This is a genomic window from Sphingobacterium alkalisoli, from assembly GCF_005049105.1.
GTDB lineage: Bacteria > Bacteroidota > Bacteroidia > Sphingobacteriales > Sphingobacteriaceae > Sphingobacterium > Sphingobacterium alkalisoli.
In genome coordinates this window covers 1-115,343 of the sequence record NZ_SUKA01000009.1, presented here as the reverse complement: position 1 = coordinate 115,343, position 115,343 = coordinate 1, and the positions used below count along the sequence as shown (strand labels likewise).

At 42.5% G+C, this 115,343-nt stretch carries 84 protein-coding genes (1 of these 84 running past the window's edge); 75 read left to right on the top strand and 9 right to left on the bottom strand.

All coding sequences use genetic code 11. From position 1 onward, the window contains the following. The 3 genes from FAZ19_RS21445 to FAZ19_RS21435 all read left to right on the top strand — a co-directional run. Window positions 1–1,556: the 3' portion of a RagB/SusD family nutrient uptake outer membrane protein gene (locus FAZ19_RS21445; protein WP_169305737.1), read on the top strand. It extends 61 nt beyond the left edge of the window; 1,556 of the gene's 1,617 nt are visible here — the last part of the coding sequence; the start codon falls outside the window, past its left edge; its stop codon occupies window positions 1,554–1,556. 59 nt (window positions 1,557–1,615) lie between these two features. Further along, entirely contained in the window at window positions 1,616–4,324 is a 2,709-nt protein-coding gene (locus FAZ19_RS21440) for a hypothetical protein (RefSeq protein ID WP_136822818.1), read from the top strand. Between the two features lie 86 nt (window positions 4,325–4,410). Further along, window positions 4,411–5,049: a GntR family transcriptional regulator gene (locus tag FAZ19_RS21435; RefSeq protein WP_136822817.1), complete on the top strand. Its 639-nt coding sequence runs from the start codon at window positions 4,411–4,413 to the stop codon at window positions 5,047–5,049. A gap of 39 nt (window positions 5,050–5,088) precedes the next feature. On the opposite strand, the gene FAZ19_RS21430 is transcribed toward FAZ19_RS21435, so the two are convergent. Continuing rightward, entirely contained in the window at window positions 5,089–5,889 is an 801-nt protein-coding gene (locus FAZ19_RS21430) for an SMP-30/gluconolactonase/LRE family protein (protein ID WP_136822816.1), read from the bottom strand. A gap of 141 nt (window positions 5,890–6,030) precedes the next feature. On the opposite strand from FAZ19_RS21430, the gene FAZ19_RS21425 reads away from it, so the two are divergent. The 7 genes from FAZ19_RS21425 to FAZ19_RS21395 are packed head-to-tail and all read left to right on the top strand — an operon-like array spanning window position 6,031 to window position 14,514. Beyond that, window positions 6,031–7,353: an aspartate aminotransferase family protein gene (locus FAZ19_RS21425; RefSeq protein ID WP_136822815.1), complete on the top strand. Its 1,323-nt coding sequence runs from the start codon at window positions 6,031–6,033 to the stop codon at window positions 7,351–7,353. A gap of 53 nt (window positions 7,354–7,406) precedes the next feature. Further along, window positions 7,407–8,585 (top strand): galactonate dehydratase, encoded by a 1,179-nt coding sequence (gene dgoD, locus FAZ19_RS21420; RefSeq protein ID WP_136822814.1) that lies wholly within the window; start codon window positions 7,407–7,409, stop codon window positions 8,583–8,585. Window positions 8,586–8,600: 15 nt separating this feature from the next. Beyond that, window positions 8,601–9,368 (top strand): SDR family NAD(P)-dependent oxidoreductase, encoded by a 768-nt coding sequence (locus FAZ19_RS21415; protein WP_136822813.1) that lies wholly within the window; start codon window positions 8,601–8,603, stop codon window positions 9,366–9,368. Between the two features lie 25 nt (window positions 9,369–9,393). Further along, window positions 9,394–10,764, top strand: a complete 1,371-nt coding sequence (locus tag FAZ19_RS21410) for a neutral/alkaline non-lysosomal ceramidase N-terminal domain-containing protein (protein WP_136822812.1) — start codon at window positions 9,394–9,396, stop codon at window positions 10,762–10,764. Then, complete coding sequence (locus FAZ19_RS21405; RefSeq protein ID WP_136822811.1) at window positions 10,761–12,326, top strand: SLC5 family protein; 1,566 nt, start codon at window positions 10,761–10,763, stop codon at window positions 12,324–12,326. Before FAZ19_RS21410 ends, FAZ19_RS21405 begins: the two co-directional genes overlap by 4 nt. A 10-nt stretch (window positions 12,327–12,336) precedes the next feature. Then, window positions 12,337–13,539 carry a M20 metallopeptidase family protein gene (locus tag FAZ19_RS21400; protein ID WP_136822810.1) on the top strand — a complete coding sequence of 401 codons (1,203 nt, stop codon included), beginning with the start codon at window positions 12,337–12,339 and terminating at the stop codon, window positions 13,537–13,539. A 3-nt stretch (window positions 13,540–13,542) separates the two neighbouring features. Further along, window positions 13,543–14,514 carry a Gfo/Idh/MocA family protein gene (locus tag FAZ19_RS21395; RefSeq protein WP_136822809.1) on the top strand — a complete coding sequence of 324 codons (972 nt, stop codon included), beginning with the start codon at window positions 13,543–13,545 and terminating at the stop codon, window positions 14,512–14,514. Window positions 14,515–14,556: 42 nt separating this feature from the next. Here FAZ19_RS21395 and FAZ19_RS21390 read toward each other — a convergent pair whose 3' ends face one another. Then, window positions 14,557–15,930 (bottom strand): MBL fold metallo-hydrolase, encoded by a 1,374-nt coding sequence (locus tag FAZ19_RS21390; protein WP_136822808.1) that lies wholly within the window; start codon window positions 15,928–15,930, stop codon window positions 14,557–14,559. 340 nt (window positions 15,931–16,270) lie between these two features. Continuing rightward, window positions 16,271–18,595 carry a glycoside hydrolase family 31 protein gene (locus FAZ19_RS21385; protein WP_229707666.1) on the bottom strand — a complete coding sequence of 775 codons (2,325 nt, stop codon included), beginning with the start codon at window positions 18,593–18,595 and terminating at the stop codon, window positions 16,271–16,273. 218 nt (window positions 18,596–18,813) lie between these two features. Here FAZ19_RS21385 and FAZ19_RS21380 point away from each other — a divergent pair, with 218 nt between their 5' ends. From FAZ19_RS21380 to FAZ19_RS21340, 9 genes are all read left to right on the top strand, one after another. Beyond that, on the top strand, window positions 18,814–21,435 hold the full coding sequence (locus FAZ19_RS21380; protein ID WP_136822807.1) for a ligand-binding sensor domain-containing protein: 2,622 nt from the start codon (window positions 18,814–18,816) through the stop codon (window positions 21,433–21,435). A 49-nt stretch (window positions 21,436–21,484) separates the two neighbouring features. Then, window positions 21,485–22,087, top strand: coding sequence for an RNA polymerase sigma factor (locus FAZ19_RS21375; protein WP_136822806.1), 603 nt, complete (start codon window positions 21,485–21,487; stop codon window positions 22,085–22,087). A 72-nt stretch (window positions 22,088–22,159) separates the two neighbouring features. Continuing rightward, entirely contained in the window at window positions 22,160–23,134 is a 975-nt protein-coding gene (locus FAZ19_RS21370) for a FecR family protein (RefSeq protein WP_136822805.1), read from the top strand. Window positions 23,135–23,301: 167 nt separating this feature from the next. Continuing rightward, window positions 23,302–26,832 (top strand): SusC/RagA family TonB-linked outer membrane protein, encoded by a 3,531-nt coding sequence (locus FAZ19_RS21365; RefSeq protein WP_136822804.1) that lies wholly within the window; start codon window positions 23,302–23,304, stop codon window positions 26,830–26,832. Then, a complete protein-coding gene (locus FAZ19_RS21360) occupies window positions 26,832–28,580 on the top strand; it encodes a SusD/RagB family nutrient-binding outer membrane lipoprotein (protein ID WP_136822803.1) in 1,749 nt (582 codons plus the stop codon). The genes FAZ19_RS21365 and FAZ19_RS21360 overlap by 1 nt, the downstream gene beginning before the upstream one ends. 243 nt (window positions 28,581–28,823) lie before the next feature. Next, window positions 28,824–30,011 (top strand): metallophosphoesterase, encoded by a 1,188-nt coding sequence (locus FAZ19_RS21355; protein ID WP_136822802.1) that lies wholly within the window; start codon window positions 28,824–28,826, stop codon window positions 30,009–30,011. An 11-nt stretch (window positions 30,012–30,022) separates the two neighbouring features. Next, window positions 30,023–31,183 carry a Pycsar system effector family protein gene (locus FAZ19_RS21350; RefSeq protein WP_136822801.1) on the top strand — a complete coding sequence of 387 codons (1,161 nt, stop codon included), beginning with the start codon at window positions 30,023–30,025 and terminating at the stop codon, window positions 31,181–31,183. Window position 31,184: 1 nt separating this feature from the next. Then, window positions 31,185–32,072 carry an SdiA-regulated domain-containing protein gene (locus FAZ19_RS21345; protein WP_169305736.1) on the top strand — a complete coding sequence of 296 codons (888 nt, stop codon included), beginning with the start codon at window positions 31,185–31,187 and terminating at the stop codon, window positions 32,070–32,072. A 6-nt stretch (window positions 32,073–32,078) separates the two neighbouring features. Continuing rightward, entirely contained in the window at window positions 32,079–34,391 is a 2,313-nt protein-coding gene (locus FAZ19_RS21340) for a hypothetical protein (RefSeq protein WP_136822799.1), read from the top strand. Window positions 34,392–34,403: 12 nt separating this feature from the next. On the opposite strand, the gene FAZ19_RS21335 is transcribed toward FAZ19_RS21340, so the two are convergent. Continuing rightward, entirely contained in the window at window positions 34,404–34,982 is a 579-nt protein-coding gene (locus FAZ19_RS21335; protein ID WP_136822798.1) for a TetR/AcrR family transcriptional regulator, read from the bottom strand. 247 nt (window positions 34,983–35,229) lie between these two features. Here FAZ19_RS21335 and FAZ19_RS21330 point away from each other — a divergent pair, with 247 nt between their 5' ends. The 5 genes from FAZ19_RS21330 (at window position 35,230) to FAZ19_RS21310 (ending at window position 39,201) form a co-directional block, all read left to right on the top strand. Further along, window positions 35,230–35,418: a hypothetical protein gene (locus FAZ19_RS21330; protein ID WP_136822797.1), complete on the top strand. Its 189-nt coding sequence runs from the start codon at window positions 35,230–35,232 to the stop codon at window positions 35,416–35,418. Between the two features lie 246 nt (window positions 35,419–35,664). Then, window positions 35,665–35,958, top strand: a complete 294-nt coding sequence (locus FAZ19_RS21325) for a DUF202 domain-containing protein (protein WP_136822796.1) — start codon at window positions 35,665–35,667, stop codon at window positions 35,956–35,958. A gap of 320 nt (window positions 35,959–36,278) precedes the next feature. Beyond that, window positions 36,279–37,523 (top strand): quaternary amine ABC transporter ATP-binding protein, encoded by a 1,245-nt coding sequence (locus FAZ19_RS21320; RefSeq protein WP_136822795.1) that lies wholly within the window; start codon window positions 36,279–36,281, stop codon window positions 37,521–37,523. A gap of 2 nt (window positions 37,524–37,525) precedes the next feature. Beyond that, a complete protein-coding gene (locus FAZ19_RS21315) occupies window positions 37,526–38,356 on the top strand; it encodes an ABC transporter permease (RefSeq protein ID WP_136822794.1) in 831 nt (276 codons plus the stop codon). Next, a complete protein-coding gene (locus FAZ19_RS21310) occupies window positions 38,353–39,201 on the top strand; it encodes a glycine betaine ABC transporter substrate-binding protein (protein WP_136822793.1) in 849 nt (282 codons plus the stop codon). Before FAZ19_RS21315 ends, FAZ19_RS21310 begins: the two co-directional genes overlap by 4 nt. A 65-nt stretch (window positions 39,202–39,266) precedes the next feature. Here FAZ19_RS21310 and proB read toward each other — a convergent pair whose 3' ends face one another. Together proB and proC are read right to left on the bottom strand one after the other, a co-directional pair. After that, window positions 39,267–40,055, bottom strand: a complete 789-nt coding sequence (gene proB / locus FAZ19_RS21305) for a glutamate 5-kinase (protein ID WP_136822792.1) — start codon at window positions 40,053–40,055, stop codon at window positions 39,267–39,269. After that, window positions 40,048–40,863, bottom strand: coding sequence for a pyrroline-5-carboxylate reductase (gene proC, locus FAZ19_RS21300; protein WP_136822791.1), 816 nt, complete (start codon window positions 40,861–40,863; stop codon window positions 40,048–40,050). Before proC ends, proB begins: the two co-directional genes overlap by 8 nt. 525 nt (window positions 40,864–41,388) lie before the next feature. Between proC and FAZ19_RS21295 the strand changes: the two genes are divergently transcribed. The 31 genes from FAZ19_RS21295 to FAZ19_RS21145 all read left to right on the top strand — a co-directional run bounded on the left by FAZ19_RS21295 (window position 41,389) and on the right by FAZ19_RS21145 (window position 84,306). Then, window positions 41,389–41,994, top strand: coding sequence for a Crp/Fnr family transcriptional regulator (locus tag FAZ19_RS21295; RefSeq protein ID WP_136822790.1), 606 nt, complete (start codon window positions 41,389–41,391; stop codon window positions 41,992–41,994). A gap of 245 nt (window positions 41,995–42,239) precedes the next feature. After that, window positions 42,240–42,662, top strand: coding sequence for an adenylyltransferase/cytidyltransferase family protein (locus tag FAZ19_RS21290; protein ID WP_136822789.1), 423 nt, complete (start codon window positions 42,240–42,242; stop codon window positions 42,660–42,662). 38 nt (window positions 42,663–42,700) lie between these two features. Next, window positions 42,701–43,567, top strand: a complete 867-nt coding sequence (locus FAZ19_RS21285) for an aldose 1-epimerase family protein (protein WP_136822788.1) — start codon at window positions 42,701–42,703, stop codon at window positions 43,565–43,567. Window positions 43,568–43,759: 192 nt separating this feature from the next. Further along, entirely contained in the window at window positions 43,760–44,758 is a 999-nt protein-coding gene (gene fbp, locus FAZ19_RS21280) for a class 1 fructose-bisphosphatase (protein WP_136822787.1), read from the top strand. A 325-nt stretch (window positions 44,759–45,083) separates the two neighbouring features. Beyond that, window positions 45,084–45,269 (top strand): CsbD family protein, encoded by a 186-nt coding sequence (locus FAZ19_RS21275; protein ID WP_136822786.1) that lies wholly within the window; start codon window positions 45,084–45,086, stop codon window positions 45,267–45,269. 274 nt (window positions 45,270–45,543) lie between these two features. Continuing rightward, window positions 45,544–47,538, top strand: a complete 1,995-nt coding sequence (locus FAZ19_RS21270) for a family 43 glycosylhydrolase (RefSeq protein ID WP_136822785.1) — start codon at window positions 45,544–45,546, stop codon at window positions 47,536–47,538. Window positions 47,539–47,851: 313 nt separating this feature from the next. After that, window positions 47,852–49,456, top strand: coding sequence for a fucose isomerase (locus FAZ19_RS21265; protein WP_211245550.1), 1,605 nt, complete (start codon window positions 47,852–47,854; stop codon window positions 49,454–49,456). After that, entirely contained in the window at window positions 49,453–51,003 is a 1,551-nt protein-coding gene (locus tag FAZ19_RS21260; protein WP_136822784.1) for a sodium:solute symporter, read from the top strand. Before FAZ19_RS21265 ends, FAZ19_RS21260 begins: the two co-directional genes overlap by 4 nt. Window positions 51,004–51,025: 22 nt before the next feature. Next, on the top strand, window positions 51,026–51,967 hold the full coding sequence (locus tag FAZ19_RS21255; protein WP_136822783.1) for a dihydrodipicolinate synthase family protein: 942 nt from the start codon (window positions 51,026–51,028) through the stop codon (window positions 51,965–51,967). Window positions 51,968–52,149: 182 nt separating this feature from the next. Continuing rightward, window positions 52,150–52,929 carry a PstS family phosphate ABC transporter substrate-binding protein gene (locus FAZ19_RS21250; protein ID WP_229707668.1) on the top strand — a complete coding sequence of 260 codons (780 nt, stop codon included), beginning with the start codon at window positions 52,150–52,152 and terminating at the stop codon, window positions 52,927–52,929. Between the two features lie 13 nt (window positions 52,930–52,942). Next, complete coding sequence (gene pstC / locus FAZ19_RS21245; protein WP_136822781.1) at window positions 52,943–53,833, top strand: phosphate ABC transporter permease subunit PstC; 891 nt, start codon at window positions 52,943–52,945, stop codon at window positions 53,831–53,833. Then, on the top strand, window positions 53,823–54,680 hold the full coding sequence (pstA, locus tag FAZ19_RS21240; protein ID WP_136822780.1) for a phosphate ABC transporter permease PstA: 858 nt from the start codon (window positions 53,823–53,825) through the stop codon (window positions 54,678–54,680). Before pstC ends, pstA begins: the two co-directional genes overlap by 11 nt. Then, on the top strand, window positions 54,670–55,416 hold the full coding sequence (gene pstB, locus FAZ19_RS21235) for a phosphate ABC transporter ATP-binding protein PstB (RefSeq protein WP_136822779.1): 747 nt from the start codon (window positions 54,670–54,672) through the stop codon (window positions 55,414–55,416). Before pstA ends, pstB begins: the two co-directional genes overlap by 11 nt. A 669-nt stretch (window positions 55,417–56,085) precedes the next feature. Continuing rightward, window positions 56,086–56,658 carry an RNA polymerase sigma-70 factor gene (locus FAZ19_RS21230; RefSeq protein WP_136822778.1) on the top strand — a complete coding sequence of 191 codons (573 nt, stop codon included), beginning with the start codon at window positions 56,086–56,088 and terminating at the stop codon, window positions 56,656–56,658. Window positions 56,659–56,916: 258 nt separating this feature from the next. Further along, on the top strand, window positions 56,917–57,918 hold the full coding sequence (locus tag FAZ19_RS21225; RefSeq protein WP_136822777.1) for a FecR family protein: 1,002 nt from the start codon (window positions 56,917–56,919) through the stop codon (window positions 57,916–57,918). Between the two features lie 241 nt (window positions 57,919–58,159). Beyond that, window positions 58,160–61,561, top strand: coding sequence for a SusC/RagA family TonB-linked outer membrane protein (locus FAZ19_RS21220; RefSeq protein WP_169305735.1), 3,402 nt, complete (start codon window positions 58,160–58,162; stop codon window positions 61,559–61,561). Between the two features lie 13 nt (window positions 61,562–61,574). Further along, on the top strand, window positions 61,575–63,068 hold the full coding sequence (locus FAZ19_RS21215) for a RagB/SusD family nutrient uptake outer membrane protein (protein ID WP_169305734.1): 1,494 nt from the start codon (window positions 61,575–61,577) through the stop codon (window positions 63,066–63,068). Window positions 63,069–63,073: 5 nt separating this feature from the next. After that, window positions 63,074–63,817 carry a DUF4843 domain-containing protein gene (locus FAZ19_RS21210; protein WP_136822774.1) on the top strand — a complete coding sequence of 248 codons (744 nt, stop codon included), beginning with the start codon at window positions 63,074–63,076 and terminating at the stop codon, window positions 63,815–63,817. Window positions 63,818–63,825: 8 nt separating this feature from the next. Then, a complete protein-coding gene (locus FAZ19_RS21205; RefSeq protein WP_136822773.1) occupies window positions 63,826–65,334 on the top strand; it encodes a PKD-like family lipoprotein in 1,509 nt (502 codons plus the stop codon). A gap of 33 nt (window positions 65,335–65,367) precedes the next feature. Then, entirely contained in the window at window positions 65,368–66,840 is a 1,473-nt protein-coding gene (locus FAZ19_RS21200; protein ID WP_136822772.1) for a TlpA disulfide reductase family protein, read from the top strand. Between the two features lie 100 nt (window positions 66,841–66,940). Next, a complete protein-coding gene (locus FAZ19_RS21195) occupies window positions 66,941–68,620 on the top strand; it encodes a trypsin-like peptidase domain-containing protein (RefSeq protein WP_169305733.1) in 1,680 nt (559 codons plus the stop codon). An 82-nt stretch (window positions 68,621–68,702) separates the two neighbouring features. Then, on the top strand, window positions 68,703–71,045 hold the full coding sequence (locus FAZ19_RS21190) for a GH92 family glycosyl hydrolase (protein WP_136822770.1): 2,343 nt from the start codon (window positions 68,703–68,705) through the stop codon (window positions 71,043–71,045). Next, window positions 71,045–71,989 carry an endonuclease/exonuclease/phosphatase family protein gene (locus FAZ19_RS21185; RefSeq protein WP_229707669.1) on the top strand — a complete coding sequence of 315 codons (945 nt, stop codon included), beginning with the start codon at window positions 71,045–71,047 and terminating at the stop codon, window positions 71,987–71,989. Before FAZ19_RS21190 ends, FAZ19_RS21185 begins: the two co-directional genes overlap by 1 nt. 35 nt (window positions 71,990–72,024) lie before the next feature. Next, window positions 72,025–73,194, top strand: a complete 1,170-nt coding sequence (locus tag FAZ19_RS21180) for a glycoside hydrolase family 76 protein (protein ID WP_136822769.1) — start codon at window positions 72,025–72,027, stop codon at window positions 73,192–73,194. Window positions 73,195–73,368: 174 nt separating this feature from the next. Further along, a complete protein-coding gene (locus tag FAZ19_RS21175; RefSeq protein WP_136822768.1) occupies window positions 73,369–73,950 on the top strand; it encodes a DUF4202 domain-containing protein in 582 nt (193 codons plus the stop codon). 199 nt (window positions 73,951–74,149) lie between these two features. Continuing rightward, window positions 74,150–75,562 carry a 3-keto-disaccharide hydrolase gene (locus tag FAZ19_RS21170; protein ID WP_229707670.1) on the top strand — a complete coding sequence of 471 codons (1,413 nt, stop codon included), beginning with the start codon at window positions 74,150–74,152 and terminating at the stop codon, window positions 75,560–75,562. A gap of 32 nt (window positions 75,563–75,594) precedes the next feature. Continuing rightward, a complete protein-coding gene (locus FAZ19_RS21165; protein ID WP_136822767.1) occupies window positions 75,595–77,013 on the top strand; it encodes a Gfo/Idh/MocA family oxidoreductase in 1,419 nt (472 codons plus the stop codon). A 137-nt stretch (window positions 77,014–77,150) separates the two neighbouring features. Further along, window positions 77,151–77,753 (top strand): RNA polymerase sigma factor, encoded by a 603-nt coding sequence (locus FAZ19_RS21160; RefSeq protein WP_136822766.1) that lies wholly within the window; start codon window positions 77,151–77,153, stop codon window positions 77,751–77,753. Between the two features lie 117 nt (window positions 77,754–77,870). Further along, complete coding sequence (locus FAZ19_RS21155; RefSeq protein ID WP_136822765.1) at window positions 77,871–79,019, top strand: FecR family protein; 1,149 nt, start codon at window positions 77,871–77,873, stop codon at window positions 79,017–79,019. Between the two features lie 300 nt (window positions 79,020–79,319). Further along, window positions 79,320–82,919, top strand: coding sequence for a SusC/RagA family TonB-linked outer membrane protein (locus FAZ19_RS21150; RefSeq protein ID WP_169305732.1), 3,600 nt, complete (start codon window positions 79,320–79,322; stop codon window positions 82,917–82,919). 19 nt (window positions 82,920–82,938) lie between these two features. Beyond that, window positions 82,939–84,306, top strand: a complete 1,368-nt coding sequence (locus tag FAZ19_RS21145) for a RagB/SusD family nutrient uptake outer membrane protein (protein WP_136822763.1) — start codon at window positions 82,939–82,941, stop codon at window positions 84,304–84,306. Between the two features lie 454 nt (window positions 84,307–84,760). On the opposite strand, the gene FAZ19_RS21140 is transcribed toward FAZ19_RS21145, so the two are convergent. The 3 genes from FAZ19_RS21140 to FAZ19_RS21130 form a co-directional block, all read right to left on the bottom strand. Further along, window positions 84,761–86,131: a RagB/SusD family nutrient uptake outer membrane protein gene (locus tag FAZ19_RS21140; protein ID WP_136822762.1), complete on the bottom strand. Its 1,371-nt coding sequence runs from the start codon at window positions 86,129–86,131 to the stop codon at window positions 84,761–84,763. A gap of 202 nt (window positions 86,132–86,333) precedes the next feature. Beyond that, entirely contained in the window at window positions 86,334–89,867 is a 3,534-nt protein-coding gene (locus FAZ19_RS21135; protein WP_136822761.1) for a SusC/RagA family TonB-linked outer membrane protein, read from the bottom strand. A gap of 266 nt (window positions 89,868–90,133) precedes the next feature. Next, window positions 90,134–92,155, bottom strand: coding sequence for a tetratricopeptide repeat-containing sensor histidine kinase (locus tag FAZ19_RS21130; RefSeq protein ID WP_136822760.1), 2,022 nt, complete (start codon window positions 92,153–92,155; stop codon window positions 90,134–90,136). Between the two features lie 324 nt (window positions 92,156–92,479). On the opposite strand from FAZ19_RS21130, the gene FAZ19_RS21125 reads away from it, so the two are divergent. From FAZ19_RS21125 to FAZ19_RS21035, 20 genes are all read left to right on the top strand, one after another. After that, entirely contained in the window at window positions 92,480–93,208 is a 729-nt protein-coding gene (locus FAZ19_RS21125) for a LytR/AlgR family response regulator transcription factor (RefSeq protein WP_136822759.1), read from the top strand. A 185-nt stretch (window positions 93,209–93,393) separates the two neighbouring features. Next, entirely contained in the window at window positions 93,394–97,197 is a 3,804-nt protein-coding gene (locus tag FAZ19_RS21120) for a PAS domain-containing protein (RefSeq protein ID WP_136822758.1), read from the top strand. Between the two features lie 178 nt (window positions 97,198–97,375). Next, window positions 97,376–97,843 (top strand): hypothetical protein, encoded by a 468-nt coding sequence (locus FAZ19_RS21115; protein ID WP_136822757.1) that lies wholly within the window; start codon window positions 97,376–97,378, stop codon window positions 97,841–97,843. Between the two features lie 361 nt (window positions 97,844–98,204). Continuing rightward, entirely contained in the window at window positions 98,205–98,573 is a 369-nt protein-coding gene (locus FAZ19_RS24155) for a hypothetical protein (RefSeq protein WP_136822756.1), read from the top strand. Window positions 98,574–98,721: 148 nt separating this feature from the next. Further along, on the top strand, window positions 98,722–99,648 hold the full coding sequence (locus FAZ19_RS21105) for a hypothetical protein (RefSeq protein ID WP_136822755.1): 927 nt from the start codon (window positions 98,722–98,724) through the stop codon (window positions 99,646–99,648). Between the two features lie 6 nt (window positions 99,649–99,654). Beyond that, entirely contained in the window at window positions 99,655–101,637 is a 1,983-nt protein-coding gene (locus FAZ19_RS21100; protein WP_136822754.1) for a TonB-dependent receptor plug domain-containing protein, read from the top strand. 27 nt (window positions 101,638–101,664) lie between these two features. After that, a complete protein-coding gene (locus tag FAZ19_RS21095) occupies window positions 101,665–102,555 on the top strand; it encodes an MbnP family protein (protein ID WP_136822753.1) in 891 nt (296 codons plus the stop codon). 18 nt (window positions 102,556–102,573) lie between these two features. Continuing rightward, window positions 102,574–103,599: a cytochrome-c peroxidase gene (locus tag FAZ19_RS21090; protein WP_136822752.1), complete on the top strand. Its 1,026-nt coding sequence runs from the start codon at window positions 102,574–102,576 to the stop codon at window positions 103,597–103,599. A gap of 545 nt (window positions 103,600–104,144) precedes the next feature. Further along, window positions 104,145–105,344 (top strand): FN3 domain-containing metallophosphoesterase family protein, encoded by a 1,200-nt coding sequence (locus FAZ19_RS21085; protein ID WP_136822751.1) that lies wholly within the window; start codon window positions 104,145–104,147, stop codon window positions 105,342–105,344. Window positions 105,345–105,436: 92 nt separating this feature from the next. After that, window positions 105,437–105,946, top strand: coding sequence for a helix-turn-helix domain-containing protein (locus FAZ19_RS21080; protein WP_136822750.1), 510 nt, complete (start codon window positions 105,437–105,439; stop codon window positions 105,944–105,946). 28 nt (window positions 105,947–105,974) lie between these two features. Beyond that, the gene (locus tag FAZ19_RS21075) at window positions 105,975–107,339 is read left to right on the top strand and encodes an ATP-binding protein (RefSeq protein WP_136822749.1); all 1,365 of its coding nucleotides are present in this window, start codon (window positions 105,975–105,977) and stop codon (window positions 107,337–107,339) included. An 8-nt stretch (window positions 107,340–107,347) separates the two neighbouring features. Then, window positions 107,348–107,497 (top strand): ATP-binding protein, encoded by a 150-nt coding sequence (locus FAZ19_RS24545; protein WP_394343996.1) that lies wholly within the window; start codon window positions 107,348–107,350, stop codon window positions 107,495–107,497. After that, the gene (locus tag FAZ19_RS21070) at window positions 107,494–107,772 is read left to right on the top strand and encodes a hypothetical protein (RefSeq protein ID WP_136822748.1); all 279 of its coding nucleotides are present in this window, start codon (window positions 107,494–107,496) and stop codon (window positions 107,770–107,772) included. The genes FAZ19_RS24545 and FAZ19_RS21070 overlap by 4 nt, the downstream gene beginning before the upstream one ends. 269 nt (window positions 107,773–108,041) lie before the next feature. Next, window positions 108,042–108,518, top strand: coding sequence for an adenylyltransferase/cytidyltransferase family protein (locus tag FAZ19_RS21065; protein ID WP_229707671.1), 477 nt, complete (start codon window positions 108,042–108,044; stop codon window positions 108,516–108,518). 64 nt (window positions 108,519–108,582) lie between these two features. Continuing rightward, window positions 108,583–109,890: a nucleotide sugar dehydrogenase gene (locus tag FAZ19_RS21060; RefSeq protein ID WP_136822747.1), complete on the top strand. Its 1,308-nt coding sequence runs from the start codon at window positions 108,583–108,585 to the stop codon at window positions 109,888–109,890. A gap of 4 nt (window positions 109,891–109,894) precedes the next feature. Continuing rightward, entirely contained in the window at window positions 109,895–111,274 is a 1,380-nt protein-coding gene (locus FAZ19_RS21055) for a nucleotide sugar dehydrogenase (protein WP_136822746.1), read from the top strand. 69 nt (window positions 111,275–111,343) lie between these two features. Beyond that, on the top strand, window positions 111,344–112,522 hold the full coding sequence (locus FAZ19_RS21050; protein WP_136822745.1) for a GHMP family kinase ATP-binding protein: 1,179 nt from the start codon (window positions 111,344–111,346) through the stop codon (window positions 112,520–112,522). A 149-nt stretch (window positions 112,523–112,671) separates the two neighbouring features. Next, the gene (locus FAZ19_RS21045; RefSeq protein ID WP_136822744.1) at window positions 112,672–113,403 is read left to right on the top strand and encodes a nucleotidyltransferase family protein; all 732 of its coding nucleotides are present in this window, start codon (window positions 112,672–112,674) and stop codon (window positions 113,401–113,403) included. A 129-nt stretch (window positions 113,404–113,532) separates the two neighbouring features. Continuing rightward, window positions 113,533–114,561, top strand: a complete 1,029-nt coding sequence (locus tag FAZ19_RS21040) for an NAD-dependent epimerase (protein WP_136822743.1) — start codon at window positions 113,533–113,535, stop codon at window positions 114,559–114,561. Window positions 114,562–114,565: 4 nt separating this feature from the next. Then, on the top strand, window positions 114,566–115,343 hold a 778-nt coding region (locus FAZ19_RS21035; protein ID WP_136822742.1), incomplete at its 3' end, for a dTDP-glucose 4,6-dehydratase.

Genomic DNA, 115,343 nt, shown 5'->3' with positions numbered 1-115,343 from the left:
GCAGCGATTTTCTGGATAGAAATTCTTTAGTGGGATTATCGGAAGGTGATTTTTGGAAATCGGAGCAAGATGCTGTAATGGGGGCAAATGCGTTGTACGAGGTCAATCGTGAATTTACCAATAGCATTGTCATGTACGGCATGATGGATGATTTTACTGATATTTCCTATCAGTCTTGGGCGACAGGATTGACTACAGGTTTGTTTCCCGCAAATGCGAGCCTATATTCTAATTCTTGGGGTATTTTTTATAAAGGCATCTATAGGGCTAATACCCTATTGAAATATGTGCCAGATATTCAGATGAGCGATGATGTAAAGGATCGTACATTGGGTGAGGCGAAATTTTTTAGAGGTTATTACTATTTTAAATTGTGGGATTATTTTGGGGCTGTACCATTGTATGAGCAGGCAATGAATGTTGATGAGGCGTATAAAGCGAGAGCTACAGATCAAGAGGTTTACCAGTTTATTGTGGATGATATGACAGACGCTTATGCATTGCTCCCAGATTCGTACGGTCAATCTGATAAAGGAAGGGCTACAAAATGGGCTGCATTGGCTATGCGGGGAAAGGCTCATTTGTGGGCAAAAGAGTATGGTAAAGCCGCGGCAGATTTTAAAGAACTGATGGAAAATAGCGACCGTCAATTGCTAGGGGATTTTTATACATTATTTAGGGCGGCAGGTAATAATAGTAGTGAGATTATTTTCGATGTTCAATATGTTGCTGTTCAAGGGTATGGTATTGCAACAGACCGTAATTATGGTAATGCACGTGGATCGACAACCGGTTCGCAACGTACGCGTCCCACACCTAAGCTAGTGAATGCTTACGAAATGAAAGATGGTACTCCTTTTGATTTTGATAATTTCACGAATGCAAATGGTACTGTGTTTGATCCCAATAACGTAGCGGATTGGAGAGATGAGGCTTCGGTAAGAAGGCTGTTTGAAGACAGGGATCCTAGGATGCATCAAGCTGTTGTAGTTCCATGGTCCACTTTTGTAGGGCAAGATGGACTTGAGTATCTTTATCGTTTCCCTGTGATAACTACGGACCCTTTGGCTTATACACCTGTATGGGCAAATGGAAGCTATGCATGGCGTAAGTTTGTAGAGACGGGGTCGGTTTATACATTACAAGATAACATGCCAATTAATTTTCCGTTAATTAGGTTGGCAGATGTAATGTTGATGTATGCAGAAGCACAGAATGAAGCATTGGGTGCTCCGGACCAAAGGGTATATAATGCCATTGATGCTGTAAGATCGCGGGCAGACATGCCCGGTCTTCCTGAAGGGCTAAGCAAAGATGAAATGAGAGAACGGATAAGGCATGAGCGTATGGTGGAGTTGTGTGGTGAGGGACAGCGTTATTCGGATATTCGCCGTTGGAGAATTGCTCAAGATGTGGTAGATGGTGTCTGGATGACGGAATTTACGGGAGTGAACATTCGACAAAGAGGGTTTCCTGATCATTACTATTTGTGGCCAATACCGCAATCAGAAAGAGAACTTAACCCATTATTAACACAAAATCCAGACTGGGAATAGCTTATTCCCGGTTTAATATATGTATACGATTTTTTTTGATTAAAATTATTACTTACGCAATGGTTAAACGTTACTTGTTCTTGTTTGCTTTTTTATTTTCCATCTTTACGTCTTTTGCACAGCAGCATTATTCGTCGGTTTTCCGTCTTCATAAGGGGGTATTGAATAAAAAAAATATAACAACTAGATCGGTAAAGGGGGAAGAGAAGGGGGTTGGTGTACTTTTACGTAGTAATGTTGAATCGGCACATATGTTTCGGAATGCCGATGTCGAAGTTAGGTTAAAGGTTCCTGAAAGTGGTTGGTACGTCTTGGAGGCGGAGACTTCGGTTGTAGATGCGGAGGCTTTAAAAAGGAATGATCAGACTGGTCGCTTAACGTTATTTGCTACTTTTAAGATAGGCGATCAACGACCTACAAAACGTATTGTGTTTGATAATCACAGAGGAGGAAAGCAGGAGTTAGGAAAGTTTGAAATAAATGCACAGGAAAGTTTAAAAATTTGGTTACCAAAAAATTTGATTTTTTATACAATCACTTTGAAGCCCTACTTGCCTCCTGTAGCTCCTGCTGAAGCTGAAGTATATAAACCATCTGTGGTTCCATCCGATGTTCATCCGCGACTGTGGATGAATCAGGAAACTTATCCGATAATTAAATCAAGGTTAAATGCCGCTGAACATAAGCAAGCCTGGAAAGCTGTTTGTGACGTCGCTGTACAGCCTTATGCGTTGGATATTGATGCCGATAGCGAGATGTTTTATGATGAACACTTAGAAGGAATTATTGAGAAAAAAGCATTTTACTACTTAATGACCAAGGATGAGAAGGTTGGGAAGGAGGTGGTCGGTCTGACGGCTAAATATTTATCTGCCTTGGAGTTTGGTAATGTTTCATATGGTGATATTACACGTGAATTAGGAAGGGCAATTTATACAGGGGCACTGGTCTATGACTGGTGTTATGAACTGATTGATACTGGTTTGAAAAGTAGGTTTAGAAAAGATTTGAAGCGTCTGGTCAGGGATATGGAAATTGGCTGGCCTCCTTTTTATGGTTTAGAAAGCATTATTAATGGGCATGGTAATGAAGCGCAGATCTGTAGAGATATGTTGTCATGGAGCTTGGCGATATATGATGAGGATCCGGAACCTTATAAGTACGTTTCTTATACCATTTTGGAGCAACTGGTGCCCATGCGCAAGTTTGAGTATCAATCACCAAGACACAATCAAGGTATCGATTACGGGGGGTACAGATTTGGCTGGGAGATGCATGCTGTATGGTTGTATTATAGGATGTTAGGTTATTCCGTGTTTGATGATAACATTAAAAATATGTCAGACTACTGGTTATATATGCGAACTCCTGATGGGAAGATGCTGAGAGATGGAGACATGTTTAATGTGAAATATTCTGGTAGTGATGAGTTTTACTGGAAAAATCCGCAAACCATGTTGCTATGTTATGCTTTCTCTGGAGACCGACTTATTAAGGGAGAATTTATGAAACAGGGCGGTTTGCCCAATAATCCGGTTCTGTTCCTGATGTTAAATGATCCAAATTTAAAACCGGATTATCATTTAGATCAACTTCCGTTGACGAAGGATTTTGGTACCGTACTTGGCGCTATGGTAGCTCGTACAGGCTGGGAGGAAGTCAGGAATAGTTCTGATGTGATAGCTGAAATCAAAGGTGGGGGCTATCATTTTGGAAATCATCAACACGCTGATGCTGGTGCTTTGCAAATCTATCATCATGGAAATGTGGTCGGCGATTTAGGGCTGTACTTGTCTTATGGTTCACCTTATGATTTTAATTTTAACAAGAGATCGGTATCACATAGTATGATGTTGCTTCGGGATCCAAGGGAGCCATTGTTGTTTAGGACAAAAACAAATGATGGCGGAACAAGGTTTAGTCAACGTTTTCCTAAAACGGTATACGAGGTCTTGAATGATCCTTGGTTTCATACTGGTTTTGTGCGTTCGTCAACGTATGGACCTGATGCGCTAAAACCAAAATTTAGTTATTTTAATGTAGATTTATCGGCAGCCTATTCCGCTAAGGTTAGTGCATATTCCAAAAGTTTTTTGTTTGTAAATACGGGGTTGGAAGATGTACCTGCTTTTATTGTTCTCTGGGACGATCTGCTTGCTCAGGATTCCGGCTTTGAGAATTTTTGGCAGATAAATACATTGCATAAACCAGTCTACAAAGGTGATGACATGGTTTTGACGTCTTCATTTGATGGGAAATCAGGACAAACTTATGTGAACATGTTGAAGCCTGCTCTAACCGATCGAGAGTTGACGGTGTGGAGTGGAGATTCTTCTACATTTGTATTTGGTGATATGTATACGGTCAAGTCACCGTGGCCAGAGGCTAAAGGAAGTCGGATCTTGATTTCATCTAAAGAAAAAAGTGCTGAAAAGGAGTTTGTAACCGTTTTCCAGATGGTAGAAGATGGTAGAGCGAAACTGCAGGAGAAGTACATAGATAAAGGTCATTATGGTTATTTTGTGATCGGTGATAAAGTAATCGTGTTGTCAAAGCCAAGACAGTTGTTGAATGAAGAAATTATCGTGCAGATTCCAGCCGATAAACGGTACGATGTGATCATAGCGGGGGTAAAGGAAGGATTTTGGAATTTGTACACAAAAGGATCGGAGCTTAGTGAAAATATTTCTGTTTTGAAAGATCGTAATGTCATGTTTTTTGAAGGAAAAAAGGGCGAATTGGTTTTGAAGCCCCAGCGTGTTTATTAAGTTGTCGAAGGGAGCCGTAAGTGAGAACGAATATAAAGTATAATTTCTAACGCAATTATTGTATTTTTGTCAGAAATGTATACAAAATGAAGGAAGATTCGCTAGCATATAAAGTTTATTTAGAGGTGCGAAAAAAGATATTGTCTAATCAATTGGTCGGTGGCGCGAGGTTGGTAGAGAGTAATTGGGCGGACAAGTTGAGCGTAAGTCGTGTCGCGGTTCGAGAAGCATTTATGCGATTGGCTGGAGAGAATCTGGTGGAATTCGGTGAAAAGGGCGGCTGCTTTGTGAAAGGAATGACTATTGGGGATATTCAAGATATCAGGGAGTTGCGCGAGTTGTTGGAGGTTGGGGCTTTAAAGATTTTGTTTGAAAAGAAAAATTTGGCCGTTATTGCTGAATTAGAGTTGATTTGTGATGACTTTAGCGATATGGTTGCTAAAGGTTACTATGGCGGTGCTTGTGAAGCTGACGTGAGATTTCATGAGAAAATCATAGAATCTACAGAAAATCAGAGGCTTATAGTTATTTATAAAAACAGTAATATTCCCTTGTTTCACATGAAATTAGGGGCCGCTATGAGTCATATGGAAGATTATGCAGATACGGATCGTGAGCATAGAAAGATTGTTGAGGCATTAAAGGAAAACAACTGGAAAATAGCGTTCGATATGTTGACCAAACACTTGAATAGAGGAGCACAGGCTGCTTTAGAGTTGGTGTAATTTGGCGGAATGATAAAACACAAAAGGGGTATTGTAGCATTACAATACCCCTTTTGTGTTGATTTTCTTTTGTAATAACGTTCCTTGCTCGGCTTCGGTTATGATAATCCCCATCTTTCCCGTAGGGTCAATAGCACAATTTGTTGCATTTTTTCCAGGTAATAGAATCTCCTCCATTATTTGGCCATATTGATCCACTTTTTTTACGGATGCTCCGCCATATAGTGCGATATATAAATTGTCATCTGCGTCAAAAGCTATTCCGTCGGGCCCTATAGGACCGCCGACATTAATCCATTGTATGCCTTCAGATAAAATATGTTGTAGCGCATTCCATTTAAATTTCCAGATTATATGTGTGCCTGTCTCCGCAATATATAAGGAGTTAAAATCTTTTGAAAAGGCTAGCCCGTTAGGATAAAACATATTGTGTTTAATAATGAGGAGTTTTTTTGTGTTGGTTAGACAGCACACATATCCCGTTCCATCTGTTAGTGTATCTCCGGGACAGGTGAAAATTAAGTTTTCGTGCTCATCAAAAGCAAGGTCATTGGGCATTTTAAGCGGCATGTTGTCTATGGAGGATACGATTGTTTCGATGCGTTCCGTGGACTGATTAAATGTTCTAATGCTGTTTTGTTTTGCGTCACAAAACCAGATTAAATTGTTCTTATCTATTGCTATTCCATTGGGATTGCCATTTGTTTGGTATCTTTTAATCCCTTCGGAGTCAATAGAGATGAGGTTTCCTGCTTCTTTTTCAACTAGCCAAATTCTGCCATTTTTGTCAAACGCAGGGCCTTCAGGAAAGGCAATGTTATCTAAAAGTACGTTAATCATATAAGAATATTGAATTATATTTGTAAATGTATACAAAAAGTATTTATATTAGTATACATAAATTGATAAAATAAGTAATCAGTCTAATGGACTGCTAACGGTGATTCTCTTTAAGTTAATACATATATAAAGTTTATAAAAATGCAAGAACGTGAAAAATCCGCTGGTATATTGCGGGAAAATGAACAATGGATTCCGGGAGGGGTGGTTTCTTTAAATAGAAAGTCTGATCCCAATATTTGTTTTGTCAGAGGTAAGGGAAGTAAAGTGTTTGATATTGATGGAAACGGATATATCGATTATCAGGCTGGGTTTGCAGCTTCATTCTTAGGGCATAATGATGATGACGTTAATGCCGCTGTAGAGGCAACATTAAAAGATCAGCATTTATTGATGGGGGCAGGTCCTACAGCGCTAGAAGGAGAGTTTGCTAAGTTGTTTATTGAATCTGTACCATACGCCGAAAAGCTTCAAATTACGACAACAGGTTCGGAAGCAACATATCATGCGATTCGCATAGCTCGAACAGTGACGAAGAGACGTCATATCATTGTAATGCAGGGAGGATACAATGGATGGCACAACGACGTGGCATGCAATGTAATTAGTACATTGGATGATGTGGGGCCTTATACAAGTCCAGGTGAATACCCTTTTGATTCGTTGAGTGCTGGCGTGCCTAAAGAACACAGTAATCTGGTTCATATAATCAATTACAATGACCTCGAGAGCGTTAAGTATGTAATCGGCAAGTATGATGTGGCCTGTATTCTTTTGGAGCCTATTTTACAAAATATAGGTATGGTTAAGCCTCAAGAGGGATATTTGCAAGGTTTACGCACGTTGGCCGATCAAAATGGTTTCTTGTTGATTTTTGATGAGGTAAAAACTGGGTTTAGGCATGCGTTGGGGGGATATCAGTCTCTGTGTGGGGTTGTGCCAGATTTGTCCACTTTTGGTAAGGCGATAGCCAATGGATATCCCCTGGGGGTGATTGCCGGAAAGCAAAAGTATATGGATTATTTTGTTCATCCAGAGAAGGAAAATCGGGTGATGATTGCAGGAACGTATAATGCTTTTCCATTGACTACGGCGGCGGCCATAGCTACCTTAAAAAAACTACGTTCAGCGGAATATGATGTATATGGTCATGTTGAAAAATTGGGATCAAGGCTAGAATCAGGTTATATGGAAATATTTTCTAAATTAGGAAGATCTTTCTATGTGGCAAGACAAGGGTCAGCTTTTTGTGTGTACTTTATGGATCATGCGCCGGTTAATTATCATGATGTATTGACGAGCCATGACTTCGCCTTAGATGTTAAATATCGCAAACTGTTGATTGAAAATGGGATTTTTAATTTTCCGGCTGCGATCAAACAAGGTAGTATATCTTATGCGCATAGTTTGGAAGATATTGAAATGACGTTGGAGGCGACGGAAAAAGTTGTCAAACTGTTATAACCTCTACTATAATGATCAGATAACTATATATTGAGAGGGAAAAAAATATACGGATGAAAATTACAGCAATAGAAACGTTTGTTTGCCATGCTAGGATGCGGAACTGGATCTTTGTAAAGGTTGTTACCGATCAACCTGGGTTATGGGGGTGGGGTGAAGCAACTTTGGAGTGGCATACGCAAAGTGTCGTTGGCGCAATTAAAGATATATCGCAACTGTTGGTAGGCGAGGATCCCCGAAGAGTAGAATACCTGTGGCAGATGATGTACAGGCAGCATTTTTGGCATGGCAATGGAATCGTAAGAGGTACTGCGATTAGTGGTATTGACATCGCTTTGTGGGATATTGTAGGTAAAATACATGGCGTCCCTTGTCACGAGTTGTGGGGAGGTCGTGTGAGGGATTATATTCGTCTTTATTGTCACTTGGGTGGCGGTAAAATGGAAGATTTTTATGAGACTGCCCCAGGTGATGCAAAGCGCTTTGGTGATTTAGCCTTGAAGGCGGTTGATGAAGGGTTTACAGCGTTTAAATCTATGGCTGTTCCGGAAACAATGTCTTTAGAAGGGTTAAAGCCGATCAAATATGCAGTGGCATGTGTTGCTGCGATGCGTGATGCCGTTGGGGATGATATTGATATTATGGTTGACTGCCATGCTAGACCTAGTCCTCGTATGGGGATGATGTTTGCAAAAGCACTAGAACCCTATAGTTTATATTTCTTTGAAGAGCCCTGTTGGCCAGAGACAATGGAGGATATTGCATTGATTCAGCGTGCTGTTCAAACGCCGATTGCTTCGGGTGAGCGTCTTATTGGGGTGCATGCTTTTAGGGATATGCTTGAAAGGAGGGCTGTAAGTGTAATTCAACCTGATATTACGCATTGCGGGGGCTTGTCGGAGGCTAGAAAAATTGGTGCGCTGGCTGATGCATACCGTGTGTCAATGGCTCCACACAATCCCCAGGGCCCTGTTAGTACAGCTGCATCTATAGAATTGGGATTTGCAACGCCTTCATATATTATCTGTGAAAGTGTTCACAAGGATGTGGAATGGCGCAATGATGTCGTTTCTGAAGGCTTTACGGTACAGGAAAAAGGAAGAATTGTATTGCCAAACTCGAGACCGGGGTTGGGTATTGAAATAAATGAAGAAGAGGTTAAAAAACATCCCTTTCAGCAGGAGGTTCTGCAACGTACATTCTATAAAGATGGTAGTGTAGGAGATTGGTAGGAATAAGTAGTGAATATGCAAGAATACAAAGGAAAGATTGTTCTCATCAGTGGAGGACTGGGAGATATAGCTCTGGCGATAGCTCGAGCCTATTTAGACAATGGCGCTGTCGTGGCATTATCTGACCGATTGACAGCAGAACAAGCTATCACTAAGTTGCAGGATTTTTCATTTTATGTAGATAGGTTGAATTACCAATCGATAGATGTGACCGATGGTATTGCAGTTCAGGGCTGGGTGCAGGGTTTAGCAACCAAGTATGGGAGGATTGACATTTCGATAGTGAATGCTGCGCAAGTGACTTTGAAAAACTTCATCGATTTAAGCTTTGATGAATGGCAATTGGAACAACGGGTTAATGTAGATGGGGCCTTTTTTTTAGCTAGCGCTTCTGCAAAGGTTTTTAAGGAGAGTTTGATAAAAGGAAATATCGTGTTTTTAGGAAGTTGGGCTGCTCATGCAGTCCATGCTCATTTGCCTGCTTATAGTGTGTCGAAGGCAGCTGTACGTATGCTTTGCCAAAGTATGGCATTGGAGTTTGCTCCATTCGGAATACGTATCAACGAGGTAGCGCCCGGATATGTAAATGCGGGTTTGAGTAAAGCTGTGTGGGAAAAATCTCCAGCGAGTCAACAGTCTGCGAAGGCAGCTGTCCCATTGGGGGAAATTATAGAGGTAGAGGATATTGCGAGGCAGGTACTTTGGATTACATCTGAAAACAATAAACACATGACTGGCGCCACTGTTTTAATGGATGGTGGCCTATCTTTAATCAGGCCATAAGAATTGAATAATATTTGAAATAGCTATGGGGTCAATTGTACAAAGTAGTAATGGAGATTGGTCGGGTACATTTGGATATGCTGAGCAAGTTATTACTCCTCCGTTGGGGATTTATTCAAGAAACTGGGGGGCTGCAAAATTTGATGTCGCGACAGATATCCACAGACCTTTATTGTTACAATGTGTGGTGTTTGGCGAGGAAGAAAGAAATCAAAAAGTATTAATTACAGCGGATTTAGGTTGGTGGAAAAATAATGAGGATGAGGAGTTGCTACGCGGTGCTATTCTTTCTCATTTTGGCTTATCTATAGATCAGCTTTTGTTTTGCTTGTCACATACTCATGCGGGACCTAGCATATGTTCTACAGATAGTGATCTGCCGGGTGGAGAGTACATCAAACCTTATCTGGAATTCCTAAAAAATGCAGCGATTTTGAGTATTGAGCGAGCGAGAGCGAATCTATCGGAGGTGACATTGAATTGGTCATTAGGGGTGTGTAATCTCGCTACAAACAGAGATCTACAGGTTGACGAAGAGTTTTTAATCGGTTACAACCCCTCTAAAGATGCGGATCAAACGTTGCTCGTCGGAAAAGTGACGGATTTAAAAGGGAATTTGACTGCTGTGATCTGTAATTATGCGTGCCACCCGACCTCTTTTGCGCATGAAAATACCCTAATCTCCCCTGATTATGTAGGAGCTATGCGGGAATTAATTCAATCTCAAAGAGGGGTACCTACCGTGTTTTTACAGGGAGCTTCCGGAGAGCTGGCTCCAAAAAAGCAGTATGTCAAGGATCCTGAAATAGTAGATGCCAATGGAAGGGAATTGGCCTATGCGGTGTTGGCTACGTTGGAAAAATCAGATCGACCAAATACAGTTTGGGATTTTGAAGGATCTTTGTTGTCTGGGGCTCCTTTAGCGTTGTGGAGGGAGAAAGTAATATCTTCCTCAACAGAATTGCTAGCAAAAGAAATAGATGTAACCGTTCCTTATAAATGCTTGGAGCCGGTCGAAGAGATACAGCAGGAGTATGAGCGGTGTCATGATAGGGTGTTAAAGGATCGATTATGGCGGAAATTAAATACCAGAAAATCCATTGGTGATCGAAAGTTTGCGCAAATCCCCTTGTGGATTTGGAAACTTGGAGATGCTTTTGTCGTTGCGCAACCTAATGAGGCTTACTCGGCTTATCAACGAACTGTCCGAGCCGCTTTTCCGAATCTAAGAATTATTTTTGTCAATATAGCTAATGGTTATATTGGTTATTTGCCTCCTGAGGACCTTTATATACATGATATCTATGCTGTTTGGCAAACACCATACGCAAAAGGAAGTTTAGAAATCCTCATAGAAGAAACGATTAAAGAAATTCAAACATATCTTGATAGATGAAATTAGAGACCATAGACCTGATTATATTCGTTGTTTACATTGTGGGTGTCGTTCTTTTGGGATTGTACGCAGCTAAACGTAGCTCAGATTCCAAAAGAGATTATTTTCTAGCAGGGGATAAGCTTTCTTGGTGGATGATCGGAGGAAGTATTATTGCTGCCAATATTAGTAGTCACCATTTGGTAGGCGCTATGGGGGCAGCTTATAGTCGTGGTTTTGTGGCTGTAACATTAGAATGGGGGGCAATTTTAATAGGTTTTAATGCTTTGTTGTGGATATTTCTTCCTTTTTACTTACGAAATGGTTTTTATACTGTTCCAGAGTATTTAGAAAAAAGATTTGGTAATACAACGCGAATATTGTACGCGATATTGATTATGTTTACTTATGTATTCGTAGAGATTGGTGCAGTTTTGTATTTAGGGGCGCTTTCTTTGCATGCCTTGTTTGATCTGCCGATTGTTTACAGTATTTTAGGAATGGCGATCTTAACGGGTCTATACACCGTTCTCGGTGGGTTGAGAGCAGTTATCTGGACAGAAATGGTTCAGTTAGTTGTTTTGGTTGCCGGTGGGGTTATTCTAACATTCAGCACTATTAATGCTGCCGGGGGGTTTGAAACGGTGATCGAATCTTCTCAGGATTGGAAGATGTTTTATCCAGCTTCTGATCCGGATTTTCCCTGGACGATGTATTTAGGAGGTTTGCTGTGTATTAGTGTTTTTTACTGTGCAACCAACCAATTTATTGTACAAAGGGTATTGGCTGCGAAAAATGAGTGGCATGGCCGCATGGGCGTTATCTTTGGCGACTACCTGAAATTTTTAGTTCCGTTGATTATTATCGTTCCTGCATTGGTTGCACCCAAGATTATACCTAAATTAGATCAGCCTGATCTGTTATTTTCAGTTTTGGTTGAAACATTGTTACCCAAGGGGTTGATTGGCTTGGTAATGGCTGGATTGATATCTGCAATTATGTCGCATGTATCAGGAGCAATAAATTCATGTACAACTATACTAACGGTAGATATTTATACACAATTTATAAATAAGAAAGCAACTGATGAGCAAGCTATTCGGTTTGGAAAACTATCTGGTGTGGCCATAATCTTATTGGGAATTATGAGCGCAATGATATTGATTAGTTATTCGGATAAACCTGTCTTTTTATACTTGATGAATTTGTACGGATTATTTACGCCAGGGATAGCGACGATGTTCTTGATGGGAATTTTTTGGAAGAGAACCACAAAAGAAGGGGCCTTATCCGCAGGATTGTTAACAATTCCTTTATCTTTAATTATGGAGTTTGCTTTTCCTGAGATGCCATTCTTTAACCGAACTGGGATAGTTTTTTGGGCATGTATGATCCTCTGTGTAGGGGTAAGTTTGTTTACTAGACCTGTGAAAGTTGAACTATTGGAGGGATTGATTTGGAATAAAGAGAGCCTTAGCCTGCCAGCGTCAGAAAAGAGCTATTATAAGGGTCTGAAAAATCCGACGTTGTGGTGGTTGATTGTTACAATCATGGTGTTGTATTTTTATGTGAGATATTTTTAATAAGCGTATTATGGACTTACGGTCGGAAATAAATTCATGTGTGGAAAGAGAGTTTCAGGTCGCGGTTGAAAGAAGACGATTGCTACATCAAAATCCTGAATTATCTTTTGAGGAATTCGAAACCTCTGCATTCATAAAAGGCGTACTAGGCACAATGGATATCTCTTATCGGTCTGTTGCTAATACCGGTGTATTGGGTTGGATTGACGGTACGAAGTCGGTTTCTGATGATGTGATTGTTTTGCGCGCGGATATAGATGCATTACCTATTTATGAATTGAATGATGCTGTATATAAATCGAGGCAGGATGGCGTGATGCATGCGTGTGGACATGATTTTCATACAAGTAACTTGCTGGGTGTGGCTGCTATTCTATTATCGTTAAAACATACTTTTTCGGGAAGAGTATTGTTACTTTTTCAACCTGCTGAAGAAAGAATACCTGGAGGGGCACAGGAAGTTTTGAAATCGGGTGTATTGGATGATTATGGCGATAGAATAAAGGCTGTTTTAGGATTGCATGTTAGTCCTCGGCTACGTGTTGGAGAGGTGGGGCTATGTGGAGGAAAATTTATGGCATCAAGTGATGAGTTTTATGTTCGTATCAAAGGAATAGGTGGGCATGCTGCTGAGCCTCATCGCGCGGTGGATCCGATCGCGATTGGGGCTCAGCTTTTATCATCTTTACAGCAGATTGTAAGTCGTCATATTGATCCATCTGTTCCTTCAGTTTTGACATTCGGTAAATTTATAGGTAATGGTGCAGTGAATGTGATACCCGACGAAGTTGTATTGGAAGGCACTTTGCGAACGATGGATGAAATGTGGAGAGAAAAGGCGGTTGAGAAAATTGAACGAATGCTATTGGATTTGCCTAAGACTTTTGGTGCTGAAGTTGATTTACAAATAAAGAGGGGATATCCTTTTCTTTTTAATAATTTTGATTTGACATCGCAAGCAAAACGTTATTTCGGTGAAATCCTGAAAGAGGATCAGGTTAAAGATGTGGGAATATGGATGGCAGCAGAAGATTTTGCATACTATTCTCACCGTTTTCCATCTTTATTTTTTCTTGTGGGTATAAACAATGAGGGTATTAATCCTCAACATGAGCTTCATAATGCAAAATTTGATTTGGATGAAATGGCATTTTTGACTTCCATGAAAGCGATGGCTTATGCGACTATTCGGTTGTTGATTAAAGAAGTCTAGTGTATGAACAGAAGATCATTTTTATTTTCAATGGGGGTTGTTGGGGCGTCAGGAACGACTTTGTTTGCCAGTGATAAAATGCATATCGCTAAGAAGTTGAAAAAGCGCATCGGTATTATTGGGCTTGATACTTCGCATGCTGTCGCTTTTACGAAAGCGCTTTATCAGGACAAGGAGGGAATTTTTAAGGGATATAAGGTGGTAGTAGCTTATCCCTTTGGAAATCCAACTATAGCAAATAACGGTGAGCGTATTACTCGATTTAAGGAAGAAATCCAACAGTTTGGCGTCGAGATTGTCGATAGTATCGAGCATTTATTAAAGGTTGTTGACTATGTGATGCTTGAGACAAATGATGGAAATATGCATCTGGAGCAAGCTAAGCTCGTTATAAAACAGGGTAAACCTCTCTTTATTGATAAGCCCATTGCAAATTCTCAGCAAGACGCAGAAGAAATTTTTCGTTTGGCTTCTCGTTATAGGGTTCCTCTTTTCTCAACGAGTTCTTTGCGTTACATTGAAGGGATTACTGGTATTAACAAAGCTGAGGTGATGGGAGCGGATGTGTATACGCCAGCTCCGATAGAACCCAATCATAAAGATTTGTATTGGTATGGTATTCATGGCGTCGAGATGTTGTTTACCATTTTACAAGAGCACTGTACGGCTGTCCAAACTATTGAGGAAAAGGACTGCGACATCATCGTTGGAACTTGGTCTGGGGGCAGGGTTGGAACGTTAAGGGCTTTTACAAAAGAAGATCACGGATTTGGTGGTACTGTTTTTACTAAAAGTCAAGGTGCCGTTGCTTTAGGGGAATTTAAAGGCTACAAGCGTTTACTACAGGAGATTATGCTGTTTTTTGAAACAGGAGTATCTCCAGTTCCCCAAGAGCAAACTATCGGGATTTGTAAATTTATTGATGCAGCTTATGCGAGTAAAAAAAACAAAGGGGTTAAAATATTTTTGAAATAATAAATAACAATCCACCGATGACAGCACTGTGCAGACTCCTGTTTAACGAGCCATCCATTCTTTCATTCCAGCACTGTAGTTTTTAACATTTTTAAAGCCGTACTTTGCCAGCAGTGATTGGGCAATGGTTGCTCTGTCTCCACTTTGACAATGGATCACGATTTGTTTGTCTTTGCTGAACTTGTCCAAGTTAGCAGGCAGCGTTCCCACAAATACATGGTCTGCACCTTCTACATGATAAGCTTGGTATTCGGACGCGCCTCGAACATCCACAATCTGTACATCGGGGTTTCCGATATACGATCCGAACTCTTCCATATCAATAATTTGCTCCGTTTCTAATTCCAAACCTAACTCTTCCACATTAGAGATGTAACCATAGATATTATCCAAGCCGACACGCATTAGTTTTCGGGTAAGATCTTCGATCTGGCTATCGTCAGCCACCAACACAAACTGCTCTTGGTAATTCAACAACCAGCCAGCCCAGGTAGAAAATGAATTATTGCCTTGTATATTAATGCTTTCCGGAATAAATCCTTTTGCAAAATCAACTTTATGGCGGGTGTCAATCACTTTCAAGCCGTTTTCGTAAGCCGTGAAAAACTGTTCTTTTGTCAATTTGGGATGTTTGGGGACTTCCACCAGCAACGCACGAGTTACTTTATTCAGCTGTTTCATCATTGCAAAATATTTCGGTGGTTCGGGTTGCCCTTCCAATAAATATTGAATAAATCCTTCTTCGTCATTTTCATACTGAAAGGCCCAATTTCGGATTTTTTCGTATCCTACTGTTGAGCTCGGAACGGCACCCAATGATTTACCGCAAGCCGAACCGGCACCGTGGGCCGGCCATACCTGAACATACTCCGGTAACGCTGTAAACCGCTTGAGTGATTCGTACATCTGTTTCGCTCCCTTTTCTTGTGTGCCCATTAACCCGGCTGCTTTTTCCAGTAAATCTGGACGACCGATATCACCTACGAAAACGAAATCTCCCGTGAAAACCATAACGGGCTTGTCTGTCGCAGGATGATCTGTTAATAGGAGGCTGATACTTTCGGGTGTATGTCCCGGTGTATGAAGAATTTCTAACGTGAGATTTCCGACATTGATCTTGTCATCATGTTTTAAGCCTATATGTGCAAATTGGTATTGCCATTCTTCGCCACCCTCGTCGGACAAGTACAGTTGTGCGCCTGTTACGGCAGCCAATTCACGAGAACCACATAGGAAATCAGCATGAATATGTGTTTCTGCAATGTGCGTAATTTTCATGTTATTCTGCTTGGCAATTTGCAAGTATACATCGATATCTCGTTGTGCATCGATAACGATCGCCTCGCCTTTGGTCTGACATCCTATAAAATAGCTCGCCTGAGCTAAACTTGTATCATATACGTGTTGAAAAAACATAACTTTTATTATTAAATGCGCTCTACTTTGTAAGTATCCAATTTTTAATTTAACAATACAAATGTATAATCTATTTGCTACCTAAACAGTAACATTTGTTACACGATTCTTTGATTAAAGAAATAATTCCTTAATCAGATCGCTATGAAATAGAAAAGGAAGTTCCGTTCTGCTAAAAGGGGGACAGAGGATAATCAACTTTTTTACCGGACTGAATGGCAGTATGGTTGAATACTAAATTGATAGTAGGTCGCTAATTTGATTTGAGGCTCCATCGTATCGTAAGATACAAAAAACACTTAAAAACGTATCGTATACGATACGTTTTTAAGTAAAAATTTTATTTCAGCTTTACGGTAAGTTCACGTCCATTATAGGTGACGATTTTCGTAGCACCGCTGGGCAGGCTTACCGTAAACTTTCTTCTTGACAACATTCCGGGATAACTGCCGTTTCTTTCTCCTATTGTTAATATTTGACTGGAATCGCTCCACGAAAAGGCGATTTCGGAAAATTGTCCTTTTTCATAATTATAGTTGTCAAATTCGTCTTCATATAATACAAACTCTCCATCTGCTCCAGCGTAGATACGGATTTCTAAATTATCCCATTTCTTTTCTGTCGAATACTGTACTTTCGGCCCGAAGGGAATGATAGATCCAGCTTTGATATATAGCGGAATAATATCGGCAGGTGCAGGTGTGGTTACTGTTTGTCCGCCTTTAAAGCGCTCGTTTGTCCAGAAATTGTACCACTCGATGCCCTGAGGTAAGTAAACAGGCCACGTCTTTGCCTCATGTTTTGTAACAGGTGCTACCAAAATTGATTTGCCGAACATGTATTGGTTTCCGATATGGTGTGTGGATTTATCCGCCACAAAGTCCATGATAAGAGGACGCATAAATGTACCATCGTTACGGGCGACATTCCACGAGGTGCTATATATATAAGGCAATAAACTATATCGTAAATTTATAGCTTTTTCCTGTGCATCAAAACACCAAGAACCCCGTTCACCAAAATTCCATATCTCACGAGGTATATCCGTTCCGTGAGAACGCATCATGGGACTGAAAGCCCCGAACTGCATCCAGCGCACATACAGTTCCTGATATTCTGGGTGTTTAGCTCCACCTCCGTTATTCCAACGCCCCGCAAAAAATCCCCCGATGTCACTGTTCCAGTTAGGAATACCCATCAGGGTAAAATTTAATGCTGCGGGAATCTGCTTTTCTAACATATCCCAACTTGATACGACATCACCACTCCAAGTATTAGAGCCATATCGTTGTTGACCGATGAAGCCCGATCTGGTTAAGATCACGACACGCTTGTTGCTGTTCTGCGCTCGTTGATGTGTTGCAATTCCGCTATTGTGCATCAAACTATAGGCGTTTTTTACACTACCATACGAACCAAGGTGTGTTGGCAATTTATAGTCTGATTCTTTTTTGTTGATGTGGTCTGGTTCAGTAGAGTCGAGCCACCAACCGTCATTGCCAATGTAACTGAAAATACCTTTGTCGAGATAACGCCAATAAATGTCACGCGCCGCAGGATTATATACGTCGTAGGGGCGTGCCCCACTGTTTGGGGGCCATGTGTCAAAATTGATAATCATCTTCTTGCTATCAAGCTCTTGTCGTTGGCTGGTCTTAGGACCAAAGCCTGGCCAGGTGACAATCAATAATTTCGCGTTGAGACCATGGATTTCATCCACCCATTTTTTTGGATCGGGGAAGCGCTCTGCGTCAAAGGTTTGGGCATTCCATGCGCTATCGGATTTATGGTATTCAGGCCAGTAGCGCCAGTCTTGGATCATTACGTCGATAGGGACCTGTAGATCGCGGTATTTTTTTAAAACATTTAAATTTTCTTCCTGCGTATGATAGCGCTCCTTGCTTTGAAAGAATCCATACGCCCACAAAGGTAGCATAGGAGCCTTACCAGTTAAATCCCGCACCTGGGCGATCACACCATCCGCATTTTTTCCGTACATAAAGTAATAGTCGGCACAATGCCCGGTGCTTTCAAAAGAAAGCTCCTGAGGATTATCATTGAATTTCGAGATAGAATAATTATCCCAGTAAACACCATATCCCTTAACAGAAAGGAAATAAGGTGAATAAGTAAACATGTTCTCGTTTTGCATATGGTGGGAGGAATTGCGACGATTAAACCTATTGTCCATAATCTGACCCACTCCATAAATAGCTTCATCTTTGTCGAGAAGAAATCCCTCCCGTACTGTAAATGACTCTGTGCCCCCGTCATCTATAGGCGAAAACTGTGTTCCGTAATCTTTGTCTTTAAGTAAAAGTGTTCCTACTGAATCGTAGAAATTTATACCTCCGGTAAGTGAATTTATCTCCACTTGTATTTTGCTGCTCGCTAATTTTATGTAATCTCCGCTTTGATCAACGTTTAGAATTATTTTCTCAGGTGACTTGATGATCACTAGACTTTTCTTTTCGTAAGAAACCCCCATCGGTATTTTCAACACTCGAACAATAGTCGGAGAATAAAACTCAACTTGGATATCTAATCCCTGTATAGAACCTTTTACGCCCTGGGTTATTTGTTGGATAGTTTGAGCTCGACCATCTAGTAGGAACCCAAATAACAGGATAAGTGGTAAAGTTAGTTTTTTTGTGTAAAACATCATTTTCATCATTATTTTTTATTGCTAATAAATCGTAAATTTTTGTAAGACAAATGTATTCGTGTAGATGAAAAAGGGATGACAACTATGTTGAAAAAAATAACAACTGTGTTGCTTTTTTACTGTATTTACATATAAAATTTTACCTTTGTGATCAGCTGATTTATTAGGTATCAAGTTTCCAGACATAAATACGATATTACTTTTTTGCATTGTAGACTATGTTAAACCTATCAAAATATACTTATAGAAATTTGGGAATTTTATGCTATTTGCTTTTGGTGTGCGCTACGTCAACCAAGGCTAGCGAACAATCATTCCCTGCAGCAATTTTATTTAGTACTATAGATGTCTCGCACGGCTTAAGTGATAATCAGGTGCGATACATGCTGCAGCTTAGCGATGGGCGTATGGTTTTTACCACAAGTGGGAATGTAAACCTGTATGATGGTAGCCGTTTTAAATATATACACAGACGGAAAGAAAACATCGTGCGTCTTTCAAATTATGATGGATATTACCGTATCTATCAAGGATATGACTCTTTGCTGTGGATTAAAGACTATCACAATTTGATGGCAATTGACTTACGAACGGAAACATATGTGATATCACCAAAATCCTACTTCGAAAAAAAGGGCTTCAAAGGTAATATAGACGATATATTCCTGGATAATCATAAAAGACTGTGGGTTTTACAACGACAAGATTTAATTGAACTGAAAAGTGGTATAAAAATCAGTATTGGTGCTCGTGAAGGGCACTTACAAGATATCGTTTCAGCTGGGGCAAATTTATATTTATTTTTCAATACAGGGTCGGTTGTATGCTATAACTTACCCAAAAAGAAGATAACCTACAAAAAATACGCATATAAAAAAGAGGACTATAGCCTGTATAACCGAACTTCCTTAGTCGTATCGAGTGCTGATGGGATCTATCAAATCCGCAATGGCACTAAAGGTGGTCTCTTTTTCTTTGATATGAAAAAGCGGCTCTGGAAAAGGCTTCTCTTGACAGATTATACCCTGAACACGTTAATCTTAAAAGGTAATACTGCTTACGTGAGCTGCTCAACGGGCTTATGGCAGCTAAATACACAGGATGGTGAATCGGAATTTATTCCAACTTTAAAGACAGTGGAGGGAGAAGATATTAAAACGGAAATCAGCACTCTTTTTGCCGATACGCAGGGCGGTCTATGGTTAGGAACTCTTAATAGGGGGCTTCTCTACCATCATCCTTCGCGATCCAAATTAAGTTACATTGGTCGATCGTACTTTAGTGAACAAATTACAGATGTACTTGTTGAAGACTTTGCAGAAGATCTACGGGGTAAAATCTATGTAAAAACTCAAAAAGCGACCTACCTTTATCAGCATCTTTCAAAAAATAAGCATAACCTCTCAATTGTTTTACCCTCAGATATACCACACGAAGTAAATAAAAAATTTAGTAGCCCAAGAACTAGCCATCTAAACGCCTATGAGACGGTAAAAATAGTTGACTCACGTGGGTGGCATTGGACGGGCACTGAGGATGGGCTACGATTATTTATTCCCACGACAAATTCCGAGAAGGTCTTTTATACGACAGACGGGCTAATTAATAATTATATCCATTCCATACTTGAGGATCATAACAGAACGATATGGGTAACGACAAGCTACGGCATATCACATATAAAAATCGATCTTGAAGATGAACGTGTTCACTTTTCGAATTACAATGTTTTAAGCGGTGCGTTGAAGGAAGAATATGTTCGTGCTGCAGCCTTCCAATCGAAAAATGGAATATTGTATTTTGGAGGTATTAATGGCTTTAATACATTTGATCCGGTATTATCCCAATTCCCTCAGCTTTCTTATAGACCATTATTAACTAATCTATACCTTAAAGGTGAAAAAGTTGAGGTTGGGAAGAAATATGCCGAGAAAATAGTTCTTGCTTCAACTGCAAGCTATACAACAAAAATCGAACTTTTACACCATCAGAATTTTGTAACCTTTGAGTTCGCTGGACTCAACTATCAGAATCCTTCTCAGATCTATTATCGCTACAAATTAATAGGAATTGACGCCGAATGGCGCGAAACATCTAGCATGGGGGAATATGATGGAACAGCGGGTAACGGATTACTTAGGATTTCGTATACGGATCTTACACCTGGCAATTATACGCTGGTCGTCATGTCTTCTGCTAACAGCTTAGAATGGAATGGAGACAGTACAACGATCGATGTCGTCGTGCTTGCACCCTGGTGGAAAACGACAATTGCCTACATCTGTTATATTCTATTTCTCGTCGCGCTCGCCTACTGCAGCATGAGATTTTTTTTGGCACAAACCAAGAGAAAATTGCAACGGCAACATAAAGAAAATATTCTGTTGATAAGAATACGGGGTCTGATCGATCAATGTGCTGTATTGGAGTCTGAGAGAGTATCTTATTCTGAGAACGTTCAAAAAAGCGATAAGGAGCTACTTGTATACGCTCCCGAAAATTCAGCTGAGGCAGCCTTCTTATCTCGGGCAATTGCATTCGTAGAGAAAAACCTTGAAACGCCTAATTACTCGGTTGAACAGCTGAGTCGCGATCTTAATATGGACCGCACTGGTTTATATCGAAAGCTGGTCAACTTGTTAGACAAGTCGCCATCGCTATTTATCCGAAATATTAGACTTCAAAATGCGGCTAAGATGATAACCCAAGGCGAATACACGATATCTGAAATTGCGGATCGTGTCGGATTTAGTAGTGCGAGTTATTTTAGTAAGTGTTTTCAAGAGCTGTATGGATGTAAACCCTCTGAATACATGTCAAAATCAAGTAATCTGAAGTGAATGTAGAGAGTTAATATTAGCGTAATATCGTTTGGCTATCTTTGCCAACATGCTGGTTAACGACAACATCACGGAAGCGGAACTGCTGGATCGTATCCGGCAGGACGAACCCGGTATGTTTGAGTTACTTTTTAATCGCTACTGGGAAGATATGTACCGCCAGGCTTATTTGCGATTGGGCGACCGAAGTGAAGCAGAGGATATGGTACAAGATATCTTCGCTAATATCTGGACACGTAGGCATTCGCTTGTCGTTACATCTTCCCTTTCAGCATATCTTCGTACAGCGCTGAAGTACCAGATCATCAAACGGACAATAAAGGCCGACGTAAAGCAAAAGGCTGCGGATTATTTGCTTCAAAAAATGACCGACATCGAAACGACAGTGTTGGATATGTTGGCGGTCAATGATATACAGGTTACTCTGGATAAAGCAGTCCAGCAGTTGCCAGGTAATATGGGCAAGATTTTCGGACTTCGTATGGAGGGATTCACGATTGCCGAGATTGCGGAAGCCATAGGTTTATCTGAGCAGACGGTTAAAAACAACACCTCGGATGCGCTCAGACGATTGCGTACGGTATTAATGAAGGAACACCCAGAGATACCCTCTTCTTTCTATACTATCTTGTTTTTGTTCACACAAACTTAACTTTTTATTCACGATTTCTTAAGGTACTATCGATCCCTCTTCGGTACTATATAGTTGTAACAGGAGAAAGATGTGAAATTCACTATACTACAGCAATTATTGAAAAAGTACCAGAAAGGAGATGCTACGGATGCAGAACGCTTTGTAGTCGACCGATGGTATGAATCTTTTGAGAATGAACGAAAAGAGGTTCCGGATTTGGCTGACGATGCAAAGAAAGAACGGCTGAAGGCTCGCATCTGGCGTAACATTCCGCGACCTAAAAAAGCTCAAATCTGGTATATGCGTAGGCCTATGCAAGTTGCCGTCAGCGTAATAATTGTTGTGGGAGCGGTATTAGCTATCTATACGGGTTTATTTAGAACGGGTGAAAGCGACCTTGTCTCGGCAAAGTCGGAAATGGCTGCGCAGCAGATCACTACGGCTGCCAGACAGATCAAAAAAGTACGGTTGCCAGATAGTACGGAGGTATGGCTTAATTCCAACTCTATCTTGGATATACCGAAGGGGTATGGTATGGGAAAGCGTACCGTACGCTTAAGAGGTGAGGCTTTTTTCGATGTGAAACGAGATACTGCTTTGCCGTTTATGGTAGGTACGGATGGGATCATTGTTACGGTACTCGGTACTTCCTTCAACGTCCGTTCCTATCCCAGCTTGCAACAGATAAAGATTGCTGTAAATACAGGAAAGGTATCGATTTCAGACACCACTTCCAACCCGCTCTCTGTCCTTACCAAAGGACAATGGCTGACGTACCAGAAATCGGATAAATCGTGTCACGTTGACGACCACATAACAAGTGTAGCTACATCTTGGCGTGATGGTAGCGTCGTGCTCGACGATGCAAATTTTGAAGAACTCGCCCAAGGCGTACAGAATTTGTATGGCATACGGCTTGCCACCAATAATCCAGAGGTGTCCGCTTACCGCTATACATTGACTTTAACAGCGCGCATGAGATTGGAGGAGTCCATGCGTGTGATATGTACCATTTTGAATAAGCACTATAAAGAGGAGGAGACTGGAGATATATACATTTATTAACCAAAAATAACACAGGTACGGCAAAGTGCGGTACCTGTGCATAGAAAATGCGGGCTGAAGCAGAAGTTTGGCGACCGAGCTTACAGCCCAACATTGTAGTAAATTATCAATTAACCACTACGACCTCAAAAGTATGAAAAAAAGATGAGGTCAACTGACAACAGCTAATGAAATTAAACATACCGTTATTGCAGAAAATTATGCGATTAACATGGATCACTACCATCATTATTATTTCCGCCACTCATTTTCTCACAGCGGAAAATTTGAAAGGACAGGTATTGGAACAGCGAATCGATTTGTCATACCGCAGTGCCAATGCAAAGACCATTCTCAAAGACCTTCGAGAACGTGTAGGTATCAACTTTGCGTACACGAATCATTTGGACTTGGAAAAGATTACGTTTACGGACGTTTATTTTAAAGATCAATCGCTAGAATATGTATTGAAGACACTTTTCAGGGGGCGACAAATCGCTTTTTCGGAACAATCCGGGACGATTTCCCTATATGCTATACAGCGTCCCGGTCGTATTATTGGTACAATCACCGACGAGAAGGGCGAGATTTTGGCAGGAGCGAGTTTAAAGATTGTCGAACTGGATCGCCACTTTGGTACGGACAATGAAGGTGCCTTTTCTGTCAACGTGCAACCGGGGCGATACACGGTTGAGGTCAATTATATTTCGTATCGGACAGCGCGTAAAACGGTGTCGGTAACAGCGGATGGATTGGTAGATGCTTCTTTCGTCTTACGATCAGAGGAAGGTGCATTGGGAGAGGTCGTCGTAACGGCTTTGGGCATTGGAAGAGCAAAAAAACAACTGGGATACGCGGTAGGTGAGGTTCCGGGAGAAACGATTAATATGGTTCCGCAAGAAAATGTTTTGGGAGGTCTTTCCGGAAAGATTTCGGGCGTGGATATTCGTCGATCTGGAAACGATCTCAATGCCGAGACCTATGTGTATGTACGAGGCCGAACTTCTTTAGCGGGTAATGACGAGCCATTAGTGGTGGTGGATGGTGTGCCGGTTGGAGGGACGGCGGTAATGGCTGATATCAGTGCGATGAACATTGAAAAAGTATCTGTCCTTAAAGGGGCTAGTGCAGCGGCACTGTACGGTTCGCGAGCGGGAAATGGGGTGATTCTGATTACGACCAAATCTGGGAGAACGGCCAAGGGATTGGGGATTTCAGTGAATACCAATGTTACACCCAGTATCCCCTACCGATACATCGAGCTTCAGAATAAATTTACTAATGGAAGAAGAGGTGTATTCAACGAAGCCGATGGCGGTCGTTGGTTTGGACCAGAAGAAGGAACACCTGCTATTCATTTTGGATCCGATGGAGAGGAGAAGCCGATGCAGTTCTATGATAACGCTTTACGCGATTATTTCCAGACTGGTGTAACAACCATCAACGATATTGGTGTAACAGGGGGCTATGATAAAGGTAGTTTTCAATTGTCGCTATCACAGATGGATGGGAAAGGAATTTTTCCTGGAATGGAACTGAAGCGACTTGGGCTAGGACTGACGGCTGTGTACAAAGTAACCAACAAAGTGAGCTTAACGACGAATGTAAATGTTTCAAATCCGAAATCGGACAATTATACAGAAATTAACGATGGCGGAGATGACCTGTACTATGATGTGTACAATACGCCGCCACACGTCGATATCAACGATCTGAAAGACGATTATTGGGCAACTAAAAATGTGCAGCAACGCAAGGTGACCGATGGATATAGCAACCCCTGGTTTTCTGCATACGAACGCAAGCGAAAATTTGATAATGTTCGCGGATTTGGAAACCTGAGATTAGACTGGGAAATCGCACCATCGTGGAAGACTATGTTAAGAGCAGCATACAGTAGTACAGACAATAAAGAAGAAATACTCAAACCTTGGTCATTCGACGGGTTTAGCGGAGCAAGTAGACCTAAAGGCTCTTACCATATCAGCAACAAGCAGGAGCGCGAGTCGAATGTGGATTTTTTAACGTCTTATGACAAAAAGGTCGGCGACTTCACCTTTGCGCCTGCTATCGGAGCAAACATCATGTATCAAGATCGTTCGGCTCTTGCCGCAGGTGGAAATGATTTGGCTTTACCGGGCTTGTATACGTTGGCGAATGTGATGCGTGGAGGTCTGGAATACGAAAGTGGTAGATATGAAAAAAGGGTCTATAGTGTCTATGGGATGGCATCGTTGGGGTATAAGAACAGTGTATTTGTGGATCTGACTGCTCGTAATGATTGGTCAAGTACCTTGCCAAAGGAAAATAGGTCATACTTTTATCCTTCGATTTCAACCAGCGTGCTTCTCTCCGAGATGGTAGATGTGCCAGAATGGGTATCCATGCTCAAACTGCGCGGAGGATGGGCAAAAGTGGGAAAAGATACGGATCCGTACTTAATCCAACCTACGCTTACACAGGGCTACTGGGGCGATGCATATAGCTATTCTTTACCGTCAAGCATGCCCAACAGTTCCTTGAAGCCTGAAATTGCGACCTCGTATGAGCTCGGAACGGATCTCTCCTTTTTCAAGGGTAGGGTAGGCTTGGACGCGACGTATTACAAAGCGCAAAACAAAAATCAAATCCTTAATGTTGGCATTTCGCCGATGACGGGCTACACCAGTACGACTATCAATGCCGGGAATGTTGAAAACAGCGGGATAGAATTGGGGCTCTTGCTGGTGCCGGTCAAGAAAAAGGAGCTGGAGTGGAATATGCGGATGAATTTTACCAAAGAACGCAGTCGCTTGGTGGAGTTGGTTGATGGTATTGATCGCGTATCATTCGGCGGTGGCAGTGGTCAATATGCGTTTACCGATGTGGGGGGCGTTATCGGCGACCTGTATTCCTTTGATGTGATGAAAGTGGAGGAGGGGGAATACAAGGGGTGGAATCTCTTGGATGCCAATGGCCGTTGGAAGATACAGGAGGATCTGAGCAAGCTCCCCAAAGTGGGCCGCTTCACCAATGATTTTGCCATAGGCTTGACGACGATGTTTACGTATAAAAAATTAAGCCTTTCAGCGAGTTTCGACTGGCGTCAGGGCGGACAGTTCTTTTCTGAATCGATGAAAAGGCTTGCACGGGATGGTAAGGTCGAAGACTGGAAGAATGGATATAGTTCTAGCACGTTTGCAGGGGTATTAGGAGCCAATTCATTCAATGGCGACCGAGACCAATTGGCCAATGAAATCAAGAATAATGCAGATTACCGTGACCACAATGTCTGGATAGGGGGGCGAAATGGCGAGCTCGGCGGCTTTCCGTTCAACGGTGGAGAGAATGGTGCTTTCTTTCCTGGTGTGATTGACAATGGAAATGGCACATACACAGAGAACTTCGGTGCTGAAGGAACGAAAATGTTTGATGCCTACCGGTTTATCGAATCCAGCGGAAGTTTTTGGCGAACAGGATACGCCTTTATGTATGATGCTTCCTTCGTCAAAATGAGGGATATTACGCTTACCTATCAGTTGCCGGATCGCCTCGCCCATTCGATGGCTTCCCAAAAAATTAGCCTTTCCCTGTATGCAAAAAATGTTATCCTGTGGACTAAGGCGGGGATCAACATCGATCCGGAGTCTGCATATAATGAAGGGCAACAGGGCTTTGAAAAGTGGAATACTGCACCATGGACTATCCCTGTCGGGTTTAATCTTAATATTACATTTTAATGAAAGATATCTTGAAAACGATGAACAGTTCTATAAAAAAATGGGTGATGGTGATGTTGGTAACGATACTAGCTTCATGCAGCAGATCCCTCGACGATATAAATATCAACCCTAATTCGCTACCCGACAAAGAGACTGATATCCAGTACGTATTAACTGGGATTTTGACCACATCTGCTCAAATCACTGTTGATTTGATCTATAAGCAAGGAGAACTTTCCTCCGCTACGCAGTATTTGCAGCGTGATTTTACCAGCTATGCACACAATACCTATGAATGGGGCTCTATACCATTTGCGAAGTACTATGAACCGATCAAGGATAGCGAATACATTTATGGTCGGGCAGAAGAAGAAAAAACGGGGGATGAAAGATCGTTTTATCAAGCTGCTGCACTGATCATGAAGTCTTATTGGTACGGATTTATGACTTCTGCATACGGCGATATTCCTTATTCCAAAGCTATGCAGGCAGAAAAGGGTGGAGACGAGTTTTTCAAGCCGGTATATGATGCGCAAGAAGATATATTCGCGGGGTTGATAGCTGATCTAGACCGTGCAAATAACTTGTTGAAAGATGTTGGCATAGTGCAAACGGCGGCTCAGGCTGATGTGTTATTTAAAGGTGATGGACAGCGATGGCGGAAGTTTGCTAATTCGCTACGCTTGCGGTATTACATGCGCTTGTCGGAGAAGTCTTCCTCAAAAATCAACGCACGTGCGGATTTTGCTGCTATGATCGCCAATTCTTCCGAACATCCGCTAATGAATACGATACAAGATAACGCCGCGGTACAGTTTATTGGTACAGATGCTATCAACAGTTGGCCTGGTGGTCCGATCAACTACCGACTACGTTCGGAATTCTACCGTAGAAAGCCGTCGGCTACGATCGTCAGTACCTTAGTGGCATTACAAGATCCGCGCTTGACCAAGTGGATCCGCCCCGTCGATGTGCAAATTAAGCAGGGCGCCGCAAGTGATGTGGTATTAGAACAAGGTATTGTGACCCGCTACACAGATATCAATATCGTTGATCGGAACAACGATAGCAATCTGGAAAACGATATCAATACGGCTTTATTTGTAGGTTTGGGTGTTGCGTTGACAAGCCCCAACGATTACAACATGGGTAATACGGTGAGTACTCTCCGTGACAAGATACAATCCGCGAACAATAGCATCTATCTGGGAGAGGCATCTAATCCGCATCTTTCTTATCTTTCCGAAATTTATACGCAAGATGCGCACCCGCTCAATCCAGCCTTGTTTATGAGTAGTGCGGAGGTGTATTTGATCTTGGCTGAGGCCGCGCAACGCGGATGGATTGGAGGCGATGCATGGTCATATTTTGAAACGGGTGTACTTCGTTCGTTAGAACAATATGCAATTGCGGATGGAGATAATGCTGCAGTGTATGATGTGCAGGGTAACAGATTAGTTCCTTTTGACAGAGCGGCATTCGTGACAAACATAAAACAGGAATATCAACAGGCAGCCAACAAATTGAAACCTATAATGACTCAAAAATGGATCGCCTTGTGGATGACCGGTGAATCTTGGTTCGATTGGCGCAGAACAGGATTTCCGGATCTGAATGAACAGGTTGTCTCTGGATCGAATAGCAAAAATGTACCGCTGCGTTTTTGGTACGAAGATGCCTTCAATGAAAAGGAGATGCTAAGTGCAGTGGAAAAGCTTAGTCCAAAAGTAAATAATCACTGGTCAAAGATGTGGCTTTTGCAATAGGTATATTGCTACCGTAGTACCGATATGATGAGGTCATAGTAGGTGTTGCCTCGAATTTTCTAGTACATTTAACTCGTTAAATTATGAGTATAGATGTTGGATTATTCGAGGCAATCTTTTATCGTGTAGGCAAACATAAGCTCATTCCGTTCGGTTTGTGAATGCAAAGCATTTTAGCTAGATTTGATATGAAATGTGTAAATTAACCGCTGTAGGAATTTTGACGCATTCGTATCAACAACCATGAGGTATTTTCTCTTTTTTATATTGCTTTTTTCGTTCGGTATTATCGGGGCGCAAGTTCAAAAGAGAATTGTTCTCATTGGTGATGCGGGAGAAATTAACGAAACGCAGAAGGCTTTAATACAACATGCTGCTTCGCAAGTAGTGGAAAAGAATACACTGGTGCTTTACTTGGGGGATAATATTTATCCGGATGGGATGCCTTTGACGGATGTAAAGGGCATCAACGAAGCCAAAGGTATTTTAGAATCTCAATATGTACCGATGCTTAAAAAGGGGGCACAGGTATATTTTTTACCCGGAAATCACGATTGGAATTATAAAAAAAGAGACGGTTTGGAGCGGGTACGTGCCCAGGCTGACTTTATCCTTGCACAACAGGATACTAACCTTCATTTTCTGCCCGCCAAGGGTTGTCCGGATCCGGTCGCGATAGAGGTTTCGACTAATTCGGTGCTGCTGCTCTATGATAGCGAATGGTTTTTATATCCCTTCCGTAAGCAGAACGGGGATTGCTTATGTAAAACGGAAACGCAGGTATTTGAACGATTAGATGAACTCCTGTATGTATATCGGGATAAGTTAATTGTATTGGCAAGCCATCATCCGATGTATTCGTATGGGGCTCATGGCGGACATTTCACGTGGAGAGATCATATTTTTCCACTAACGAACCTTAGAAGAAATTTGTATGTGCCCTTACCGCTCGTCGGATCGCTGTACCCGTTGCTGCGGAATACAGTTTTTTTAAACGCAGAGGACAAACCTCATCCCAGATACAGCTCATTGGTCGATAATATCAATAAATTGGCAGCTAACCATCCAAACCTGATCTATATTGCGGGGCACGACCATGGATTGCAGTATATTAAAAAAGATAAGATGACGCAGATTGTAAGTGGTGGAGCCTCGAAGACCGCAGCAATTGCGAATGGTAAGGGTTTGCAGTTTAAGTATTCTTTGGGTGGATATGCGGTGCTCGATGTGATGCAGGATGGCACGTCTCATATTCTGTTCTATGCATATAAAGACGATGCTGTAGACCTGGCGTACGAAGATCATATTCCTTTTATACAGATCGTAAAAAGCAATCACAACGAGGCTGGTCATGTTTACGACAATCGCAACTATCTACTAGATTTTGATCAGAATGTTGTTAATTTGCTCTATGTAAATAAACACTTTTAACCCCCTTGCTAATGGATCACGAGATATTACTTAAAAAAGCAGAGGAATATGTAAAGACATACCTTCAACAGGATAATAGTTGCTACTGTTTTCATGATGATGGACACACGGAATCTGTGGTAGAGGCTGCGAAGGAGATAGGTTTACATTATAACCTGTCGGCTGAAGAATTGTTTATTGTATTGACGGCCGCTTTTTTTCATGATACCGGCTATTTAAATGGCGGTGCAGAAAATCACGAACAGCGCAGTGCAAAGTTGGCAGGCGATTTCCTCAAAGAGAAGGGAGTAAACGTTACAATTGTAGCCGAAATCCAGGCCTGTATCTTGGCGACAAAAATTCCACAGACCCCGCAGAATCTGTTACAGCAGATAGTTTGTGATGCCGATTTATTTCATCTTGGATCTGAAGATTTCATCTCTCGGGACAAGCTTTTGCGGCAAGAGGTCGAAACGGTCCTAGGAAAAGAATTTGATAAACGATTATGGCGAAAAGGGACGATCACTTTTTTAAAGAACCACAACTATCATACGACATATGCACAGCAAAAACTAAATCCAGGCAAGGAAAAAAACATTAAGGATTTGGAGACCAAAGAAATAGATGAAAAGGGAATGAAATCCAAGAAAAAAAATGATAAAGGCAATATGCCGGATAGAGGTATTGAAACCATGTTTCGGATTACGGCGACCAACAACCAACGCCTAAGCGATATGGCGGATAATAAGGCTAATATTCTCATTACGGTCAACTCTATTATCCTTTCGGTCGTCATTGCCTTACTACTGCGTAAGCTGGATAACAATGCATACCTGATTGCGCCCACGTTGATCCTCTTACTGGTGTCGCTGGTCACTATGGTTGTGGCTATCTTAGCCACCCGGCCGAAAATATCTGCGGGATATTTTACGAAACAGGAGGTGGAGAGCAAACAGGCTAATTTGTTGTTCTTTGGTAATTTTCATAAAATGGACCTTAAAGATTATCAGGATGGTATGTTGAAAGCTATGGGCGACCGGGAGTATCTATATGGTATGTTGATTAAGGATGTGTATTCGCAAGGGGTGGTTTTGGGGCGTAAATATCGCCTGCTACGCCATGCGTACAACATATTTATGTATGGAATCATTGTTTCTGTACTGGTTTTCACGTTTGCTGTATATACGTTGTGATATGAGAAGAATAAATGCCAGTAACGTTTGTTCATTAGCGATGTTTGCCGTATTACTTGGTATAACGCTCCTCGCCTGCTCACAACAGAAGGAGCCTGGCTACCGCACCTCTAATTATGATTTTGGTAAACCGCAACAAGTAATCCAACTCGATGGAAGATTAGCGGAAATATCTGGTATCACGTTTAGCGATGATAATTACAACCTGCTACTTGCGCAGGAAGATGAAACGGGAACCTTGTACACCATAACACGAGATGGCGATGAGGTGCGTCCGTACGAATTTGGTGCAGATGCTGATTATGAAGATATCGCCAGAGTAGGCGATGAGGTTTTCATACTGAGGAGTGACGGAAATATCGTTAGGTTTAATCGATCTGGAATCGAATCGGGCAATTTAACTTCCGTGAAAGCGACCAAAAAATTATTGCCCAAGGGAGAATACGAAGGGCTAGCTTACAGCGCACTCACTCAGAAACTTTATATACTCTGTAAATCATGCGCAGTAGATAATAAGAAGGAAACACTGACAATCTATTCGTTGGATGCGAGTAATGATAAACTAGATGTAGACGATACCCTTACTGTCGACCTAAAAAAGCTATATGCATTGGTCGGAAAGAAGAGAACTTGGCGCCCTGCGGCATTAGCACAGCATCCGGTGACCAAGGACTGGTATATTCTTTCTTCGGTGAATATGGGAATTGTAATAACAGATTCTGAATTTAAAGTAAAATCTGCTGTTGCATTAGATGGTAAGTTATATAAGCAACCGGAAGGAATGGCTTTCGATGCGGAAGCTAACTTATGGATCAGCAATGAAGCAGGAACCAAGGCTGGGACAGCGACAATATTAAAAATAAATTATATAGAAGGCGACGCTAACTGATAACAGATGAAAATAGATCGTATTAAATTAACGGATATCAATTCGGTTTATCCACATCGAATAGCAACGTCGCTGTCGTTGGTTCCTCTGACGGCCGTATTCCGGCGGATGATTGAATCTTCTCAAGAACAGGAAAATGTTTTACCACGCCTTGTGCTGGACCAATTTGAAACGCATCTTGCAAAATATGGAGATCTTAGATCGGAAAGTCTAGAGCAATGCCAATCCATTTTTGATTTATTATTTAGTTTTCACAAAGGACACAGAGATAAGTCGTTGTGTTGGGGGATACTCGATCCCGGAGTTACACTTACGTTATGCGGGACGGAGGATTTCTTTAGCATATTGTCGGGAATGATGAAACAAGAGCAGTTTTTGGAATTTCAGGAGTGGAGGATACGCTCATTGTACGCGCTCATTTTAGAACGTTTTTATGACTATCCTACCAATATGGAACAGTCTTTCGTGTACATGGAGCCGGAGACCTCGGAAACTTTTCGAAATCATTATTCGTGGACAATTGATTTCACCTATGTACATGTTAGGTTAATTTCCGACAGCCTCCCTACACTTAATTACCAGGAGATAACAAAACAGAAGGAAATCAAGAATAGTAAGCTGGATGCATTACAGTCTTTTCTTCCGTTATCTCATTTTCAGTTTGACGGATTTACCATTCTCAACGCAGAAGATGTGAGTGAACGTGTGGAAATTGAGCGGATAAAAGAATTTAAGTTCAATGTGAGTTCGACAGGCAGTAAGCAGGTTTATCTCGAGCTTCTGCATACCATACAGTCCGTTTTTCGGAGTAAAGACGTAAAGTTTAGTTTGATTCCGGTATTTGGGCAAAAGAATTTGCAAACGCTGATGCTGGATGAAATCGCTGAACATTCCGTATTCTTCAACATTGAGAAGTATGTCTGTGCAGATAGGTTCCAAGCGTATAAAGAGTCCCCAAAAATCATTCTTTACCAGGTGCTGGGTATGCTAAGTAATTCTGATGCAGATTTTGCGGCGCTTATGCAGGGAAAAGGTGTTGGGTCTTATGTCTGCTTTCCATTGTTTTACAAAAATAACTTAACAGGTATTTTTGAGGTATATACGGAAAAGAGCACGCAACTTGACGAGCGGGTTCTGGTCAAGCTGAGAAACATTTCGGATATGCTGGCACAGCTCATGTATGAAGTTTCGCTGGAATTTAATAACAGAATCAATAGCGTTATTATTGATAAATTTACCGTGATACAACCTGCGGTGGAATGGAAGTTTAAGGAGGCTGCGGTAAAATATATACAAGAGCAAGATATTTTGGAATTGGATAATGTTCAAATTGCGGATATTGTGCTAGATAACGTGATACCGTTGTATGGAGCGATTGATATCCGGAACTCTACTGTTGCGCGTAACGATGCGATTGTAAAGGATATGGAGGTGTATCTGGATGCTTTGGATGTCTTGATAGCCGCGTTGACGGCAGATCTGTCGTTCATGAAAAATGAGGAAATACAGCATGCTACAGCCTATTGGCGTGAGAAGTTAGCCTCAGGTTACCTGGAACAGGTATTTGTACGTCTGATGGACTTCTGTAATAAGGATGTGCCGCGGTTCCTCGAGTTTTTTAGAACGACCTGTATAAAAAGTGAGCCGCACGTCCAGCGGTTTGAACAAATAGTGGATAGACAACAGGGAGTGGCCTATCTTCATCGAAGGAAATTGGAAGATTCGATTCAAAACTTGAATCGAGTTATCAGCGGCGAACTGGATATTTTGCATGATACCATCAACGAAAGGGTGGCTTGTTACTTCGATAAATTCCGGACCGACGGCATCGAATTTGATGTTTATTTGGGTAAAAGTATATCGCCTGCACGTACTTTTAGACCGGATGATATAAAGGCAGCCCGGTATGAACAGTTGAAATCCATGATTGTAATCGCACGCAAAACGCATGCACTGAAAGAGGATCTGCCCTATGCATTGGATACAACTTATCTGATATATGTCAATTCTTCCGAAATCGACGTTGGTTTCCGATCGGATGAAAGACGCTTTGATGTGGAGGGATCGTATAATATCCGCTATCAGGTTATTAAAAAGAGAATAGATAAGATTACAATTAAAGGAAGCTATGAGCGGCTAACACAACCTTATCAGATTGCAATTGTGTATTTAAGCGAGGAGACTTATGAAGAGTATATGGATTTTGTGCGCATTTTGCGCAATGAGGGAATCATTACCTCACCAATAGAGTCGTTGGATCTGGAAGATGTGCAGGGCATCAGCGGACTTAAGGCAATTCGATTTAACACTTTGGCGTAGGGTGTAGCTTATTTATTTGACCCCGTCAATCAGCATTTTCATCGTATTGATTATTCGGTCTCTATCGGATGTCTTATGCATGTCGATCCCACAGAATTCGTCACCCTTTTCCGCAGAACGGAGAGAAAGATAGTTAAATCCACCAACGAGCAACGCCAGCAACGGACGGACATCTGCAGGTAAATCCTGTTGTTTGATAAATTTGTCGATCATCTGGTTTTCGAGCTCTTCCCGCTTGCTCGCAACACCTTTTAGTGTTTCGTTCAGATTGTTTAGTTCCCATATTAGTAGCTGTTTTTGCAAATTGTCTTCATAGATAGCGGTAAAATAATCAATCAAAACTTCGCTAGTCAGCTCCTCGGGAATCTCCTTTTTTGGCTGCCAAAAATCTCGTGATAGAATGAATTTGGTATGTAAGCCTTTCAAATCCCCAAAATGGAAATATATTAGTTTTTTGTCGACATCTGAAGCCTCGCAGATTGGCATAACCTTTAATTCCGTAAATCCCTTTTCAGTAAGTACTTTTTCCACTGCTTGCAGTAGTTTTGATTTAGTAACAAGAGATTTCTTTGTTTTTTTATTTTCTTTCATGTAAATATTTCTTCTTGCTAATCCACTATTAAAAGCCCACAATACCCACGAAGCGATACTCGTTCCATGGTTAGATCAATTGGTGTACGCACTATGAAATAGAATTGCAGCATCTAAGGTAGCTTTTTTTTCTTAAAAAGCAATTAAGAAAAGAAAAGCGATCAATAGAAAGATGCAAAAAGTTTAGCTGTCTTGTCGTATGAAATAGGTTAGGGTGCGCCATAAATTGAGAAGATAAGCTTGCTTTTTGAGACAAATTACATTTGGCGCAGGAAGACAAGTGATGCGAAATAGTGATGATATTGGTCAGAGATTAAAGGATAATTTATTGAATGGCGAGTGGAGCGAATGGCGCGTGCATTCCCATATGATGGCAGAGGCAATACCAAAACAGGAAAATAAGGTTTGGTTGGATGTCCAAAAGAAAGATAAATAGGGGATCCCACTTTTGCATATCGCTGTTGAATAAGTGGAACCAGATGCATCTATGTAAAAATGTCTATGTGACTGATGGCGCCTGTATGACACCCGACCCTCACCTACATGGCACTGACAGCACGTGCGGTCGACCACACCGTGAAAGAACTGAAAGCAATGAATATTTAGGATGCTCCGTTTTGTCGAAACTATTTTCTAATTTAGATTCTGTTTACGGATACGTAGAATAGGAGATGTAGCAACGATGAATAAAGATCTGATATTAAGGGAAAAATTAGCAATACAGCGTACCCATCTGGCAAACCAGACGACTTTTTTGGCATTTTTACGTACGGCCATGTACTTTTTTGTGGCAGGTCTTTCTATAGATAGTTTCTTTTCGTTCAGTGAATCACATCTCATTATGTGGATATTCTTCGTGATTTCTGCCGGCCTCATTGCTTTCGGGATCTTTAATTTTTTGATCAACAGAAAAAGTATAGTGGAAAGTGAAGAACACATTGGCGATTACCAAACAGAGTACCTGAAGAAATCCTAGTAATTATTTTTTTGTACCTTTGTGTCAATGAGAAAAAAAAGAATATACAGTATTTCGTATTGCTTGTTTTATCGAATTAGAAAAGAATCCCTAACAAATACTCCGAAAATCCCTCCCTCAGGATTTTAAATTCCACGGTTTCGTTCACGAGATACATCTACTCTAAAGTGCAACTGTTTGCGCTTTAATGGATTTCCTTTTTATATAGGGAGCACGTTTTATTAAGTAATGTATTTCTGTGAGCCATCAATAGGCTTATCTGTATCTAGGCGGGTAGGCCCCATCTGCATTATTCAACAACATATTAAAATCCGTTAAACATGGAAGAAAACAGACCTATAAAAATAAAGGTCGACGATCTGGTGTTAATCTTTGGCAAGAACAAAGAAAATGCCCTTAAAATGCTTAAAGAAGGCGCTACCAAAAAGGAAATTCTATCTAAAGCACAATGTACTGTTGGCGTAAACCGTGCAAACTTTGAAATTTACGAAGGTGAGTTCTTCGTTATCATGGGACTTTCGGGGAGCGGAAAATCGACTTTGCTTCGCTGTTTAAACCGATTGATAGAACCTACGGCTGGAGATGTCTACGTCAATGGGGAAAATATCACACGTAAAAACCATAAGGAGCTACTTGATGTACGTCGTACGGAAATGAGCATGGTGTTTCAGAAATTTGGCTTGTTACCACATCGTACGATCGTAGAAAATGTAGCCTTCGGTTTAGAACTTCGTGGCGAAGATAAGCAAAGCCGGGAGAAGAAAGCGTTGGAAGCGATAGAGACAGTCGGACTTCAGGGCTTCGAGCGGCAGAACCCGGCTCAGCTTTCTGGGGGGATGCAGCAACGTGTTGGCTTGGCGCGTGCCCTTACCAATGACCCCGAAGTATTGCTGATGGATGAAGCTTTCTCCGCCCTAGATCCCCTGATCAAAACCGAGATGCAAGATGAGCTACTTGGCCTGCAAAGTAAACTTAGAAAAACCGTGGTATTTGTCACACATGATTTGGATGAAGCCATTAAGCTGGGCGATCGAATCGTGATTATGAAGGATGGTATTATCGAACAAATCGGTACCGCAGAAGAGATCCTGACTAATCCCGCTACACCTTACATAGAAGCTTTTGTAAAAAAGGTAGACCGCAAAACGATTATCACGGCGGGTTCTCTGATGCATGAAAAGCCGACGGTCGTTCGCTTCGGTAAGGATGGCCCTGAAGGTACCTTACGCAAAATGCGCGCAACTGGCCTGGATGTGCTGCCCGTAGTCGACGACCAACAGGGATTCCTAGGTTTTGTATGGGTTAATGACGCACTTCAATGTGCCAAAGCGGAAGAGAAGAACGTACAGCGTATAATCTTAACGGAGGTACCCGCAGTGACGACAGAGGTAACGGTGGAAGAAATGTTGCCACTTATTAGTGCGACCCGGTCGCCTATCGCGGTAATCGACAAAGAGTCGAGAAAGTTGTTGGGTATCGTGTCACAAAATGCGGTGGTTATTGAGGCTACTCGCTTTAATGAGCAGGACATCACTAAATTAAAAGAAAACGCGAACAACAGTTAACTATGGAAAAAACAATAGATATAGGACAATATGTAGCAGTAGCCGTTAAATGGCTAATGAATAACCTAAGACCACTATTTGACTTCATCAAAAGTACGGGAAATGCCGGTATTGAAAGTATCGAATGGGTATTAGTGGGTGTTCCTTTTTATATTACCATCGCCTTGTTCACTGCAGCAGCCTGGAAATATGCAGGATCTCGTGTTGCGGTATTTACGCTTTTCGGATTAGCGCTAATTTATTTGATGGGGTTCTGGGAAGAAACTATGCAGACATTGGCATTGATCATTTCCTCTACAATTATCGCATTAATTATGGCCGTACCCTTAGGTATATGGTCGGCAAAAAATCAAACTGCACAACGTATCATCCGGCCCTTGCTCGATCTCATGCAGACCATGCCAGCTTTTGTGTACTTGATTCCCGCTGTGCTTTTCTTTAGTATCGGTAAACTGCCTGGTGCCTTCGCAACCATTATATTTGCGATGCCGCCTGCTGTACGTTTAACTGCGCTGGGGATTCAACAGGTTCCAGCTGATATACTGGAGGCGGCACGTTCTTTAGGTGCCACCCAAAAGCAAATACTGTTTAAAGTTGAATTGCCTTTGGCATTGAAGACTATCCTTACCGGGGTAAATCAAACTATCCTGCTTTCTTTGTCGATGGTGGTTATAGCAGGTATGATTGCTGCAGGTGGTCTTGGTGAAAAAGTACTGGAGGGAATTAACAATTTAGATATTGGATTGGGGTTTGAAAGCGGTTTATCCGTGGTAATCTTAGCCATCGTGCTAGATCGGATTACGCAGGCATTTGGTAATAAGATAAGTAAATGAAACAGGTGATATATAGAATACTTTTTTTAGGAATACTATGCAGTATAGTATCCAGCTGTAGCGAGCGTTTAACAAAGCGGATCAGCATGGGGATGGTAGAGGGTTGGGCCGAAGGTAATGCCATGACTTTAGTAAGTAAAGAGTTCCTTACACAAAAAGGTTATCATATCGTTACGCATAAAGCGGCGCCCAATCTTTTATTGGCCTCGATGGATAATGGCGATACCGACGTGTTTATGAATGTATGGTTGCCAACGACGCATGGGCAGAAGGTTGCTCCTTTTAGCCATATTTTCAGTGCTGGGATTAATTACGAAGGCGCAAAGCTCGGGCTTGTAGTGCCGAAATATGTGGATATCAACTCGATCGAGGAGCTAAACAATAATATCGATAAATTCGATGGAAATATCATCGGTATTGAACGTGGTTCGGGGATGGCGACCTACACAGATAGTGTGCTGTTTGCATATGACTTAAATTATAAACAGCTGAATTCTTCCATGATCGCCATGGCTTCGGAACTCCAAAAGGCCGTTAATGACAAGAGATGGATTGTGGTTACTGCATGGCAACCGCATTGGTTATTTGGTCGATTTGAACTTAAATTTTTGGACGATCCAAAAAAGATATACGGTGATACAGAGCATATCGAAACGTTTGTTCGGCAGGATTTTGAAACGGAGTTTCCAGAAGTATTCCGCTATTTTCAGCATGCTTTCTTTGAGCAAGAGGTTATGGCTGATCTACTCACTAAAATGGAAGCGAGTAAGAATAAAAAGGAAACGGCCAGAGAATGGGTGGAGGAACATAATGACCTCCTTCAGCGATGGTGGGATGAAGGTTAATACTTTTTGTAAAAAGAGGTGCTCAGCTATGGAGCACCTCTCGTATGGGAAGTTGTTTTTTACTTCTAAATGGTAAACTTCGTCCCTACTTCTTTCCCACTTACAATATCTAGAATGACATTGGGCCTTTTCCCATTGGCTATGTAGGTAGGGATATTCATCTTTGCAGTCTTCTTCGCGATATGCAATTTAGACTTCATTCCACCTCTGCCTTCCGCTTCGCCTTTAGTACTTTCCTGAACAAATTGTTCGACGGGTTCGTCAGCAGTTATCTCTTTAATAAGCTCGCTATTAGGATCTGTTGGATGGCCGTTGAAAAAACCCTCTGCATCGGTAAGGATAATCAGCATATCCGCATTGGTCAATTCGGCGACCAGACTCGCCAATTCGTCATTGTCGGTAAAGGTGGACATTGACAACGATACCGCATCATCTTCGTTCGCAATCGGGATAACACCTTCTCGTAGAAGTCCTTCGTAGCAATTAGTCATGTTTTCGCGGTGCCTACCTGGGTCAAAGTCGCGCTTGGTAGCTAACACCTGCGCACAGCGCATGCCATGGGATTGAAACAGTGTATAATAATGCCGCATCATGCGGGGTTGTCCGATAGCGGAAAATACCTGTCTTCTGACAATTTTATCCTGTGTTTGTAGCTGGTGCCGCATCACCTCCTTTCCTGCGATAACGGAACCCGATGAAACGAGAACGGTAAGGATGTCGTGTTCGTATAATTCCGCAATTTGTTCGACGAGCTTATTCAAAACAGTACCATCAATTCGGTGATCTTTATTGGTGATGACGTTTGTTCCTACTTTGATCACGACTCGTTTAATCTCCTTTTGTTCGTTACGCATGGTTAAACTCCTTACCTAATTCTACCGCACGGTTAAAAGCAGCATAAGCGGCTTCCTTGATCATCTCTTTCACATTGTTATCCTCCATGGAGTCAAGTGCCGCCCGCGTAGTACCTCCTTTAGAAGCAACTTTTGCCATCCAAGCATTTGGATCAAGATCAGACGAACCAAAAAGTTCGACTGCGCCAGCGAAAGTTTGGTACACTAACGTGCGCGCTTCGCGGGCAGAAAATCCCATGTTCTGTGCGGCCTCCAACATGGACTGCATAAAATAAAATATGTAAGCAGGACCACTGCCCGAAATACCCGTTGAGGCATCTATACCCTTTTCGGTTTCTAAATGAATAGATCTTCCCGTTGTGTCCAAGAGTTGTTCAATTGTTGAAAGTTCTAATCGTGAAACTTCATCCGCAGCGGTAAATGAGGTCATGCCTAAACCTACCTGAGCCGGTAAATTGGGCATTGCTCTAACGACTTTAGCTACGCCCAAGCCATTCTGTATTACGTTGATCGTAACACCAGCCATAATAGAAACAAATACCTGTTCGTTGTTTACCAAAGATTTCATTTCTGTCATTAATCCTTGTGCATGATTCGGTTTAACAGCTATTAAAACCACATCTGCTTTTGGCAAACAGTCTTTTAAGTCAGCATACGCATCTAAAAGTGGGTGTCTCTTTAGTTCTGCTACCCGTTCTTCTGACTTGTCTAGGATCATCAAATCCTTAGCTTTTAAAAATGTTGATTTTGCAATAGCTTCCGCGTAGGTGAAGCCCATATTCCCCCCTCCAATTACTAGTACTTTCATCGTTCTGTAATTTGTTTATAAGATTTAAATCAACGAAGACGCTCTCCGTTTTTTCACCTAAAACGCCGCAATGATCATGCAAACAAAGTCATAATGCAGAAAAAAATGAAAAATATGAAAGGGATCTTCTACGTGTCACTTATTGGTAGATTAATATATACCCTATCTCGCTGCAAACCTAAAAAATTGACAAATCGGGGCTTTATGGTTAGGTGTTTCAGTTGCGACTGCAAATGTGTCACCTGTACACGAAGGTCGAAAATCTGTCCGAATTTACTGACAGATTTGCACGATGATGGCTGGTTTTTTTAATGTGGTGAATCTCTATATGCGTTTTTTTAAAAATGTAATATATATCACATTTTTCTCCGCTAGGAAAGGTTATTTTTGGTCGATTTTTAACGAGCTCATCACCATGAAATCCATGGTTGTTTTTAACAAAGCGTCGCGTTAGCTTTTTACAGTATTTCTGTAAAGAATACAGAAAATCCTGTTGTCGCGTGAGAAGGAGGCTTATATCAACCTATGGACAAACTTATCAAGTTATACCCCGATGGGGGGAAGGAAATGTTATATTTCTTTCATAAAATTTTTCCTATTCCTAGACTTGCCATGATATATGTGTTGGAAAATACACGTTATGAGAAGGTAAAGAAAGGGAAGTTCATTAGAAGCCCGCTCGATAGTACGGAAATCATCTATTTTATCGTCAAAGGTCTCATGAGAGGGTTTATACGTGAGGATGGGGAGGAAATTACAACTTGGATATCCGAAGAAAATAATATCGTAGGCAGCATACGTAACCTGGGTTTGGATGTGCAGACCGAAGAATATATACAGGCGCTCGAGGATACGCTGTTGATCGCAATCAGCAGATCGTGTTTGGATGAACTGTATGATCGTTTTCCTGAGGTGAATGTGATTGGTAGAAAAGTATTGGAAGTATATTATCGAGATGCGGAGGAACGTGCTTATCTCGGCCGGCTTCCGTCGGCGGAAAAGCGCTATCGACGTTTAGCGCTAACACGTAGAACACTATTTGGTCGTGTAGGGCTTAAATATCTAGCTTCATATCTTGGTATGAAAAAGGAAACTTTGTGCCGTATACGTAAAAAGCTCAAGAATATTTAGCGGGTTAAAATTGTCGTTAAATAAACGGTTGTGTCTAACGATAGGTATATAATTTTCCTCATGATCGAAAATTAATGTGTTTTTTAATAACGAAAACTTCAGAAGTTGGTATATTTAACGAAAAGTACCTCGTTTGCGGAAACTTATACTAGATGAACGTTGGAAAATTGTTTTCTAGATCATAAAATGAGCAAACAATTTAATTTATACAGGCTTTTTGTTAGATAAATAAAATAAATAATTGAATGAAGATAGGAATAACTTTTGGCGTATTTGATCTGCTACATGCCGGTCATATTATGATGCTTGAAGAAGCAAAGCGTAACTGTGATTATTTAATAGTTGGACTGAATACGGATCCATCAGAGGTGTCTCCTGAAAAGAATAAACCTACACAGTCTGTTGTTGAGCGCTATATTCAGCTGGAAGGATGTCGTTATGTGGACGAAATCATTCCTTATGAGACGGAGCAGGATTTGGTGGATATGATTAAGGCGTTGCCCATAAATGTCCGGTTTATTGGCGAAGAATACCGCGACCGGGATTTCACGGGACGCAAATATTGCATTGAAGAAAAGATTGATATCTACTTCAATAAGCGGAGCCATCGCTTTTCGAGCCATGGATTGCGGAGAGTTGTAGCAGAAAAAGAAGCTTCTAACAAGTAACTCCTAATAGCTGATGTCTAAACGCCTAAAATAAAAAAATGATTCTTGAAAATGAGCTGCTAAAAGTAGAAATAGTGCCAGAAGGAGCCGAACTTCGAAGTGTATTTGCTAAGAATTCTGCGCGCGAATATATCTGGCAGCGTGATCCACGCTTCTGGGCAAAAAGTTCACCAATATTATTCCCGATTGTGGGTGGTTTAAAAAATGGAAGGTACCAACATAATGGTCAGGAATATCAACTGCCGAAACATGGTTTTGCGCGCGACAGTACCTTTGGTCTAGTCGTGCAAACTGAAACGGAGCTTAGTTTCGTCTTGCGGGCAGACGAGAAAACGAAAGACATGTACCCATTTGAGTTTGATTTGTTTGTGCATTATATCTTGGAGGAGGATAGATTGTATTGCACTTATGAGGTGTGGAACAACAGTGAAGAAGAGATGGTGTTTTCGATTGGAGGACACCCGGCTCTACAGCTGGATTTTTCGAATCGGAAAAGCTGGGCTGATTACTATTTGGAATTTCCAGATGATAACGCCGTGACACGGTACTATTTAAAGCAAGGCTTGCTGCATACACAACCGGAGTTTTATCCTTTGCAAAATCAACAGTTGCAATTAAGTGGAAGTATGTTTCAGGATGATGCCTGGGTGCTAAAGAATCTCGCGTCTAAGAAAGTAAGACTAGGTAATAGGCAGGAAGATTACGGGGTTGAATTTATCTTCGAAGGATTTCCATATTTGGGACTTTGGTCGGCTCCCGGGTCATCTTTTATCTGCTTAGAACCTTGGTGCGGTGTTAATGATACGGCACAACATCGGGGAGGACTGTTAGAGAAAGAAGGAATTGTTTCCCTTTCACTGGCTGAACGGTGGCAACGGACGTGGTCACTGTCCGTCATGAAGTAGTTTGATTGCGGTTCGGGTTTCTTTGACCGAGCGATTGAAAAAAACACTTTCTGTAAAATATACTATATGAATACGTGGATAGTCTTGCTGATAACGATTGCGTAGAATCCATATTGAAAATTAGGCTGTTGCGCAACTTTTTAGTCGTTATTCAGTATCTTTATGCACCTAGAAGCCACTAACTAAAATACGATGACAGCATTCAAAACATTAGGCCAGTTTATTATTGAAAAGCAAGCGGATTTTCCGTATGCAAAGGGTGAATTTTCTCGTTTATTACGCGATATTGGTATTGCAGCAAAAATTGTAAACCGTGAAGTAAATAAAGCGGGACTTGCTGATATTATTGGCTCGGCAGGGAAGATGAATATACAAGGTGAAGGACAGCAGAAGTTGGACGTGTACGCCGACGAACAGTTCATCGCAGCCCTGCGTAGTGGTGGGGAGTGTTGTGTAGTCGCTTCGGAAGAACACGAAAATCCTATATCCATACAATCGGAAGTCTCTAAAAATGCGAAGTATGTGGTCTGTATTGATCCTTTGGATGGTTCGAGTAATATTGATGTGAATGTTTCAGTAGGAACCGTGTTTTCGATTTATAGACGTACCTCTACGAGCGGAGAAGCTACCTCAGCGGATATCTTGCAAAAGGGTGCTCTACAGGTGGCTGCTGGGTATATTGTCTATGGTTCGTCAACGATGTTGGTGTACACCACTGGCAGAGGTGTTAATGGTTTTACATTGGATCCCAGTATTGGGGAATTCTGTTTGTCGCATCCGGATATCAAGATACCGACTCAAGGACGGATCTATTCCGTCAATGAGGGTAATTACCGTAAGTTTCCGGAAGGGGTGAAAAAATACATTAAGTATTGCGAAGAAGAAGATAACGAGACAGGACGTCCCTATACTGCTCGTTATATTGGATCCTTGGTGGCAGATATCCATCGTAATCTCTTGTTGGGAGGAGTATTTCTATATCCTAATAGCTCTTCGCATACGAATGGTAAACTGCGTTTGATGTATGAAGCAAATCCGGTAGCATTTATCGTGGAGCAGGCCGGGGGGAAAGCTTCAGACGGTGTGCAGCGAATCCTTGATATAACACCCACGGAGCTACACCAGCGTACAGCATTGTACTGTGGCAGCACAGATATGGTCGATAAGATAGAGGAATATCTACAGGAATAAAATTCACTTGTCAAGGATGATAAGTTATCGTTGAATACAGACCTGATAATTTTTATTTTGAAATGACATTGGTTTGACATAACTACTGTAATAAGTGAGGCATATACAGCGTTATAATAACTCATAATTTAGGTTAATAATTGGTTAATTAAAATATCCTGGAGCTCCCCGCTTTAGGATATTTTTTTGCCTTTAATACAGACCGTATTGAGCTTCGTTAGTCCGGACTAATGTTTGTGTATTGATAAGATATTGTTTATGTGTGCGAAAACTATTTCCAATCCCCGCTGTTGTTAATATACACACATTTAAAAAGGGAGTAAATATGAGTGAGTTAACATGGAAAGGTCGTTGGAACGAGCTAAAGGGAAAAGTAAAACAACAATATGCAGACCTCACAGATGATGAATTGTTGTATGCAGAAGGCAAGGAAGATGAATTACTTGGAACTTTGCAAAAAAAGACCGGAAAAACAAAAGATGAAGTTGAAGATTGGTTGAATAAGATGTAAAAATCGATTTTCGACAGGTACCAGTTTCATAATGAAATAGAAGTGCAGGCTATCAGTCTGCACTTTATTGTTACTAGCAAGTCGAAATGGTTTTTTGCTATGGTTTACAGTAAAGAGTTTGCTAAAATCAGTGGCAAAACGCTGTGTCAAATAGCCTTTTTTACCCAGCAATTAAACGTGTTACTAACATTTAATTGTATTTCACTATATTTGTTATACACATTATCCGCCAACAATTTTTTGGCTAACAATAAAATAACCGTATAAAGAAATAATGAAGACACTTTTAAGAGTTTGTATCCTAGTTGTTTGTATCCTATGCGCAGATTGGGCTACTGCTCAGGAAGCTGGACAGCAACCTGACATAGCGCATTTGATTCCGCAAAGAGCTGACCCGTTTATTACGCGAGGTGCTGATGGTACCTATTATTTTATTGCGACCGTCCCGTCATATGATCGTATTGAAATACGTCAATCAAAAACGCTTGATGGACTTAAAGATGCAGAAGCTGTAGTGGTATGGCGGAAGCATCGCGAAGGCATCATGGGGAATCATATATGGGCGCCAGAACTTCATCAGATAGATGGGACATGGTACATCTATTTTGCAGCGGGTTCAGCTGAAGAAAAATGGAAAATTCGGAAATATGTACTATCGAATGCAATGAAAAATCCGACAGAAGGTAGCTGGAAGGAAGAGGGGGAGATGGAAAGTCGTCGTAACGATTTTTCGTTGGATGCGACTACCTTTATGCATAAGGGACAGCGTTATATGATCTGGGTAGATAGGGCCTCTGACTCGGTTGTGAATACCGGCTTATATATCGCAAAAATGATCAGCCCCACCAAGCTGGATGATCGACAAGTCGTAATTAGTCAGCCGGAATATGAATGGGAAATGAGGGGACATAAGGTGAACGAAGGCCCAGCAGTGCTTGTTCGTAATGGAAAGGTGTTTTTAACTTTTTCGGCCAGCGCAACGGACGCCTCCTATTGTATAGGCCTTCTATGGGCCGATGAAGAAGCGGATCTTTTGAATCCGAATTCATGGCATAAGCTTAGCGAGCCTGTCTTCTTTACCAATGAAAAACTTCGTCGTTTTGGCCCCGGTCACAACAGTTTTACCACATCGGAAGACGGTACTAAAGATATTATGGTTTATCACGCCCGGGATTATAAGGATATCGATGGTGAACCACTATATGACCCTAATCGCCATACTCATGTACGAGAGCTGAAATGGACAAAAGAAGGTATGCCTGATTTTGGTCAGGAATATAGCGATAAAGACTTTTCAAGCAGTCCCAACAATTTCTCAAACTACTTGTTTGCTTATTTTTCGAGTAATAGTCCTGATGGTGAGCAGGTGAGGTATGCGGTCAGCAAAGATGGTGTAAACTATCGTGCGCTTAATAATGGTGAGCCGATTTTGGCATCTGATAGCATCGCTTTAAAAAAGGGGATCCGGGATCCGCATATTCTTAGAGGAGAGGATGGCGAAACGTTCTATATGGTGCTAACGGATATGCGGTCAAGCGAAGGGTGGCAGAGCAATGATGGTATCGTTTTGATGAAAAGTAAAGATCTGATCAACTGGGAGCATTCCCGGATTGACTTTCCAAGCCGTTTTCCAAATCTGAAAGGATTTGACCGTGAAAATTTGCATGCCGTTTGGGCGCCACAAACCATCTGGGATGCAAAAAAGAAACAATACATGATCTATTACAGTATCGGACGGCATGACTGGGAATATCCTGTTGGCAATCGGTCACAACCTTATTTTAAAATATTTTATTCGTACGCAAATAAGGATTTTACGGATATAACAGAACCGAAGTTGCTGTTCGATTTTGGATCGGCTGCTATCGATGGAGACATCGTTTACGATAAGAAGAACAAACAGTTTGTGCTTTTTTTTAAAGATGAAGGACTGTCGACGGTTAACAATGGCTTTAAAACGAAAAACGGTATTATGCGCGCTACATCACGTAAGTTGAAAGGTCCTTATAAAACCGAGTACAAGCATCTGCAGAAAACGGATGCTATTGTAGAAGGATCGAGTGTTTTTCCGATAATTGACTCAGATAAGTATATGTTGATGTACGATTGTTACACGGAGGGATACTATCAGTTCTGTATAAGTGATGATTTAACCAATTTTGAATTTGTAAAAAATACAGATACCAAAGGTAATTTTACGCCAAGGCACGGTTCGGTGATACAGATTACGAATGGTGAACTCGACAGATTGGAAAGACTTTTAAAATAGAAAAAAGCCTCGTGGTATTCATGAGGCTTTTACAAGTTCCAGATTTCATACCGGGGAGAGATGAAAAAAGGAGACATTTTTGATGGCGATTACCTTTGAAGTGGATGATATCTCTACCACAAATCTACGTGCCCTACGTTAACTTTTTATTATAGAGCTGTTATTTCACTGTTACTTTTTAATTTTTTATCGCCTCCGCCCCCTATTTCTAGCACCTAACTGTTACATGGTAATATGTTGGATATTTTGGATAATTTCTTTTAGTATTTGAGCTTGTATGCTTCCCATATTTGTTATACCAAATATAAATCGTATGACAATACAGGAGCATCAAGCGTTTTTAGTGTGTAGTGGGGATTTACGCCCCTCGGCAAATATCAGTTGTTGGCCTAGCCAAGAAGCAATGGAACGAAAGTTGACAGAAGCCTTCCAACGACACGGCTGGTCTATTGTACGTGCGCACAAATACAATGCGGAAAAGAAACATGGTTTTATTGATTACCAACATTTTGGTATCGAGGTGTTTAAAGGGATAGATCCTACGGCTCCCTTAGTGATTGCCGAAAGTGTGTGGCAATATAGCCACCATCTATTGGCCGGTTTGTTGACGCACCAAGGGCCTATCTTGTTGGTGGCCAATTGGGACGGTACCTATCCCGGGCTCGTAGGTGCGTTGAATCTAGCGGGTTCAATGACAAAGGCTGGTATCCAATACAGCTTCTTATGGAGCGTGGATTTTGAGGACAATTTTTTTGAAAGCGGACTTAAGGAGTGGATCGACACAAAAACTATCCAACATGATACATCTCATGTTCGTGATTTTGATGCAACCCATCTACAGCGGGATGAACGCGAATTAGTCACCCAATTTGTCGAAGATATCCGAAGAAATAAAGTGATTATGGGCGTCTTCGACGAAGGATGCATGGGGATGTTCAATGCGATTATTCCCGATCACTTAATCCATCAACTCTTTTTCTTTAAGGAACGTCTCAGCCAATCTACGTTATACGCCAAAATGTTGACGGTGGCGGATGCAGAAGCAGAACAGATCCTACAGTGGCTGCTTGGCCAAGGGATGAGATTTTACTGGGGAGAAGACGCGGAACTGTCTCTGACTAGAAGACAGACGTTAGACCAGTGTAAAATGTATATCGCAGCGCTACGTCTATCAGACGAGTTTGGCTGCGATACGATTGGTATACAATATCAACAGGGTCTGAAAGAATTAGCACCCGCCAGTGATTTGGTAGAGGGACTGTTGAACAATACTTTAAGACCTCCTGCATACGATGAAAAGGGGCGTGAACTGTATGCGAATGAAGCCTTGCCACATTTTAACGAAGTAGATGAATGTGCAGGTGTAGACGGCTACCTGACTTACCATTTATGGCGAAGTCTGGGCATGGTGGGTGATAATACGCTCCATGATTTGCGATATGGAGCAAACTTTTTGATCGATGGAAGAGAAGAGTTTGTTTGGGTATTTTTAATCTCCGGGGCTGCGCCGGCCTCACATTTTATCGGTAGCTATGCAGGCGCCGAAAGTCTGCGACAGCCACCTATGTTTTTCAAAAAAGGAGGGGGAACACTTCGGGGAGTGAGCAAACCCGGAAAGATCGTATGGAGTCGTGTATATATTCAGGAGGGCACAATACACTGTGATATGGGTACAGGAAGGGTCGTAGAATTACCGAAGGAAGAGACTGAGCGTAGATGGCGTATTACGACGCCAGAGTGGCCGATTATGCATGCGGTATTGGACGGTGTATCCCGCGATCAAATGATGGCCCAGCATAAGGCTAACCATATACAGGTGGTTTACGTTGACGATACCTACGACATCCTAAAAGCACTGCGCACGAAAGCCGGCGCGATGGCGAGTTTGGGTATGACGGTACATCTGTGCGGGGTATGAAAAATCTACCGGTATTTGATTTAGGAATCATCCTTGTTTACTTGCTTGGAATGGTATTAGTCGGTATCTATTTCTCCCGACGTAACCGCACGACGGAGGAGTTTACCCGGGCAGCTGGAAGGATTCCCGGCTGGGCAATAGGAATATCGATATACGCAACTTTTTTAAGTTCCAATACCTTTCTGGGTGTGCCTGGTAAGGCCTACGGAGGCAACTGGAATGCGTTTGTATTCAGTCTTTCCATGCCGTTAGCAGCATGGTTGGCGACAAAATACTTTGTGCCTTTTTACAGAAGTACAGGGGAGGTGTCTGCTTACACCAATTTGGAAAAGCGGTTTGGCACTTGGGCCCGTACATACGCGGTAGTTTGCTTCCTGCTGACCCAACTGGCACGTATTGGCTCGATTTTTTTCGGTATCTCCCTTACGTTACAGGCATTGACGGGTTACAGTATGGTAATCATCATGATCGTTACCGGAATTTGTATTGTAGTGTACACGGTGCTCGGTGGGATCGAAGCGGTCATCTGGACTGAAGTGGCACAAGGTATTTTGAAAACGGCAGGAACCCTTGTTATTATCTATCTCATCGTAAGGGAAGTGCCGGGTGGCTTTCATGATATCCTTACAAAGGGAGCGGCCGACAATAAATTTAGTTTGGGAACCATGGAATTCGATTTTGTCAGCTCCTCCTTTTGGGTCGTGCTCCTGTATGGGTTTTTCATCAATTTGAATAACTTTGGTATGGATCAAAACTACGTGCAACGTTACCATACGGCCGCAAATTCAAAAGAAGCGAATAAGTCGGTTTGGCTCTGCGTGTGGATCTATGTTCCGGTTTCCTTTTTGTTTTTTGTGATTGGTACATGTCTGTACACATATTATCAGCAGCATCCCGAGCTTTTGGAAACAATCAAGTTGCAAGCGGCTTCGGAGCAGTTGGGATTAGCGCTTAATCGTCCGGAGGTGAGCCAGCTTGCAGCATCCATGAAACCAGCCGACTATGGGGATAAAATAATGCCTCATTTTATGGTATATATGATACCAACCGGACTATTGGGATTGATCGTCTCGGCAATCTTATCAGCCGCCATGAGTACGATCAGTTCAGGCATGAATGCATCGGCAACAGTATTTACCGAAGATATTTATAAGCGGTACTTTAATGACAGCTCTTCCGATAAAAATAGCTTGAAGGTGCTGTATGGCGCAACCGTAGTAGTGGGGCTGATCGGCATGTTATGCGGTATTGCAATGATTGGGATAAAAAGTCTGCTGGATGTATGGTGGACATTGTCTGGGATTTTTGCGGGAGGTATGCTGGGGCTGTTTTTGCTAGGACTAATCAGTAAGAAAGTTAAAAATAATGATGCCTTAATCGGCACTATAGTGGGCATCTGTGTAATTTTATGGATGACCTTTTCGTATTTAATTCCCGAAAAATATGCTTTTTTAAGAAACCCTCTTCATGCCAATATGATTATTGTCGTGGGCACACTGTCTATTTTTTTAGTGGGAAATCTAAGTCGAAAATTAAGAAGAACGTAAACGATATATACACTTTTAGCATATGAAGGTCCAAAACGATAAGAAATTCATTCCTGTAATGCTTATGCCTTTTCAGGAAGATGAGAAAATTGATTACAGCGCACTCGGAGAGCTTGTGGAGTATTATTTAGATGCGGGTGCAGGAGGGTTATTTGCCAACTGCCTCTCGAGTGAGATGTTTAATCTGTCGAAGGAAGAAATGCTCACGTCCGTTTCTTTTATCGTGGAAAAAGTTAGGGGACGTGTTCCAATAGTAGCGACAGGGACGTTTGAGGACACCATAGAAAATCAGGCAAAGTTTGTTAAAGAGATTTATGCGACCGGTGTGGACGCCGTTATTGTCATTACGGGCTTACTTGCCAAGGAACATGATCGTGAAGATACATTTCGTATGAATGTAGAAAAGCTGCTCGAATGGACCGCAGATGTACCATTGGGCTTTTATGAATGTCCTGTGCCCTACAAGCGGATTATGCAACCCGATTTTTTAGGCCAGCTTGCGAAGACCGGACGGGTGAAATACCATAAGGATACTTCATTGGATATGACGAACGTTGAAGCTAAAATAAGAGAGACGGCAGACTGTGCGGATTTTGGTGTGTACGATGCCTACATGGGGCATGCTGTTGATACCTTAAAAGCGGGATCGGCGGGACTTTCTTGTATTCAGGGTAATTATTTTCCGGAAATGATCGTTTGGCTCTGTAATAATTACGACCAAGCACATAGCCAAGATAAGGTTGCACAGGTACAACAGTTCTTAATAGACCATATGAAAGTGATGCATTATGCCTATCCGACATCAGCCAAGTATGTGTTGCACAAACTGGGACATGCTATTCAGGTAAAGAACAGACGTAGAGATATTGAAGAGCTAGACAACCAAACGCAACGAAATTTAGATTCGTTAATGCAAAAATATAATCTATTGAAAGCGCAATTGGGCGGATTTGTAAACGTATGAAAGGGTTAACTGTTTTTTAGTAAATATTAACACTTTGTTAATATTTAAGTAATAGCAACATAATACCGGAGTGGGACATTTGGGGGATGGAGCGAGAGCTAGCTAAATGTATTCTGTTTCTTTCGGTATGCTTGGGATTGGTATTCTGTACGGGCTGTAGCGGTCGAGGTAATTCGATTAAGATGAAAGGCTCAGATACTGAAGTAAACTTAGCTGTTAATCTCGCGGAGCAGTTTGCAACCATCGATCCTGAATTTAATATCGCGATTTCGGGTGGTGGTTCGGGACTCGGAATCACTTCATTGCTCAATGGACAGGCAGATATTGCAAATTCCTCCCGACCGTTATCAAAAGAAGAAACAAAACAATTCAAAGACAAGGGCATTGCCCTTCGTACTATTATCTTTGCCGAGGATGCCACTGCCTTTGTGGTGCATCGGGATCTACCACTGGAGGAAATAGATGTGGCGACTTTGGGGAAAATCCTGAGCGGAGAAATTAAAAATTGGGCAGAAATAACCACTACCGATCTTCCCATCAATATTTACGGACGGCAGAGCAGCTCGGGTACGCATTCATTTGTCAAAAAGAAATTGGATATAGAATTCTCATCTGCGGCCAAGGAAATGACAGGGAATGCCCAGATTCTGGAAGGCGTGAAAGCCGATAAAACAGGGATAGGCTATGTAGGGGCAGGTTATGTGGCGCATGAACCAACCGCAAACGAAAGTGTTAAGATCTTAAAGATAAAAGAATCGGAAACAGCAGTAGCACAGTCGCCGACAGACCCAGAGGCTATTAATAATCGACTGTATTTTTTTCAACGTCCGCTGTACCAATTTGTGATTGAAAAATCATGGGATAAAGTGAAGCCATTTATCGATTTTGAAAGAAGCCCACTGGGTGAAAAATTGATCGAAGCACACGGCTACTATAACACTCAAGAAGTCATCAGCGATTAAAAACAAACAATAGATGAGATATAAAACCCGGATTTCGTTAGATAAACTATTCAAGATAGTTTTCAAAGCTACAGGTTTGTTGGTTTTGGCCTTGTTGGGTGGTATCTTTTTGATGCTGATTTACAATTCTTTTTCGTTCTTCCTAGATGTAAGGCCGCTGGACTTTATCACCGGTATGGAGTGGAATCCTACCGGCGACACGCCAAGATACGGTATGCTTCCATTGATTCTCAGTACAACATTAGTCACCTTTGGAGCGATGCTGATCGCGATTCCGTTGGGAATTGGTACCGCTGCTTTTATAGCCGAATATGCCAGCCCTCGGTTGAAAAATATCTTAAAACCTGCGATCGAGATGCTTGCTGCTATTCCTTCTGTTGTGATCGGTTTTCTAGGTATTGTCGTATTGAGTCCGCAGATTGCAACTATGGCAGATTTGCCAAATGGACTTAACGCGCTCAATGGTGCTATTCTTTTGGCAATTATGGCACTGCCTACCATTATTACAGTAGCGGAAGATGCAATACATGCCGTACCAAATACCTATAAGGAAGCAAGCTACGGTGTAGGTGCCACCAAGTGGCAGACGTTACGAAAAGTGGTCATTCCTGCCGCATTTCCCGGTATTATAGCCGCCATTATGCTTGGTGTTGGACGGGCTATTGGGGAGACGATGACGGTGCTGATGGCGACGGGTAATGCATCGATGTTTCCGACCGGAATGTTTGATGCAGTGAAGACCATGACAGCAACCATAGCGATAGAAATGGGAGAGGTACCTTACCAAACTACGCATTATTATGCGTTATACGCCATTGCGACAGTTCTGTTTTTCATGACGCTTATAGCGAATATGTTGGGCGAATATTTTATCAATAAGTTCAGAAAATATCATGCGGTATAGAACGCCAAAAATAACAAGTGTAATTGAATGGGGCACTTTATTGTTGAGCACATGCTTGGTCTGCTTCTTTCTACTGGTGGTTCTTTGGGAAATTATTTCCAAAGGAGCCAGTAAGCTTTCCTGGGAATTTGTATTCACTGTGCCGACAGATGGCATGACAAAAGGCGGTATTTTTACACCGGTGGTAGGCACCGTGCTATTGACCATGATCACGGCGCTTTTTTCCATCCCGTTTGGCGTTTCCTGTGCGATTTATCTAAATGAATATGCGGAAAACAACTGGCTTACGCGTACAATAAGAGCTTCCATCCGGAACCTATCCGGTGTACCTTCGATTATTTATGGTTTATTTGGATTAGCTTTATTTGTACAGGCGCTACAGTTCGGGACTTCCCTCATGGCTGCAGGTTTGACATTGGGTTTGTTATCTTTACCCTATATTATCACGACGACCGAAGAAGCATTGGTACGTATTCCTAATAGTATGCGCGAAGCCGCATTGGCCGTGGGTGCTACGAAATTTGAAACCATTAAAGATGTTGTCGTTCCTTCAGCGATGCCCGGTATACTCACAGGCGTGGTGCTTACATTATCCCGCGCAGCTGGTGAAACGGCCCCTATTCTGTTTACAGGCGCGGCATTCTATATCAATAGATCTACAGGGTATCTGAATGACGAGTTTATGGCGCTGCCATACCATTTATATATGTTATCTACACAACATCAATCTATTGAAGAGGTGCGACCAATTGCCTACGGTACGGCCTTGGTATTGGTTATTGTGGTGTTTTTGATGAATTTAACCGCTTTTTACTTCCGCTACAAATACAGGAAAAATGAGAACTAAACTTTCCACTGAATCGCTTAACCTCAGCTTTGGAACCAAGCAGGTTCTAAAAAATATTACTGTTTCTTTCAATGAACACGAAATAGCAGCGCTGATTGGTCCCTCGGGATGTGGTAAAAGCACGCTGTTGAGAACCTTCAATAGGATGCATGATCTTTTTCCTGACGCACATATCGACGGTAGACTGAAGCTTGAAGAACTGGATTTATACGACAAAACGATACCTGTTACTGAAATCAGAAAGCGGATTGGAATGGTATTCCAAAAAGCTAATCCTTTTCCTAAGAGCATCTATGAGAATATTGCTTACGGCCTGCGGATCAATAACCTGCCACATAACAAAGATGTTGTTGAAAAGGCACTGCGCGAAGCATTTCTATGGGAAGAGGTGAAGGATGACTTAAAAATGCCGGCAACAAGATTATCTGGAGGACAGCAGCAACGGCTGTGTATTGCGCGTGCGGTAGCTTTACGTCCAGAGGTTATTCTGATGGACGAACCTTGCTCGGCACTCGATCCGGTAAGTACGTTGAAGATAGAAGAGTTGATAACTCATCTGAAAGAAAAGTATACTATTGTCATCGTTACCCATAATATGCAACAAGCGCAGCGCATTGCAGACAAGACGGTGTTCATGTATTTGGGTGAGATAAAAGAAGAAGGTGCTACGCAGGATATTTTCAATTTCCCAAAAAATGAAGTGACTGCAAATTATATCAAAGGGCAGTTTGGGTAATTTCGGATTTGGCAATTTCTTGAGGTACTGTAGATGTTAAATTAACGCTTTTATTAACCAAATTTATCCACCACTCAAGCCCCGTGGCATGACTCATACTTTTGTCTTGCAAAAAGTACGCAAAAGCGCGTCGATGTACCATGTCGACACGAATGTTCACCATTCCTGCTATTGTCAACCCGCTAAGGCGACATTTTCGAATTCGGTAGTATAGTGCTTTTTTATACTCATTCTTAAATCTTGCTGAATTAAAGCACGACCTAGGTCGATGTAGCGTTAAGAAAGCTATTGGATTTGTGTTAAGAACAAATCTAAGAAGCGACTTTTAAAAAAATCTACTTAATTATAGTCTTTTGGTTTGTTGCTATATTTGCACTATAAGGTTTTCAAAAGCGACGAAGACGATCCCGTGTAATTACAAAAGTAAGATCGAAAGAAAATGATCCTCAGGATGATTTTTTTTAAATTCAGGAGATTTATTTTTGTTTATCGTGTCAATCTTTCTAAGTTTAATCATAAATTGCGTCAAATATGTCGAATTGGATGACTGTATTTGCCTTTTTTTTATTGGATTATTAATTTTTTTAGATTGTTATGATGAATTTTATTGTCAATATTCTTCTTAGGTCTATATTTTATCAAAAGGTGTGTTAATACGGAGATTATTTCATGTCAGCAAAAGATTTTTATCAGGAAGACGAGCTAGCTAACGCGCTAGTAGGGGGCAGTGAAGAGGCTTTTGCCACCATTTACGATCGATATTGGAAAATACTTCTCGGTCTGGCCTACAAACATACGCATGATAAGATGGTAGCAGAGGAGATTGTACAGGAGGTGTTTGTTTCCCTCTGGCGACGTCGTACGGAGGTGAAAATCGATACAATTTCGAGTTACTTAGCTACTGCAGTGAAGTTCGCCACATTTAAACAGATTCAGCGTACCCGTAGACAACAGGAAATCCGCGATGCGGTACTGCCTGTTGATACGAGACAACTAGATGAAGAGTATATCGATGCCCGGTTTCTTCAAGAATTTATAGACGGTCTGGTTGAGAAACTTCCGGAAAAGTGTCAACTGATCTTCCGTCTTAGTCGTGAAGAGCATAAAACGAATAAGGAGATCTCATCTGAATTAAATGTTACCGAGAAAGCCGTAGAAGCTCAGATCACACGTGCCCTAAAAACACTTCGTGTTAATCTGCGTAAAGTAGGATTTAGTCTCTTTTTTTTGCTGCTTTTTTAGTCCCATTTCTAGCGTAGAGCACTTCATATTAAATTCGCTCTACTTCACTAAAGATTCACTAATTTAAGAGTTTTTCTAGAGCTATAATAGTGGGTTTCTAGAGGGTTCATAGATACCTATAAATATTCAATATATATTTTTATAAGTGAGTGCGAAGCGAGTATGTACTTAATTAGAAGTAGAGTTTAATAATTTTTTTTAATCTGATGTAGGGTTGCGCTATCCCTTAGGGTACCTACATTATAACAGCCACAATTTATGAAGAATCATAATCTTGATGTATTAATCGATAAATACCTTCAGGGCATCGCTACCGAAGAGGAACGGGCGTATTTGCACGAATGGTATCGTAGTCAGGATGGTGATATCATTTGGAAGGTGAAGGATGAGCAGGAGGAACAGGCTATACGAGCGCGACTTCGGGAAAATATTTGGAAAGAGGCACAAATCAGCACGGCACCACCAGTTTTGCAGTGGCGCAAATGGGTTACGGTAGCGGCAGCTGTATTGTTGGTAGCGCTTGTAAGTATATGGTGGAGTAGAGAAGCTAATCGAATCGATGACGTTGAAAATTTAATCGCTGCTACACCATTGGAGCAGGTGGAAAATAGATTTATTTTGTTGCCGGATAGCTCACGGGTAATATTGAGACCGGGTAGCCGATTGGAATATCGCACGAATTTTAAAGGAGCAACTCGCGAGGTCGATTTAGTAGGTGAGGCTTATTTTGATATAAATCATAAGGCAGATCAGCCATTTATTATCCATACGGGGAAAGTGAAAACCGTGGTATTGGGTACTGCTTTCACCATCAAAACCGATTCAGAGCAGAACGATGTGCAGGTGACTGTACAGCGGGGCAAAGTACGAGTAGAGCGCGAAACAGACCACATCCAAACTGACTTGGTGGCCGATCAGCAAATACGTATCGAAGCAGAGGTGTCGACGCCGAAAGCAGTACAGGTATCCGCTGAAAGAACCATGGAATGGACCGCTCAGGATGTACGATTTGACAATCAGTCTTTTGGTGAACTTGCAGCTAAACTGGAAAGAAGATATGATTTAAATATCAATTTCAAGAATCAAAATTTAGCCAATTGTCCAGTTAGTGGAAGATTTAATGGCGGAGAGACCATTGATGAGGTCTTGTCGTCGCTATGTGCTACGCGTAATGCTACTTTTAAAATAAGCGATACTGGTTCGGTGGAGATTAATGGAACAGGCTGTCCCAAAATTTCAGAGATTACAAATAGGAATTAACTAACTAGAAGCAATTAACTAAAAAATGAATGAAATGAAAAAAGATTTACAACGAAGTACATAGAATAGGAAAACAAGAAAAACTCCCCCCGCCGTAGGAAGCATAGAGGGAGCTAGGTGATCTAAAATTATTGGTAAACTTTAAAACCTTATACAAATAATGCAAAAATTCTTGTTTTTTGCAAGTGGTGGGACGCACCTTTGTCCCAAGCTGCTTGATCAAAATAAAATTAGATTCTTTATGAAAGTCAATCTATTAAGTGGCTTACTATTGATGCTGTCGATTGGTCTAGCATCTTCTAATACCCATGCGCAAAATATTCATACGAAAAAAATTGAGTTGGGTTTTGGATCGACAAGTTTAAAATCGGCACTGAGCGAAGTTGAAAAACGCTCGGGTATGTCAATTTTTTATCCCACGGAAATCGTAGAGAGATATGAAGTCAACGCTATTGTGTCAACCAAGCGGACTGTCGCTAGGATGCTGAGCGAACTGTTGGATGGTACCAAATTGGGATTCCGTCAGAACGGGAAGAGTATTGTACTGTTTGAAAAAGCAAATCAGCATTTGATAGCTGATCAGCAAGTTAATCGTAGTGGTTTGGTAAAAGACGAGAATGGTCAGCCGCTTGCTGGTGTTTCCGTTTTAATGAAAAACTGGCGTCAGATAATCAAGAATGCAGAGATTCAAAGTAGCACGGCCACGGATGCAAACGGACATTGGTCTATACCCGTACCAAGCGATACGATCACGTTGATTTTTTCTTTGATGGGCTACGGTACCCAGGAAATTAGGGTTGGAAACAGAACCCAGATAGAAGTGACCTTAAAGACTTCAACTAGAGAAATTGAAGGTGTCGTTGTTACCGGTCTATTTGAACGTCCAAAAGAAATGTACACAGGTGCTGCACGCTCTTTTACACAGGAACAATTGCAAAATGTAACCAGTGATAATATATTGACCGCAATAACTGCGCTTGATCCTTCTTTTCAGATGCCTGATAACATCAACTTGGGGTCAAATCCAAACGCTTTGCCTGATGTAACCTTACGAGGTGGAAATAGCTTGATTGATCCAAATATAGCAGGTTCCAATCCATTTAACTATTCGAACGCACCAAATACACCTTTGTTTATTTTGGATGGTTTCGAGGTTTCATTGAGCCGTATCAATGATCTGGATCTAACTCGCGTCAAATCTGTAGATTTGTTAAAGGATGCAACCGCAACCTCAATATACGGTTCGCGTGCAGCTAATGGTGTGGTCATAATCGAAACTATTCGGCCAAAAGCAGGAAAGCTAAACCTGAGCTATACCGGAAATATTACGGTGGAAGCACCAGATTTACGAGGGTACGATGTGCTTAATGCCTCAGAAAAATTAGACCTTGAAAATAGGCTAGGCTTCTATCATGACTCATTCAATTTTAGAGATCAAGAGTTGCAAACGATCTATAATGCACGCTTGGCTGCTGTGAAATCTGGCGTAAATACCGACTGGCTCGCGCAGCCGGTACGTACGGGCATTGGTCAAAAGCATAACGTCTATATTGAAGGTGGTCAGGAAGAAATCCAGTACGGGGTGGGGGTGAATTACTACGACAACGTGGGCGTGATGAAAAATTCAAATCGAAAAACAATGACCGGTAATTCGTATTTGGCCTATCGTTACAAAAACTTCTTGTTTAAAAATGACTTAAGTATAATTACCAATACGGGTAATAATTCAAATTATGGATCATTTAATCAGTATACGCGATTGAATCCCTATTGGGCTCCCTTTGCAGAGGACGGATCCTATAAAGTGTATTTAGAAGAAATTCTGAATGAGGGAGGATCAAGACTGACGAACTTTGACCGTTATGATAATTTGAACGGCTACACAGGCAGACCAGGAAATCCGCTCTATGATGCATCCTTGGGATTGGTTGACCAAAACAAGTACCATACAATTGTCAATAATTTTGCTATGGAATGGAAAGCTTACTCTTGGCTAACTTTTCGCGGTACTTTTGCTTACCTATTTCAGGAAGACGAGTCCGATAAATTTCTGCCATCACAGCATTCTTCCTTTTTCACTACACCAACCTTTGAGCGTGGTAGTTACAATAAGGGATATGGGAAAAATCAACGTTATGAAGGGATCTTCACAACTAACTTAAATAAGTCTTTTGGCAAGAACTTAATTTTTGCAACGTTAGGCCTTAACATGAGTCACGAGGGTAACCATACTGAATCTTTCAAAGTGGTGGGATTTCCAAATGCGAGCTTGAATAACATGACCCAAGGTCTTCAGTTCGCCCAAAATACAAAGCCCGAAGGAATCGAAAGCATTAAACGCCTTTCATCCATGTTTAGTAACTTGAGCTACTCATATGATAACAGGTATCTATTAGATCTATCGTTGCGGGTTGATGGGTCTTCTCAGTTCGGGGCTGACAATAGGTATGCCCCATTCTGGTCCGTCGGGGCGGGTTGGAATGTCCATAATGAGGCGTTTGCAAAAAATATTTTAGCAGTCAACAAGTTACGCCTGCGTTATTCCTTTGGCTTCACAGGATCGCAGAATTTTGAATCGTTTTATGGTGTTACGACTTCGCAATACTTTAATAACAGCGAGTATAGGGGGATTATAGGTACCTATTTATTGGCTTTTGGAAATGAGTCGCTGAAATGGCAAAAAAGCCGAAAGAATAATTTTGGACTTGACCTCGTCATGTTCAATCGTTTTGATTTAGTGGGTAACTATTATATCGAAAAAACAGAAGGTTCAATAGCAAATATCTCTGTTGCGCCCTCTTCAGGCTTTATGGACTATAAGGAAAATATGGGTGATCTATTGCGAAGCGGTTGGGAACTTTACACACGCTTTAACATTATAAACAGCACAGCTAACAGAAACAACTGGTCACTTTTTGTCAATCTATTTTCTACACGAAATAAAATACAAAAGGTTTCAAATCAAATTGCGGCGTTGAATAGGGCTGCAGATGAAACACTTTCGTCCATACCCATCACCAGGTACGCAGAAGGACAATCCACAACAGCGATATGGGCAGTGCCTTCCTTGGGTATTGATCCAGGATCGGGTCGGGAGATTTTTTTAACCCGAAATGGAAAGTTAACCAATACCTATGATCCGTTGGATCAAAAGATCGTAGGTGATACACGTAGTGATGTCGAAGGTACATTTGGATCAAATTTCGAATATAATGGTATCGGAGTCAATGCAACCCTGCGTTTCCGACTGGGGGGACAGGCTTACAACCAAACGCTGGTGGATCGCGTAGAAAACGTTGATGTTGCGCTTTACAATGTGGATCGGCGTGTCGCCGAACAGCGCTGGATGCAACAAGGAGATATCAGCTTTTTCAAAGCCATACGAGATGCGAGCGGAGTTTTGAACCGAGAAAAGACCTATGCAACATCTCGTTTTGTACAAGATAACAACGTACTATCTATTGAGAGTATTTCAATATATTATCGATTATCCGATGAACTAAATAAGAGACTCGGTATACGAAATACCAAGGTTACAGCATACACCAATGATTTGGCCCGTTTTTCCAGTGTTCAACAGGAACGTGGACTGGTTTATCCGTTCAGTAGGTCATTCACATTTCAAATTTCGGCTAGTTTTTAATAGTATTATGAGAATGAAAAAACATATTAAAATATTTCACAGAATTGTCACAGTGGCGGCATTGATAAGTAGCTTGCTGCTGCCTACGTCATGTAGCGAATGGCTTGACGTAAAACCGTCTACACAGACTTCGGAAAGGGAGCAGTTTTCTTCTGAGCAAGGATTCATCAATGCGTTAATTGGCGCCTACCAACGCATGGCGTCTTCTGTAAGTTATGGGAAGGAATTGTCGTATGGAATGATTGATGTATTTGCGCAAGTATATGAAAATAAATCGAGCGAAACTGATGGCTATGGCATCATGGCGAGATATAATTTCTTGGCAGCACCAAACCAAACCTTAATCAGTTCCATATGGCAGCATCAATATAATATTATTGCACAAGCGAATTATATCTTGAAGAATGTAGATGAGCAAAGACATATTTTGCATGAACATAATTATGAGATTATCAAGGGGGAAGCTCTTGCTATAAGAGCATTGGTTCATTTTGATTTGCTCCGTCTGTTTGCACCAGCGTTAGCTGGTCTAGATCAAGTTGATCAGCCAACTATTCCTTATATGACGGATTTTACAATTAGCCCAAAAAAGGCGGCTAGCTTTCAGTCTGTAATTGACGCGATTGTGAGAGATTTAGTTGAAGCGGAAGCGTTGCTTGTTGTTAATCCTGAGATTGATCAGATACAAGATAATGAAGGAAGTATATCATTGGACGTGTTTGGGATGTATAGACAAAATAGGTTAAATTATTGGGCAGTGAAGGGTCTGTTAGCTCGCGTCCATTTATATGGCGGAAATAACGCCCAAGCTTTGAAATATGCTAAGGAGGTTATTGGAAGTGATAAATTTGCATTCGTAAATGCATTAACGTATTCCACAGAGCCGAATTCAACTAAGTCCAATACCATTTTTAGCAATGAACACATCTTTTCTATTTATAAGTCGGATCTAAAAAACTTGTCGGATGACCTTTTTAAGACGGAAGTGGAACGACCTGAATCGCTGGATCTTTTTACCAGTGTAGAAAAGTTAAAGTTATATTATGAGGAAGGTGCCGGGAGCAACTCAGACGATACAAGAGGGATCGGTATAGGTAAAAGATGGAATGAATTTTCTGAAAGTGTAGTGTACAGCACGAAATATTACGTTGGTGTCAACATTAATAATGTAAACCAAAAGCTTGTACCTGTTCTCCGGCTACCTGAAATGTATTACATCGCGACAGAAGCAAGTGGCACTATTGAAGAAGCGTTAGCGTTTCTAAATGTGGTTCGCAATGCCAGGTTGATATCCGTTTTGACAACAGATATTATAACTACAGCCGAACAGTTGGAAAACGAGCTTTTTAAAGAGTACCGAAAGGAGTTTTATGCTGAGGGCCAGCTATGGTATTACTATAAGCGAAAGAATTATTTAAACTTGGAGAACTCGGTTGGTGGTGTCATGAACAACGAGAAATATGTGCTTCCAAAACCAAATGACGAAATAGAGTTCGGACTTAACTGATTAACATGATGAAAATCAAAAACATATTATATACGCTTTTTGTAGTGGCATGCTTCGCAAATTCCTGCGGAAAGGAAGAGCGGTTAATGTATAAAGATAATGATCCGCGTATCTATTTTCCAAAGAATATAGTGACAAATGGTATAGGTTCAATAGACAGCGTGAACCTCTCGTTCGCATTAGATCCGGAAGAGGTACAGACAGACACCATTTCCTTGGCATTCCGTATAATGGGAGCTGCAAAAGCCTATGATCGCCCAATCAAATTGGAACTCACAGAAGCATCGACCGCAAAGATGGGTTATCACTTTATTGCGAAGGACCTCTACATGCCGGCAAACGCCTATGACGTCGAAGTACCAATTATTATTTTTAGGAGGCATGGACTGAAGGATAGCGTGCTCCGAGCCGAATTGCGAATAGCGGAATCCGAGCATTTTAAGCCCGGTTACGACGAGCCAAACACCAGTTCGAGATTGAATCGCTTGTCGTACAACTTTACGATTACAGATATGCTAACTAAACCAGCTATATGGGATGCAAGGTGGGCGAGCCTATTTGGAGCCTATTCTAATACCAAATTGGTTTATCTGACTCAATGGACGGGTTATCGAAATTGGAATACGGCGGTAAATTTTCCGCAAGATCGTAACTTATTGATCCAGCAGGCGAGACTTGGATTATATGAATACGAACAGGCAAATGGCCCGCTAATAGATGAGAATGATAACCGTGTGATTCTACCTTAAATTTTAAAATGATGACGAAAATAATGAACTATAATTTATTCATTGCCTCAGTACTCTGCCTCATCATGAGTGGCTGTTACAAAGATAAAGGGAACTATGTATACGAAGATGTCAATCCGATAACTATAAAAGACGAAGCGGTGACGGAAAAGTTATTTGCGCAGCCAGGGTCGTCCCTACAACTTAATCCCGCGCTGGAGTTAAATGGGAATGAAGATGATCTATCGTTCCAATGGTTTGCCTATTTAAACTCATCCGCAGCATCATATAGCCAGGATAGTACATTGATAGCAACCAGCCGTAGGTTAGATTATATTGTGGATCCAAGTGTATTTACAGTCGGTGAAGATTATAAATTAACCTATAAAGTTACACAAAAAAAAACCGGCGTTTCCTACTTTTACTTTTACCAATTATCGGTTTCGGATAAATATACAGTGGGCTGGATTTTTCTTGAAGATAAAGCTACAAAGGCTGATCTTTCCATGATTTCTAGAAGTGGAGAGGTAATTCATAACATCTATACCGAGACAAATCCAGATTATCCGCTTAAGAACCCAACATCTTTTACCATATCGCATGAGTCGGTAAGTGATCAGGTAGGACGCGATGGTAAACGTTTTTATATTACAACTGAGGACGATGCTATTGAACTCGATGGACTCACAATGACTAAACGTTTTGATTATAACTACCTGTTCTTTGTGCCGCCATCATTAAAAAAGCCCTCTTATATCGGCTGGGCTGGCGGTACTGGAAATCTTGCCGGCATTCTGATAAACGACGGTAAACTCCACGTCAATATGGTGGGTGGATTTCCAGGGGCAAAGAAGTTCGGAGCGCCGTTGTCTTCACCACAAGGCGATTACGATTATGATTTGGCGTCCCAGACGATTTCGGGCACCGAATATACTGATCTCTACCAGATTTTTATGTTTGATAAAAAGCACCGCAGATTTTTTGACGTTAAACCCAATGCATTACGAAGATTTGATGATGCCGTACAAGATCTGGATATTATTGATTTGAATAACGTGAGAATGGATCTGATCAAAATGGATTCATCGCATAATAATGTGATACGTAACGCGGTCATGAAAGGCCTAGATAACGAAACGTATCTACTAACGTTTAAAACGACACGTAAAGGAGAAGAGACAATCACTGAAAGTAAACAGAAACTAAATGCTCCGTATTTATCCGATGCATTAGATCTAACCTGTTCTACCCTCGCCCCTCACATATATTACGCACATGATGGGAAATTGTACCGTTACGAGATAACGTCAGACAACTACACGGTTGGCTACACTTTTCCGGCGACCGAGGTCACAACCAAAATTAAATTCCAAAAACACGGGTACGGTAATGCCCAAGCCCGCCTTATTGCTTGTACTTGGAACGGGTCAGAAGGTAAAGTGTATTATTTCAAGGTAAATCCAAATGGAAGTATTGGTGAACTGGACAAAACCTTTACAGGTTTTGGAAAGATTGTTGATCTTGCTTTCAAATATTAGATGAATATATTATAACACAATAAATTTATAAAGATGAAATTAAAACTAGTAGCGTTGGGCTTTTGTTTATCGACAATGGCGATGGCACAGCAGGATGATCTGAACGACCGTTCCAAAAAATATTACGATATTGTACAATCTGGCACGAAAGAACAAAAGGATGCTTTACACAAAGAACTTCTAGAGACGGCTAAAAAGTCGAAAATTGAAGGTGAACTGGAATTAAGCATCAACTATCTGAACCAGTTAGGATATGAAGAGAGTGCAGACTCTCTACGGAACATTGTAGTTAAGCAGATGCCAAAGAGTAATGTGGCGAAACAACACTACATCACGAATGTGTTCCTTAAACAGGATGGTGCAGCTGCAAAAGAGAAAAGTTATAAGGAGTTGATTAAGAAGTGGCCGATTCCAGAGGGAGATGTAATCAAAGTTGGATACGATTATTTGATTTCCAATGTAGCACATGATTATGCAAAAGAAGGTAATACCGGAAAGGCAATTCAATATCTAGATCAGCTTAATGAGCGTTTTTGGAGGGGTCAGGGGTATGCTCCAGTAACTAGGATATTACTTAACAAAGGCGATACCACAACTGTAATACCATTTCTGAAGGTGGCTATAAAAGATGCGGAATATTACATCAATCTGCCAAAAGAACAACAGGATAATAGAGCCGGGTTTGCGGCAGTGGGTTATCCTGGTTACGTAGCACAACTGGTTAACATATACAATGCCCAAGGTAACTATGAAGAGGCATTAGCGTTGATCGAGGAAGCTATTACCTTGGTTCCCGATCAGGCACCACAATTCAGTGGTGCGTATTACAAAGGTCTTGATGTTGCAGGTCGTAAACTGGAAGCGTTGCAACAGTTGGAAATTCTATATAAACAAGGAACTTTTTCTTATAAAGAGAAAATGAAAAGTCTATATAGTGAACTAAATGGGGTGGAAACTGGCTTTGATGGCTACATCGCACGTCTTGATCAAGATGTGACAAAGGGAGTAAGAGAACATATCGCGAAGAGTGCTCAATACAAGCCCGCTCCGCAATTTGAATTGCTTAACCTGAAGGGTGAGGTAGTATCCCTAGCAAGTTTAAAAGGTAAAGTCGTCGTTCTTGACTTTTGGGCAACTTGGTGCCAACCTTGCATTCGGTCTTTCCCAGGGATGAAAGCTGCGCAAGAATCGTATCAAGCTGATCCCGAAGTTGAATTCCTTTTTATCAATACGTGGGAACGGGATAAGGAATATAAAGCGAATGTTGCTTCTTTTCTAGAGAAGAACGATTATCCTTTCGAAGTACTGTTTGATGATCAAAAAAATGCTGAAACAGGAAAAAACTTAGCAGCTGAAATGGGTGTAAATGGTATCCCTGCGAAATTTATCCTGGATAAAGAAGGAAATATCCGTTATGCCTTGACTGGTTCTTCTCCAAATGTAGATTATATCAAAATAGAGATGAAAGAATTAATTGACTCCGCAAAAAAACCACATAAAGGTTAGTCTTTTATAATATTGTATTTATATTTATCGGCACAGTATCAAAAAACTGTGCCGATTTAATTTTTAACACCCCATGCAAGTTAATGATTCCCTTTGCCGCGTGAAATCCCAACTTATTGTTCGTTGGATCGTACAGATCTTCCTTTTTATTTTATGTTTAGGAAATGCGTGTTATGCTTACTCAATTTCGGATTTCAACGACCCAGTGATAGCTGATTCGATCTTAAAAAAATCATATCCGGCCTGTATCAAGCTACATGGTATCGACTCCTTGACACGTGCACAAAACAGCTCGCAGTTCAGTGCGGTGGTTGTTACCCCAGAAGGTCATATTCTTACCGTTGCCCATGCTACCAAACCCGGTAACTTGTATCGGGTTTTATTTCCCGACGGGAGTGAAGGAACGGCCAGGGCGCTAGGACGGCTGGTGACTGATAAATCCACGAATCTGCCCGATGTTGCGATGATGAAGATGGAAGGGCAAGGACCTTGGCCTTATGCGGAGATGGGCTGTTCTTCATCGCTGGCTGAAGACCAGCTCTGCTTTGGTTGGTCGTATCCGGAGAGCCTCATGCTCAATAAGCCTTTTTTACGCATAGGACAGGTAGTGAAACCGCTGGATCCCTACGGCTTTGTGGTGAGTTCCTGTATCATGGAACCAGGAGATTCTGGTGGGCCGCTGTTTGATGCGCTGGGCCGGGTGGTTGCCTTACATAGTCGTATTAATGGACCAGAAGGATTGAATTTTGAAGTTCCCGTGGATATGTATAGGCAATATTGGTCTGCTTTACAAGTCATGGAGGAACTGGAAGAACATCCGAAAAGCAAAGAAGATCTAGGAATAGATTCGTTGGTAACAAAGCTGCATGCACAATCGACGTTAGCCACAAAGCGGAAAATGATAAAGACAAAATCTTCTCCTGCGGTGATCATGATTAGTAGCTTGCTGCATGACGACACAGTGAGTATCGTAGGAACGGGTTTTGCACTAGGAAAACGTAAGCAGATTATTCTCAGTAAAAGCTCTTCTGTAGGACAGCGCCCTGTAGCGAAATTGGGCAATAAATCTTATACGTTAAAAGTGTTGGCACGGGATAAGAAAAATGACCTGATAGCGCTAGCATTGCCAAAACGTTTATCGGGTGCTATTACGTTAGCTGACATTGTAGAGGCTCCGTTTTCAGATGAGAATCTAGGAGAACCTATAACGTCCGTTCTTCCAGAAGACGGTTTTAAATACGGTATATTGGGGATGTCTCCGCTTAGTCTCCCTGCCCGATTCAGCACTGGCAGTTTAGGAGCTCGCCTACAGGAGATAAATGGGTTGCCTACTGTATTGCAATTGGATAGCCTAGGGCCTGCAGAACGACTCGGCCTCCAAAAGGATGATCAGATTATAACGGTCGATGACAAAGATGTTGCTAGTGCAGAGAAAATCAACCGGGAGCTCGCACACTATTTCCCAGGAGATACGATCCAGGTCTCGTGGATCAGGGAACAGGATACGTTGTCTGGTTCGCTCGTGCTAGTAACGAGAATGATGCGTGAAGGAAATCATCCAGCCAACCATTTTAAAGGAGGAAAATCTGTTCGAAGAGACGGATTCGATCGTGTTTTTGTACATGATTCCCGTATACATGCTTATGAATGTGGTAGCCCGATCCTGAATCAGGAAGGAAAAGTAGTGGGATTGAATATTGCAAGATATAGTCATACGGCATCTTTGGCCATCCCGGCAGATGTACTGTTGGTGTTTTTGAAAAATGAAGAGTTGGAATAATTTAGTATATTGCAGTTGCTAAAACGATTTTAAATATCGAAAAGGCCGTATACGTACCGATAAACTGCAATAAATACTATTTATGATTAACAACATCACAGTCCAATTTCCGGCCATTAAGTTGTATATAAAACACGTTATATCTGCTTTTCTTTTTTGTAACCTATTTTTTACATCCATTGGTATAGCGCAATCCAAGGATCCTGTAGATTATGTCAGTACGCTAGTGGGAACTCTCTCTAAATATGAACTCTCCACGGGTAATACCTATCCCGCTATTGCGATGCCCTGGGGAATGAATTTTTGGACACCTCAGACAGGTAAGATGGGGGATGGTTGGATTTATACCTATACTGCCGATAAAATTAGGGGATTTAAGCAGACACATCAACCCAGTCCTTGGAACAATGACTATGGGCAGTTTGCGATTATGCCCATAACGGGTCATCCTAACGTCGATGAGGAGGATCGGGCAAGTTGGTTTTCGCATAAAGCTGAAATAGCAAAGCCGTATTATTATAGCGTATATCTAGCGGATTACGATGTGACCACGGAGATTACACCGACAGAAAGGGCTGCCTTGTTCCGGTTCACATTTCCCGAAAGCGATAGTGCGTATGTCGTGATTGATGCTTTTGATAAAGGCTCGTACGTTAAGATAATTCCTGCTGAAAATAAGATCATTGGATATACGACTAAAAATAGTGGTGGAGCTCCGGATAACTTTAAAAATTACTTTGTCATCGTTTTTGATAAACCGTTTACCTCACATGCCACGGTGAAGAGCGGGGTAATTCAAACCGGAAAACTGGAAACAAGTGATCAGCATGCCGGAGGTTTGATCGGTTTTCGCACTAAACGGGGTGAACAGGTCGTCGCACGCGTCGCGTCTTCATTTGTTAGCCATGCACAAGCAGAATTGAATCTGAGGGAAGTGGGGGAACGGCCGTTTGATCACATCAAACAAGAGGGGCGTAAAAAATGGAATGAGGTGCTGGGAAGAATAAAAATTGAAGATAACGATATTGATAAAACCCGTACCTTCTATTCCTGCCTATATCGTGCAACATTATTCCCAAGAGACTTCTCAGAGATCGATGCACAAGGCAATAGAATACATTATAGTCCGTACAATGGCAAGGTCTTGCCTGGGTACCTCTTTACCGATACAGGCTTTTGGGATACCTTCCGAAGCTTGTTCCCATTGCTGAATCTGGTATATCCATCGATGAACGAAAAGATGCAAGAAGGACTCGTTAATGCTTATCTGGAAAGTGGTTTTTTACCAGAATGGGCTAGTCCCGGACACCGTGCCTCCATGATTGGAAATAATTCAGCCTCTGTAGTGGCCGATGCCTATTTAAACGGGCTTCGGGGGTATGATGCCGAGGTGCTGTGGGAGGCCGTAAAACATGGTGCTAATCATGTGCATCCGACCAATTCATCTACCGGTAGAGCTGGCTTTGATCTGTACAACGATATGGGGTACATTCCAGCGGATAATGAACTGAGCCAACATGTTGCACGCACACTCGAATATGCATACGCAGATTGGTGTATTTACCGAATGGGACAAGCATTGAAAAAGCCAGCTTCTGAGATTGATGTATTCGCAGAAAGAGCACTCAATTATAAAAATCTCTATGATAAAGATACGCAGCTCATGCGTGCACGAAATAGCGACGGGACATTTGTTTCTCCGTTTTATCCAAGCGATTGGACCAAGGCCTACACCGAAGGAAATGCGTGGCATTGGAGTTTCTGCGTCTTCCACGATCCACAAGGGTTGATCGACCTGATGGGGGGCAACGCCCGTTTCAACGCAATGCTAGATACCGTATTCGCGGTTCCTAGTCACGACGGGATGAAGAGCAGAAGTATGATCCATGAAATGAGGGAAATGCAGGTTATGAATATGGGGCAATATGCACATGGTAACCAGCCGATTCAACACATGCCTTACCTATACAACTATGGGGGGCAACCTTGGAAAACACAATATTGGGTAAGGCGGATTATGGATAAACTGTATTCCGCTGCACCCGATGGGTACTGTGGCGATGAAGACAACGGGCAGACATCCGCCTGGTATGTTTTTTCTTCACTGGGGTTTTATCCCGTCGCTCCCGGATCTGGCGAGTATGTTATTGGCTCGCCGCAATTCAAAAAGGTAACCTTAAAATTGGAGAACGGTAAAACTGTACGGATTTCTTCTTTAGCGGCTAATGATCAACACGTCTATGTGGATGAGATGACGGTGAACGGGAAGCTTTACACGCACAATTACTTGAAATATGCCGATTTGATGAAAGGAGCAGAATTAAGCTTTAAGATGTCACCAAATCCTAACCTTAAAAGAGGTTCAAATCCGCAGGACGCACCTTACTCCTTTACTACGGAAAAAAAAAGAAGATCTAAAAAATAATGATGATGATACGAAAATACCCAATAGGTTTCGCCGTGTTGTTTTTGGTGATGACGATCTTTCTTGCTCCGTGTTTTGCACAGGGACAGCAAGTTTGGAAAATAGCCACGTTCAACGTACGGTATGATAATAAGGGCGATCGAGACAAAGGCAATGGATGGGATCGACGACTGCCCGTCATTTTATCGCTAATTAAATTTCATGGATTTGATGTATTTGGTGCTCAAGAGGTACTGAAAGAACAGTTTGCCGATATGAACCAAGGTCTAGACGCGTACGCATCGGTAGGTGTGGGGCGCGACGATGGTATTGACAAGGGTGAGTACGCCCCAATCTTCTATAAAAAGGAGAAATTTAAACTCCTCGATGCAGGTACCTTTTGGCTTTCTGAAACGCCGGATAAGCCTTCAAAAGGATGGGATGCCTCACTACCTCGTATCTGTACTTGGGCACACCTGGTAGAGATAGGTACAGGACGTAAATCCTGGTTCTTCAATCTGCATATGGATCATGTCGGAATGGTGGCACGGGAAGAGAGTTCCCGTCTTGTAATTGCTAAAATGAGACAAATGGTTGGTGATGATTCTGCTTTTTTGACGGGGGATTTTAACGTAGACCAGAACAATAGCATCTATCGTATTCTTGCTGACTCCGAATTTGTTAGAGATTGTTACGAACATACGAATGAAAGGTATGCATTCAATGGAACGTTTAATGCATTTGACAGTCATCTAATGACCGATAGCCGCATCGATTATATTTTCGTTACGTCGGAGGTATCCGTAAATAAGTATGGGGTATTGACAGACTCCTACAGAACTCCGACAATGCAAATGGAAGAGATCAAAAAAGGTGATTTTCCCAAAGAGCTTTCGTTCCGGAAATACGATACACGTATGCCATCAGATCACTTTCCGGTTGTGGTAGAAGTAATAGTAGAATAACAGCCTAACTATACCTTAAAATAAATTTTTCAATTATGAAAGCAAAGAACCTTAAACCCGCCTTCCTTGTCTGTTTTTTCTCGATAAGCGCTCTGTTAAGCTTTTCACTTAACAATAAGTTTGATGGAGAAAATAGTATACCTTCTTCTGACCTCCCAAAAAAATACACAGAAAAAGATGTCGACGAAGCGTATAGAGCTTTTAATATGCACCTCTATGATCCAGTCCGAAAAATCTATTTGCGCGATTCCGATAAGCCAATGGCCGTTGGCGCAATATGGACTCAAGCGGTCTATTGGGATATGGCGATGAATGCCTATAAGCGTAAGAAAACACCTGAAAATCGACAGCTTATCGAAGACCTCTACGAAGGCAATGGTAAGCAATATGCCAACTATGATTGGTCGAACGATAAAACATGGTTTATTTACGACGACATTATGTGGTGGGTCATCTCAATGGCACGGGCTTACGAGTTAACAAAAGATCCCAAATACCTTGCGCATGCCGAGTCGGGTTTCGACCGCGTGTGGAATGGCGTTCCTGGAATAGATCCTGGTTCGTACGATACAGAGCATAGCGGTATGTTTTGGGACTGGACGTTCGGACGGGTTGGTAAGATGTCCTGCATCAATTATCCTACGGTCGTGGCAGCAGCTACACTATATAATGTCACGAAGAAGGAGGATTATCTTCATAAAGCTAAAGAAATCTACCAATGGGCATCAGAGAACCTATATGATCCGTTAACAGGCCGTATCGCCGATTCAAAACACGGTAAGGGTGATCCAAATTGGACACTGCATGTTTATAATCAGGGTAGCGCAATTGGGGCGGCAACAGAGCTGTACGCCATAACGAAAAAGCAACAATATTTAGATCATGCAGTGCGTATTGCTGACTATACCAAAGAGGTGATGTCTGCCCCGCAGGCAGTACTTCCTTCTGAAAAAGGAGAAGAGAAAGGGATCTACACGGCTATATTTGCACAATATATCGTCCGCTTGATTGAAGAGGGCAACAAACCGGAATATCTGCCTTGGCTCAGACGGACGATAGACTACGGTTGGCATAATCGTGATCAAACACGTAGCCTGACTTCCAAAAATTATTTAGCCAAGGTGGATGCCGACGATGTGGTTTCATGCTATGACGCGAGTGGTATTCCGGCCCTGATGTTGCTAATACCATCCATTGCTCATTAATAAGCAAAACCTTTAAGAAAGAGAATTGTTGGAATTGGCAACTGTAGACATTCCTTATGATACCATGTCATAGACATAGCTAAGAGCAAAGTAAAAATATTAAATTCTTTTTAGTATAGATTTTTTTTGCTATGTTCACCTAAAGATTGATTTTCGTCTCATACTACCTTTCTTATGACAAAATTAGACCAGGCTTTTGCATTGTTCGATTCGTATAATCGTCAATCACCCACTCATATCAGTAATTCGGGACAGGATTATCCGATTGAATATTTTTATGCCATCAAGCTCCACGAATGGATTAGCATACTTCGTTCCGATGCAAGTGAGGCGTTGCTTTTAGCATCACGTTGCCAGCATATCGGACGTTGGGAAATTCCACGAGGCAGTTATCCCGAGGGGCGTATAGGCTATTTGACTTGGCGTAGTGATCTTTCCAGATTTCACGCACAAAAAGCAGAGGAAATATTACGTTCAGTAGACTATGATGATATGACTATTAAGCGTGTAAAGGAAATTGTACAAAAAAAGGCAATAAAAAAGGACCCGGAAGTGCAAACTATGGAAGATGCGTTATGTTTATTGTTTCTACAATACCAATACGACGAACTGATCGCGAAACAATCGGAGGAGAAAATGATTGCTATTTTACAAAAGACCTTGTCTAAGATGAGTCATCAAGGTACGCAGGTAGCGCTCACGCTGCGTTATAGCGAAGAAGGTGAACGATTATTAAAGAAAGCACTAGCCGCTTAGCAGTGTCTACTTTCGCGTGAATGGCTAAAACGTTTTCGTAAAAATAACCTAGATATAGCCTTTGTTTTCGTAAATAATTAATATCATTGTACATAGCTATAAACTATGTATGATGACATTAAGCGCGAGTTTGTATCCTGCTTAAGCATGGAAGGGAAGCTCAAAACCGATAGATCTAAGGATAAAAATGAAAATAAATATGATGATAAAAACGAGAAAAAAGCTGTTTACTGCATTTGCTACAGTGGCACTGTTATCTGCTAGTTGCCTTACCTACTGGTCATGTAGTACTATAAAAGCCAGTGAAAGTCAAAAAGAAAACTGGACAAGCTTATTTGATGGTAAGAGTTTAAAAGGTTGGAAGAAGTTAGGTGGAGAGGCTCCTTATGAAGTGGTCGACGGAGCAATCGTAGGAACGATGACGAAAGGAACTCCCAATTCATTCCTCGTAACCGAGCAGGAGTATGGCGATTTTATCCTCGAACTGGATATTAAGCTGGAAGGGAATAGTACCAATTCAGGTATTCAAACGCGTAGCCATTTTGATGCCGCTGCCAACAATGGCAAAGGTCGGGTGTACGGCAGGCAGGTGGAAATTGATCCGTCGGCGCGAGCCTGGTCCGGTGGTATCTATGATGAAGCCCGAAGAATGTGGCTTTATCCGTTGGATCTGAATGAAAAAGCTAAAACAGCTTATAAGCAGGAAGAATACAACCATGTACGTATTGAAGCCATAGGAAACGAGCTAAAAACTTGGATTAACGGTGTACCTACGGCCTTCGTGATCGATACATTAGATCCAACAGGTTTTATTGGGCTGCAGGTGCACAGTATCCCAAATGAATTGGATGGAAAGAAAGTGTATTTCAGGAATATCAAAATTCAGACAGCTAACCTAAAATCGAAAGATTTCCCTAAAGATGTACATATCGTAAATCTAGTGCCTAACCAACTTTCCTCCGCCGAGCAGAAGGCCGGATATAAGCTATTGTTTAACGGACAGGATTTTACCGGGTGGAAAAGTGCACGCACGGGGCAACTACCTGATAAGGGCTGGGAGATTAAAAACGGGCAGGTTAACGTGTTAAAATCAGATGGTGGCGAGTCGACCAACGGAGGCGATATCGTTTCCCAAGATCAATTTTCCGCTTTCGACCTCTCATTTGAGTTCAAGCTTACTCCGGGGGCGAATAGTGGTGTTAAGTATTTTGTTACGTTAAAGGAAAAGACACATGGATCGGCCATAGGTTTAGAATTCCAAGTGTTGGATGATGCCCTGCACCCTGACGCAAAAATGGGCAGGAATGGTAACCGTACGTTGGCGTCGTTATATGACCTGATTACATCCAATAAGGACGGGCGTGCGCGTAGACCAATAGGAGAATGGAACCGTGGTCGTGTCGTAGTGACGCCGGACAATCAGGTAACACACTATCTTAACGGTATAAAAATGGTGACATACGAAAGAGGATCCAAAGAATTTAAGGACATCGTTGCCACAAGTAAGTATAAAGATTGGGCGAATTTTGGGGAAGCAAAAGAAGGACACATTCTATTACAAGATCATGGAGATGCAGTTTCCTATCGTAATATTAAAATCAAAACCTATTAATTTTAAGCCCGAACTACTAAACGTATATTGACATGACAAATCACCATTTTTCAAGAAGAAGTTTTCTCAAAAAATCGACTATTGCTGGCGGAGCAGTCCTCTTATCCAATAGTCTTCTAGGCAATGTTGTACTTGCTAAACCGGGCGAACGGGTTAATTTAGCTTGTATCGGTATCGGGAATAGAGCTGCTGAAATCATCAAAGAATTGTATAAGACCGGATTGTGTAATATAGTATCCTTGTGTGATGTGGATTTAGGCGCACCGCACACTGCCGAGATTATGAAGATGTTTCCAGATGCACGAAAATTCACGGATTTCCGGAAAATGTTGGAACAGATGGATACGCAGATCGACGCGGTTTCCATTGGTACACCAGATTTTGCACACTTTGCGGCCACGATGATGGCTATAGATATGGGCAAGCATGTGTATGTAGAAAAGCCAATGGCACGCACTTTCTGGGAGGTAGAATTGATGATGCAGAAAGCTAAAAAATTCCCTAAAGTAGTGACGCAGATGGGGAATCAGGGACATTCTGAAGCAAACTATTTTCAGTTCAAAGCCTGGAAAGATGCAGGGATTATTAAAGATGTTCACCGAATTGATGCCCATATGAATATGCCGCGAAGATGGCACAGCTGGGATCCGGCGATGAAAGCATTTCCTAAGGCACAGCCTATTCCGCAGACGCTGGATTGGGAATTATGGCAGATGCAGACTTTAGGACATGACTATAATAAAGACTTCGTCAACGGACAATGGAGATGCTGGTTTGACTTCGGAATGGGTGCATTAGGAGACTGGGGAGCTCATCTTCTTGATACAGCCCACGAATTTCTAGACCTAGGACTTCCTACAGAAGTGGATGCCGTGATGTTGGAAGGTCATAATTCTTTCTTTTTTCCGATGTCCTCCACACTTAAGTTTCATTTTCCGAAAAAGAAGAGCAGGGGTGCTATCGATATCAACTGGTATGACGGGCTTGATAATCTTCCGCCGATACCGGAAGGATATGGCGTCTCGGGCCTTGATCCGAACATTCCGCCCCCTAGTACAGGTAAATTAGAACCGGCCAAATTGAATCCAGGTAAGATAATCTATTCCAAAAATCTGACCTTCAAAGGTGGATCGCATGGCAGCACCCTAAAGATTATTCCAGATAGTAAGGCACAGGAAGTTGCAGCTAAATTGCCTACCGTGCTCTCTTCACCTTCTAATCACTTTGCAAACTTCTTAAAAGCGTGCAAGGGAGAAGAAAAAACGAGATCACCTTTTGATCTGGCCGGGCCATTAAGTCAGGTTTTTTGCCTCGGTGTGATCACCCAAAAACTCAATACAAAAATTGTATTTGATCCGATCAAAAAGGAAATTGTAAACGATAAGTTTGCAAATGCACTTTTAATAGGGCCTCCTCCGGCAAAAGGGTGGGAGCAATATTATCAGGTATAATTAATACCTCAAGTCTATTTAAGGCCGGGCAAACACATATTCGCCCGGCCTTTGTTAATTTATACGGCTTTTTAACCATAATTTGTCTATGTGCTAAAGTTTTCTTTACTTCGCTTTATACCAGCCTAAACAGGATAATGGAAATTGCTTCGGCCCCCGATGAAATGGATTTATTGCGTAAGCTTCGCGAGGGTGATGTGTCGGCCTTTGAACAGCTTTACGGTCAATACAAAATCAAACTGACCGGTAACTTGTTGCGGATGCTAAAATCGCCGGAATTGGTCGAGGACGTGCTCCAGGATTTGTTTTTAGGACTCTGGGAAAATCGCGCACGTATCGATCCCGAGAGATCCATAAGACCTTACCTCTTTCAAAGTGCCGCGAATAAAGCAAAAAATATCTTTCGACGTGCTGGCTACGAACAAAAATTCCGCGACTACCTGTTGCCACAATGGAGTGAATATTACAGCCATGTAGAAGAATTGTTAGTGTTAGAAGAAAATAAGCATTTGCTTGATTCCCTACTCAACCAGTTGTCTCCACAGCAGCGCACAGTATATTCCTTGTGCAAACTTGAAGAAAAGAGCTATAAAGAAGTAGCAGCAGAGTTGCATATTAGTGAAACTACCGTAAATACTCATATACGCAATGCGAATCTGCTGCTTAAAAAGTTGACACAAGAAGATCCTCGGTTTCTATCCTATTTTTTTGGTTTTTTTGTGATGCTTTCGCTTCGTTAAATATAAATTTTCTTCTTATCTCCTGAATTTGAACTGTTATTGTGTGTTTTCTTTAAAAAAATATGCCTTTTGTCTACTTGGATTTTCCCGTTTACGTGTATAGATAGTAAATGCGCGATGGAAAATCAATCAGAAATCCATATTTTATTTCAAAAATACCTTTCCGGAAATTACTCCGAGAAGGAGCTGGATGCCTTGTTGGCTTATTTTCAGTTTCATGTCGATTCAACAGATCTCACGCTTCGGATTCAACAGGAATTAGATCGTCACGTTGATGCAAAGCAGCCGGAAATCGAAGCGTTGGCCGATGCCATAGGCATCCGTTTACTGCAACGGATTAATCCGCCACAACCTATTCGTCGGTTTCCGTATACGCGCGCAGTGGCTGCTGCGATCCTGGCTATTACACTTTTGGGGTTAGGAACGTTTTTTTTCCTGGAGAAAAAAGAAAAGCAGGCCGTCGAGTTGGTGAGCAAATATGGTGGCGATGTGCTCCCTGGAGAGCAACGTGCTGCGATTACGCTAGCAGACGGCACACGTATTGTACTCAAAGAAGATAAAGAAGGTATCCAGGTAGCAGATAACCGTGCGAACTATACCGATGGTACGGGAATCCCCCTACAGGCCTCTTCTTACGCGACATTAACCACCCCAAAGGGGGGGTACTATAAAATCACCTTGCCCGATGGTACCGTCGCTTGGTTAAATGCCGCGTCATCGCTCCGGTACCCGACCTCATTTACAGGTAGCAAGCGCGAAGTCGATTTAACCGGAGAAGCCTATTTTGAGGTAAAATCAGATCCGGAAAAACCATTTATAGTGCGCTCTGCAGGACAAGAAATTAGCGTGTTGGGCACCGAATTCAATGTTAATACCTATGATGGAGCATCGCGGCAAGTCACTACTTTGATACAGGGACGGGTAGCATTGAAGAATAGCATATCGCAGCAGACCCAAGTCCTAGCCCCGGGACAGCAAGCTGTTGTTTCTGGTGCGAAAACAGCTATACAGCACATCGAAGATGCCCTAGACTACGCCGCCTGGAAAGATGGTTACATTATTCTCGACGCAGTGCATCTCCAAGATATCATTCCCCAGCTTGAGCGTTGGTACGATGTTACTTTTGATGATAAAAGCCGACCAACCGAAAAGGCCTATATTGCGTTAAACCGGGAAACCCGATTATCCGAAGTGCTTGAAGCCCTAGCACTGAATTATAACGTTACATTCAAGATCGAAGGGAGGAGGGTAATGGTCACAAAATAGGAGAATTTCTTCCGGTCTTGGCACATAAAAATGCCGAAAATGGGTGCAAGCATTTTCGGCGATAGTGCTAGACCAAAATGTTACTGTGTATGTAATCAAATCTTTAACCTAGCAATACAAACTTAGACAAAATAACCTGAAACACAAAGGCGGTTTTGTGGGCTGACTAACGGCCAGGGGTCTGTATTGCATAACAAAATGCTTGTTATGAATATGAATATCGAAAACGGTTCCGCGATTCTACGATTAGTTTATCAATGTAGCCCGCGTGATAGTTTTTCACTAAAAACATTGCTTGTTATGAAGCTTTTCTTTTTTTTGACTTTTGCTTTATCCTTTAGCGTATTAGGGGATGTATTGGGGCAGAAAGTCACCGTGCAGGTGCGACAGGCATCCTTTAAATCTGTTGTCAAAGAAGTGCAACGGCAGTCGGGATATTCCTTTATTATGAAGGATGAGCTGCTTAGACAAGCAAAAGCCGTGACGATCCACGTTTCGGGTCAAGATGTATTGGAGATGCTGCCTATGCTGTTCAGGAATCAGCCGTTCGGCTATCAGGTAAATGGCAAGATCATATCTGCAATGCCTTTAACTGAGACGACAGTGTCCCCTGTGGTTGTTTCTCCCGTTACAGTTCTAGAACAGCAGAGTCCTACACAAGGCCGGGTTACGAACGAGCTGGGCGAGCCCTTGGTAGGCGCTTCGGTAAGGGTAAGGGGTCAGGATAAGGCCACCTTGACCGATCAAAATGGACGCTTTTTACTTAACGATGTCCCAAGAAGAGCCATTTTAGAAATTAGTTATATCGGTTATACGGCACTCGAGCTACGTGCTACGAACGATCTAGGTACGATTATGTTAAAAGGCGAGGCTGCAGACTTGCAGGAAGTTGTCGTATCTACCGGGTACCAGCAATTGCCACGCGAACGCGCTACTGGATCTTTTGCTGCCGTGTCTAACGAGCTACTCAGCCGGAAACCGACTATGAATGTTTTGGATCGCCTAGAAGGCCTTGCCGGTGGTTTAGTGTTTCACCGAAACAGTGCAAGCGGCGAGCCAAGCTTAGTTGTTCGGGGGCGAAGCACCATTTACGGAGACGATCAGCCCTTGGTTGTAGTGGATGGCTTCCCTATCGAAGGAAGCCTCAATAGCATCAATCCCAATGACGTTGAAAATATTACGATCCTGCGCGATGCCGCTGCCGCTTCGATTTGGGGTGTACGGGCGGCTAACGGCGTGATCGTGGTCAGCACGCGTAGAGGCGCATTTAATGAACGGCCTACCATTGAGCTGCGTTCGCAGGCACTCGTCGGAGACCGTCCCGATCTAAGCTACCTGCCTTATATGTCTTCATCAGACTACATTGATCTCGAGCGGGCCTGGTATCAAGACGGCCGTTACGATCAGTACTTGAGTTCACCTCTGGATGAGCTTCCGACGCTCTCGGAAGTCGTACAGCAACTCATGGATGTGCAACAAGGGCGTTCCACGCAACAACAGGCCGATGCGTATCTCAACGATCTTCGAGGTGTCGATGTACGGAAAGAGTATGCTGATGTCTTCTACCGGAACCGTGTCCATCAGCAACATCAATTCAACATGCGTGGCGGAAGCGAACGTGTACGCTATATGTTTTCTGCAGGGTACGACCGGGATCAATCTTCCGAGCGCGGAAATGGTACGGATCGCATAACGTTGCGGGGAGACAATACCTACCAAATTATGAAAAGCCTGCAGCTAAACGTATCACTTAACCACGCTTGGAATGGGCAGCAACATAATGCTATGGGGCTCTACGGTTTTCAGGGCGAGACGGGTGGTAACCTCGGGTCTGTCGATGCAAATCAATATGCCTTTTATCCTTACCAACGTTTACGTGATGCACAGGGCAATGCCATTTCCATAGCCCGGGATGTACCTTTCCTATACGATCAACAGCTGCAGCAGCAATACGGGATGCAAGATTGGAGCTACCGGCCAGCCGATGAAATCAACTTACGGGATAACCAGACGAAGCAGCAGTATAGCCGTATTGCGGCAGGCCTTGAATACAAGTTGCCCTTGGGTTTCAGTGCAGACCTACGCTATCAATTCGAGCGGGATGTGATTAGCGGCCGCGACCTGCGCCCACTCGATATGTACAGCACCCGGGATCTGATCAATACGTACAGCGTTAGAGATCCAAACGGAGATAACGGTTTACGTAGGGCGGTTCCAGTTGGGGATGTGTTGATTAGCAACGCTGGACAGCGTAGTTCGCACAACTTTCGGGGGCAGCTAAATTATAATGGCGGCTGGGCAGAACACCGGCATCGCTTGTCGGGTATAGTAGGGATGGAGGTTCGCGATATCCTGTACGATAATATGCTAAATAGCTTTTACGGCTACGACGATCGAACCTTGCAATACACTGATATGGATAAAATGGCATCGTACGAGCAGTTTACGATGCCGTTTGCCTTGCCTTTTGAATTTGGAGGTGGTATCCAGGATAGAATCAGCCAAGAGTGGAACCGGTATGCCTCGTTCTATAGTAACGTGTCGTACACCTACTTAGACCGTTACGTTGTATCGGCAAGCGGACGGATCGACAAATCCAGTCTATTTGGCGTTAATCCTGCCGATCGTAATGTGCCGCTATGGTCTTCTGGTCTAGCCTGGAACATTAGCAGGGAGTCCTTTTTCCCTACAAGCGGCATCTTTTCGGAACTACGTTTCCGCAGTACGTATGGGTTCAATGGGAATGTTAGTGCCGCGCAGACTTCGTTTCCCATAGCGTGGGCCGGACGCGATTTTATGACCCGACTTCCAACGGCAAATATTACGTCGCCAGCCAATCCGCTGTTGCAGTGGGAAAAAGTAAGTCAATTAAACCTGGCTGTCGATTTTGGTTTGTGGAACAACAGGTTATCAGGCCGTTTGGAATGGTTTACAAAGCGAGGACAGGATCTATTTGGTGATCATTTTCTGGACCCTAGTAGTGGTTTCAGTACCATTCAGGCCAATGTGGCGACAATGCAGGGCCGTGGTTTCGATTTCGAACTCAATGCCCGAATTGGTTCGGTGCTACGTTGGGATACTAAATTATTGTTTAGTCACGCGATTGATCGCGTGGAAGATATTGCCTTAATTGGCTCAGGAAGCTTCTCTTCCGGAGTCACAGCAGGCGGAGGTTTTTTAACAGGAAACCAAGGTTATATGCTGGCTGACCGAGAAGTTTTCCCACTATCGGGACGCCCCGTATATGCCTTGTATAGCTATGCTTGGGGAGGCTTAGACAGTGACGGAAATCCTCAGCTCTTAGATGAACATGGCGCATTAGGCGATTATGCATCGATTTTGGGTAGCCTGCCCGCAGATAAGTTAGTTTATCACGGCCCCGCTCAGCCCCGTTTTTACGGTGGATGGACGCACAACTTGTTTTACAAGGGTATTGGACTGACAACCACGTTAACCTACAAATTAGGTCACTATTTCCGACGTTCTTCTATTAATTATTACGGATTGGCAGGTACGGATATGTTTCGTTCAACGGGACACAGCGATTACGCTTTACGCTGGCGAGAGCCTGGCGACGAAGCTCGTACGGATGTACCGGCCTATCCTGGTTATAATCTATTTGATACCTACCGTGACGAAGCGTATCGATATGCCGATATTCTTGTAGAAAGTGCTTCGCACGTTCGTTTAAAAGATATTACCCTTTCCTATAATTTGAAAGGCAAATGGATGGAATCGCTTTCGTTGCGTTCAGCTCAGATTTACGCCTATGTAGACAATGTGGGAATACTTTGGCGAGCCAATAAACATGGAATCGATCCCGACTTCGTGCCTATGGGCTATAGCAATTTTTTGCCGTTGCCGCGTACGTACACTTTTGGAATTACGGTCGGATTTTAACACATAATACACACGAGTAATGAAACTATTGATTAAGAAATATAGCGTAGCTTTGCTAATCACCCTTATACTTAGCGGGTGTGAGAAATTTGTAGATATCCAACCCAAAGGACAGCTTATCCCTACCACAGTAGAAGACTTTCGTAGTTTGCTGGATCATGTGCAATTTATGAACTTTACGGGGAGCCTTGGGGAGCTTGCAGCAGACGATATTTATTTCAACGATGCCCAATATCAAAGTATTGGCAGTCCCTTCGAGCGTAACACCTATGTATGGAACCGAAATATATATATGCCGCAGGATCAAGCGGTCGATTGGAATACGCCCTTTTCGCGAATCCACACTGTTAATGTGATTCTAGAGGGACTTCTCAAAACCGATACGGGTACGCCATTGATGCGGAGTACAATAGAAGGTGAAGCACTTTTTCAACGGGCGATAGCACACTTTGAGGTAGCTAACTTGTATGCTAAAAATTATAACCCCGCTACTGCGGATACCGACTTAGGTATCCCTATTCGTCTTGCATCCGATGTCTTCGTACGGTCTGTCCGCCCGAGTTTGGCGGAAACCTATCAACAGATCTTAGATGACTTACACACAGCTATCCCGTTGTTGCCTCGGAAAGCTACCGTAGCCACCCGCGCATCCCAAGTCGCGGCATACGGCATGTTGGCACGTATCTATCTCGATATGAGTGATTACGAGCAAGCCTTAGAAAATGCGTTGGCAGCGCTTGCGATACAGCCCGATTTGATGGATTATAATGAACTAGATCCCGAGGGTTGGCCTGTCTTCCCGGAGCTAAATGTAGAGACCGTGTATTTTGCAACGGTACCTAATTTTGGATACAGCTTTAACTTTACTTACCGAGTAGCAAAGTCATTTTACGACAGCTATACCGATAGCGACTTGCGTAAAAGCTTGTACTTTACCATTCAAACCGGATCAGATGGTACAACAAGTGAGAATTTTAGCAATACCTATAGCGGCTCTTGGAACCGGTTTACAGGTTTAGCGACCGACGAACTGTACCTCATTGCTGCCGAGACCTACGCCCGTACGGGAGGTTATGTGCAAGCCTGTCGGTATCTTAATACGATGTTGGAGACTCGTTTTGAAACCAATACCTATGTGCCGTTTGCATCGTCGGATGAGACAGCGATCATAAAGCGTGTCCTATTAGAAAGACGTAAGCAACTGGTCGGACGGAACCGAAGATGGTTTGACCTTAAGCGTGTTCAGCACGATCCGCGCTTTGCCGTTACGTTGGAGCGTACTGTCCTCGGAACGAACTATAGCTTGCAGCCAAACGATCCGCGTTACGTATTTCCGATTCCACAATCGGTGATTAATGTAACCGGAATGAAGCAAAACGAACGTTAGTAACATATATATAAGATGATTTACAAGTTAGTTAATAAAGTGTAAGTTACTTGTTTATAGCTTTTTAGTGATAAAAAACAATTAATTAGCTGTTTTGGATGAAAGTGAGACGCTTTTGGATCAATTTTTGTTTAGTGTCACGAAATTAATATAATATACTAGAGCAGCTATGAAACGAGTAACGTCTGTAATGAAATTTGACTTTTTGAGAAAATCACCACTTTTTATGTTCTTATTTTTATTTTTTATTGCTATCGTTTTATTCGTAACTACATCCTACGTAGAAGTACGGTTTTAGGCTTGATCCACTTTGTAGGATTATCGGGCAACTGGAAAGATAGTACAAGTACAGCACGTTAAGTAAGCAGGATTAAAAAATCCTGTTTGCTAACCTATATGATTCATATAAGAGAGATCCTGAAGCTCCGCGCCTCAGGATCTCTTCGTTTATATATTAATTATATCCGTCGTTTTGATCCAACGATGGATTTAATCCCCTTTGACTTTCGGGGATAGGATAAAGGAAATAATCAGCGCTCTCCAAACCCTCGTATTTTTCCAGCGCTAGACCGGTACGGCAATAGTCGAACCAAGTCTCACCTTCAAATAATAGCTCCCGTTCCTTTTCTTCCTGTATTGCACGAATATATGCGTCAAGGTTTACGTAGGTTTCGATCGCTTTTACGACACCGGCACGCGCCTGCACCTTTTCCAGTGAGGCGTATGAAGCCATACTCACGGCATTGTCCATACGCGCCTGTGCTTCCGCATGGATAAGATACACTTCCGCCAGCCTTATCAGCGGCACATTTTGTGTAGCCGGGGCATTATTTGGTAATTTTCCGATGTAATAGCGATCACTCGATCCAAGCTTAACCGTTACATCCCGCCGCTTGTCTGTCTCCTCATACAGTTCGAAAGGTATGGTTCCCTTTGCGAAAAATAACATACTGGCATTGTCATTTCCTACGGCCGCCAATGCGTTTGTAACCTGTTCGTCAAACTGCAATTCAAAAATCGCTTCGGCCGTGTTTTCTGCCCCCCAAATGCTGCCATAATCCTGCACAAGGCTGAATCTTTCGTCGTCGATTACTTCTTTCGCCAGCGTAGCAGCTTGGCTATAATCATTGCTAAAGGAAGCCTCGTATAAGTAAACCTTCGCTAATAGGGCCTTAGCGGCAAGCTGCGAAGCACGGCCTTTTGCCGTAGACACGTCTCCCGATCCATCAGTCAACAATGAAACAGCATCTGTCAGATCTGTTATAATCTGCGTATAGATTTCTTCTACTGTTGCTTGCGGGGTCGCTAGGTCGTCACCTTCTTCGGTCGGCATTGTCTCAAGCGGCACGCGTCCAAAGGCACGAACCAGGAAAAAGTATTCCAGCGCGCGGACGAATTTAGCCTCGCCTACAAACTTATTTTTATTTTCTTCCGATATAATGGCGTCATCCATCTCTGTGACACCTGCGATAATATTATTCGCCGCATTAATGGTCAGGTAGATACTTTTCCACATGTTTGCCGTCCATGGATTAATAGTTTGCACATTATAAGTGGCAAAATTTTCGTACTCCGCAAATTGACCACTATGTGAAACATGCTGTGCCGAAAATTCGGGTACAATGATCATCGATTGCCCATATCCAAATGAACTTAACATCGTGCGGTACATGCCTACCACGGCAGCGTTGGCATTTGTCTCCGAGTTAAAATAGCTATCTTTTGTCACTTGACTTAGTGGCTCCCGATCCAAAAATTTCTCGCAGGAAGTGAATCCGAACGTAAGGGCAGTCCCTAATAGTAATATATATGCTGTTTTTTTCATCCGTATATAATTATTTATGAGTATAAGTTTTCAATGGCATAAATGAACTCGTTACACTCGGTTTGTTTTTTAAATGTGATGAAGCTATCAGATTTTTCACAAGTATTTGTTAATTATGTGTTCAAGAACTCGCAAGCTCGGTTTATTCATTTCCTTGTGATTGAATAAATCATGATGGTTTCATTCGTATCCCTATAGCACGTTAAAATGTAAGATTGATACCTGTTGTGAAGATCCGGGGCTGCGGATAACTACCGTAATCGTAGCCATAGATCAGCCCTGTATTAGCGCCCCCGTGACTGGAGCTTACCTCTGGATCATATCCCCGGTATTTCGTAAAAACAAAAGCGTTCTGGACCGTAAAATACCAACGAAGCTTCTGTACGCGGATTTTATCAGTTACAACAGTGGGCAGCGTATAGCCCAATGTGATATTGCGTAGACGGAAGAAAGAACCATCCTGCACAAAGCGATCCGAAATGGCAGAATTGTCGAGGCTAGCCGGCGTTGGGCGTGGTACATCCGTAATATCGCCGGGCTGTCTCCAGCGATCTACCCAGTCTATAAAGCCATTACTACTCGGGTTTGATCCCCCCAGACCGGTCGCAAGATTATAATTAAACAGGTCATTACCGTATGTAAATTGCCCCATGATGCTCAGATCAATGTTTTTATATTGGAAGGTGTTGGTTATCCCTCCAAAGAAGTCGGGATTAGGGTCGCCAATTATGGTGCGATCTTCATCCTGTGTAGGGGTGGTCGGCTGTCCATCCTTTCCTAGGAAGTCAATGATACCTGTTTCAGGATTCACGCCAATCATTTTCCATCCAAAGAACGTACCCAATGGCCGTCCCACCTCTGCGATGTTCAGTTCACCTACACCACCACGAATACGCGTTACCCCCTCTGGTAGTGCGGTCACCTTGTTTCGGTTAAAAGTCATGTTCAGCGAGGTAGTCCATTTGAATTCCCCTACCAGATTGCGGGTGGTCAATTCAAATTCAAATCCCTTATTTTCAATATCTCCTGAGTTGGTAAAACGGTTTTCATACCCTGAATTTGTAAGTACCGGTACGCCGAGTAATAGGTCTGACGTGTTTTTTACATAGTAATCCGCTAGCAAGGATATTCGATTGTCAAATAGGCCAAGGTCTATACCAATGTCAAGTTGGCGCGTTGTTTCCCATTTTAGATCCTTATCTCCTAGTACATTAGGTACGAATCCTGGAAGCCCTAGATAATTTTGTCCACCAGAGTATAAGGAGTAGCTGGCATAGTTTCCGATATTCTGGTTACCCGTAATCCCCCAACTGGCGCGAACTTTAAGATCACTAAATACCTTGGAGCCTTGTAAAAACGACTCTTCAGATACACGCCAGGCTGCTGCGAAAGAAGGAAACGTTGCCCATCTATTATCTGCGCCAAAACGAGACGACCCGTCGGACCGAAGATTCGCCGTTACGATGTATTTGCTCATATAGTCGTAGTTTACCCGTGCAAATCCAGAGGCAATAGCCCACTCTTCTGGAAAGGAATTGGCGCCGGAAATAACTCCTCCCGCCGAGATGTAACCGATATCATTCGACGGAAAGTTGGAGCGCTGTGCATCTACGAACTCAAGTCGTGACTCCTGTACCGATACCCCACCCAGCGCATTAATATGGTGGTCTCCCCACACCTGATCATAAGTTAGTGTAGTTTCATTGATCCATAATTGATCGCGTGTATTCCTTCTTGCACCGATACCCCCTTGACTTTCAAATGAGCGCAGACCATTAGGTGGCATGAAGAAAGTTTCGTCAATAAAGCTGATATCCGTTCCAAATGCTGTTTTTAAGCGGAGCGATTCAAGGATACTGTATTCCGCACTCACATTAGCTAGTACCCGAAAGGTTTCCGCATTGTTGGTTGGGAGGCGTAGCATCGCAATGGGATTCTCCCGGCTGTTGCTGACCAGGTCATAATTATAGTTGCCGTTCGCATCGTAGATCGAGAGGTTCGGCGGCGTCACATAGCCATTTTTCGTTGCGCCCTCTTTCGAGTTTTCTTCCTGTACCCGATCGTTAAGTGCGCGTGTTAGGTTAACCGATGTGCTAAAACGTAATTTTTCATTTTGCTGATGATCCAAATTGATTCGTCCGCTGAGTCTACTAAAATTTGAATTCAACAGCACACCTCCCTGTTTCATGTATCCTACTGAGGTATAGTATTGAGTTTTATCGCCCCCGCCACTAGCCGATAGTTCATAGCTCCGGGTGGCTGCGGTACGAAATATTGCGTCTTGCCAGTCCGTATTGATCCCTGGATTAGCCAGTATGCTTTCTGGTATAGGTCTTTCTCCATCCGCATTAGGCTCAGTATACTTATAAAAATCCCGCATGTAATCTTGGTACTGCTCGGTATTCATCATCTTGTAGTACCTGTTTTTCGGAACTTCCGAATACCCTTCGTACATATTGAAACTAAACCGGTTAACATTGGCCTGTCCCTTTTTTGTTGTAATTAATACCACGCCATTTGCCGCCCTTGCACCATATATCGAAGAGGAAGCAGCATCTTTTAGTATTTCTACCGACTGCACATCCGACGGATTGATGGAAGCTAGCACATTAATACCTTGGGTGCCTCCTCCAAAATTAAAATTAGACCCCCCGGTAAAATTGGTTGTGCTATTTACCGGAATACCGTCTACGACGTAGAGTGGATCCGAACTGGCGTTAATGGAGGTTGTTCCCCGTATGCGGATATTAAGCCCGCCACCTGGCGACCCCGATTTTTGGGACACCTGCACACCACCTGCTTTTCCTTGTATCGCCTGTGTAATGCTGGGCAGCACTTCGTTTTCGATCTGATCAGAGCCTATACTCGATACGGCACTCGCCAAGGTAGATCGTTTCATGGTGCCATATCCAACAGCCACCACATCTACCGACGCAATTGTTTTCGACTCATTGGTCATTATCATGTCGATAGCCTGACGACTTCCCACGACCTCTTCTATCGTTTGATATCCCACCATACTGAACACCAGTGTGGCAGTAGGAGCAGCATTGATGCTGTATTTTCCCAGTTCATCAGTCTGCGTCTGCTGTGTGCCGTTCTTTACCGACACCGTTGCACCAGCAAGGGGGCCACTTTCATTCGTGATTACACCATTAACTAGGCCTTGCGCTGCGGTGGTCGTACTACTGTCCCCCTGTACTTTCGGAATAGTGCTCCTTGCGCTATCCGCTTGTGTGGTTGTTCCTACGACAGCGGTGTTGTTATCTGGTTGTTGTATTTCCGTCGCCTTTGCCGCTTGCTTCTGTACCGAATCCGCCTTTCGGGCTTTTTCCTCGGGTGTAACATCCGGAGTTTGTGTTAACGTTACCGTTAATGTCTTCTGATTGGCTATGTTTACCTCTTTGGGGGCAAAAGGCGATTTAACGAAAATCAATGTACCCGTCGGATTGGCCTTTATTGCAAATTCACCGTTTTCGTTTGAAGTAACCGAATTTGTCGTGTTTTTCTCCGTGACCACTACGGTCGGGAGCAGGTTGCCGAGCGAATCTCGCACTAGGCCTTTAATTTCCGAAGAATCCTGAGCTCCAAGTTTTGTGATCGCAGTAGGAGAACCGCTTTTCACCATGAACGTGGACGCTGCTAGATGCGTTGTTGTGGCAGAAAGAGCTCCCTGGGAAGGAGAGGTAGCATATCCGAGCAACAGCAGGGAGGCCGATATAAATCTGTAGTTCATATAAATTATAAAGATATTTAGCTAAAAAATAAGAAGATACGGTAGGGGCGCGCCTGTTTGATAAAACATTTGCGTCAGTTGAGTGTTGATTTCTTTTGTGTCGATTCGTTTGTTTCAAGTTTGTTACAATGCGTAATTCATCACATTATAACGGCTTAATCTTTTTTTTGTTTTCGCTTTGCAGAAAAAAAAATCGAAATAGGTGTTTTCCCGACTAGAGTAGATATGCAATTCAGTGGGTGGTTAGAGGGTGCCTATCTGGTCGTTTATTGTAGGGTCGAACGAGACGATTCTGCAGATATTTTCGGGAACCATATTTGGGAAATAGTTCCCTTTCCTTCTCTCACATCCTTTTCTTTGACCTCTAAACTCGATTTTACGGCATCAAAATTCCTGTTTAAGATTTCCAATCGTTCCTTGATCGATTCCAGTCCGATCGATTGTTCTTTATAATCCGATGGTTCAGTATGTTTTTTTGCCTGCTGCAGACCGATACCATTATCGATTACGATTAGTTTGATATAGATTTCGTCCTGTATCAGCTTCACATGGAGCTGCTTTTCTGAGGTAGTAGCATGGCGAAGTCCATGGTGGATTGCATTTTCGACAAGCGGCTGCGCTAGCATAGGCGGAATCATCAACTTTTCCATATCGATGGTTTCGTCCACCTCGAAGTGATAAGAAAATTGGTTGTTGAAGCGGATGGCTTCTAGCTCGGTATATAATTGAAGCGCCTTCCATTCGCGGGCAATCTTTACCATACTTCGCGTAGAATTCTCAAGAATGAGTCTGTTAAGCATAGCAAATTTTTGAATCAATCGACTCGCTGTCTTGGGTTCATTGTCTAGAATAAAGGATTCGATGTTGTTCAATACGTTGAAAATAAAATGTGGATTCATTTGCGAACGAATGGCTTTTAATTCGCTTTCTGTAATTTTGTTTTGAAACAGCAACGTTTCTTGGATCTTGTCAGCCTCTTTTTTTGCGATGTCGCTCTTCAATCTAAGCTGGTTCAATCGATATCGATTTAAAAAGTACATAAAGACGAGGATCAAGATAATACCGGCAATGATGCCATATAGCCAAAATGATTTCAGCCGCAATTTTGCCAGAGAGATCTGCTGATCTCGTAGGGCAATTTCCCGCTCGCTTTGTATATTGCTGATTTTATTCTTTATCTCCTGCGAATAGAGTGAATCATTGGAGTCGTGAAATTCCCTGAAATTATAATATGCATTCTTAAAGTCACCCTGCTGTTCCTGTACTTCCGCAAGTGTGCCTATGAAATGGCTTTCAAATTCTTTATTTTTGGTGTCCTTAGCCAACTGAATAGCCTCTTTGATATAAAGTTCGGCATACTGTAGGTTTACATTGTTGGGGTGGTTTGTTTTGGGACCTGCTAGGTAGAGGTTTAGGTAGGTATAACCAAGATTTCCCAGATTTACCATGGCATTAAAATGGGTAGGGTTTATCTCATCCCATATCACCTTCGATTTTAATTGAAAATCAATAATTTTTTGATAATCTGGTTCGTATAGTATTGCAATTTGCGAATACAAGATCGCAACACCTGTTTTATTTTGTTCTTTTTCATAAAGCCGTAGCGCTTTATATAAGTATTTTTCAGCCTCGGGGATATTACCTTCACTCTGATAGTTAAGTCCAATTCCGTTTAGTGTTTCTGCTACTTTAGACCACTCTTTCTCCTCTTCATACAGTTTAAGGGCTTTAAATTTATAATCATATGATTTTTTAAAGTCATTTTGTTTAAAGCTGATGATGCCCAGATTCAAAAAGCCTAGGGCAATTAAGCTTTTATCGTTTATCTCTTCGGCGATCTGTAGCGAGCGAGAGAAAAACTCCATCGCCTGTACATCTTCTGTTTTTTGAGCGTGTACAGTGCCGATGTTGTTTAATATTTGGGCGATTAGCCGTTTGTTATCAAGCTTTGTAGCGATTTTTAATGCCTGATTGTAGTTTTCGGTTGCTTCATCATGCCGCCCGGTTTCATTGAAAATCTCTCCACGGGTGAGATGCGCGTGACTTAGCCCCCTGTCCCAGTTTATCTTTTCTGCCAACTCGATGGCTTCGTCAAGATACGCAGCGGCTTTTTTAAGGTCTTGGGTTTTGTAATACAGGCCAACCTCATGTAATAGTTTTATTTTTGTGCTGTCCACTTTAGCGGATTGAATTTCAAGGATTACGGAGTCGATATTCGTCTGGCCGAAAGCTGAACCCGACAACCCGAGTATTAACAGGTAAAAGAAGCTATGCGTATGTTTATTCATATTGATAATCGATTTAAGTCATTGATTACTAAGTAAATTAATAATAAAATTAATAAAAGACGATAACTAATCACTAAGTAAAGTGGGCGGTTCACGCATTTAAAACCTCCATTGGCTCGATTAGTAAAATGGGAAGCTAAAAATACAGCTTATTTGCTTCTATTTAGCCGTAAAGGTTAGGCGGTAGAAAACGGGATTTAGCGAATGAGTTGCAAAATCTGTTACATTTTTTAAAAAGAAGCTGTTAAAGTTGTATACGGTGTAAATAAATAGTGTATAAATGTTTGAAAAACACGAAATTAGCAGAGAGAAAAAAATAAGTACATGTTAAAAGCAGTTATTTTAGACGACGAACTGCGTGGCAGTAAGCTGTTGCAGCATAAATTACAGGCCTTTGATCAGCAGTTACAGGTCGAGGCGGTATTTAACGATCCTTTGCTTGCCCTGTCCGGAATAGCGGTTTTAAAACCTGATGTACTTTTTTTGGATGTCGAAATGCCCATCCTGAATGGTTTTCAATTTTTGGAGAAATTAGGGTCCTTTGATTTCGAAGTAGTGTTTGTTACCGCTTTTAATGCTTACACCTTGGATGCACTGCGGATCAATGCGTTAGATTATCTGCTCAAACCTGTCGACAACGACGAGTTGCAATGTGCGATTGACCGTTTGCATGAAAAACTAGCGAGGAAAAGAGTATTCATGGCCGATTCCTCGACACCCCTATCAGGAAGTAGACGTATTGCGCTCCCTACTGCCGAAGGTGTATACCTTGTAAAAAAGACAGATATCATGCGGGTGGAAGCGATGAGTAATTACAGCACGTTCTATCTGGCAGAAGGAAAAAAAATTGTCGTTTCTAGGACATTGAAGGAATTTGAGCAGCTGTTAACGGAACCATTTTTTATCCGCATCAGCCGCTCAGTCATTGCAAATCTTGATTATGTGGCTAAATATCGAAAGGGAGACGGTGGTACATTGGAATTTGTAGACGGCGCGGAGATGGAGGTCACGTCCTCCCGAAAAGAAGCATTGCTGAAGATCCTATTCTCCTAATTTTCCTACGTCACGTAACAGCACAAAGAACATTTATTATCATAATTAGGGTCGTGAAAAATAAATTCACGATTTTATATGAAGCAATTAAATTGTTTCTAAAACGAAATTTATATAAGTTTGCGTAGTGTCACTTGATTTATGAAGGTCAAAAACTCACTATCCATGAAAGTTTAGCATCGCGTATGACGTCTCGACAACAAAACCCAGCATCATCAGATCATTCGAATGGATTTTTAGTCTTTTTACAAGACAGTGGAGAATGTGGACATCGTATTGCAAACTTTGATTGGGCAAGTACGGCGCTCGGCGCCATAGAAGAGTGGCCTTCCTCATTAAAGCAAGCTACTGCCACCATGATCACAAGCGGTGTGCCTACGCTGTTATGTTGGGGTACAACGTTTATTCAACTATTCAACAGGCCGTTCGAGACTATTGGTGCACTTCCATCCGCACTGGGAAGTCTTGCTGCAATCACAATGGCTACAGCGTGGGATAGGTTAGGGTCTGTTTTTGATCGTTCGTTGAAAGGTGAATCCGCTGTTATCCGAGATCATAAAGTTACACAGGATGGGCATAATCGTTTACGCGACCGTTTTTTTGATATTTTTTTTACGCCAATAAGAGATGAATTTGGTGCTGTACAAGGGGTAGGTATTACCTGTATCGAGCATACGACGACTACACAGGAGTTGAGGAAGCTCAAATCCTTTAAAGAGAATAGCGAGTTAATGATTCGCCAGGCACCCGTGGGCGTGTGTATTGTTGTTGGAGATCAATTACAGACTATTGAGGTCAATGATGCATTCTTAGAAATCTCAGGCAAGGAGCGAGAAGAATTTCTGCGCCGTCCGTACTGGGATGTCAACGGTGAGGTGAGGGAAGTGTATGAGCCAATCTCGCGAGCCGTGATGCAAACTGGAAAAAGCTATCAGGCCAAAGAGCATCGGGTTACCCTTATACGACATGGCGTACCCGAAATTGTTTACGTTGATTTTGTATATGAGCCATTACGCGATATAGATGGCCAAGTCATTGGACTCATGATTATTGCTATCGATGTAACCGATAAATCGACCGCCAAAATTATTTTGGAGGGAATTAATGAGGAGATGGCGACTGTCAATGAGGAAATGGTTTCAGCCAATGAAGAGTTGGTGACCACCAATGAAGATCTCGAATTTACGCAGCGCAAACTTCACGCTTTATTGGAAAGGCTGACAGAAAGCGAACATCAGATGAGGGAGATGGTCGAAAGTGCTCCTTTTCCGATCGGAGTATACATCGGCAAGGAGATGCGAATTACCCACGCTAATCAGTCCCTAAAAGATGTTTGGGGCAAGGGAGATGACGTCGTCGGGAAAACGTACGCGGAGGTATTACCCGAGCTGGCGGATCAAGATATCTATCCGCAGCTCGATCAGGTATATACCACTGGTGTTCCGTTTCACACTCGCAATCAGCTTGTGGTGTTGCATATCGGAGGGAAACCTCAGGATTTCTACTTCAATTATAGTTTTACGCCGCTACGGGATCATGAGGGTCAAGTATATGGCGTGATGAATACGGCGGCCGACGTGACTGACCTCTATCTGGCAAAGAATAAAGTGGAGCAGAGCGAACGCAACTTCCAGAGTATGATACAGCAGGCTCCCGTAGCAATGTGCCTCCTCTTGGGGCCTGAGCATACTGTGGCATTGGTTAATGATGCCATGATCGATATATGGGGCAAAAGCAGAGCCGAAGTGATGGATCTTCCGATTTTCGAGGCGCTTCCCGATGCGCGGGAACAGGGATTGGAGGAAGTTATGGCTCAAGTTTATGCTACTGGCATTCCTTTCACGGCTACGGAACAGCCCGTTTCGCTGATCCGTCATGGCGTACCCGATGTCGTGTACCAAACTTTTGTTTACCAACCCTACTACGGCGCAGATGGGTATATTCTGGGCGTGCTCGCTATATCGGTTAATGTCACCGAGCAGGTTAGCGCCCGTTTGGAACTTGAACGCGCTTACGAGCAGTCGCGTTTAGCAAAAGAAGCGGCTTCATTGGGTACCTTTGACCTGAATGTTGTGACCGGTACGCTGGAATGGGACAAGCGCTGTAGAGAACTCTTTGGAATACAAGATGATCGTCCTGTCAGTTTAGAGAAGGATTTTAAGGAGGCACTTCATCCTGAGGATGTCGATAGGGTACTCTGGGCGATGTCGCGGGCTATGGATGAAGACCGCTCTGGAGGTGCATATTCCACCGTATACCGTACCATTACCGGTGTTGGTCGTGAAGAGCGTTGGATAAAGGCCCAAGGGAAGGTATACTTTGACAAAGATTCCCAACCTCTGCGTTTGATTGGTTCTGTTTTAGATATTACAAACCAAAAATTCCATGAAATCCGGATCGAAGAGAATGCGGAGAAGCATGGCCGGCTGGCTGCGATCGTAGACTCTACTGAAGATATCATTATCAGCCAGAACCTGCATGGATATATCACGAGTTGGAATAAGGCCGCCGAGCGGCATTTGGGTTATACCCAGGAAGAGGCTATTGGGAAGCATATATCCATTATTCATCCCTTATCCCGGTTTGAGGAGGCCGCCTACCTCGCTTCCAAGATTAAATCGGGCGAGCAAGTTGTTAACTTTGAAACCGTTCGCATCGACAAAGAAGGTAATGAAAAGCAGCTATCGCTTACTGTTTCGCCTATTTTAGATGCGAAAGGTCAGATCATAGGCTCTTCGAAGATTGCCCGGGATATCAGTGCCCAGAAAGAAGCGGAGAAAACAACCCATCGTTATACCACGCGTTTGGAAATACTCAATAAGATGATCCAAACGGTCGCCGAAGAACTGGATTTGGATCATATCCTTCAAAAAGTAATCGATGCCACTGTCGAACTTACCGGCGCCACCTTCGGAAGCTTTTTCTACGCTAAAAAAGATATTGAGAATAAGGTACATCTCGTGTATGCTTCGTCGAGCAAGGAAGGTGCTGCATTCGCACCATCTGATATAGCTGCAAGTCAGGCCTTTTTCCCAGGCGTATTTGCGGATCTACACGTAGATCGTCTTGCAGACACACGACAAGATTCACGCTATAGACAGTACAAACAGCCATTCGGCATGCCATCAGCAGGATTTCAAGCGCTTAGCTATCTTGCTGTGCCTGTTGTGTCCCGCTCGGGGGAAGTGATCGGTGGATTGTTTTTTGGACACGCCGACACCGACCGCTTCAGTGTCGATCATGAGAGCCTTGTCGTTTCAATTGCTGCCCAGGCAGCTATCGGACTGGATAATGCCCAGCTCTACGAAAAGGTCAAAAGTCTAAACGACAAGAAGGACGAGTTTATCGGACTGGCCAGCCATGAATTGAAGACCCCGCTTACCAGCATCAACGGTTATCTTCAGATTGTAGAACGCTCCAGTCAAAATGAGCAGCATCATCGGTTTTTAAAGCGAGCTACCTTACAGGTCAAGAAACTTACCATGCTGGTAGACGACCTACTTGATGTATCTAAGATCGAAGCCGGAAAATTAAAACTGACCATTGCCGGATTTGACCTGCTCAATACCATCAGAGAGGCTATAGAACTGGTGACTCACAACAGTGAAAAGCACCAAATCACATTGAAGACCGACGTGGTGTCCTGCTTGGTCCAGGCCGATAGTCACCGAATTGAGCAGGTTATGCTCAATCTTTTAAACAATGCGATCAAATATGCACCGGGCAAAAACGAGATCGAGGTCTCGTTGCATACCACTGAGACCGATGCTCGGGTTGGTGTCAAGGATTTTGGTATGGGTATTTCTCCCGATAAGCAATGTAGTATTTTCTCCCGCTTTTATCGCATAGAAGAAAACACCGAGAATATTTCTGGCCTAGGTATGGGGCTCTTCCTCTCGCATGAAATTATAACCCGCCATCAAGGAAAAATCTGGGTAGACTCTGAACTTGGCAAAGGAAGCACATTTTGGTTTAGTCTTCCTTTGTAGCGAAATTGCTACTAGTTTCTGTGCCAGTACGTTTACGTACTTTAGGTTAAATTTTTATGATCCTTTTAATTTTTTTTTGTACGACTTTTTTATTTAGGCATTTTTTTTGATGTTTGTAAAGGAAAACTTACAATTGCGTAAGTGAACGGAAAAACAACAGTCTAATATTATTTAACGGATGCAAACGATCTTCATTGCTGGTAGCGGCTTGTTAGCCTTAGCCTTGATTCTTTTTTACCTGTACAAGCTGCAGCGACGCTTGCAACAGTATGCCCAGTTGCGTGTTAGTCTATTGAAAAGAGAGGGGAATACGCATGATAAAACGAAGGGATCTTTCATGTTTTATCTTAAAGCTCACGATAGCCGATTACGTCAAGTTGTCTTTACCAGTATACGCTTTTCAGACCCTGCATTGCAGGTGAACGCGTTTGATAAGCTATCTTTTGAAGTAAAAGCGTTTAACGAAGAGCTTCCTGCCCGTTCTATCGGTTTTAGTTGCCGAAGTAGTGCATTGAATAGGGTGGATACATCCAAGGCTGTATTGTCTATCAAAGGTTATGTTGTCGTTGAAAAGGAAGGGAAAACTGCATTTGCCTACCGTACGAAAGTAGAAATGATAACAGCCTCCGAGGCTTTACATAGCTAGTTAGTTGGAGTCACCTGTTTTATTTGCTGTTGAGAAAGTAAAATATGGCCAGTAAAGTGCGTTCCAATTCGGATCTATAGTAGGCGTCGTGTTAAATGTTCGTTAAAACAAGTCGTGCTACTTGCGTCTAAGGTAGGTTGTACGTATCTTTGAGCTTCATAATTTAGGTTAATAATTGGTTAGTTAAAGGTCTTGAAGCTCCCCGCTTCAAGACCTTTTTTTTCTGAAAGTGTCTATTTCTCAAAGGCCATCAAGAACTTTCATGCCTGTTGGTGATTCAATGGATCATGAAAGGTTTGTTTATGAGAGATTCTTCCGTATATTTGGTGCGTATCAGTCTGGATAGGAAAAAACGCAGATTTTGAAGGTTGTTTTTACATATGTTTTATTAATTACGTTGACATTGCAGTCATTTTACCGCAGTATCGCGGTTATGGACTATCAGATACACCTCCCCGAGTACTTATCGAAATGTATAAACAAAGCCCAACCTCAGCTTCATTGTAATGGTCAGTGTGTACTGATGAAGAAAATAAAGGAAAAAGAGAAAGACGAAACAAGAAGGAATTTTCTGATTTATGAGTACAGTGCATTATATATGCATAAAGAGTATATTACCTTTACCACATACCAGCCGCAGGAAGAAACCTCCGAAAGGCACTTTTCACCTTATTCGATCGATTACAGATTTAAGTACCTCATCCCCATATTCCGTCCTCCAATTAGCTGATCTATACCTATAGATCCGTAGCTATGTCAGCTTGACACTGCCACAAAAAATTTTATTAATAAAGCAAGCTTCATGGCCGTTTAAAAAACGGATCGTGTATGACGAGCTTATTGATGCATGGAGATAATTCTCATAACGATCATTTCGAATGAAAAAAACACTATTTTTTCTTGCCGCAGTGTGCATTGCGGTGGTATCCTGTACAAAAGATAAAACGGATTATGAAGCGGAAATAGATAAGGTAATTACCGAGCATACTGTGTTTAAAGAAGCTGCTGTCATCCGCAGCGAGGGGTATGACATCCGTATCGAAGCATTAAACGGAACTTTCTATAACGGCTATAACGAAATCCGTGTGAAGATTACGAATAGTCAGACCAACGAAAAAGCAAATGTATCCTCGGTAACCTATATACCGATTAGGACGAATGCCGACGGGAGTGAAATTTCCTGTCCCCACCAGTACAATCTGGTCTACCGGGCAGAGGACGACTATTTTTCGGGCCATTCGGTATTCACAAGTGAAAGTGGTGCCGATGGAAGCTGGACGCTTTACATGAGCTTTACAGTTGGGAGTCAAACCCATCTGGTGGAGGATAATATCTCGGTTCAGAAACAGCCCAACAAAAACCTGAATATGACGTCATTTATAGGGAAAGATAACGAACAGTATTTCATTGCTTTAGTGTCGCCACAAAAGCCGAAGGTTGCCGAAAACGAGTTGGTTGCCGGGATATACAAATTCAATCAACCGACCAGTCCCCCGTCCGGAAATTTTCCAGATCCGTCGCAGTTTTCATACACAGCGGTAAGGGGTTATACCTTACAGCTAGACCCGCGCATGCCGGAACCTTCTATGGGAAATCATTCGTCGCCCAATAATAAAGATCTGACACAGTACGAGGATGGCCTGTATCGGGGAATTGTTAACTACACCATGACGGGGAATTGGACGTTAAACTTTATCATGCTAAACCAAAACGGGCGGATTCTAAAGGGAGCCGAAGTGCCAACCGATTTTACACCGGGCGTGGAAGGGGTGAAAAGTGAATTACATCTTGACATTTTATTCTAAGATCACATGAAGAATTTACTTGCTGTTTTTGGGTTTCTTTTTCTTGGAGTATCTGCAAATGCCCAAAACGTACCAACGCAAACCGATAGTGCCACACGCATTGAAGAAGTAAAAGTCATTGCCAAGAGAAAAATAGAAACCGATATGAAGATGTCGGTTTCGGTGGATGAATTTTTAGCCTCTTCCCAGAAAATCAGCTTCATCAAACGAGGAGCCTACGCCTGGGAACCCCTACTCAATAATATGGGTACCGAGCGTTCTACCATTACGATTGATGGGATGCATGTTTTTGGCGCGTGTACGGATAAAATGGATCCGGTTACTTCCTACGTAGAAAGCAATAACCTTTCTGCCATAGATATCACATCCGGTCAAGAGGGCAGCCTACATGGCGCAACTGTCGCGGGAAGCATTGATCTAAAAAGAAAAAGTACCGCATTCGGCTTGGAAAAGAAATGGAACGGGGCCTACCAAACAGGGGTTGAGTTCAATAACAGGCAGTTTTTCAATCTCGGAAACCTATCTTATTCCGGCGAAAAGTTTGTCGCCGACGGAAGTATCTCTTTTCGAAAAGCGGGCAATTATTACGACGGGAACCAGGATGAAGTAAATCATTCGCAATTCCATAAGTTCAATACCTCGTTAGGTCTGGCGTATAAGACGAGTCCGCTTTCCTCGATACGGGTCGATGCGATCTACGACAAGGCAAAAGATGTCGGATTCCCTGCGCTGCCCATGGATCTATGGCTTTCCCGGGCAATGATTACATCCGTGGCCTACAAGCAATTATTTGAAGAAGGGTTAGTGAAAGTTTGGGATACCAAGTTTTATTTCAATACAATAGAACACTATATGGATGATACCAAGCGTCCCGAAAATTTGGTGCACATGGATATGCCGGGTTGGAGTACTACCTATGGATTAGTTTCCGGGGCCAATCTACAGCGTGGGGATTACAGCGCTGAAATCCAATTGAATGCGTACGATAACCTATCCATTGCAGAAATGACAATGTATCCGCAGGATCGTAGCAATAAGACGATGTTTGCCTACAGCTGGCCTTGGGTTACTACCCGCTTTGCAGGTCTTTCGATGAATAATTCCTGGGATATCTCGGAATGGAGCCGGTTGAATTTTGGAGGCTCCTTGGGTTTGAATTATAACCATTCCAAATACGTCGAGTTCAACTGGATTTTCCATCCCGGAACCCCACAGGAAAAATGCAGAATATTGCCAGGCGTGCATGCCAGTTATCAGCTGAATATAAACCAGTTTGATTTTTCTGTTGGCACGGGCTATGGGCATCGAGCGCCCTCTGTGTCGGAAGCTTACGGCTATTACATCTACAACAGTTTTGACCGTTACGATTATATTGGAAATCCCGACCTGAAAAATGAGATTTCCTATGAAGCCAATGCGAGTGCAGGGTTTAAAAGCGAGAGGGGCGCTTTAGAGGCCACGGTAAACTACTTTCATATCCAACATTATATCGTCGGCAAAATTCTGAGTCTGGGAAGCCCTATGAACTACCAATCGGTCGGTGTGAAAGGATACACCTCACTGAACCACGGCAAGCTTTTCAACGCAACGCTGCATGCTAATTACGATATCTTCTCGCATTTACACTGGAAAGGAACGCTAATCTATGCACGCGCCACGGACGATAACGGTGGGAATTTGCCGTTTATTCGCCCGCTGAGTTATCAAACATCCCTTCACTTTATGCACCGCAAATTTGGTATTCAGACTTCGTTGAATGGCGATTTTGCACAAGACAATTACAGCCCTGAATATGGTGAAGACCTTACGCCAGCGTATAGGATCTGGAATATCTCTGCGGATTACACCTTCGATTACAAAGGTTTTAAAACCGTTTTGCAGGTAGGTGCCGAGAACGTGTTTAATCAGTATTACAGTACATACGCAGATTGGGGTAACATTCCAAGAATGGGGCGTAATCTTTTCACATCCCTAAAATTTAATTTTTAAATCAACAGCACTTAACTAAATAAAAAAATGAAAAATTATAAAAACTTTCTATTATTATCAGCCTTTTCGTTGGCTCTCATGTCCTGCAGTAAGAACGATAACAATCCTGTCGCAAATGATATCACTTTGCATTTCAACAACACGTTTAAAAACACGACTATCGTCCTTGGAGATGCTGGCTCTTTCACGGCAACGGTAAATACCTCTGCCGAAGGACAGGTCCATCACTTTTCGGAGCTAAAATATGTGATAAGCAATATCCGTCTTATCAAAACAGATGGCAACGAATTTCCCTATAATATCAATGATTTGGATAAGGGTGCGACCGTAGTAAACCAGGCAAAACCTCAGACATTGGACTATGTCTTGAGTAATATCCCTGCCGGCGAGTATAAGCAGATCAAATTCGGATTGGGTGTTAGACGAGATCTGAATACACTGGATCAAGTAAGATTCCCTAACTTTTATGCGGAGGCAGGGGCCAACGATACCAAAATGCATTGGGAGTGGGGAGCCGGCTATCGATTTACGAAACTGGAGGGATTTTTTGAGACAGATGGTAAGGAAATGTCCATTCATACCGGGAGCACGGTCGTGGGGACTGATGGCGATCCCTCGACCTATGCACAAGGCGTGGATGCTTATCGGGATATCATTTTAGATCTTCCGAATCCTGCTACTGTGGGGAGAAATATTCCTAAAATCACGATCAAAGCTGATTTTGATAAACTATTAAGTGGAAAAACGAATACGCTTATATTGAAGTCAAAAACAGGCGATAATAATCATAACGATGATAGCAATGCTACACCCAATACCATGTCAGCACTTCAAATGGTCAAGTTTGTCGATAACCTAGGTGGGAATGGCTCAAGTGATATTTCGGGCATGTTTTCTATCACGAGAGTAACGAATTAAAATTAGGTGACGAGCCACATGAAAGCAGTACTTACGATTTTATCCATTCTATTGCTGTTGTTATCCTGTAGCCGAACGGATGTCATTGAGCTAACGCCTTATGACAACCCCGAAGTTCCGCTGCACATACCTGCAGGTTTTCCGCCGTTGAATAATTCGGTCGCTGGCAATACCCCTACAAAATACGGTGTGGAGCTCGGCGAGAAATTATTCCATGAAAAGAAATTTAGTGGCAATAATACGATCTCCTGTGCCAGTTGTCACAATCAATCACGTGCTTTTTCTGATAATAATGCGCAGGCCGTAGGTATTTATGGTCGTATAGGACTTCGGAATACGCCACCAATTCAAAATATGGCGTTTATGAAGTTTTATAATTGGGACGGTAATATCCTTCAATTGGAAAAGCAACCGTTGGTTCCCATCATCACGCACGAAGAAATGAATTCTTCAATTTTGGAAGTTATTGGAAAAATAAGTAGTGAACCCCAATACACCGATTTGTTTAAAAAAGCATTTGGTGATGAAACGATTACCCCTGACCGGATTTATCGAAGTATTGCACAGTATGAATATACGCTAATCTCTGCCGACAGCAAATATGATAAGATAAAACAACGGAATGAAGGCGAAGAATTTACAGCAAGCGAGGCACGAGGTTATCACGTGTTTCAACAGAAATGTGAGTCCTGTCATCGCACAGCGTTGTTTACCGACCAAAGTTTCAGGAATGTCGGCTTTCCTTTGAACCCCAGCATCGAAGAGGCAGGGCGTGCCAGAGTAACAGGGATACCTGCAGACTTCATGCGGTTTCGGGTTCCCTCATTAAGGAATGTCGAATATACCGCACCCTATGGGAGTTTGGGTCAGTTTCCGACGTTAAGGGCCGTTTTGGATTATTTTGATAACGGCGTTGTCGATGCCGATAATCTTGATCCTATTTTAAAGGCGAATGGCAATCGGATTCCGCTAACAGAACAGGAAAAACATGATATGATCGCCTTTCTCGAGACATTAAGCGATAGCACCTTCGTTGGAAAGTGAAGCGCCCATCTTCGATCTGTTAATATTTGTTAATTAAAAGGGTTTAGCTTGATAGCTACGTATGGTCAGCGTATCTTTGATCTTCATAATTTAGGTTAATAATTGGTTAGTTAAGGTCTTGAAGCTCCCCGCTTCAAGACCTTTCTTGTTTTTTACTGTTGCAATAAGGCTTTACCCCAGCGCCAGCGGTGGAGATGAAGTTGCTTCTCCAATTATAGCTTCCGTAACAACTTCTTTCTATCATAACCCACAGATAAGGTTAATCGTGTAAATTGAAAGTTTGATTTTCAATTTGCACGATTTATAACAAGAGCTCCTAATTGATACAAAAATCCGAAGAGACAGAAGAGAATCTTCATTCCGTAGTCTATATCATCCAAGACTAGGTACTTATTGGGTTGGCGGTATATTGGTTGTTGGTAGCTCGCCATAGGTCAAAATAAAGCAATCGATTGCTTTTCTGTTGTTATTGCGATAGCATTTTTATATATGTATTATTGAATTCCTAAGTTAGGCTGTACGTTCTCTTATCAAATTTTTATACCATGAATAACAGAAGAAATTTTCTTAAACAGGTATCCTTGTTATCGGTTACTGCGGTTGCTGCCAATGCGACTACCCCTCTTTTGGCGAAGGATTTTGGAAACTCCTCGCAGAAGCCTGGATTCGCTGTGTCTCCATACCTTCAACATCTTACCCCTACATCCGTATACGTTATGTTTATCACAGATAGTGCGGCTTACAGTTGGATCGAATATGAAAGCGAAGGAGTGGATAAGCAAATTGCCTATATGGAAGAAGATGGATTACATGCTGCGTATATTAAGCTAAACAAAATTCAGATCGTCAATTTACAACCGGGAAAGACGTATCGATATCGAGCATGTTCTAAAGCAATTACCCTATTCGATCCCTATAAATTAGAATATGGGGAAGAAATCCAAACGGAGTGGTATTCCTTTACCACTCCAGCTACAAATGCTTCGCAGGTGTCGTGTGTAATTTTAAATGATGTACACGACAGCCCAACAGCATTCGAAAGCTTACTGTCGCTGGTAGACAATAGACCTTATGAGTTTGTGATGCTGAATGGAGATACGTTCGATTATCAGACCGACGAACAGCAGATTATTGATCATCTTTTGGCGCCTTGTACCCAATTGTTTGCCGGACAGAAATCGTTTATCATGGTAAGGGGTAATCATGAAACCCGTGGTAAATTCCGCCGGGAATTCAAAAACTATTTTGCTTTTCCAGACGATCGATACCATTTCAGTTATAAACAAGGACCTATTTATTGGGTGGTGTTGGACACTGGGGAAGATAAGCCCGATGACCATCCGGTGTATGGGGGTATTGTCGATTTTGATGCCGTGCGCGAAAGGCAGGGCAAATGGTTGTCGGCGATCGTCAATACCGACGAGTACAAAGAAGCCGCCTATCGGATCGTTATTATGCATATCCCCCCGTTCCATAGCGGCGAGTGGCATGGACCGATGCACTGTCGGGAAGTATTCGATCCCATATTTAGAGCCAATAATGTCGATTTAGTGATTTCTGGTCACACGCATCGTCACGGTGTACATCCACCGGATGCTGATCATCCATACCCTGTCGTGATTGGAGGCGGATCAAAAGACGGAAGCAGAACGGTCATTCATCTGGAAGCTAATGAGACACGACTTCACTTGGAAATGCTGCTGGACGATGGCAAGAAGGTAGGGGAATACACGTTAACCGTTTAAAATAGTAACGTATACATTATTCTTCTTTGATTCATTTCGTTTGTTTTTTTGAAAAAAAGCGAGTACTTTTGTTGCTCAACGATACGAATGCTATGTTAGAAACCCTCATTACGTCGAAGACACGACTTAAGCTTTTGATTAAGTTTTTTGCATATGCGACCAATAAGGGCTATTTGCGGGGGTTGGCGGAAGAATTTCATGAATCGACCAATGCCATCCGTAAAGAACTCAACCAATTGACGGATGCGGGCTACCTAACCCGAGCACAGCAAAACAATAAGGTAATCTACCAAGCCAATAACAAACACCCGCTTTTTCATTCCCTTCAACAACTTATCCGGGATTACCTCGGCATGGATGAGCTGATTGATAATATTTTTGCAAAAGCAGGTGATATTGAGCAGATCAGTTTAGTTGGTGATTACGCAAAAGGTATCGATTCAGGAACACTAGAAGTATGTATATTAGGAAATGATCTCGATACGGATTACTTGTCGCGATTAGCGAATAAGTCATCGGAGCTTTTAAAAAAATCTGTGAAACTTTATTTTGAAAAGTCATCCGCCTCAGCACATCAGATTATATTGTTTAAGAAGCAATAGGCAAACCGAGATCATCCATCCCGAAAATATGATAGAAACCACGATATATACTATACCTCATCATGAATCCGAAAAGGTTGAATTCAAAACTTCTTTTCAGGACGAAGTGATCGTTTCTTTGGTGGCATTTGCTAATGCCAAGGGAGGCGCGGTGTATGTTGGTGTGGATGACAAGGGTGTTGCTAAAGGCGTGTCGATTGGGAAAGAAACAGTGCAGAAGTGGCTTAACGAAATAAAGGTAAAAACACAACCTGCTTTAGTACCGGAAGTGGATATATGGGAACACCAAGGGCAACAAGTGGTTTTGTTTAGCGTGGCAGTATATCCCATAAAACCCGTTTCGTTCAAAGGGAAGTACTACAAACGAGTTAGTAATGCCAACCATCCGATGTCTGTGGCGGAAGTTGCGCAAATGCACCTTAGGACAGTGAATTCCAGTTGGGATTATTTTTGGCGTAATGGGTTAACCACCGCAGATATTTCCTTAGATAAGGTTAAGAAAGTCTTTGATATGGTGAGACGGCGCAATTCTAATATTCCTATTGATACGTCGGAGCAGTTTTTAAAAAAGCAGGAACTGGTGCATGGTAAGCAAATAAGCAACGCCTGTTATCTCCTGTTTTGTAAGGAAGATACGTATCACACGACTATTCAGATGGGCCATTTTGCATCAGAAACGGTTATTAAAGACGATGTCACGATATCGACAGACATAGTAACTGAGGTAGAAGAGGTAATGAACTTTGTAAGGAAGCACATTAATAAAGAAATCATTATTACGGATCAATTGGAAAATACAGAACGCTGGCAGTATCCTTTAGAGGGAATCCGCGAACTGGTTGTCAATATGATTGTGCACCGTGATTATATGTCTGGGGGTCATTCTACGATTAAGATATTCCCTGATAGTATTGTCTTGTTTAACCCCGGTCCGTTGCCAGATCACATCACGGTTGAAAATCTGCTTTCAGATGATTATGTGTCTTCGCCGAGAAACCTGCAGATTGCCAAAATATTTAAAGAAATAGGACTGATCGAGCGATACGGTACCGGTATTAAGCGAGTGAGGCAATTATTTTTAAACCATGGCTTGCCCGAGCCGTTGTTTAAAATGGTTCAGGACGGTTTTTTTGTGCGCGTACTCACTTCTCCGATCTCTGGAAGCGATAGGGTCACCGATAAGGTCACCGGTAAGGTCACCGGTAAGGTCACCGATAATCAGCAAAAAATACTTACCGCGATTACAAAGGATATTTACATCACTACTGCAATACTGGCGGACATGGTAGGGATATCCCAACGGAAAATTAAGGATAACATACAGACACTAAAAGAAAAGGGCTTGTTGGAGCGTATTGGCCCGGCAAAAGGAGGATATTGGAAAGTTTTGTAAATTAGGACATACGAAAAAATGATAGAAACCACGATATATACAATACCTCAAAATCGAGAAATAAATTGATCGCCAAAGCATTTAAAGAGATTGGGCTTATAGAGCGTTATGGTTCAGGTATCAACGTATACAAAATATTTGTAACGATTACGGTGTGATTGCACCTGTTTTTGAGGAATTTGTAAATGGTTTTCGCGTGGTGCTTTTTAATCAAAGGCTAAATAAGCAAGAAGATGTCGGTGTAAATGTCGGTATAAATGAATTGATGGAAATCATTCGGAATAGCCCTGGAATAAATGCAAAAAAAATAAGACAATATTTTGATGTAGCCGATCGTACTTTAGAGCGTTGGCTAAAACATCTGAGAGATGAGGATAAAATCATATTTAAAGGAGCGCCCAAAACAGGGGGATATTTTATAAAGAAAGGATAATCCATAACCGAGCTTGCGAGCTCATGGATTCCATAGAGAAAAGAAAGGATAATCCATAATGCGCAATTAAACAATAAATACGGCATAGAAATTGCTGGAAGCAGGCAAGTCATCGGAATGTTACAAACGATGACACTTATTTTGAGAAACAACCCGTGTTAGTATATTTTTATTAAGCAGATTCGCAAACCGAGCGTAGCGAGTTCATGGATTCCATCAAAGGAAAAAGAATCATCCATAATGAGCGAATCAGCAAAAGGAAGTAATATATGAAATCAGAAACTAGTAAAAACTTGGACACAAATATTAAAAGCGATCGGAATCCTATGCGCATTGGCATTACTTTTTCGGCATTCGACCTGTTACATGCCGGTCATATCAAGATGCTAGAGGAGGCAAAGCGCCAATGCGATTACCTTATTTGTGGCTTGCAAGTAGACCCCACATTAGATCGTCCGGAAAAAAACAAACCCAGTCAAACAGTTGTAGAACGCTATATTCAGTTGTCAGGTTGCAAATATGTAGACGAAATTGTACCTTATCTAACTGAACAGGATCTGGAAGATATTTTACGCGCTTTTAAAATTGACGTACGGATCCTAGGTGATGAGTATATGGATAAAAACTTTACCGGTCGCGAATATTGTGAAGAAAAAGGCATTGCGCTTTATTATAATACACGCGATCATCGCTTTTCATCTTCAGGATTGCGTAAAACGGTTGCAGAGAAGGAGAATGGTAAATAAGTGTTAGAAATAAAAGGTTGTTAGAAATGGATAAAGGAATATGCAGATAGGCGAATCGGCGCATATGCACAAAAAAATCTCCGTCATCGGGCAGGGGTATGTAGGTCTACCATTGGCTATTGAATTTGCATCACATTTTCCAGTGGTGGGATTTGATATCAATGCGGATCGTGTTGTGGAATTGAATGAGGCCAAAGACAGCACAATGGAGGCCGATTTGGATAAGCTGACAGCAGCTATCGAGGCGGCCAAAGATAGCAATTTTACAAAAGGCTATCGGGCATCTTCTTTGTTGGAAGAGATCCAGGATGCTCATATTTTTATTGTGACTGTACCTACGCCCATTGATCGCTATAATTCGCCGGATTTGCAACCTCTATTGAAGGCGACTGCCATGTTGGGCAAGATTATTAAGCGTGGCGATATTGTGATTTACGAATCCACCGTTTATCCAGGTTGTACCGAAGAAGAATGCATACCTGTATTGGAAAACCTATCTGGATTAGTATTTAATACGGACTTTTTTGTAGGCTATTCACCCGAGCGGATTAACCCAGGCGATAAGGTGAATACGCTGACAACGATAAAAAAAGTAACTTCGGGTTCCACACCTGCAATTGCGGAGGAAATAGATCAACTTTATAAAACAATCATCACAGCAGGTACACATAAGGCACCTTCGATCAAAGTGGCAGAAGCGTCAAAAGCTATTGAAAATGCACAACGGGACGTCAACATTTCCTTTGTGAATGAGCTTGCTTTAATATTTGACCGTGTCGGTATTGATACCAATGATGTATTAGAGGCCGCAGGGACTAAATTCAACTTTTTGAAATATAAACCCGGTTTGGTTGGTGGCCATTGTATATCCGTCGACCCGTATTATCTGGCCCATAAAGCGGAGCAGCTGGGCTATCATCCAGATGTAATTCTTTCCGGCCGCCGGGTAAATGATTCCATGGCTCGTTTTGTTGCTTCCAAAGTGGTGAAATTAATGATCGGAAAAGGTATCAACGTGAAGGATTCGAAAGCATTGATACTAGGGATTACGTTTAAAGAGAACTGCCCGGATGTACGGAATACCAAAGTCATGGACATCCGTAAAGAGTTGATCGAATATGGTGTTGAGGTCGATATTTACGACCCTTGGGCAGACCCTGAGGAAGTTTTTCAGGACTATGGTATCAAGCTGCTTGACAAATCACCAATCACCAGTCACCAGTCACCAATCACTAAGTATGAAGCCGTGATATTAGCTGTAGCACATCATGAATTTTTAACATATAATATTAAATCATTAACAAAGGATACGAATGTCGTATTTGACATCAAAGGTTGTTTAGACCGGTCAGTTGTTGATGCCAGACTGTAAATTTATGCAAATAAAAAAAATTACCTGTATAGGAGCCGGTTATGTAGGTGGGCCCACAATGTCGGTTATCGCACAGAAAAACCCGAATGTTGAGGTTACGGTTGTTGATTTAAACGAAGCACGGATTGCTGCATGGAATGATGCCGACCTATCCAAACTGCCGGTATACGAGCCCGGGTTAGATGCGGTAGTCGGCGAAGCACGTGGACGTAATCTGTTTTTCTCTACGGATGTGGATAAGGCGATCGATGAGGCCGATATGATCTTTATTTCGGTCAATACTCCTACCAAAACCTATGGTAAAGGTAAGGGGCAAGCCGCCGATTTAAAATATATTGAGCTTTGTGCACGTCAGATCGCTGCAGTGGCTAAATCGGATAAGATTGTTGTCGAAAAATCCACCCTTCCTGTTCGTACAGCAGAAGCACTTAAATCTATTTTGGATAATACAGGAAATGGGGTTAATTTCCATATCCTATCCAATCCAGAGTTTCTAGCCGAAGGCACCGCGGTAACCGATTTACACAATCCTGATCGCGTATTGATCGGTGGCGAAGATGCCGAAGCTATCGAAGCTTTGGTACAGGTTTACGAAGCCTGGGTGCCCCGTGAACGTATCCTGACAACCAACCTTTGGTCATCTGAATTGTCTAAGTTAGTAGCAAATGCCTTCTTGGCGCAGCGTGTCTCATCGATCAATTCGATTTCCGAACTGTGCGAAGTGACCGGTGCAAATGTGGATGAAGTATCGCGGGCCATCGGTCACGATTCACGTATCGGTGCAAAATTCCTGAAAGCTTCGGTCGGCTTTGGCGGATCCTGCTTCCAGAAAGATATCCTGAACCTCGTTTATATTGCACGTTCATATAACCTGACGGCCGTTGCGAACTACTGGGAACAGGTCATCATCCTGAACGACCACCAAAAAGTACGTTTTGCGGAGAATATCATCAAGACATTATACAATACGGTCAATGGCAAAAATATTGCCTTTCTGGGCTGGGCGTTTAAGAAAGACACCAATGACACTAGGGAATCAGCAGCTATCTATGTAGCCGATCACCTATTAGATGAAGAGGCGAACGTGATTGTCTACGACCCTAAGGTACCTGCCGAGCAGATCTACAGGGACTTGGTTTACCTAGGTACACGGTCTCCCGAAGAAAACCGGAGACTGGTGAAGGTCGTGAATGATCCGTATGAAGCACTTGCAGGGGCACATGCAGCAGCAGTTCTAACAGAATGGGATGAATTCAAAGGTTATGACTGGGCGAAGATCAAGGAAACGATGAAAAGACCTTCCTTTGTATTTGACGGAAGGAAATTATTGAACCGTGCACAGCTGGAAGAACTGGGATTTGTGTACTATGCGATAGGAGAGTAATCAGGGGTTAGAAATCGGAGGTTAGAGATTTAAGGAATAATTTCCGGTCACCAATCACGAGAAACAGATATGCATAAGGATTTTAAAACATTATTTCCCGATACACCGGAACATGAAGTAAGGCATGTGTACAGTCCGTACCGGGTATGTCCGGTAGGAGCACACATAGACCATCAGCATGGGCATGTCACCGGATTTGCGCTGGACCACGGCGTAGATTTTTACTATGTGCCCACGGAAACCGGCGTAATCAATCTCTTCAGTACGGATTTTGAAGGCCAGGTGCTGTTTCCATTAGGCGCCATCCCTCCCAAATACGACAGCTGGGGGCGTTACATACAGGCCGCGATCTATACGGTTTCCAAAAAAGGTGAAGTTAAGTTCGGTGTACAGGGGCTGATCTGTGGATCGCTTCCCGTGGGTGGGTTGTCATCTTCGTCCGCGGTATTACTGTGTTATATCATGGCATTGGCCGATGTCAATGACATCCCGGTAGACGAACATGAACTGATCGAACTGGCTTTCCGTGCGGAGAAAGAATACATCGGACTGAGCCTGGGTAAACTGGACCAGAGCTGTGAAGTGCTTTCCAAAAAGGACCATTTGCTTTATTTAGATACCAAGGATGACTCTTACAAGCTGATACCGAAGCCTGCAAATATGCCGGACTTCGATATTCTTATATTTTACAGTGGGCTCACCAGAACATTGATCAATACGGGATACAACACCCGCACCGATGAGTGTAAGGTAGCTGCGTTTTCCTTATTGGCGTATGAAGGGCTGCCCTATGATGCATTCACCAATACACGCCTGCGTGATGTGGACCGGAAAGTCTACAATAAATGGAAGCACCGCCTGCCCGATGCACTGGCCAAAAGGGCCACACATTTCATGACAGAATACGAACGTGTAGACCATGCGGTGGAAGCATTTACAAAAGGAGATATCGATATGTTGGGCGCAATTATGTTCGCCTCTGGAGACAGCTCCATCCAGCAATGGGAATCGGGATGTCCAGAAATGATCAGCCTGTTCGACGCCATAAAGGAAGCTCCAGGGGTCTACGGAGGGCGGTTCAGCGGTGCCGGGTTTAAGGGCTGCTGTGTAGCCCTGTCCAATCCGGAATACCGGGAAGAGGCCATAAAATATGTCACGGACGCATACATCGCAAAATACCCGGAAATGGAAGGGCAATATGAGGTGCGCGTATGCAAAACGGCTGATGGAGTTAGAAGGGTGAGTTAGTGGATAGGAGTTAGAAATTAGGAGTCAGGGATTAGGTGTTAGATAGATGCGAAACAGAAATAGAGATTCTGTAGCAGGGAGAAGTAATACCTGTTACGTCATTGCGAGGAGGAACGACGGGGCAATCTTAACGTAAAATTGAATAAAAAATGAAAACGATCATATTAGCGGCAGGTTATGCCACGCGTTTATATCCTTTAACAAAGAACTTTCCCAAACCGCTGCTGGAAGTGGGGGGAAAGACCATATTGGATCGTTTGATCGAATCTGTGGACGAAATAAATGAGGTTAACCAGCATGTCGTAATTACGAATGCTACATTTTACCAACATTTTACGAAATGGAGAGCAGCATCGAACTACTCAAAGGAGATTGTCATACTTAACGACGGTACAACCAGCAACGATAACCGTTTGGGAGCGGTAAAGGATATTCTATTTGCCATTGAGGAGCTGCAGATCACCGAAGATGTACTGGTACTTGCCGGTGATAATGTCGCGACGTTTTCATTCGCCGACTTTGTTACGTATGCGAAAGAGAAGGGGACGAGTTGTATTACCTGTCATGAGGAACCGTCGATCGCAGCCCTTCAGAAAACAGGAGTGCTGGAGACAGACGATAATTTTAGGGTCATCGCCATGCACGAGAAACCCGGAAATCCACCTTCGCATTGGGCGGTACCCCCATTCTACTTTTACAGGGGCAGTGATCTGCCGTTGATACACAGGGCACTGGATGAAGGATGCGGATACGATGCGCCGGGTAACTTAGCCGCTTGGCTATGTAAGCAGACGGACGTCTACGCGTGGCCCTTGAATGGTTCCCGTTTTGATATCGGAGATCTGGCGGCTTATGAAAATGCGCAAAAGGAGTTTAGTTAATGGCAGGAGAATAAATAGTTATAAATAGACAAACCAGCGAAGAGGCAAACCGAGCTTGCGAGCTCATGGATTCCTTCAGGAAAATAAAGGATCATCCATAATATGCAGATTCGCACATTCGCAAAAGAAATGGAATATAAAAAAATACTCGTCACCGGTGCTGCGGGCTTTATAGGATTCTACTTAAGCAAACTGCTTTTGGAAAAAGGCATCACTGTTGTCGGTCTGGATAATATCAACGACTACTACGATGTTAACCTGAAGTATGCGCGACTTCAGGAATTGGGCGTAAAGAGAACAGAAGCAGAGAACTGGAACCAAGAGGTTATTTCTGATAGCTACCCCTCGTTTAAGTTTGTACGCATGAATCTGGAAGATCAGGACGAGTTATCGGCACTGTTTGCTCGAGAAGGGTTTGATGCGGTGATCAACCTTGCGGCGCAGGCAGGTGTACGTTACAGTCTGGAGAATCCAATGGCCTATGTGGACAGCAATGTTGTCGGTTTTGTAAATATATTAGAAGCCTGCCGTCACCATAAGATATCACATCTATTGTATGCATCTAGTTCCTCTGTTTATGGGGAAAATGGGAAAGTGCCTTTTTCGGAAGATGACCGGGTAGACTATCCGGTAAGTCTGTATGCTGCGACCAAGAAAGCTAACGAACTGATGGCGCATACCTACAGCCACCTGTACCAGATCCCAACATCGGGACTTCGATTCTTTACGGTATATGGCCCCTGGGGACGACCGGATATGGCGCCGATTTTGTTCGCTTCGGCGATAACGGAGGATCGTGCGATCAAGGTATTCAATAATGGTGAGATGAGCCGTGATTTTACGTATATCGATGATATCGTCAACGGCATTATCATCACATTAAACAACCCACCGGTCAGCAAAAAAGAGCAGCCCTTATATCAGGTGTTCAATATCGGTAACGGTTCTCCGGTCTCACTGATGGAATTTATTGAAACAATGGAACACAATTTGGGTAAAGTGGCCAAAAAAAATATGCTGCCCATGCAGTCCGGGGATGTGCCTCGCACATGGGCAGATACAACTTCCCTGAATGCGTTGGGCTATGAGAGCAAGACCTCAATACAGGAAGGTGTCCAAAAATTTGTAGCTTGGTTTGTTGGTTATAACAGTAAATAAGATCATGAAAAAGACGATAATTATCACCGGAGGTGCCGGTTTCATAGGTTCCCACGTAGTCCGAGAGTTTGTGACCAAATATCCGGAATACCAGATTGTGAATCTGGATGCGCTTACCTATGCAGGTAACCTGGAGAACCTAAAGGATATTGAGGACGCTCCAAACTACAGCTTTGTAAAAGCTGATATAACCGATGCCGCCCATATCCTGGATATCTTTAAGCAGTACCTACCCGATGGAGTGATCCATTTAGCGGCAGAATCCCATGTGGACCGCTCGATCACGGATCCTACCGCCTTTGTGATGACCAATGTGATCGGTACGGTAAACCTGTTGAATGCAGCAAAAGAAATCTGGAAGGGCGACTATGAAGGTAAGCGTTTCCACCATGTCTCCACGGACGAAGTATTTGGAGCATTGGGCGAGACAGGTCTTTTTACGGAAGACACCAAATACGATCCACATTCCCCGTATTCGGCATCCAAGGCCTCTTCCGACCATTTTGTGCGCGCATACCACGATACCTACGGTCTTCCTATGGTACTGACCAACTGTTCGAACAATTACGGTCCCAATCACTTCCCGGAAAAGCTGATCCCGCTCTGTATCCACAATATCCTGAACAACAAGCCACTCCCGATCTACGGAGACGGGAAATATACCCGCGATTGGCTATTTGTCATCGATCACGCAAAGGCCATCGACCTGGTGTACCATAATGGTAAAAACGGGGACAGTTACAATGTGGGCGGGTTCAACGAGTGGCAGAACATCGATCTGG

Bases quoted from the DNA above. Each gene is read 5' to 3' on its own strand.
- FAZ19_RS21440 (WP_136822818.1), top strand. From the start codon at position 1,616: ATGGTTAAACGTTACTTGTTCTTGTTTGCTTTTTTATTTTCCATCTTT.
- FAZ19_RS21435 (WP_136822817.1), top strand. From the start codon at position 4,411: ATGAAGGAAGATTCGCTAGCATATAAAGTTTATTTAGAGGTGCGAAAA.
- FAZ19_RS21430 (WP_136822816.1), bottom strand. From the start codon at position 5,889: ATGATTAACGTACTTTTAGATAACATTGCCTTTCCTGAAGGCCCTGCG.
- FAZ19_RS21425 (WP_136822815.1), top strand. From the start codon at position 6,031: ATGCAAGAACGTGAAAAATCCGCTGGTATATTGCGGGAAAATGAACAA.
- dgoD (WP_136822814.1), top strand. From the start codon at position 7,407: ATGAAAATTACAGCAATAGAAACGTTTGTTTGCCATGCTAGGATGCGG.
- FAZ19_RS21415 (WP_136822813.1), top strand. From the start codon at position 8,601: ATGCAAGAATACAAAGGAAAGATTGTTCTCATCAGTGGAGGACTGGGA.
- FAZ19_RS21410 (WP_136822812.1), top strand. From the start codon at position 9,394: ATGGGGTCAATTGTACAAAGTAGTAATGGAGATTGGTCGGGTACATTT.
- FAZ19_RS21405 (WP_136822811.1), top strand. From the start codon at position 10,761: ATGAAATTAGAGACCATAGACCTGATTATATTCGTTGTTTACATTGTG.
- FAZ19_RS21400 (WP_136822810.1), top strand. From the start codon at position 12,337: ATGGACTTACGGTCGGAAATAAATTCATGTGTGGAAAGAGAGTTTCAG.
- FAZ19_RS21395 (WP_136822809.1), top strand. From the start codon at position 13,543: ATGAACAGAAGATCATTTTTATTTTCAATGGGGGTTGTTGGGGCGTCA.
- FAZ19_RS21390 (WP_136822808.1), bottom strand. From the start codon at position 15,930: ATGTTTTTTCAACACGTATATGATACAAGTTTAGCTCAGGCGAGCTAT.
- FAZ19_RS21385 (WP_229707666.1), bottom strand. From the start codon at position 18,595: ATGATGTTTTACACAAAAAAACTAACTTTACCACTTATCCTGTTATTT.
- FAZ19_RS21380 (WP_136822807.1), top strand. From the start codon at position 18,814: ATGTTAAACCTATCAAAATATACTTATAGAAATTTGGGAATTTTATGC.
- FAZ19_RS21375 (WP_136822806.1), top strand. From the start codon at position 21,485: ATGCTGGTTAACGACAACATCACGGAAGCGGAACTGCTGGATCGTATC.
- FAZ19_RS21365 (WP_136822804.1), top strand. From the start codon at position 23,302: ATGAAATTAAACATACCGTTATTGCAGAAAATTATGCGATTAACATGG.
- FAZ19_RS21360 (WP_136822803.1), top strand. From the start codon at position 26,832: ATGAAAGATATCTTGAAAACGATGAACAGTTCTATAAAAAAATGGGTG.
- FAZ19_RS21355 (WP_136822802.1), top strand. From the start codon at position 28,824: ATGAGGTATTTTCTCTTTTTTATATTGCTTTTTTCGTTCGGTATTATC.
- FAZ19_RS21350 (WP_136822801.1), top strand. From the start codon at position 30,023: ATGGATCACGAGATATTACTTAAAAAAGCAGAGGAATATGTAAAGACA.
- FAZ19_RS21345 (WP_169305736.1), top strand. From the start codon at position 31,185: ATGAGAAGAATAAATGCCAGTAACGTTTGTTCATTAGCGATGTTTGCC.
- FAZ19_RS21340 (WP_136822799.1), top strand. From the start codon at position 32,079: ATGAAAATAGATCGTATTAAATTAACGGATATCAATTCGGTTTATCCA.
- FAZ19_RS21335 (WP_136822798.1), bottom strand. From the start codon at position 34,982: ATGAAAGAAAATAAAAAAACAAAGAAATCTCTTGTTACTAAATCAAAA.
- FAZ19_RS21325 (WP_136822796.1), top strand. From the start codon at position 35,665: ATGAATAAAGATCTGATATTAAGGGAAAAATTAGCAATACAGCGTACC.
- FAZ19_RS21320 (WP_136822795.1), top strand. From the start codon at position 36,279: ATGGAAGAAAACAGACCTATAAAAATAAAGGTCGACGATCTGGTGTTA.
- FAZ19_RS21315 (WP_136822794.1), top strand. From the start codon at position 37,526: ATGGAAAAAACAATAGATATAGGACAATATGTAGCAGTAGCCGTTAAA.
- FAZ19_RS21310 (WP_136822793.1), top strand. From the start codon at position 38,353: ATGAAACAGGTGATATATAGAATACTTTTTTTAGGAATACTATGCAGT.
- proB (WP_136822792.1), bottom strand. From the start codon at position 40,055: ATGCGTAACGAACAAAAGGAGATTAAACGAGTCGTGATCAAAGTAGGA.
- proC (WP_136822791.1), bottom strand. From the start codon at position 40,863: ATGAAAGTACTAGTAATTGGAGGGGGGAATATGGGCTTCACCTACGCG.
- FAZ19_RS21295 (WP_136822790.1), top strand. From the start codon at position 41,389: ATGGACAAACTTATCAAGTTATACCCCGATGGGGGGAAGGAAATGTTA.
- FAZ19_RS21290 (WP_136822789.1), top strand. From the start codon at position 42,240: ATGAAGATAGGAATAACTTTTGGCGTATTTGATCTGCTACATGCCGGT.
- FAZ19_RS21285 (WP_136822788.1), top strand. From the start codon at position 42,701: ATGATTCTTGAAAATGAGCTGCTAAAAGTAGAAATAGTGCCAGAAGGA.
- fbp (WP_136822787.1), top strand. From the start codon at position 43,760: ATGACAGCATTCAAAACATTAGGCCAGTTTATTATTGAAAAGCAAGCG.
- FAZ19_RS21275 (WP_136822786.1), top strand. From the start codon at position 45,084: ATGAGTGAGTTAACATGGAAAGGTCGTTGGAACGAGCTAAAGGGAAAA.
- FAZ19_RS21270 (WP_136822785.1), top strand. From the start codon at position 45,544: ATGAAGACACTTTTAAGAGTTTGTATCCTAGTTGTTTGTATCCTATGC.
- FAZ19_RS21265 (WP_211245550.1), top strand. From the start codon at position 47,852: ATGACAATACAGGAGCATCAAGCGTTTTTAGTGTGTAGTGGGGATTTA.
- FAZ19_RS21260 (WP_136822784.1), top strand. From the start codon at position 49,453: ATGAAAAATCTACCGGTATTTGATTTAGGAATCATCCTTGTTTACTTG.
- FAZ19_RS21255 (WP_136822783.1), top strand. From the start codon at position 51,026: ATGAAGGTCCAAAACGATAAGAAATTCATTCCTGTAATGCTTATGCCT.
- FAZ19_RS21250 (WP_229707668.1), top strand. From the start codon at position 52,150: ATGAAAGGCTCAGATACTGAAGTAAACTTAGCTGTTAATCTCGCGGAG.
- pstC (WP_136822781.1), top strand. From the start codon at position 52,943: ATGAGATATAAAACCCGGATTTCGTTAGATAAACTATTCAAGATAGTT.
- pstA (WP_136822780.1), top strand. From the start codon at position 53,823: ATGCGGTATAGAACGCCAAAAATAACAAGTGTAATTGAATGGGGCACT.
- pstB (WP_136822779.1), top strand. From the start codon at position 54,670: ATGAGAACTAAACTTTCCACTGAATCGCTTAACCTCAGCTTTGGAACC.
- FAZ19_RS21230 (WP_136822778.1), top strand. From the start codon at position 56,086: ATGTCAGCAAAAGATTTTTATCAGGAAGACGAGCTAGCTAACGCGCTA.
- FAZ19_RS21225 (WP_136822777.1), top strand. From the start codon at position 56,917: ATGAAGAATCATAATCTTGATGTATTAATCGATAAATACCTTCAGGGC.
- FAZ19_RS21220 (WP_169305735.1), top strand. From the start codon at position 58,160: ATGAAAGTCAATCTATTAAGTGGCTTACTATTGATGCTGTCGATTGGT.
- FAZ19_RS21215 (WP_169305734.1), top strand. From the start codon at position 61,575: ATGAAAAAACATATTAAAATATTTCACAGAATTGTCACAGTGGCGGCA.
- FAZ19_RS21210 (WP_136822774.1), top strand. From the start codon at position 63,074: ATGATGAAAATCAAAAACATATTATATACGCTTTTTGTAGTGGCATGC.
- FAZ19_RS21205 (WP_136822773.1), top strand. From the start codon at position 63,826: ATGATGACGAAAATAATGAACTATAATTTATTCATTGCCTCAGTACTC.
- FAZ19_RS21200 (WP_136822772.1), top strand. From the start codon at position 65,368: ATGAAATTAAAACTAGTAGCGTTGGGCTTTTGTTTATCGACAATGGCG.
- FAZ19_RS21190 (WP_136822770.1), top strand. From the start codon at position 68,703: ATGATTAACAACATCACAGTCCAATTTCCGGCCATTAAGTTGTATATA.
- FAZ19_RS21185 (WP_229707669.1), top strand. From the start codon at position 71,045: ATGATGATGATACGAAAATACCCAATAGGTTTCGCCGTGTTGTTTTTG.
- FAZ19_RS21180 (WP_136822769.1), top strand. From the start codon at position 72,025: ATGAAAGCAAAGAACCTTAAACCCGCCTTCCTTGTCTGTTTTTTCTCG.
- FAZ19_RS21175 (WP_136822768.1), top strand. From the start codon at position 73,369: ATGACAAAATTAGACCAGGCTTTTGCATTGTTCGATTCGTATAATCGT.
- FAZ19_RS21170 (WP_229707670.1), top strand. From the start codon at position 74,150: ATGATGATAAAAACGAGAAAAAAGCTGTTTACTGCATTTGCTACAGTG.
- FAZ19_RS21165 (WP_136822767.1), top strand. From the start codon at position 75,595: ATGACAAATCACCATTTTTCAAGAAGAAGTTTTCTCAAAAAATCGACT.
- FAZ19_RS21160 (WP_136822766.1), top strand. From the start codon at position 77,151: ATGGAAATTGCTTCGGCCCCCGATGAAATGGATTTATTGCGTAAGCTT.
- FAZ19_RS21155 (WP_136822765.1), top strand. From the start codon at position 77,871: ATGGAAAATCAATCAGAAATCCATATTTTATTTCAAAAATACCTTTCC.
- FAZ19_RS21150 (WP_169305732.1), top strand. From the start codon at position 79,320: ATGAAGCTTTTCTTTTTTTTGACTTTTGCTTTATCCTTTAGCGTATTA.
- FAZ19_RS21145 (WP_136822763.1), top strand. From the start codon at position 82,939: ATGAAACTATTGATTAAGAAATATAGCGTAGCTTTGCTAATCACCCTT.
- FAZ19_RS21140 (WP_136822762.1), bottom strand. From the start codon at position 86,131: ATGAAAAAAACAGCATATATATTACTATTAGGGACTGCCCTTACGTTC.
- FAZ19_RS21135 (WP_136822761.1), bottom strand. From the start codon at position 89,867: ATGAACTACAGATTTATATCGGCCTCCCTGCTGTTGCTCGGATATGCT.
- FAZ19_RS21130 (WP_136822760.1), bottom strand. From the start codon at position 92,155: ATGAATAAACATACGCATAGCTTCTTTTACCTGTTAATACTCGGGTTG.
- FAZ19_RS21125 (WP_136822759.1), top strand. From the start codon at position 92,480: ATGTTAAAAGCAGTTATTTTAGACGACGAACTGCGTGGCAGTAAGCTG.
- FAZ19_RS21120 (WP_136822758.1), top strand. From the start codon at position 93,394: ATGACGTCTCGACAACAAAACCCAGCATCATCAGATCATTCGAATGGA.
- FAZ19_RS21115 (WP_136822757.1), top strand. From the start codon at position 97,376: ATGCAAACGATCTTCATTGCTGGTAGCGGCTTGTTAGCCTTAGCCTTG.
- FAZ19_RS21105 (WP_136822755.1), top strand. From the start codon at position 98,722: ATGAAAAAAACACTATTTTTTCTTGCCGCAGTGTGCATTGCGGTGGTA.
- FAZ19_RS21100 (WP_136822754.1), top strand. From the start codon at position 99,655: ATGAAGAATTTACTTGCTGTTTTTGGGTTTCTTTTTCTTGGAGTATCT.
- FAZ19_RS21095 (WP_136822753.1), top strand. From the start codon at position 101,665: ATGAAAAATTATAAAAACTTTCTATTATTATCAGCCTTTTCGTTGGCT.
- FAZ19_RS21090 (WP_136822752.1), top strand. From the start codon at position 102,574: ATGAAAGCAGTACTTACGATTTTATCCATTCTATTGCTGTTGTTATCC.
- FAZ19_RS21085 (WP_136822751.1), top strand. From the start codon at position 104,145: ATGAATAACAGAAGAAATTTTCTTAAACAGGTATCCTTGTTATCGGTT.
- FAZ19_RS21080 (WP_136822750.1), top strand. From the start codon at position 105,437: ATGTTAGAAACCCTCATTACGTCGAAGACACGACTTAAGCTTTTGATT.
- FAZ19_RS21075 (WP_136822749.1), top strand. From the start codon at position 105,975: ATGATAGAAACCACGATATATACTATACCTCATCATGAATCCGAAAAG.
- FAZ19_RS21065 (WP_229707671.1), top strand. From the start codon at position 108,042: ATGAAATCAGAAACTAGTAAAAACTTGGACACAAATATTAAAAGCGAT.
- FAZ19_RS21060 (WP_136822747.1), top strand. From the start codon at position 108,583: ATGCACAAAAAAATCTCCGTCATCGGGCAGGGGTATGTAGGTCTACCA.
- FAZ19_RS21055 (WP_136822746.1), top strand. From the start codon at position 109,895: ATGCAAATAAAAAAAATTACCTGTATAGGAGCCGGTTATGTAGGTGGG.
- FAZ19_RS21050 (WP_136822745.1), top strand. From the start codon at position 111,344: ATGCATAAGGATTTTAAAACATTATTTCCCGATACACCGGAACATGAA.
- FAZ19_RS21045 (WP_136822744.1), top strand. From the start codon at position 112,672: ATGAAAACGATCATATTAGCGGCAGGTTATGCCACGCGTTTATATCCT.
- FAZ19_RS21040 (WP_136822743.1), top strand. From the start codon at position 113,533: ATGGAATATAAAAAAATACTCGTCACCGGTGCTGCGGGCTTTATAGGA.